The following is a 115,343-nucleotide window of genomic DNA, read 5'->3' as shown; positions in this document are numbered from 1 at the left end:
AAGGAAGTTTGTTCCCTTTGCAGACTGGATTGTGAAAACATAAGGTTGCGTTTAGTTCAAATATATAGATTTAATCGGATCGGCAGGTTTAAGGGTACTTTGTTTTGAACTCGTCGGTTAAATTAACCCACTGCTTCAAGTAACTTTCAAATCCCTGACGGCTTTTGGGACATATTCTTATTCCTGAACATAATGTTTAAATCTTTTCAATCCCGGATCAGTAAATGGAGTGTTGCTTCCGGGCTGCTGCTGCTAACCGCTTCGGTGCTGATCACTGGTCATACCAACTGGCAAAACCAGTCCGATCGCCCCGACTCGCTTCAACTTAATCCGTTTGTGGAGACTGGTTTCCCATATATTTCAACATCGGTGGACGCCCGTAAAATGGGGCCTTCTTTCCCGGCCGACAATGAAGCCGCGCGTACACTCGCATTGCAGCTCGGCGACAGTGCGTATGTGTGCTTTGATACCGATCTGCTGCGCTGGTCTGTGGCGTGGACAGGCAAGTTTTTGCCGATGGTTTTGATGGCGCAGATCTCCTACAATGATTTTTTCAACAAAAACAACAAGATCAGCAAGGTTACCGGCGCGCCTAAGATCGCGACGGGACTTTATGCAGGCTGGTCTGTCTCGGGACCATCTTTCCGCGAAAAAGAGAATGCGGAACCTACGTGGAAGGCGCTTCCGGCTTCGAAAGGCCGGTGGGGTGGTGTGTATGTTTTTGGCAAAAAAGCAGTTCTGAGCTATTCGGTTGGCAATGCATCGATTTACGAGCTGCCGGCAAGTGCACGGTTTGAAGGCGGTACCGCATTTACGCGCACATTCCAGGTGAGTAATGCAGACAAAGATCTTTACCTGACATTGGCCGAAGTGCCGAATGCTGCGGGTGTGCAGAAGAAAGGCAACATCACCTATTTGTTTAACAGCCAGGCAAAAGATACTGTTACGGCTGTGGCAATTATGGGAAAAGGGAAGTCGGGCTGGGAACCGGCTGCTGTTGAAAACAGGTACCTGAATGTAAAAGTACCGGCCGGCGCAAAACCGGGTGAAGTAAGTATTGCGATCTGGAAAGGCCCTGTATCGAAAATGGGCGCGTTTGAGAAGTTCTGCAAAACCAAGCCGGCTGCCATGCCCGACTTTAAAACAGGCGGACCTGCATTGTGGCCGCAGGTGGTCACTACCCGCGGAAAACTGGCGCCTGACACAGCCGCATTCGTGACAGACCAGCTCACATTGCCCCTGACAAATCCCTGGAAACGCAATGTCCGCATTGCGGATATCGCCTTTTTTAAAGACGGTCGCGCCGCAGTGGTAACCTTCGAAGGCGACGTGTGGACTGTGGAAGGTATTGACAAGCCTTTGCAGAATATCAGGTGGAGGCGCTTTGCATCCGGTTTTCATGAGCCGATGAGCATCGAAGTGGTGAAAGATTCCATTTACGTTTTCGGCAGGGAAGGAATTGTGAAGCTGCACGATCTGAACAAAGACGGCAATGCTGATTTTTATGAGAATTTCTCCAACGTGATGTCGCAATCGGCTGAGTCGCGCGAGTGGGCGGCTGATATGGTTTATGCGCCGGACGGAAGTTTTTACATTGCCAAAGGAGGTAGCCTCAGCAACGGTCCGGGTATGACAGCGGTAACAGGAAAAGGGTTTCGTGCAGGTTCAGACCAGAATGGGACGATCCTGAAAATCTCACCAGACGGAAGAAATGCAGAAGTGATCGCCACCGGCTTGCGTGGCCCGTATCTTGGCTTTAATCCTGAAACAGGTGTATTAACCGCCACAGACCAGCAGGGCAACTTTGTTCCGTCATCACCCATTTATCTCGTCAAAAAAGGCGATTATTTCGGCGTACAGCCAACCATGCACCGTACAGATAATCCGCAGATCACGCCGCCTCTGACGTGGATACCTCACAGTGTCGACAGGTCGAGCCTTGGCCAGGCGTGGATCACGGGCAAGAAGATGGGGCCGCTCAATGGGAGTCTTATCCACTTCTCATTCGGCCAGCCGGGACTTTTCCGTGTTCTGATCGACAGTGCATCGAAGGTAGTTCAGGGGGGCGTTTCGTTTATCAATGCCAATTATCCCGCACCTACCTCGAAAGGCGCGATGAACCCGGCCGATGAGCAGCTTTATATCACGGGTTTCAACTTGTGGGGGTCGAGCTCGACCGGGATCAGTTCCCTGCTGAGGCTGCGGTACACAGGCAAGCCAAGCTATCTGCCCAACCATTTTCGCGCAGGTACCCAGGGTATTGTCATCGGATTTGATTCTCCTCTGGAATCGGCGGCAGCTACTAATGTTGGTAATTATGAAATCAAAAGGTACAACTACCAGCGCACCGAAGAGTACGGATCTGGGCATTTCAAGCTTGACGGCAGTGTAGGTGAAGAGACAATGGCGGTGGCCGGCGCGTATCTTTCCCCGGATAAAAAGCACATTCTGCTGCTTGTACCCGGCATGACCGACATCATGCAAATGGAAGTAGGCTACAAGCTGCTAGCAGCAGACGGCAGAAAAATGAACGATCATTTCTATTTCACCTTAAACCACACGAGCGACGTAGATTTTAAGAAATACGGATTTTCCAATGTAGACCTGGCTTTGTTAACCACGCAAAAAGCGGCTGCGGAACCCGCGAAAGCAGAAGTAGCGTCAGCTGCAAAGGGGAAGGAAGTGTTTCAGAAAATGGCTTGTGCTGGCTGCCACTCGGAAGGGCTGCGGACTGATGGAATGTACGGGCCGCCGTTTCAGAACCTGTACAAATCTGAAAGGATCTTCGACGATGGAAGCAAAGTGATCGCCGACGAAAAGTATATCCGCGAATCCATTCTGACACCTTCAAAGCGCATTGTGAAAGGATATAATGAAGAAATGCCCTCGTTTGTAGGTGTGCTGTCGGATACTGATATTGAGTCTGTGATCTTGTATATCAAGTCTTTAAAGAAATAAGAGAATCTTGCGGGCTGCGCCATTCGGATTGCAGTTTGAGCATAGTATAAAAAAACAGGCGGCCCGAATGCTCAGGCCGCCTGTTTGCTTTAAAACCGAAATTTACAAGCCAAAACCTGTTGCAAGTCCTTTTACCGGATTGCTAAAAGCATATTTCAACTGCGTAGCGCCGGTTGCGGGGTTTACTGTGTAAAAACTGGTGGTACCTCCTACGGTGAAAATGGCATAGCCCATTCCTGTGAAGTTTCCGATGTCAAATCCAATGCTGGAACCAGCATCCATGCCGAGTGGCTTTCCGTCCATCAGGATTCCGTCATTTGGCGGATTTTGTTTGTAGATCATATCTTTTTGGCTGTCGATATCAAACAGCGTTGTGCCGGCTGTGGCTGCTGTTACGCCAGGATAGCTGTTGGTATAAGCTACTGCGGTAACAAAAGGCGTAGCGTTGTCCAGCTTCAATGCGCCATCAACAAGCGTCAAACTGCTCTCCACATTGATCCGCAGATTTTGTCCATTGTCGCTTACCACGCGGAGTCTGTCAGCCACAGGATTGAAATCCACGCCAAACTGGGTTCCGCTGAGCATAACCGGATTATTGCTTCCATCTTTAAGCATGGCCAGCTCGGTAGCTGCGCCGCTTCCCAGATCAATTCCGTATAGCTTGCTGTTTCCGCCAAGCGCATACAGTCTTCCATTCATCGGGCGGATATCGATTCCCTGCAGCATCACACCGTTCAGGCCGGAAATCGCCTTGGTACCGTATTCATTTCCATTCGTCGGGTTGAAGATTTTCAGGTTGTTGGCATTATCCAATGCGTAGGCTACCGGCATAGCCGGAATTGCAATACCAACAATATTTACACCGGCAGGCAAATCGCCCAGCTTCTGCAGTTTGCCCGTTTTTAAATCCACATAATCCAGCTCCCATTTGTTTTCGAATTTCACGGAAGCAATCGGATAACGGTCTGCTTCGGACATGTCGGGAGAAATATCAAAACCGCCAACTTCGCTGATATCCAATCCCAGCGGGCCAACAGGTACCAATGCACCGGGGTTAGGAGGATTTTGAATGTAAAGCATATTGGCTTCTGCATCAATGTCGTAAAGGGTAGTGCCCGCGCCGCCCGGAGCCGCTGTTACGCCGGCCCGGCTGTTGGTGTAAGCTACTGCGCCCACTTTCGGACTACCCGGGTTCAATGGGGAATCGCCTGCGAGGATTGCGCCTGTTTCAGGGTTCAACCGCAGGTTCTGGCCGGTATTGGTAACCACACGGATTTTATCAACAGTCGGGTTAAAATCAAAACCAATGCTCGACCCGCTCAATGCAGTTGCAAGTGTATCAACAATTGTTGCTTTGCCTTCCTGATCGCCCGTTTTTACATTCACATGATACAAAACGCTCGACGTACCGATCGCGTAAAGCTGCCCGGTCGCCGGACGAAAATCGATTCCCGCCAGTTTGTCGCCGCTCGCCAGACCGGTCACATTAAATGACCGCAAAGGCGAAGAGGTACTTCTGACATTGATCTCGTGCAGCTGGTTGTTGTCTGATAATGCGTAAAATACCCGGTCAGGCAACGTTTGTTCTGTTGGTGGAACACGGTGATCCTCGCAGGAAGAGAGAAAGAGGAGGCTGAGGGAAGCAGCGGCGATTGCGCGCCGGGATGAATTGTTGAGAATCTTCATAAGCTGTTCGAGTAAAATGAAAATGGTTTTAAAACCATCTACGACGCAGCTTTGGCGATGGATTAAATAGTAGCAAATAAATTTAATTCGCTTTTAATCTCATTTTAATGTGTTGGTTTAAAGGATAATGTAAGTCCTGATACTCAGTTCATCGTGCGTGATTTTTACCTGTTGCATTTGCGGCAAGTACAGCAGGTAACTGTGTTTGCACGCGCCAGGAAAACCGGGCGGTTACCGGGTGGTGATCGGAAAGGGGGGTACCTTCCGGTGTGGAAAACAGGCGCTTCTCAAACTGGTAGTCTGTTGTTTCCATGTGCACCGCAGTACTGCCGCGGTAAAGGATCTTGTCAATCGTTTCGGTATCATGGTCAATAGAGAGTATGTCTTTGGCCGGAATCGCGGCGAGCGGCTGAGGTACATTTCCGTCGTTTTTACTTTCAACCCATACATCCTGCAAACCGAGCTCGCTTTGTAAAACCGAAATATTATCCAGGTTATAGCTGTAACGTCCATTCAAATCGCCCATCAGAATGACCGCATTCCCTTCTGAATGTTGCCGGATATACCGTGCAAGTTGAGCGATGTTCCTGCGGCGCGCCCTGGCTGCGGCGGGATGGTTATATGCATTGGCGTGTACATTGTAAAAATCTATGAAAACGGCCCGTGCGATTTCAACCCTGCTGAAAGTAAATCCTTTCGGCGTGAGGCAATCGGCGCCGGTACAATCTTCCCATTTGATCCTTTGCAGGTTCCTGACAGGAAACCGGGACAGCGTATTCAGCCCGTCGCCAAATGGGATCTTGCCTTTACTCACACTGCGGAAAGGGTGGTTGTTGCGGCTGTACAAAGTGCGGTTGTAATTGAAATCCTCCTGAACGTGCGCGATATCAAACCGGTTGAGACGAGCGCCGATTTCGCGGATACTGGGGTCCCGGTCGGTCGCTGCGCTGGAAATGAGCTGGGGCAAGCCTGCGATATTATAGCTGATCACGGTGAAGCTGCCTGAGGAGGAAGTGTCTTTCGCGGCGGCCTGGGTGTTATTGAAGTCGGGTATTTCGCGGGTAACTGTGTTCGCCCAGAGTGCAGGCAGCAGGAGCAGGAGCCAGACAGTGCGGTTTTGCTGGCGTTTTTTGGACTTGAACTTGATCATTCCGTGCGTTTTAATGATCTCCGAAATTAGTCCGGGCATGTGAACAGGATGCATCCGGAATATTACCTTATCATTATTTAATGCGGATATTTCAAGCATAATGGTTACATCCTGCATTTTGAATGCGGGAGCTGAATCATTAGGAACAAAATTTGCGTTGGGAATAATTGTTAACAGCAAGTTCACATTCAGGAAACCTGCACAAGCTATTTTAGCAGATCATAGCCACCATGAGAAAAGTGAGAGTTGCCTTTTTCGCTGAGATCCTCGTTGCCGATTTTGACGGGGCAGCGCGTACAATGTTCCAGCTTTTCAACCGCATTGATCCCGGGCAGTTTGAATTTTTGTTTATCTGCGCAAGCGGACCTGAGCAGGTCAAAGGTTTTGATTGTGTCCGCATTCCCTCGTTACCCATTCCGTTCAACAGCAATTATGTGATCGGAATGCCTGCTTTCGCAGCGACGGAAACGCGTGCGCGCCTCGATGCATTTAAGCCGGATCTTGTACACATCGCAACACCTTCTTTTCTGGGGCATTTTGGTTTGAGTTATGCAAAAGAAAACAGGCTCCCTGTCACCAGCATTTATCATACCCATTTTATCAGCTACATTTCCTACTATTTCAAATACCTGCCATTTTTGATCAAACCTGTTGAAAACCGCGTCAGGAAATGGCAGAACCGGTTTTACGGAAGTTGTGATAAAGTTTACATTCCTTCAACAAGTATTGCCAAAGAGCTGGTGGAGAGCGGAATGGCGTCGCATAATATGAAGATCTGGAAACGGGGAATGGACACAAGCCTGTTCTCGCCCGGGAAAAAAGACGAACAATACCTTCGCAAGCTGACCGGCAATGACCTGCCCACTGTACTTTTTGCAAGCCGGCTGGTTTGGGAAAAAAACCTGGAAACGCTGATCGACATCTACAATCTGCTGAAAGCGGAGCTTGTACCATGCAATTTCATCGTTGCCGGCGACGGTGTGGCCAGAAAGGATTGTGAAGCCAGAATGCCTGACGCGATCTTTCCCGGCCAGCTGGATCACACTCAGCTATCTGTGTTGTACGCTTCTGCGACCGTTTTCGTGTTTCCATCTGTATCTGAAACTTTCGGGAATGTGGTCCTGGAAGCGATGGCTTCTGGCCTGGTGCCGGTAGTTGCAGACGGCGGCGGAAGCAGGGATTTCATTGCAGAAGGTGAAAACGGCTTTAAATGCGCGCCCTACGATGCTTTTTGCTACGTCGAAAAAATCAGGGAAGTGATTGAAAACCCTGCATTGCGATCAAGATTAAGCGAAAATGCGATCGAATACAGCCGCAGCTATGATTGGGATGAACTCGCCAGGGTTTATTTTAGCGATCTCATTGCTTTGGCCCAACCTACGGAAAAGATCCAGTTTGAAGATTAACCCTGCATATATACGTATTATCAAGACCGTCCTGGTGCTAAGTATCTCGGTGCTGCTGTTCCAGTTTATCCGGAACACCGACCTGGCCGAAGTATCCGGGGCACTGCAAACAGCTGGTTCCGGCTTTCTGCTGGTTTTGTTCAGTACATTCGTCGCTTACTGGTGTGGCGCTGTGGGATGGTGGTATTGCCTGGGCGAATCACGCCGCCGGATTTCGCATTTCCGGATATTTGTAGTCAGGCATATCAGTGAAACCGTCGGTATGTTCAATCCCGCCAGTGTTGCGGGAGGCGATATGTTTAAGGTTTTCCTCTTGAAACCTTACGCGATTGATCAGCAAACTGCACTTACTTCGGTGGTCATGTACCGGTTTCTGATGATCCTCAGCCAGCTGGTGCTGCTTGTAGTGGCGATGCTCTGGCTGGTAAGCAGTCAGGATATGGTGTTGATAGCGCCGGTGTATGTCGCACTCATCATTGTTGCACTGGTGCTGTTTGCCACCGGTTGTTTCTGGTGGGTAAAAAGGGCGGCCGGGCTGGGGCCACTGGCGGCTGGTGCGGGAAGGCTGGTGAAGATCAACAGCAAAATACGCGAGATCCGCATCGAGCTTAACCGCTTCGCAAGCACGCACCCCAAAGAGCTGCTGCTCGCATTTGCCGCATTCCTGCTCCACTGGCTGATCGGCTCGGTTGAATTTTACATTATTTTGAAACTGCTCGGATACGATGTGACGCTCATGCACGGACTTTTGCTGGATATGGGCGTAGTGATCGTGAAGTCTGCCGGCGCATTCGTGCCCGGACAGATTGGTGTGGAAGAACTAGGCAATAAACTGATGCTGAGTGTTATCGGCATTTCGAGTGCATCGTTGTGGCTGTCGGTATCTGCACTCCGCCGCACGCGCCAGCTTTTCTGGATTTTAATGGGCGCATTGTTTTACGCGGTATTTGCCAGGAACAAACGCATATCCTCCTGAATTCAATGGAAATCCTCTTCGTAAGTCATAAATATCCGCCGGCTGTGGGTGGAATGGAAAAGCAAAGCTACGAGCTGATCACCGGAATGGAGCGGTATTGCAAAGTGCATAAAATCGTTTTTGACGGAAATGAAAGTATCATCCGCTTTTTTATTCTGTTAAAAAAAAGGATCATTGAAACCTGCGCGAAAAACCCCGGAATCAAGCTTATCCATTTTAACGACGGCCTGCTGGCTGCTTTTTGCGTGCGGCACGAAGGGTACACTCACCTGAAACGAACAGCTACCCTCCACGGCCTCGACGTCGTTTTTCCTAGTGCGATTTACCACAAAAACATTCTCCCCCGGTTCAACAGGTTTGATAAGCTCATTGCTGTAAGCAATGCTACCGCAAAAGCGGCTGTGTCACTTGGCATTCATGCAGAAAAGCTGGTTGTTATTCCAAATGGAGTGGATACGCAGATCCCGCATTCTCGCACCGAAGTTACCATTTCCGGATTGCTGGCTGAACACGGGATCAACTATCGCGGGCAGCGGATACTGGTAGCATTGGGCAGGCCTGTGAAGCGGAAGGGTATGTCGTGGTTTATCAAAAATGTGGTTCCCCGCCTGCAAGGTGAATTTCTGCTCCTTCTGATCGGCGCCTACCAGCCCGAACCGACCACGCCCGAAAAGCTGCTTTCGTTTTTACCGAAAAGTGTTTCGCGGAAAATCACATTGTTCCTCGGTTTTCCAACCGACAATGCCCCGCTTCGCGAAGTGCTCAGCGACCCCGCATTGAATGCGAAGGTTAAGCATCTTGGAAAGCTCCCGACGGATCACGTACAAGCCATTCTTGCTGCATCGGCTGCTTTCATTATGCCAAACATCAAAGTTGAAGGCGATATGGAAGGTTTCGGACTGGTTTGCCTGGAAGCCGCAATCGCCGGGGCTCCGGTTTTTGCAGCTGATATCGACGGTATCCCCGATGCAATTCAAGATGGTAAAAACGGGTACCTGCTTCCTTCGGGCAATGCTGCTGCCTGGGCGGAGCGGCTGAACGAAGTAATTCAGTCAGGACCGGCTAAGCCGAATCAGGATGCATTTAGACTATATACCGAGGCAAATTTCAGCTGGGAAAGGATGGTAAGACGCTACTATGATCTGTTCCGGTCCTGCGTGGAGCGCCGGTAGTCAGTGCGGCCGCAGGTAAGGGGAGAGCTCCATTACATCTACTTTCAGGAGCCGGCTTTTGAAAAGATCTGATTTGTATTTGAAAATGAAATTACGTAGCGACATTCCTGTTCGGTTAAGAATATACAGGTTCGCTGCCTCTTCGGATATATTGAATTTGAACAGCAGCTCCGGCACGCGGATCGTCTTGTTCTGGTTCAGCTCACACCGAAGATATTCCACGATCCTGTCGGTAAGTACCTGCTCCGTTGATTTCTCTTCTGTTCTTTTGACTTCGAAATTGTTTCTTGCCAAAATGGTCACGATCAGGTCCATACTACCTTTGATCAACCGGATGTGAGAGGATTGGCGCTGGGTTATTTCAAATGCAATTTGGTTTACAAGGTAATGGATCGTCTCGCTGTCTCTCACATTCCTCAGCGGTTTTCCGGGTGTAAGTCTGCTGTTATTACAAAAGTTCTCTGCGTGTTTGTACGTATCTGCAAAGTCTGCGTCCACAGCCTTTTTGGTGTGGAAGTCTGTTGCCAGGTAGCTGTCAAATGCAAATACAAAGATCTCAGTGCCTTTATTTTCGTCAAAAACGGGCTGCTGTCCGGGTTTCAGCGCGATGATACCGGCTGGTAAATAGGAATGAATGCGGCCGTCGAGAACAAACTGGCCCTCGCCGGAAAGCACGTAAATAATGCGGTAATGTGAAAGGTGTTCGGGAGTACTTTCCCAGCAATTGGTTTTACACTGAAGCAAATGAAATTTCTTGTGCGCACTGAATTTGACCACAGACATCAGAAAAAGGATTTGTTTAAACCCAATTTTCAAAAACATACATTCTTTTGAAATTCTAATTCTCCGAAGGCAGGTTTTGGGGACTTAAAGGCGGGTTTTCTCTTGCAGAAGCTGGCTAGGCACTAGCGGCCAAGCCAATTTTTGAAGTCGGTAATGCGCTCGGAACTGACAAAAACATCCTGTGAAGTGGCGGGATTGAGATCGAGTTTCAGCTTGCCCGCCGAGATCATGTGGATGTCGCGGATCGCATTGACGGAAATAAGCAGCGTCCGGTTGATGCGGAAGAAGTCGGCCGGATTAAGCAACTGCGACAATCTTTCCAGGCTATATTCAACCGCAAAATGCCGGCCGTCATAAAGCCTCAGAAAAGTGGCACGTTCTTCAATGACGAAATAGGCAATCTCCGAAGTTTTAAATGTAAAAATGCGGGGGCCGGCTGTTGCCAGAAACCGGTCTTTGTACTTCTCGCTCAGCAAGCTGGCCGTGCTTGTATCGTGATCAGCTTTTTCTTGTTGCAATGCATGCAGCTTTTTAAATTTCAGCAAAGAAGCTTGTAAATCAAGCGGGTTGATCGGTTTAAGAAGGTAATCAATGCTATGTGCTTTGAAAGCTTTTTGCATGTATTTATCAAATGCCGTCGTGAAAATGATGGGGATCATCAGGTCCAGACTTTCGATGATCCTGAAACCATTATCGTCTTCCAGGTGAATGTCGAGGAAGATCAGGTCGGGCTGCGCATTGGATTCATTTTGCAGATAAGCGATGGTATCCAAAACGGACGGTATGATCGCCAGGACGTGAATGGACGGAGCAATGCCCGCGATAAGATTACGCAATCTTTCGGCACTCAGTTCTTCATCCTCAACAATCAGCACTTTCATGGTATCAGCGGGATTTTAACAACGAAGTGGCTGCTGCTTTTGTCGATAATAACATCTTTGTCCAGCAGCAGCTTGTACCTGTTGATAATATTCTTCAAGCCCAGTCCGGTGGTGGGTTCGGTCAGTTGTCTGAGCTGCAATGGATTACTCACCACCAGCATTCCGCCTTCGATGCCAATATTTATCCGCAGCGGGTTACTCACGGACATTGTATTGTGTTTCACGGCATTTTCAATCAGAAGCTGCAAAGTGAGCGGGATAATGGAATAGCGTTCCAGATCTGCCGGGGATAAGTCCGCATCGATAATGATTTTTTCCTTAAACCGCATGCGCAGCAGGTAAGTGTACGTTTCCAGGAATGCGACCTCTTCTTTCAGACTGATCTGATGCAGCTCGGCTTGTTCCAGAATGTACCGGTAAGCGAGCGACAACTGCTGGATAAATTCGCTCGATTTTTCAGGACGGGATTCCACCAGCGAAGAGAGTACACTGAGGTTATTAAATAAAAAATGCGGGCTGATCTGGTTTTTTAATGCGATAAAACGTGCATGTAAATTCTCCTTTTCTTGCTTTTCAGAGTCTACAAGCAGCTTTTTAAGTTTTTCCTGCACCTGGTTGTTGACACAGAGATAGTAAGCCGCGATCAGTGCGAGAATGGTCAGTGCCTCGTTGGAGCGCCTGTGAAATGCCCTGATACGTTGCCAGTTGATATGGTCGAGAAAAGGTTGTTGAGGCTGGCTCCACAGGTTGTCCATCAGGCCCCAGGTATATCTTAGAATGGAATTGAAAAGGATTGCCATCAAAACAGCAGGAACGAGCGTGATCAGCTGATTGGAAAGCTTGAATTCGGGTGACTCGGCGGTGCCGGTCAGGACAGCGAGCTTTTCGAGGAACCAGTCGACCACATAAATCCAGCTGGTATAAAAAATGGTGCTGATAATGATTTCAATCCCGAAAAGCGGCAGGTTACCGGGTATGGTGTGCCAGCGTTCGGGCGGAACGTTTATGTAAGTCCGCAAGGGAATGTAAATGAGCGCAAGCGCAAAGCCGAGCAGCCATTTCTGACCAAAGATATAGGGCCGCATGTTTCGGGTTCAATGTGAATCGGCGAGTAAATTACGATAATCGTATTTCTGGTACTCACTGGATTTTTCTTTCTCCTTATAAATTTCAATCAGCTCGTTTTTTACTTGTCCTGCTGTTATCCTATTTACAACTCCACAATGAACTTTATACTGCCGAGATCGCCTTTTCTTTATGTAAACTGTTACACGATTCAAAAGAGGAACAATATCATGGAAATAGGAATAAGCATGTTCGGGGATCTGGCTTATAATCAGGCCGGACAGTCGTTTCAATCATCGCAGCAGCGCCTGCGGGATATGCTGGAAGAAGTCAAGCTGGCAGACCAGGTCGGACTGGATGTATTCGGGATAGGAGAGCACCACCGGCCCGACTTTGCCGTGTCAGCCCCGGAGATTATCCTGGCTGCTGCCGCGTCAGTTACCAAGCGTATCAAACTGACCAGCTCGGTGACGGTACTCAGCTCCAACGATCCCGTGCGTGTTTACCAAAACTTTTCCACCGTAGACCTGCTTTCCAATGGCCGCGCCGAAATCACCGTCGGCAGGGGAAGCTTTATTGAATCATTCCCGCTTTTCGGGTACGACCTCAATGATTACAACGGTCTGTTCACTGAAAAGCTGGACCTGCTGAAACAGATCAATGAAACAGAAACTATTAGCTGGAAAGGCAAATACCGCGCGTCGCTTGACAAGCAGCAGGTACTGCCGCGGCCTTCCAATGGAAAGCTGGATATCTGGATCGCCGTGGGTGGTACGCCGCAGTCAGTCGTTCGTGCGGCCCGGCTTGGATTTCCATTGATCATCGCGATCATAGGCGGCCAGCCTGCCCAGTTTCAACCGTTTTTTGAATTATATAAAACAGAGTATATCAATGCAGGTCACGATCCCGCCAAGATGCAGCTCGCGACGCATTCGCACGGCCTGGTAGGGGAGAATGGCGGCGCACTGGCCGACCTTTACTATCCGGGATATGCCGCGCAAATGGACCGTGTGGGAAGAAGCCGCGGCTGGTCGCCTTACACGCGCCAGCAGTTTGAAGGCGGTCGCAGCAGCAACGGTGCCTTGTTTGTAGGTGATCCCAACCAGGTTACCGACAAGATTTTACAGCAGCAGGAAATGTTCGGACTTACCCGCTTCCTGCTCCACACCGACGTAGGCGCGCCCGCCCACGATGTATTGATGAAGTCCATTGAATTACTTGGCGACAAAGTGGCTCCGGCAGTCAGGAAGGCGCTTCATAAGTAGGTTTGAAGGTGCAGAGAGCGGACCTGGCAAGTTAAAAGTGATCTGTTGCATCAGAACGCCAACTTTGGCAGTATGGGCAATGTAACTTGTTGTATCATAAACTTGACGCTATGTTCCTCCACCTGAAAAACCTTCTGTTAGTCTGCATTGTCGCATTATTGTTTGCGGGCTGCGCGAAAAAGGACGACTGGAAAGTCAAGATTACTTTCCGGTTAAATAAAGCCAAAGGGGCCGGCGCAGTTCTGGTCACCTACAATATGCTAAATCTGGACACATTGGTTTTAGGGAAATCTACCTTGGATAGCAATGGTTTTGGGGTACTAGAAACAAAGATCGAAAAGCCGGTTTTCGGCCATGTTTATTTGCAGGACCAGTATATCCCATTGTACCTCAAAGCAGGCGACGAGATCGTACTTGAAGCAGATACCAGTACTACGGGAGATGGAGTCAAAGTCGTCGGAGATGGCGCTGCGGTTAGCGGGTTTATTCGGAATGCCCAGAAAATCAGGCAGAAATATCAGAATTACAAAGGAAAGATGATATGGCAAAATGAGCCTGCCGAGTTCGTGTCCAGCTTCAAATTGTATCAGAACGAATTGAACAAGGAACTTGAAAAACTGGAAAAAGAGGACGGTATCACCCCAGAGGAAGTAGAGTTGATGAAGAAGAAAGCAGGGATGACATTGCACGCTTATCAGCAGCATTATCTGAACAACCATTACAGCTATGACATGGACGATCCTACCATTCCGGCAGATTTGAAAAAGGTAGTTACGACGTTGCCCACGGATTCAGTTTTGTTGGACATGAACATGTATGAATACGGCGAAATCCTGTCGGGTTACCTGATTTCCGGTATTCACGGCCCCTTCGGCAAGCTGGCTGACAAAATGAATGAGGACTCACTCGATGGGCACTGGGTGGAGCTGTCTGATACATTTATTCAGAAAATGAAGTTGCCCCCCTTTTTGAAAAAGCATTTCAGAGCAGCCAATATCAACTATTGGGTACAAATGGAAGGCTTGTCGCCGGAATTAGCCCAGCTTCGCGAGGACTTCTATAAAACGACGGTCTCGCCTGTTTATAGAAAAACGCTGGACAAAAGCTTTGCCAAATGGGAGGCACTTGGCAAAGGAAAGCCAGCGCCTGACTTTACGGGGGTTACCGCCAATGGCGACTCTGTTTCATTGCAAAGTCTCAAAGGCAAAGTTGTGTACATTGACGTATGGGCTACCTGGTGCGGGCCTTGCCGGGACGAATTCCCGTCATCGAAAAAGCTTGTGAAAGAGTTTGAGGGAAATGACAAGGTCGTATTTCTGTATGTATCTGTTGATCAGGATGTGAAGGCATGGAAGAAAATGCTGAAAGACGGGCTCGCTCCCGCCGGAATGCACAATAATCAGCAAACGGATGTCGCCGGATCAATCTGGGAGAAGTACCATCTCTGGGGTATTCCGCGCTATATTATGGTGGATAAAAACGGCAAAATGCTGGAAGCCCACGCTGCCCGGCCTAGCTCCGGAAAGGTAGCGGCGGCGATCAGGATGCAGTTAAAGGAAAGCTGAATGCAAATGCCGAAAGTGGTTGCATTGTAATTTTTAAACCTGATCACACGCTTTGTTACGGGCGAATACCTTGAAATTTTGAAGTCTGGTGGATATATTTGTTCAGGCAGTTACCCCTACTGAACATCTGACGGATGACAACGGACGCACTCACATACCTGCGTGAAGAAATAAAAACCTATTTCCCTGAATCAAAAGAGCTTCAATTATCTGGCAGCCTGGCTAACCAGCCGCGCTTTAACTTTTATTTCGAAATCACCTGCGGGCTGCGTTTCCTGCTTTATCTCAACTGGGACGGTGACGGAGATGGATTTACATTGAAATGTCTGGAATTCGTGGAGGCTGGTGTGCTCAAAAAGCTCGTGTCTTCTTATCCCAACTCGGGCTCTAAAGTATTCAACATCGGTCAGCCCAGGTCTACGATCGGATTTTTGTATAAAGGGAAAAACACTTTACAGCCGCTGTTCACAAGAGGATATTTCAATGAACCGCTTGGTACCTCGGACATTACCTGCGGCCAGCTTCTGAATTCCATTGATCCTACGTTAATCGTAAGAAGCTGAATACACACTTTCTCCAAAATCTAAAATGGTCAGCGCAACCTGGCCAGCTGCATTTCAATGGTATCGCGGCTCATCACAAAATGCAGCTGCATTGATTTTCGTGTACGGTTGCTCACGGAAATCATCAGGGTGTCCGTCCGCCTGTCTGCCCGGTTCGGATTCCCATGAATGAACCTGATGTTATTTTTCAGACTATCGAATTCGTAAGAGCCCGTCAGGCTTTCATCCGGCTTGTAGCGGTACGGGTTTGGACTGAATGCGCAGCCGTTCCAGCCTGCGAAGTATACCTTGTTCCACGCTTTGGTATCTGTAAGCCAGGCAGCGGAGGAAACGAGCTCGCTATTTCTTCGGAGCGTTTCTACTTTCCACGTCCCTTTGAGCACGGTGTCCGTTTTGGTACTTACAACGTAATATTGAATGGTGCAAAACGCAGCTGCAATGATCACGAACCGCAGTGCATTTTTTAGGAAACCGGATTTGTCTGATACCCGCGGCAGCTTTTCCACGAGGTCCCAGAATGCAGTTTTGAGTTTTTGAAAATCGAGCAGGAGCAGGAAAGTGAGACTGATCGTGTAGATCACCGAGTTGAAGAATGCGCCTACGGCAATCTGGTAAAACATGTTGATGAGAACAATGTTGACCATTACCGGCAGCAAAACCATGACGCCGATCAACGTGGTACGACGGAAAAGAAGCAGTATGGATCCGCCCACCTGGAACAATGCGAGGATCACCGCCAAAGTGTAGGAATAGCCAAAGTAGTACCAGGTAAGCGCGAAACCGCTCAGTTCGCCCACTGGAATATCAAGGTTAAACTCCGGTGATTGAAGCTGCGTTTTCAGGATTTTGGCAAAACCGTAAACGGAAATCGAGTAAGCCAGCCAGTAGCGAACTACTCCCTGTAAAACGGCGTGTCGGATGCCGCTGTTACCTTTCCCTTCTTTCTCTTTTTCATGCCATAGTATCGCGTAAACAAGCCCGCCCACAAAGGCCACGGTCACAATGCCGATCAGTAATGGATGATAGTAGTGCCCGTATTTGTGTAAGAGTGAAACCGGGACAAAGTTCAGTATGACAGTAAAGGATGACAATACGGCCAGAATCCCCAGAGTACATTCACAGATTTTCAGGAAGAGAGAGGAGCGGGACTGAGAAAAAGGTTCGGTCATAACGATACAGGAAAGAGCTGGAATCCTGTAAAGCTATGACCGAAAGTGAATTTTTGAAAGTATATAAGTGCCTGTTTTTGAGCAAACAGGAATTAACTTATTCTTTCGCCAGCAAGCCCGGGTACAATGTACCGTCAGCTGTGGGGAAATTGAGGTTCAATAATTTGGCGATTAGCGGTGCGATATCCTGCAAACTCATTTCCGGAATTACTGCACCTGGTTTGATACCCTTTCCAAATGCCACAAAACCGGTTTGGATTTCTTTAAAATCGGGAAAAAATCCGTGGGTACCTCCGCTGGCACTGCGCATGAAGTCGCCGGTAGCTGCGCCGCTGATCGTAATGCCCTGTACGGGTGCGATAGCCAGAGCTGCATTCGGGTCAGAACCTACTGCGTCTAATGCCGCGCGGTCTTTCACCGCAAACAGCGCCTTCTGGTTTGCAGGCAGCTGGCTTAGGATCTGCTTTACCTTTTCCAGGGTTTTGGTATCGTTCTTATCTTTCAAATGCAAAAAGGCCGATCCGCCTGAGCTGTGGAAATAAGCTTTCCAGGCAGCCTTGTTGTTCGGGTCGTACAGGCCGGCTTTTGCGAGCAGGATATTGGGCGCAATGGCCGTGTGAATGTCTACAAAACCGTGGTCACCTGTGATGATAAATGTGGTTTTGTCCCTGATACCTGCCTTTTCCGTCGCTTCAATGATCGTTTTGATATTACGGTCAACTCCGGAGAGTGAGGATTTTACCTTGTCGCCTTCCCGGCCTTCTTCGTGTTCAAAATGGTCCACTGCAACCAAATGTACTGCCAGAAACGAGGGCTTGTGCTTGCGGATCAGGTAGCTGCTGATACGCGCATTGTTTTCGTCAATGCTCAGGTAATCTGCGTCAAAATCAATTTCGTCCAGCTTTCCGGTGGCATGCTGCTGCACTTCCTCGAACAAGCCTTTCGGCGTAGAACTCTCGGTCAGCGCCTTGATGACAGTACGTTTGCCGCCTTTTGTTTCAGGCAAATTCCAGTACTCAGGTACATTATAGCTCGCCGGACTGTTGAGCGACACCGGCCAGAAAACCGACGCGGTAACCAGTCCTTTTTCTTTCGCCGCACTGAAAATGGTCGGAACCTTGATCGTGTTATAATCCCAGATCCATTTGCCGGTAACTTCCAGCGGCTCGGAAGGTGTGTTGTAATAAACCCCGTGCTTCAAAGGCTTCACCCCGGTAACCATCGTGGTGTGGGAAGGGTAGGTAACAGACGGAAAAACGCCCGTTACCCCGTCGGAGTAAGCCCCTGTCTGCATTCCCTGCCGTACATTGACCATGTTCCACGTAGGATCCTTATAAAACTCCGGGCGCAATCCGTCAATGCTGATCAGGATTACGTGTGAATCCTGGGCGAAAGCGTTTAGTGACAATGCGAGGGTGAGGAGTGTGAGTAGTTTTTTCATATTGTTCATTATTATTTCTAGTAAGTCCTCCTTTGGAAAATGTAATCGCCTTTGTCACCCTGAGCGCAGTCGAAGGGCCCTTCGACTGCGCTCAGGGTGACAAAAAGGCGAAGGTGTTAATTGAAAAGGAGGAAGGAAGAATAGGTAGACAAACCTTCCTCCTTCCTTCCTTTCCTCCCTTTCCTCCTCTAATTAAAACGCATACCGCAAGCCAATCTGGATCTGGTATGGGCTACCGTTCAGGGTGGAAACACCCACTCCATTACTCATGCCATATCCGTATCTTTTAGTAGCCGGTTCGAATGACTTGATGGAGTAGAGGTTTTGCTTACCAAGGTTGGTTCCTACTCCCCAGTCTCTGTCCAGCAGGTTAGCTACGTTGAAAATGTCAACTGATGCTTCCAGGCCGTGGTTTTTGTAGAAATTGAATTTCTTTGCCAATCTCAAATCAAACACACCGTAGAAACCGTTGATACCACCGTTACGCTCTGCGATTTTGCCCATATCTCTCGTCAGATAATCCTTAATGCTTTGTTCTGCCTCTGGATTATTGAGGATTGCATTGATACCGTCACGGATGTTTTGCGGCGTTTCAGGGCTGTTAGGATCGTAAATGTAAGGCAGGTCATTTGAAGAAACGAAGTCACCGTTCATGTTACCGCTCACGGCCATGGAGTAGCGCGTTCCGCCGATGCCCGAGTAACGCAGACCCAATGTCACACCCCAGATACTCGGCGCAGTTCCGTAGAATACGACTTTGTTGCGGAAGTGGTTATTAGCATAAGTAATGCGGCTCAGATCGCGTGGATCATCGTTTACCATCAAATCGAGTGTCGCAGTGTTCGCTACGTTACCGTTGTACGAAGTATTGTCTTTTGAATCATTCCAGGTATACGAGAACGTGATCTGTCCGTCTTTGAAATAACGGTAAGTACCGTCAATCACAACTGCATACTGGTTCTTTTTACCCTCGCTCACGAGTTCCAGTACACGACCTACTTTGGTAGTCTTGCGGCTGTCCAGCCAGTTGGTAGCACCATTTTTTGCATTGATTTTGTCGGCTGGCACATATACGCCACGGTTGGCTTCTGCTGCAATGCGGAAATACGGATCTTCCACCATGTTGCGGTCAACATACATATAGTTGTTGCGTGCCCATGAAGCGTAACCGCTCACACCTACACGCAGACGGTCGCTGAAAAAGTGGTTGTACGAGAAGTTCGTTTTATAGAGAACCGGAATTTTCGCATTGGCATTGTTCATGTTGATTGTTACCAGACGCTCGATTTTCGGGTTATTGAAAAGGTCGGCGCCGGGAGCAGAAGCAGGGTTTTCGCGGTATCCCGGGAAGTCAGGACGAGGTACCTGGTCGCCCTGGATTTCAACGGCTGCTACCTTAGTTCCGTCAAACAACATGTTATTGATCATCGAATACGGGTTCAGCTGAGAGCCGAAAATACCCGCACCAAAACGGATAATGTCTTTGCTTTGCTCATTCACATCCCACGTAAACTGTACGCGTGGCTGCACTTGCGTTGTGTTGATTTTATTATCAGTGCGCAGGTTCAATTCATCAAATACAACCTGGCTGAAATTCGCTTTGTTCAGGTATTGCGTATTGTCCAGACGCAAACCTGCCATCATATCAAGACCACGCGCCAGCTTGGTATCCATTTGTGCGTACAAACCTGTTGCCAGCGAGTTTACGATCGAGCTTGGATCGTCCCGCAAGTTGATTTCACGTGCGTAGCGGTAGGGGGTCAGGTTGTTGAAGTTGTCAAGACCGGTGAAGTAGAAACGTCCATTCATTTCGCTACCGTAAACTGACTTCATGCGGTTGTACATCACGTCAATACCGAAAGTAAAGTTGATTTTACCCGTGTTGTAATAAAGGTTATTAACCGCCTGGTAAACTTGTCCTCTGAACCATTCAGGAGAAAAACGCTGACCACCGATTTGAATATTGGTGATATAGTTGTTTGTTCCCGAAGTGGAGTTTATGTTTTCAACAATGGCACGTGGAATACCCGCAGATGGAAGTTCCGAGCTTGGTATTACCGCTTCGTACTGATACAAATGCTGCACTTTGAATTCGTTCGTGACTTTTGGGCTCACGATCGTACGAAGCGATGCCATAATACTGTTGTTGAACCGCTTGCGGTCGATGTAAGATTCGTATGCATTGATCGACGTGTTGTCACCTTCCGACAGCTTGTCGTTTTCTGAAATCAAGTTATTGCGGAGCGTCAACAGGTTCTTGGAATTTAACTGCCAGTCAATTCTTGCGAAAATCGCGTCAGTACCTTTTTTCTTGCCGAATGCACCAAACTGCGGACTGTTGGAAACACCGTATTTCGATCTTGCTATATCAAGGAAGTTGTCCAATGTTTGCTGCGTCACCTTGTTAGCTGCTACGTCTGCGTCAGATTGCAGGTTGGCGATAAACAGGGGACGCGAGTCGGCCTGATGGTCCCAGGCTACGAAGAAGTGAGCTTTGTCTTTTTTCAATGCACCACCCAGCGACAAACCAAATTGATTTGTCGAGAAATCCTGCGTTCTTTTATTACCTCTCAAATCATAACCGCTTGAAAGCCAGTCGGCACGCATGAAGTTAAATATGCTACCTGTCAATCTGTTTGTACCCGATTTGGTAACAGTGCTGATCGTTCCGCCACCCGCGCGGCCCAGTGTAACATCGTATTCATTGGTAACCACCTTGAACTCACGGATCGCCTCCATGGAAATCGCGTAAGCACCTCCGGTTTCTCCACCTGCAATGGTGCTCCGTGAGGTCATACCATCGATTGTATAGTTGGTAGAAGATCCCAGCTGACCGCCAAGGCTGTTACCGTTGCTCAATGGTGAAAGTTCAATAAGAGAGGTGAAATTCCGCCCGTTTACCGGCAATTTGGTAATGTCCTTTGCAGTAATAGGAGTGGATGCGCCGAGGTTGACAACTGTGTTTCTCAGCGAATTGGCCTTAATATCAACAGCCTGCAACTCATTAGCAGCACTTTCCATGGCGAAATTCAGTCTTAGCTGATCGCCCTGGTTCAGTGCGTAACCTGTTTTCTTTTGTTCTCCAAAACCAATAAATGAAACGGTGATGGAGTAAGGTGAGCCCAATGGAAGTTGTTTGATAATGTAATCACCATTTACATCGGTTACTGTTCCGGCCTGGAAACCGGTCGATTCATTTCTGACCAGAACGGTCGCGCCGACGATCGGCCCTGCTTGTACTTCGGTGACTTTACCGATAATTGTTGCCTCATTCCCCTGTCCGTACATGTCGGGAGCGATGAAGAACATTGCGATTGTCACAATGAGTCCTGTAATTAATCGATTCATTTTTTGTGAGTTAGATGAGTAATCGTTGTGGTTTGAGAAATTCTGTTCACGTGTTTGTTTTACCACCGGGACATCCGGTGTTGCGTCGGTATTAAAAAGATGGGGTTACATGAGCAACAGCGTGCAGGAGAGGCTTACCTGCAAGTGTCGGCTGTGCATTCGGCTGTACCGCTATGCTGTATACGATGCGGTTCTGAGGTGTTTTTTCAAATTCGTTTAATCCTGTTTTAACGCCCGCAAAAGTAGATAGTCAATGTTAAGGCTGTGTTACCGGGGGATTAAGGGTTGGTTAATGTTCCGTTTTCAAACAGTAGATGAACCAGACGGGTATAACAAAGAAGAGGCTGCCCGCCAGGTTTTCGGGGCAGCCTCTCAGAAAGGATGAAAGTGGGGCTTCTTAATTTACTTCCTGAATTGCATTCTTATCGACAAAGATGTGTGCGTAAGAGTATTCGCCTGCATTCGCATTGATAGCCGAAAACGAAAGTGTCATTTCAGCTTCTTCCGCAACAAATGTGATTGTTTTATCAACCCAGGCAGCTTGCTTGCCTGTCAGATCAATGTATTCGGCTACGGCACCGGTAGAGTAGGACCTTACCAGATATACCGTTTTGGAATAGGCTGGCACAAATGGGAGCAAATGGCCGTCAAACTTGGTTGTAGCGACCCGGAAAGTAATTGCGTACTTCTTGCCTGGTTTCAGGTACTGCAATTTTGTTTTCACAGCTGATCGTTTTCCATTCGGCGACCAGGTATTTGAAGTGGTGGTAACTGTCGCGATGGAGGCAGAACTTGCAACACCGGGAATTGCCGGCAGTGGTTTAATCCAGGGAAAATTGCTGTTACCCCATAGGTATGTAAAGCCTGACGATCCGGTTGGCAGCAGCTGCGGGTTGTCCGGAGAGGTAAGGATGTCCCTTTGCCAACGTGTAGCGTAAACATTGTTGCCAGTCGGCCCGTTCGTTGTTGGAAAGCTGGGTAGTACCTCAATGCCGCCTCCTTGCTGTCCTTCTCTGAGAGACGAATTTTTACTTTCATTTAAAGGACTGGTTGCATTGATGGTTTCTTCTGAACAGCTACTCAGCATCAACAAACAAGCAAAGCCGAGACTAACCGGGAATTTTTGTAACAGGTTCATTTTTTTGACCTTTTTAGTGAGACATTTTTTTGTACTGATTACAAAAAAAGTTCTTGTAAAAGGATCAGGCAGTTCAAAATGAGCAGGTGGCTATCAGGTTTATTCTTCGGTATTAAAGTCCGTTTGTAAATGAAAATGACCTCCGACAAGGAGGTCATTTTCATGTGTTGTTCTATTATTTGGCCTCTCTCGTTGCTTCGATCGGGAACTCGCCGTCATTGGTTACTACGATTCCTTTGAGCGTGTCGCCCTTTTGTACCATATCAATGGTGATCAGCGAACCCTGGAAATCGAGCTTGAAGTTGACCTTATCCTGGTTAATCTTCAGCTCCTTCATTTCGGACCTGTCGGTGCTTCCGAGATAGCCGGCAATTTTACCGCCTTTTTCTTCAAATGTCATTGTACCCGATTGATACTCAGGAGATACATTGGATACCGTGTACTTCCAGGTGCCTACCAGGGTGTCGGCAGCAAACCTTGCCGCGACGAAAAGCACGCTCACGCCGAGCATTGCGAGTAAAACAAAATTCTTTCTCATAGACTAATAGTACTTTAAGTGTAAAAAGATATAAAAACAAGAGATTCAAATGTAGAGAAAAAGGATTGAGAAAAGGAAATGGCCGGAGGTTATTTTGATTTAGAAAATATCAGAATTGAAATACTTTATTTAGCGGTCGACAGTATTGGTATAATCATAGGAAGTGAATGCTTCCGGAACTTAATTCTGTGTTTTGTCTTAAAACAGAATATTTACTCCTAAAAGCTCTAAGAAAGTTCCTATTTTTTTTGATCCGTTTCAAGTGGTACCTCGTAGGTTTCAGTAATTGAAATTTCTCTCAACAAAACCGGATTTGCCGTAATGGAAAACAACTTACTACAAAATGCTGGCCCTATGCTTGAAAAGGTAAATCGGCGCTACTTTTTAAGATCAGCAGGAGTCGCTGCTGCAACTGGTGCCTTCATCATGGGATGTACATTGGACGATCACAATCTTCCTGGCGAAGTAGTGGATCTTGGAACGGGCGACATCGGAATTCTGAACTATGCATACGCACTGGAACAACTCGAAGCAGCTTTCTATACCCAGGTGATGATGTCTCCATACGCCGGAATGACCGACGAGGAGAAAATGATCCTGACCGATATCATGTACCACGAGATCGTACACCGTCAGTTCTTCAAAGCTGCATTGGGTGCTGCTGCGATCAAAGGGCTTACTCCTAATTTCGACGGCATCGACTTCAACAGCCGTGCAAGTGTACTTGGCGCTGCCAAATTGTTCGAAGATACTGGTGTTCAGGCTTATAACGGCGCTGGAAACCTGATCGAGAATGTTAATTATTTGCTTATTGCCGGTAAGATCGTTTCGGTTGAAGCGCGTCACGCTGCTGCAATCCGTGACTTGCTGAACCCTAATTCAGCTGATTTCTCTGGTGACGATGTGGTTGATCCTGCAACAGGTTTTGACAAAGCAGTGAAGCCAGGTGTGATTTTACCAGCTGTACAGCCTTTCGTTAAGAACACGATCAGCGGAAGCGGTTTGCCTCAATAATTAACAACTTTTACAACTTCGGAACAAAATGAACATATTTAATATACTCGAGCAATTCGAAAAATTCGATGGTGACGCAGTAGAGCGTATCGGATACACATCCCGCCGTTTTTTCTTTAACAAAGTAAGTGCGAAGGTAGCTGCGGCTGCTACGCCTGCGTTCCTTGCAAGCGCGATGAACAAAGCTTACGCACAATCATCCGATGCAGTTGAAGTGCTTAAATTCGCTTTGACACTGGAATATCTGGAAGACGAATTCTACAAAGTAGGAAACGATACAGCTGGTCTGATCCCTTCGATGTACAAGCCTGTTTTCATGCAGATCAGCAAGCATGAAGATGCACACGTTAAGTTTTTGGAAAAAGCACTTAATTTGACACCAGGTCAGAACAAACCAAAGTTTGACTTCACAGTAAACAAAACTTACGATACTTTCACCAATTTCGACACGTTCGTGTTCCTTTCACACGCATTTGAAGATACCGGTGTTCGTGCTTACAAAGGCCAGGCTGGTACTTTGATCAACGATCCGCAAATTCTTGAATATGCATTGCAGGTTCACTCTGTAGAAGCACGTCACGCTTCTATTTCAAGAAAAATCCTTTCTAAGATCAGAAACAACAAGGCTATCAAGTCCTGGATCACATTGGACGAAGGTTCACCTGCACCTGTTTACAAAGGATCTAACAGCGAAGCAACGATCGTTCAGGCTGGCGCTAACCTGCTTGACCTTGACCTTACTGGTATCCCTGATACAGGCGACATCAGATACAAGGCTGCAACAGAAGCATTCGACGAAATCCTGACTAAGGAAGAAACGTTTGCAATTGCAATGCCATTTATCGTTCCTTGACATATTTAATGCAAGTGTGAGGTTGGAGTGTGAAGAAAACAGGCTGTCTGGAAAGGCAGCCTGTTTTAGTTTACGGGTATCTCATTCCGGTAAGGCATGGAGCTCTGCGCTCCCATTCTCGTAACGCTGATCGCCGCAGCGCTGGCAGCGAACGTTACCGCATTGCTCAGCGGCATGTTTTCAGATAGGGCGACTGCAAGCGCACCATTAAAACAATCTCCTGCCGCCGTCGTGTCCGTTGCATTGACTTTCGGGGAAGCGATTAATGCGCTGCTTTCTGCCGTTCGCAGGTAAGCGCCTTTACTGCCTAGTGTGATAATCACGTTTTTGCAACCTTTTGCGAGCAGGATTTCCGCCGCTTTCTCAACAGAGGCGTGGTCTGAGACCCGAATGCCTGTGAGCAGCGCAGCTTCGGTTTCGTTGGGAGTAATAAGGTAAATGTTAGGGTAAATAGCTGCGGGCAGGTTTTGTGCGGGAGCGGGGTTCATTATGATTTTTGCACCCTTTTGGTGTGCAGCCGCCATAGCCGTTTCAACGGTAGTCAAAGGTATTTCAAGTTGCAACAGCAGGATATCCTCTGCCGAAAGTGCCACGAGTCCAAGCTCGGCAGAGGCCGGAGTGAGCTGGTTATTGGCTCCCGGTGCTACCGCAATGCAATTCTGTCCGTTCTGGTCTACGTTAATCAGCGCAACGCCAGAAGGCGCGGTATCATCGGTAAAAACAAAGTCAGTGTGGATCTGTTCCTGGCGAAACTGCTGTAAAGCTTGTTTCCCGAAAAGATCGTTACCGACTTTACATATAAATGTGACGTTCCCTCCCAGTCGCGCTGCTGCTACTGCCTGGTTAGCGCCCTTTCCGCCGGGCGTCATCAAAAAATCACCCCCTATTACAGTTTCACCCATCGCAGGCAATCTTTCTGATTTGACCACCATGTCGGTGTTGGAACTTCCTACGACGTAGATCATGCGTACAATGCAGTTGGTTTTGGGTATTGTATCGACTTATACTGGGTGCAATTTAATGCGATTCGTTGAGCGGGAATAATAATTATAATGTAATGAGCAGCAACATACCTACTACTTCGAACTAAGAAATGGATTTTACAACAGAGACAAACGCCGCTGATCTTATTGTCGTAGCCGGCGCTACGGGGCAATTGGGTGGCAGGATCACACACTACCTGCTTCAAAAGGGTGCAAGGGTAAGAGCAATCATTCGCAAAGGCAGTTCCAACCCGAGTGTGAATGCACTGCGGGCAGCAGGCGCAGAGCTAGTTGAGGTTGATTTTACAAATATTCCTGAACTGGCAAGCGCCATTACCGGGGCTTCCTGCGTCGTATCTGCCTTGTCGGGCTTGCGGGAAGTGATTATCAATGCGCAAACGGAATTGCTGCAGGCCACGGTTTGGGCAGGTGTTACCCGGTTTATCCCATCCGATTATTCCATTGATTATACCAAATTGCGTCCGGGTTCCAACCGCAATCTCGACCTCAGGCGCGAGTTCAGCGAGGTAGTTGATAAATCGGGTATTCAGGCTACGTCTATACTCAACGGGATGTTCGCCGATCTGCTCACTGGTGAAGCGCCCTTGATTGTACCTGCATTGAAAAAGGTGATTTACTGGGGAGACAATGAGCAGCCGCTCGATTTTACCACCATCGAAAATACCGCCGAATTTACAGCGGCAGCCGCACTTGATCCCGCTACGCCGAGGTACCTGCGCATTGCAGGAGAAGTGGCATCAATTAAGGATCTGGCCAGAGCGGCAACTGAGGCACACGGAAAAGCTTTCGGTACTTTCAGGGTAGGCGGACTAGGAATGCTGGGTACGATGATCAAGCTTACCCGGACCATAGCTCCACAAGAAAAAGAAACGTTCCCGGCCTGGCAGGGAATGCAGTATATGCATAATATGTTTACTGGCCTTCCCAAGCTGGCACCGCTGGACAACGACCGCTATCCGGGGATCCGCTGGATTCCGGTTAAAGAGGTTTTGGCAAAAGAATGACGATAATCGGCAGCATGAAACATGAACAAGTCAGGCAGGATTTATGCATTAAATGCGTAATTTCCTGTCGAAACTTGTCGAAGTATTTCTGTAAAAGCGATTGACATTAGAAGAATTAAAGATTAGGTTTACTTTAGGTTATATTGGGCCTGAGAGTAAAAACACAATAATTAATCCTAAATCCTTTTAGTTAGCAATGCTAACAAGCTTTTATCGATATGAGCGTAGCTGCAAAAATTCTGATCGTAGAGGATAACCCGTTGCTGTCACGGCATCTGGAAGTTAATTTGGGCGGTAAGGGTTTTTCAATCAGCGGAGTGGCCAGGAACCTCACAGAAGCAGTTGCCATCATGAAAAAGCAGAGCGCCGATCTCGCTTTGATTGACATGAAACTGGACGGTCCCGAGGATGGCATTGCAACAGCACAGGAATTGTTGCGGATCAAATGGATACCCATTATCTACATTACCGGCGAAGACGCGTATGAAGAAATAGCGGAACGAAGCCAGTCTACCTACCCGGCGGCTTTCCTCGAAAAGCCGGTGCGTTCCAACGAGCTCGTGGTCCAGATTAACCTGGCACTGCACAATTTTCAGGCTGGTAATTTACCTGCTGCCAAAACAAACCAGACCGAACACATTGTATTTTTTACCGACAAGGAACACATTCAGGTAAAGCAGAATAACATTCTTTTTATTGAAGCAGACGGACCTTATGCGAGACTTTACCTGACTACCGAGGAGTTTGTAAAGTTGTATCCTGGTAAAACATACAACTACATTCACATCTCTCCCAACATTGGCAGGATCTTTCCGGAACTGAAACCGGCGTTCTTCAAACTATCTCGCAAGCACGTAATCAATCTGGATCATATTACGAGAATGAGCGCGTCTCAAATTGTAATGGGAAACCACATTATCCCCATTCCGGAAGGCAGAAGATCGGAGCTGATCGCGGAACTGAATGTAGTTCGCAGCAGGTAGATTTACTTCGTTAGATAAAAACCGGATTTAATACGAAATAAACGGAGACTGGTTAAATTCCCGTTGAGCGAAGCGGTGCGCAGCATACATTTACATTACGTAAACGCTCTTTATCCGCGTAAGCTCTCCTTAATCAGAATGAAAGTCGTGCATTGCCTCCGGGTTCTGCACGATTTGTGTTTTAAAGCTTATCCCGTTTGAAGCAAATCCTTGTTTTCTGCGGCGGATGTTCGCTTTTGAATGTGCTGAAAGGAGCCGGCACTCCATTCCACTTCCCATTCTCCGGGCTCGCCATTTCTAACTTTTTGCAGCTGCACATTCCAGCGCGGGTAACCCACGCCCGGCATGCCAGGTTCCAGCTGGCTGGGCAGTGGAGTGATCTTCCAGCGCGATACACTCGCCAACGTGTTTGCACTCCGCGGATTGTGCCGCAGCAGAAAACCGGTCACGCGGCTTTGTTCTACCGCCAGCTGTAAACGTCGCGATTCAGTAAGGGTAACTTCGGGAATTTCTCCTACCACAGCAGCCACGGCAGTACATTTCAGTGATTCTTCAATGGCCCACAGCAGGTCAGATTCCTTTTTAAGATCAATAAAAATGATCCGCTCCGGCTGTACCCCGAAAAATGCGAGTCCGGGCGGGAAGACTGTCCGGTTCAAGCTGATCCACAAACAGAAATCATTGATCTGCATTAATGGTCCCAGTAATGCGGCTACAAATCCTGTGGTAGCCGCTGCATTTTCAGGTGCGTCGGTGATAAACTCGTGGACAGCGCCGGTAGGGAAGATCTGGTTCGGAAACGACATTTCAATGGGACCCAAGCCAAAATCAATGCACTTATCGATGGCCGGCGCACGGTATCCCTGTAAATTCAGAATTTCATTCTGTAGTTGTTCAAGAATAGCTGATTTGCTTGTTGATGATTTCATAGGAATATTGAGTATTGGTATTTTTAATACCACAATAATGATTCCAATGATACCAATTTATAGCAATAACTACAAGGATTAATAGCTTCCCGCCAGCTTTTTAGTCAGGAATGTGCTGATATCCAGTGCGTAAATGCTGTTATTGTTTTTGTAGTACATTTTCCTGTCATAAACAGGCGAGTTGGCCGGTGCATTACATCTGGCTGCCGTGCGCATTGTTGTCCGGTCCAGGATAAAAGTCTCTTTTCGGTTCCCCACGAATACATAACCGTCCGTTTCCAGGTACTTTGAATAAACCGATTTGGAATCTACTTTCTCGAACTTCTCAAAATCATTGGTAAACCTGAACAGCTCACCTGTTTCGGAAAAGAGGTAAAAGTGATCCTGATCCAGACTGGCCTGTTGATAAATACTATCCTGCCTGATAAAAATTTCATCCGATACAAACGAGCGCATATTTGACTTTTCGTCAATGCGTACCACGTACTTTTGCATCAAACCTTCCGGCGAAAAGCGCTGGATATCCACCTTGTCACGGTAAAGCATGTACAGCTCATTATTCTGTATCATGTAATCGGCGATGAAGTTCTTCCGCTCTTCCCATTCTTTCAAAAACAGCTCCTTACCTGTTTCTGCATCAAACGCTGCCACGTAAGGGTTACCCAGTGCGGTGAGCCTGCCGTATTTGGACGCGTGTCCCATATTGAGCATATAAATGACATTGCCCTCGCGAAAAAGGTGTGACTTACTCGTTTTTTTAGTGTTCAGATCAGTTTCCCACAGTTTTTCCCCATCCCAGGTATGGCAGCTGATTTTCTCTTTTGCGGCAAAATAAAATACGTCACCTGAATGCAGTACGTTCGATGAAATGTTCAGCAGGTAATCTGAAAAACTTCCCATCGGAATAGCCATATAACCCGCAGAAGCCGCAGCTACTCCGCCAAGAACAGCCAGTCCAACCTTGCCCATATCGGTTTTTTTCGTGTGCGCCACCCGGTTGACCGACCAGCCTTTTCCTTGCGTTAAACCCAAAGTATGCAGCCCTTCGGAAATGACCATTAAGGTAGTATCGTCGAGCATTTCCGTTTTTTGCCACCCGAATTCACCAGGTACCTCGCGCCTCCACATGGACTGACCCGTTTTAAGATTGATCCCGTGAAGTGTATTCGGACCAGTCGCGGCGTAATCGTAGCACAATGCCAGGTTCAGTTCAGGATAAACGCGGTACGCGGTAGTTTGCCTGTTCCAAAGCGGCTTACCGTCTTCCGGATTCAGCCTTGATAATTTGGCCCCTTTTTGGTCCATGATCACGTTATCGACCTGCTGCACCGTAGTAATGCCGTATTTCTGCTTTTTGTCCCACCTGGTCAACCCGCTTTCCATATCGATCCTGGTCAGCCTGCCCGCTATTTTCCACAGATCGTTGGTCGCGTTCTTCTTACGCAGCAACACCGTTATCTCGTGCTGCTCAGGAGCGGGATAGAAGTTGAAAACAGGCAATGCAAACTGGTATTCCTTGGCAATCAGCGGCGTATTCGTACGAAAGTCTGTGCCCGACTCTGAGGTGGTAACAGGTATATTCTTTCCAGCTTGACCAAAAACCTGGCAGGTGAATGCAAATAAGAGAACAGAGAGCAGCAGTTTTTTCATGGAGCTGTAATGAATGAACCAGGTGATATAAGGAGGATGTATTTGTAACCTTAAAAGTACAAAATTTATATTTTTTAGAATTATGCGGTTAAAAATAGTTCTGCCAAATACAATCTCCTCACCGGCGCTTACTTCTTCATTTGTCTCTTAAAAAATTCCCACGATTCTTCGAACATATCGAAATCAGTCACGAACTCGTGCTTTCCATTGACCACTTTCAACAGCGTAACTTCCGGTTTCCCTTTTTGCGCGTAAGTGTACTTTTCAACGGTAATGTTGTTGCCGGGATTGGCGTCGGGGAACATGGATTTGGTTGGCTGGCCGGTATATCCGTCTAGCTTAGCCCAGTATTGAAAAGATTCCTCGGTAGCACGTACATTGCCCAGCGTTACACCCGAGGTTTTCACTTCGCCACCATTATATGGATTCGTTTCATCGGCAGTTCCATTGGTGATCATTACAGGAATGGGCACATTACGTGGCGAACAATCCATATTTTCCTGTGTTGGCAAATTGGCGACAATCGCCGAAATCGCCTTGATCTTGTCTGGCATCGTCAAAGCTAACTTATACGACATGTGACCGCCTCCGGAGAAGCCTGTCGCAAAAACATGAGTTTTGTTGATCTTGTACAGTTTTGAAAAATAATCGATCATACCTGAGAAGAAAGCTTCCTCATTCACATTCTCGGTATTGGCGACCGCAGTAGAAGCTTTCCTGCATTCATTCCAGTATCTTTTATATCCGGCAGGATATACCAGCACCACATTTTCCGCTTCCGCCCGTGCTTGTAGCTTAGCAGCCCTGGGCGCTAATCCAAATGGTTCGCCTCCCGATCCGTGCATCACAAACACAAGGCTTGCGCCGGGTTTTACTTTGATGGATTTATCATAAACAAAAACACGCTGCTTGCCTTCGATCAGCAGCGAATCGGATACTAACTGGGCATTGGCCGCGATGAGGGAGATGGAAAAGAATGCAGTAAGAATTAACTTAAACATATGGGTATTTTTTGTTGCTGTTTAATTGTGAATTGCCTGTGCCCCTGACTTTTAAAGGGAGATACCTTTTACGCCTTTTAACCCAAAAAAAGTCCCCATTAAGGGGATTAGGGGGTTACGCATTTTCCAGCGTAGCAATGTCGAATTTTGACATTTGCATAAAAGCCTCGATCACGCGCGGTGCCTTTTCCGGATCTGACATTAGTTTTGATAAAACAGTCGGCACGATTTGCCAAGACATACCAAATCTGTCATCAAGCCAACCGCATTGACTATACTTGCCACCATCGCCCAGCTTTTCCCAGTAATAATCAATTTCTTCCTGCGTATCGCATTCTACCACAAAGGAAGTAGCCGGTGAAAATTTGTAATGCGGCCCGCCATTCAGTCCCATGAATTTGAAACCATTGAGCTCAAAAGTTACGACCATCGGGTTTTCAGATGTGATCTTCGAGCTTTTGAAAATAGAGCAATAGTAATCTGCGGCCTCTTTGGCATTTCCGTCGAACCATAGGCAGGGATAAATGGGCTTGATCATATTTGGTAAATTTTGTTGGTTAAAGTCGACTGGGAAGAACGGGTTTCAAATTAGCCAAAACGTATTTCATTTTTTCGTTAACCTGCTTTTTTCTTTCTTTCCTGACGATTAATAATTACCTCACTTTCACGAGCCCGTTTATGAAACTTATCCATCTTTTGCTCTTACTCATTATTTCAAATGCCGCACTTGCCCAGCGGGATACTTCTTTTGTTTTGGGTAAATACATTCACCTGCAAAAAGGCAGCGAATCGACAGACACAAGGCGCATTGAGCTGAAATCCGACATTGATACCACCTGGTACCGTTGGAAAGAGCGGGGTTACAGCTTCGGATTTGCACCTTCAAAGACACCTATGTACACCACTGTAAATGGGATTCTGAGCACACCTTACATGATCCAGGTGCGCGGCAATGCAGAAGAGCGGAACAAAAAGCGCTGGGGTTACCACGTCTTTGAAGGGTATGCGAAAGACGATAAATCGCGCATTACCATGCTGGTGAACAAACACATTGAAATGGAAAGGCCGGTAGCTGAGCTATACTATTATTCAACTGTGTACAACCACGACGAAACCGCCTACAACTGGTTTAAAATAGGCTCCGACGTGCGCCAGCATTCATTTATGTTTGGTCGCGACAAAGCCATTTTCTTTGGTTCTCTCAAACTCACCAATGCACTCACGCTCGGCAGCATCGGCAAAGAAGATGTCGCCACTACGAAACCCGAAGGCGACGATGAACAAAATGCCGAAAAAGATGCCAAATACGTCAATTATAAAGAGCTGAAAAACGGCGGAGACGGTACCATTTTCTACGACAAAGACCGCGATATCGTCGTAATCAAAATCAAAGGAAAATGGATGAAAGTAGCGGTAGAGGCATTACCAGAGGGAGTGGAGTATGAATTTTGAAAAGGGGAGCAAATAAGTTAAATTCGAATACACTAAACAATACACTATGAAGGCGGAACTCTCTCGAACAACGGTGACAGAAAAGGATCAAATTCCTGTCTCAAAAAACCGAGCATCTGATCAATACTTCTGAACAAACCAGGCCTCTTAGCAGAAAGGCACAGGAAGCAAAGATCTTCCTCGAGCGCAATCCCATTCCAAAGGAATTCCTCAAATCCTGAAAATGGCCGGTGTGGTCAGGTATTGCTTTAAATAGCTTTCCAAAACAAGACCTGACCAAGTACAATGCCTATCAAACCTACTATTGCACTTCCGCAAGATAGGCTTCCAGCTGATCGAACGTACCGCCGAAGCCCTGTTGCATGCTGTCCATAATCGAAAAATACGTCTCTTCCTGTGCCGGAGTGGCGTTAATGGGATGCCCCTGAATGGTAAGGGTGGTGATCCCGTTGTTTTCTTCCAAAGTAATTTGATTGAAAATCTCTAATGGAAAATCCATCGGGAACGGAGAGGTGATGATATTGCCTTTGGCGTCGGCGAAAGAATTAATGAATTCCAGCAGATCGGGGCGTTGGATGTTTTTGTATTGGAATAATCCCCACATTATGTGGCCGTTCCCGTCCATTTTGTAGTGCGTTTTGCCGCCCGGCTTGAAATCGAAACTTTCCACCGTAAGCTGACTACCAGCTGGCCCCCACCATTGTTCGAATGCTTCCGGTGATGCAAATGCATCGAAGACTAATGTTTTAGGGGCTTTAAATTCGCGCACGATTTTCAAACCTGTTCTTTTTTCTGATTGCTCTTCCATTTTATTCAATGTTTGATTGATTGTCGTTTAACTGATTATTTGCCTGAACTTGACCGAGGTAGCTTTCCAGTGAGTCGAACTTCTCATTCCAGAATTGTTTGTACTGGTCCACCCAATTTGAAACTTCCTTCAATCCGTCCAATTTCGCCTCACAAAATCGCTCGCGTCCTTCCTGCCGCACGACCAGCATTCCACATTCAGCAAGGATCTTAATATGTTGAGATACAGCCGGTCTGCTGATTTCGAAATTATCGGCAATGGCATTCAGGTTCATAGATTTTTTAGCGATCAGATTAATGATCTGCCGCCGGGTAGGATCTGAAATCGCCTGAAAAACATCCCTTCTTGCTTCAATTGACATTGTGTAAGTATTTGCTTACGCAATAGTACATGTAAGTATTTACTTACGCAAATTTAATTTGTGAATTTACCAGGGTGGAGTGTGAGTTATGAATGTATCCTCCGTGCAACGGGAGTGAGTGAAGCGGATTAGTTTAGGAGAAGTTTCTTGCTTTCTCCTGCGGGGGTAATGATGTAGTACCTGTTGGTTGGTTTTAACTGGTAACTTACTGTGATCTGGTAGCTTACCTGGATTGCCGGTTCAAGTACGACCGGGTTCATGACGATGTCAAAACTTTCAAAACCGAGCGGCAGGTAATAGCGGGAAACTGTTTTTTCAATTTCGTTGATGTTAGTCTGCGCGCCGTTTTTCTTGACTGGCTTTACCGAAGTTCTGGAAAAAGCCTGGTAGGAAAAGTATCTTGACGAAGGTGAAATGGTATGAAAATTCTCCTGAACGGTTTTTTTCAATGTATCCAATTTCAGGTTTAATGCTTCGTAAGATCTGATATTCTTCTTCAATGCGGCCACGCAGCTAGTGCGCAAAGAATCTTTAAAACTCTCCAATCTGGTATGAAAGCAATCTACTTTGACCAGATCGTAGATTTCATTCTGCGCCGCGATCGTGACCATCCGATCAAGCTGGTCAGCCTTTTTGTAGCGAATGCTCAGGTTTTTCTGCATTTCAAAACCCGCTGGAATTTCATTGGAAGTTTTGCTGAAAAGCCTGTTTTCTGTTTCAATATCGTATTTCGGGACAAATGAAATCATATCTACATCCATCTCGCTCTCGGCGATTCCGGCATTCACCAACCCTGTTTTAAATTTACTAATCCTTTCCAGCATGAGCCGATCGGTCACCTCCGCAGTTTCCCCGGTTTGCACTACATTGAAAGTAGCCACGTAAGTATCCGGCATGATGTTGATCAATCCTTTTACAGTAACTACGATAGTACTGTCATTTGAATTATCCCCGGAAAACCGGACTCCCGAGATAGGGTTTGCTCTTGCCGCATTGTATTGCGCATTGCCCATATAGTCATTCGCGTTCCCTGAAACTTGTGCATGGCTTTTGAAAACACTAAAAAGCAAAATGAGCGCAGCTGCAATCATGTATTTTTTCATACTCAGAACTTATTGGTTGAATATGAAAAATCAAGAGCCCTGCACAAAGTATCACAATGCGATTATTCTTCGGTAAGGGAGTTTTTATTAGGGAATGTTGCGTTATTGTCGCAGTAATTTTCACTCTCAAAACACAAAATCATGAGCACTTTGCAGCTAAGAGATGGCGCCACAATGTTTTACAAAGACTGGGGCACCGGACAACCTATCGTTTTTCACCACGGCTGGCCACTTTCCGGTGATGACTGGGATAGCCAAATGATGTTTTTCCTCGAAAAAGGTTTCCGCGTTATTGCCCACGACCGCCGCGGACACGGACGTTCTTCCCAAACGTACCAAGGTCATGAAATGGATACTTACGCGGCCGATGTAGCCGAGCTGGTTGCGCATCTGGACCTTAAAGATGCCATACACGTCGGGCACTCGACAGGTGGTGGCGAAGTGATACATTATGTAAACAAGCATGGAAACGGCAGGGTAGCAAAAGCGGTGCTGGTAAGTGCCGTAACTCCGATCATGGTGCAGAACGAAAACAATCCGGACGGTGTGCCGATGGGTGTTTTTGATGAAATCCGCGAGATGACCGCAACGCAAAGACCGCAGTATTTTAAAGACTTCTCGGAGGCTTTCTACGGTTACAATCGCGAAGGCGCTGTTGAAAAGCAGGGGATTCGTGACAACTGGTGGCGCCAGGGGATGATGGGAAGCATTCTTGCCCATTATGAATGCATCAAGGCATTTTCTGCGACAGATTTTACCGAAGATCTTCAAAGTGTTGATATCCCAGTATTGGTGTTACACGGTGAAGATGACCAGATTGTGCCTTATCAGATCACTGCATTGAAGGCGATTAAGCTGTTGAAAAATGGCAAACTGATCACATATCCGGGTTTTCCGCACGGAATGCCCACTACGGAAGCCGAAACGATTAACAAGGATATTCTGGCATTCATTCAGGAATAATAGCAACAGGCGCTATTTAGTTTACAGTATTATTAAAATGGCCGGGCAGAAATTCTTCTGCCCGGCCATCTTGCTTTACTAACGCGTATTTTTGTCATTAAGGAAACGACCTCCCTGTTTCCTTACAAATACTTGCATACACTGCGAGTGTCGTGCCGATATTCATCAGATTACGTTCATTCCCGCAACTACCCGTTCACTTTCGAACAGATAAAAAAGTTATTGTAATAATCTAATTCACTGATAATGAGATTACAATGATAGTGCAAGTCTTTCGGCACACCATTTGTTTAGCAAATATCAAGAAAATACATTTCAACAAATGGGAAGATCCTACTTAGGCGAATTTGAAGAACTTGTCCTGCTCGCAGTTACCGTCCTCAACACCGGCGCTTATGGCGTGAGCATTGCCGAAGAGCTCCGTCAGCGTGCCAACCGGACCATCAGTCTGAGCGCCGTGCACATTGCATTGTACCGGCTTGAAGAGAAAGGCTACCTCATCTCAGAAATGGGCGGGGCAACATTGAGTCGGGGCGGAAGGAAGAAGCGCCTTTTCAGCATCACCAATGCAGGCCGCGAAATGCTGGCCGAAATCCAGGAAGTAAGGAACCAGTTCTGGACCGCCATCGTAAATCCCTCCCAATCATGAAAGACAACAACCAAATCGCTCCACCGCGCTGGGCCAATAACTTATTCAAACTGCTTTGCCCGCACGAACTCTTCGAAGAACTCCAAGGCGACCTGCAGGAACAATTCGAGCTGGATGTAAAAAGAGTAGGAGTAAAGGCAGCAGAGAGAATATATGCGCTAGAAACCCTAAAATTCGCCAAACCCTATTTCCTAAAAAAAAGATTACTAACCCTTAAGAAAGCTAAAAGTCAACCGCCAACAGCTAACCGCCAACCGCCAATAGTCAACCGCAAAAAAAAGCCGACCGCCGAAAGCCGACCACCGATAGCCGTAACAATCATGCTCCAAAACTACCTCACCACCGCACGTCGCACCCTTGCACGCCACAAATCCTACACCCTCATCAACGTCCTCGGCCTCGTGCTGGGAATGAGCTGTGCGATCCTTATTTTCTCATTCGTCAATTACCATTTGGGTTTCGATAAATTTCACGCAAATGCCGACCGTATTTACCGTGTCACCTCCGAGCTGCACAATGAAACCGTCAGCAAGTACGGCATCGTGCCGCAGCCGATTGGCGCCGCCATGCGCGACGATTATGCATTTGTAGAAAAAGCCGCGATGACGATCAATTTTGGCGGCACCATTTCCATTCCGTCGCGAAAAGACAATCCGAAGTTTGGTGACGGTGTGGCTTATACGGAGCCGGATTTCTTTGCAATAATGGATTTCCCATTGGTAGCGGGAGACCCTCAAACCATGCTCTCACAGCCCAATACTGCCGTGATCACAGAGCGATTGGCAGAGACATATTTTGGTGTAAAAAATGCATTGGGTAAAAGCTTACGGCTCGATAACAAAACCGATATCACCGTTACAGGTATCATCAAAAATTTGCCTGAAAACACCGATTTCCGCCAGGAGATCTTCCTTTCATACGTCACGATCAGCCAAACGCAACCCTGGCTCAATAGCTGGGGCGGCATTTATAGCGGCACCCAGGCTTTCGTACTCCTGAAACCCGGTACCGACATTGTCAAAGCGGACAGGTTAATGGCCGGCATTTCCACCAAATATTACGATGCAAAAGGCGCTAAAACGTTCAGCTACCATTTGCAGCCGCTTTCGGACGTGCATATGAACCAGGAATTCGGCGGCGCCATTGCTAAAAGCCAGCTGATTGCGCTGTCCCTCATTGCCGTTTTCCTGATCATCACTGCCTGCGTCAATTTCATTAATCTCGCCACGGCGCAAGCTTTGGGGCGCAGTAGGGAAATTGGTGTGCGAAAAGTAATGGGAAGTATGAAATCGCAGCTTTTCTGGCAATTCATTACCGAAACCGCCCTCATTACTGTCATCGCTTTCGTGTTCGCGATTGGGTTGGCTTACTTCTCGCTCCCGTATATGAACGAAATGCTGTCGACGCGCGTCACGCTCGGTTTGTTGCAGGATTTCAACCAACCTCTTTTCATTTTCGGCTTGCTTGTCGTCGTAACTTTCGTTGCCGGCTCTTATCCTGGACTGGTACTCGCAGGTTTCCAGCCCATTATGGCGCTCAAAGGCAAAATGACGCAAAGTCAGGTCGGCGGATTTTCCATTCGGAAAGGTTTGGTTGTAACTCAATTTGCCATTTCGCAAACGCTTCTGATCGGCACGATTGTCGTCACTAGTCAGATGCGGTTCAACAGTGAGGCTGATATGGGTTTCAAAAAAGACGCCATTGTAATGCTGCCTGTGCCCGAAACGTCCCCGGCCAAAACCAGCGCTATGCGTGCGCGGCTGTCGCAGTTGCCGGAAGTTGAAAAGATCGCCTTTTGCGAAGCGCCGCCTGCCTCGCCCGACGGGAATTTTGATACAGGCATCCGCTACGCATCGCGCCCCGAGCAGGAGAAGTTCACGATTTTCCTTAAATCCGGTGATCCTGAATACCTTTCCATGTTCGGTTTGCAGCTGGTGGCTGGCCGTAACCTTGCTCAGTCCGATACTGTGCGGGAATATCTGCTGAACGAAACCGCCGTGAAAAAGCTGGGCGTGAAACCGGAGGAGGCGATCGGGAAAAATGTGAGTGTCAATGGCGCGGACGGCATGATCGTGGGGGTGATGAAAGACTTTCATAATTTCTCTTTCCGCTCCAAGATCGAGCCGGTTTGCCTCACCACGCGGTCCGACCATTATTCCCGCGTGGCCCTCAAAATCAGCGGACAAAATGTGCCTAAAACCCTCGCCTCCCTCGAAAAGATCTGGAACGAAACCAATGCCGAGTACATTTATTCCTACCAGTTCCTGGACGATCACCTGACGTATTTTTACGGAACCGACGAGCTCGTTTTAAAGCTCATGTGGATCTTCGCCGCCATCGCGATCTTCATCGGCTGCCTCGGCCTGTAAGGACTCATTTCCTTCATGGCCGCCCAAAAAACCAAAGAAATCGGAGTCCGCAAAACCTTAGGTGCCGGCATCGGAAGTATCATCTGGCTCTTCGGCAAGCAATTCGCCCAGCTCCTGGTAATCGCCTTCGTCATCGCCGCGCCGATTGGTTGGTGGTTGATGGATAAGTACTTAGCTGATTTCAAGTATCATATTGATTTGAATGCTACGATTTTTTTGGCTGCAATTGGGATTACGTTTTTGATTGCGATTGTGACGGTAGGGTATCGGTCGGTGAAGGCGGCGTTGATGAATCCGGTGAAGGCGTTGAGAAGTGAATGATTCAATGATCGAATGATTGAATGATTGAATGATTGAATGATCGAAATGATCTTTTATAATTGAATCTAAGGTGGGAAATTTGCTTAATCGTTTTTAGTATAGATCGAACATTTAAATGAACATTATATCTCATACTGTCGATGAAGTTCAGATTGGCGAAGTCACTTCTGACAAGCTGATTATCGAAACCGTGGAAGACGGATTGGACCTGCTCGGTAATCTTTATTACCAGGGATTTGATAGCATTGTCATTCACGAAGAGAATATTACACCCGCCTTCTTTGACCTGAAAACGGGCATTGCAGGAGAGGTACTTCAGAAATTCTCAAACTACCGGATGCGCCTGGCCATTGTAGGTGACTTTGAAAAATATTCCGGGAAAAGCATTCAAGATTTCATTTTTGAAAGTAACAGGATTGGGAGGATTAACTTTTTGGGGAGTGTTGGAGAGGCGTTGAAAAGGTTATCGCATGTGGGTTAGTGGAGAGCACATTTAATGAAGCTAGCAAAATTATTTTAGTTCGATGATTATTTCTGAATGTCTCTGAGCTACAATTTTCTAAGCTTCCTAATAGCATTCTGATAATCTACGAATGCTCTACCGAATTCTTCCGTATACTCATAGTTACTGAATTCGTATTCTTCATTCAATCCAGTATTGGTTTGCAAACTAATCTCTCCATACTTCACAATGGGAATTTGATAATTGTTTTTGAATCTTTTATCTGGCGTTCCGTTCTTATTGACCTTTGCCCAAGTTCTATCAATAATTGTCGAGTCTGGTGGCACTGAACCCGTTTCTGTGAACCGAACATATCTGTAATTGAACTGAATTTCATCAAATCCAATTACTGCAAAACTGGTTTTTGAAGAATACATAATAATAAAGCTAGGATAGAAATATAGATCAGCCCCATTTGCGTTTTGAAAATAAAGCGCATTTAGATCTGATTTAATGTCAGGTAGAGATTTTAAAGTAAATCTGACATCGCGCTTATTTACCAGTGTACTTGCAGATGAACGTGCTGCAACTCGGTCTTGATAATGTGCACTCGTCACGTCCCAGATTCGATGTGAAGATGTTAACTTTTGGAAAGCTCGGATGAGAGCATCATATTTTTCTTGAATATGTGGCTCAAAATCTACTTCAAGTTTTACAAAACAATTTTCGATCTGCTGTTTTGTTTGTTTTACTGCTTCTTTTTGCGCTAATAAGTCAACACGGATATTTTCGGCAATGGCTTTTTTTACAAGACCATAAATTAGTATGTAAGACGCTGCCAATTTGAAGACTGAGAGAGTAGCTGCAAACTGAATTTTGCGTAAATCCATTTGCAAATCTAAACGTTGCTGATGAGCTAGCAAAATTGCTTCCTTTATCCCCTGCATATCCTGGCTAGTTATTTCCTGAACATCTGCACTGAAAATATTATCGCTTTGATCGCTAACTAAATGCTCGTTAAATGTTTGAGGATCAATTAGCGGCTTATTATTTTTACCTGTTAACTTTTCCCGGTGATATAAACCAAGTGCCGGGATCCCTGTATTTAAATATGTCCCAGATTTACCAATAGTTAAACTTGCTCCCCTCACTCCAATGGATGTAGTTATTCCACTTTTACTGAAATTAAAGTGTACTCCTGGTATTATTTTGATTCGTTTACGGAAACTCCATGCCATGATGATAAAATTTTTAGGAGGTTTGTCAGAATTAAACTTTTCCTCCAAAAAACCCAATTATTTTATCAAACGGAAGTAATTATTCTAACCAATTATTAAACGGTAAGCGCTTTCTCGTACCCTTCAAAATTCGGCCTTCAAGCAAATCAGAGAGTCTAACAAGATTTGCATTTCTCCAAATTTCTTCCGAACCTTCAAGCTCCTAATCAAATGTAACATATGAAGAATCTTGCAAGAAATGCCCTGTTATGGTGGGGGTCGGCGAAAGCTCCCCAAGCGGTGTTACATCTGCTAGGACACCTAAAACAGGGCACCCCTGTTTTCCATCCTAATAATGTAACACTATGCAAACACAACCAAATTCCGACGAATCTCCGGATTCGAGGCACCTGGCTTACGGCCGGGAAGTCGCAGAGTTGCTCAGCCAGAGCCACGCTTCCACCTGGGTCAATGACCTTTGGGACATTTACAGCGGCTATATGGTCGCCCAGCCAGAGCTCGGCTACAATCCACGCGCGAGTCACATTTTCGCGTCTTTTAAAGAGCTGGTGTTCTTCTTTGAGCGCATTGGCGAGATGAAAAAGTAAGAGGGATTAATCACTCCATCTTCAAACCAAGAGCCAGGTAGCCTTCGCGGATTGCCTGGCTCTTGGCTTTACTAGTTCAGAAATTGTGCTACACCGAAGCAAAAGCCGCAGCGCGGCAAAACATCGGTAGACTGAGATGGCAAGTACGATGTGGAGATCCCGGAGGGATGTAATGTTTTCGTTGTTACATGCCTATGGCATTTGTGCGATCTCTTGGGGCCACCGTTGTTACAAATATTTATGTCTAGCGGCATTTTCCTGATGCATATTTTGGCTAGACTACAATCCGGTGCGCTGCATGTTCTTGCCAGGGAACGGGAGAATTAGTCTATCACCGCAGAATAATAAACATAAACCGTACAAACAGGAAAAAGAGCAAAAGGAGTATGCCCAGGACGATGATCGTACGGTCCAAGTATTTGCTGGAAATATACTTATTGCTCAAATCGTAGAGTTGAAGTCCGATAAAGCCGCCCAATGTATTTGTGATCAAGTCGGTGATGTCAGTTGCTCCAATGGCGAATATGTATTGAAGCAGTTCTACTACAAAGCTGAATGCAAGTATAATAGCAAGCTTCGGCCAAAATCTGGCTTTTTTAAAACAGGCGCTCAAAAGCAAACCAAATGGAATGAAGATCACACAATTTATGATCATTTCTCCGTAATTAATCCGGCCATGCCTGATGGCAGGTGCACCAAAGGGAATCAGGTTGAGCGTTCTGTTTGCGCCATCGAGCAGGTACGGAATACTGAATGTCAACTTGAATAGTACAAACCAGACCAACACCACTACATATACAGCCAGCAACCCTCTGGAGACTGTCTTTTCCATATTATTTCTTGATTAATCGGCCTATTTGCAATTCGGCGACAACATGGTTCAGCCCTTTACCATAATCACGCTCGTCACTGATTCGTCCTTCATATTCAGCCATTTGAGCCGCTCCTCGTCATTTCCGTAAGCCTGCAAGCCAGCTTCATCTTCAAAGCTGACGAGGTGGATTTCGTACGGAGGGTCGAGCTCGCCAGCGATAAACTGGTCGGCAGTGGGCCTGATCCGCATCAGCAGTTTGCCGTTGTGGCGTTCGAGCAAAGGCAAAACCCGCGATTCGAATTCATGAAAAAGGTCCTCCTTACCCTCGCGGACATAAACAAATTGCGTGATGTGGATCATGGTCAACTCGGTTTGTCAATTATATTTTGATTCTTATTTCAACTTAACCAGCGGGTGGTTCAGTCCATTTACATCATTTTTTACGATTTTATATTTGTCCAGACTTTTGAAAAGGGATGTCAGCGTTTTGAATCCGTAGGTACGTGAGTCGAAGCTGGGATCGATTTTTCGAAGTGAGGTGCCAATTTTGGAAATGAATGCCTCTTCTTCCTCGTTGGCCGATATCTCAAATGCTTTGTCAATAATGTTCATATCGATCTTCGGGTATCTGCGCTTGGGCTCCTGTTTTTTATGCTCTTTTTTGACAATTTCCTTCGGGGTAATATCCACTTTCAGCGGTTCGGGTTCTTCGGCACTTGTATCCAGCTCTGCCACCAGGTTTTCGCTGAATGTGAAGATCTCGCATGAATTTACAAATGCGATCGGCGTATTTTTCCGCCCGATCCCCATTACAAATAGCCCTTCTTCCCGGATCCGCTTCGCAAGTCCGGTGTAATCGCTGTCACTCGACACAATGCAAAAACCTTCGACACTCTTGCTATGCAGAATGTCCATTGCGTCAATAATGAGCGAGCTGTCGGTTGAGTTTTTGCCAGTAGTATAAGAAAATTTCTGGATCGGACTGATCGAATGCTGATTGACAATTTCTTTCCAGCTGTTCATATGCTGCGTGGTCCAGTCGCCGTAAATGCGTCGGATAGTCGCTTTCCCATACTTGGAAACTTCCTCCAAAGTTTCCTTCATCAATTTGGCCTGCGCATTGTCCCCATCGATCAATACGGCGATGTTAAATTTGGTTTCACTCATGGGTTAGAATCGTTTTCGGATTCCAACTTACGTAATAATTCGATGGGCTGTTAACTGTTGGCTATTAGCTGTTGGCTTTTAGCTTTTGGTTTTTGGAATTTAGTTTTGTTTTTAATGCATAACCTTCCTAAATGTTAGGTTGATCCTCGCGTTCATGGGCCTAGCTGATTTGGCTACCCGGTGTTCCCAAAACCTTTGCAAATCGCCTTTCATGAGCAGCAATGAGCCATTTTCCAGTTCCAGCGAATATTGCTGGCGATGATCTTTCTTGTTCCGGAAATCGAAAGCACGAGCCTGTCCGAAGCTCACGGAGGCGATTTCGGTTTTCATGCCGGGTATCGTATCCTTGTCGCTATGCCAGGCTACTGAATCCTTCTCGTTGCGGTAATAGTTGAGCAATACGCCATTGAAATTCATTCCCGTATAGTCTTCCACTTTCTTTTTAATTTCCCAAAGTTCTTCTGTCCATTCAATAGGTGGTCTTTTGTCCCCCTTTACCATCGGCCGGTCGCCAAACCATGCAGAAAGACGCGGTGTAAGTACTTCTTTTTCATACATCACCACCTTTGTTTGCTGCCAGGGAATGGTGAGAACGAAGATTTTCAGATATAAGTCACTTGTCTTTTTATCAAAAAAATCAGGCACATAATCCATTAAATGTTGCGGAAGCGAAAGGTGCTCCCTATCGTTGAATAATTTGAATTGTTCCATCTCCCCGTACCCATTTATTTGTTCTAACTACTTCTTCCTGATTCTCTTAACATCATTGACTCTGGCCAGTTTTTTAATACTGCCTGCATTCGGCAGGTTTTCCGGCATGGTACCTCCTAGCTCTTCGATCGTCTGCCGCACTTTCGCGCCTACTTCAAAATGCGTTTGATTCGCCTTTTGCTTACCTGTAATTTTTTCACGTCTAAGCTTATCGTCCGTTTGTGTCGTGCGGAAAAGGTTTGCAGCGAGTTCGGAGCTACCCATATGATCCAGAATGTGCTGACTTTTTTTAAGTTCTTTCTTTTCATGGATTGCTTTTGCATCCAACCCTCCGTACAATCCCATATAACCGTGGTTTTGAAAAATGGCATAATCAACAGGTTCGACTACACCGGCAATGCGGGCAGAGTTGGCAAGTAGCAGATTATGCCTGGTCACTTCTCCGCGCAAGAAAACACGCTTCTCATTTTCTCCCGGAAGGTTATTGTACGCTTCCATTTGCTGGATCTCCTGCAAACGCGTTTGTACGGCAAAGTAAGTCTGGCCTAGTGCGACGACCTCCTTGGAAGGGTCGGCATTCTGTACGATCAGGTAGCAGGCGTAGCGGGAGAGTTTCATATTATCACTTTTCCGTTTTGCGCCTTTACCCAGCTCGATCATTTCGTGCATTTGAACGAAATGATCTGAAACGTTCTGTTCGCTGTTTTTGCAAGCTTCCTTGGCTCTTTCAATCACTGCTTTGAAGTAGCGGTACTCCGTATATTCTAGGATTTTTGCCAGATCCCGCGCACTCCAATACTCATTTCCCTGCTCGTCTGTTCTCCTGATTTCTTCAAAAAGCGATAGGTGATTGTCTGTTGTCATAGTGCTTTCTTTTAGGTGTATAGAAATGATTTTGTCTGGCTCAAACTTCAAAAAAAGATTGCACTTATACAAGCAATTTGATATTATTGTAATCAATTTATTGATATTTAAAATATCATTTATTTTGTAACTTATTAATAAACAATCTTTTAATTTTTTAAATGGGCTAAAATATGCATCTGCGCTTCGCTAACATATGGTTCCGGCATTTAGCGACAGATTGGGAAACAATCAGACGGCCCGAGTTGAAGGAGCAGCAGTTTGTTCTGGCTGCGCCGGAACGTAACCGGATGGTGGTAAAGGCTGCCAGTCAGCAGGCGCAGGATAACGGGATTGAGCCTGGAATGGTAGTAGCGGATGCCCGGGCTATTTTCCCGGACCTGGAAGTGATCAATGAAAAGCCTGAGGAAATCACGACGCTTTTAATAAGTCTGGCGGAATGGTGCATCCGTTATTCGCCCATTGTATCAATTGATCCACCAGACGGTCTGATCCTCAACATAACCGGTTGCACGCATTTATGGAAAGGCGAAGAAAATTACTTGGCGGAAATAGCAGGTAAGCTTAGTAAACAAGGGTACCAGGTAAGGGTAGGTATCGCGGACACGATCGGAGCGGCCTGGGCAATGGCGCATTTCGGGGCGGCTAAGTCAATAGTGCCGCCTGATCATCAGGCAAATGCATTGCTCAGCTTGCCGCCTGCAGCATTGCGCATTGAACCTGCTATTGTTGAAAAGCTGCATAAACTGGGTTTGTACCAGATCCGCAATTTCATCCATATGCCGCGTCCCGTGTTGAGAAGGCGTTTTGGTCAGCAGTTACTAGACCGGCTGGACCAGGCGACCGGGCATGCACTGGAAATCATCGAGCCCGTGCAGCCCATTGTGCCCTATCAAGACAGACTTCCCTGCATGGAGCCGATCGTGACAGCTACCGGAATTGCGATTGCATTAAAAATCCTCCTTAAAAAGCTTTGCAAGCGGTTTTTAAAAGAAGGTAAAGGTTTAAGAAAAGCAATATTTAAAGGATTTCGGGTAGATGGAAAAATTGTACAGATTGATATAGTTACTAACTGCGCATCCAATCACCGGGAGCATCTTTTCAAACTTTTTGAACTCAAAATCCAGACGTTGCGGCCTGCCTTGGGTATTGAATTGTTTGTTATAGAAGCTCCTGAGGTAGAAGATGTTGACCCGGTGCAGGAGTCGATCTGGAATATTTCCGGAGAAAATGACCGGGTTACCTTAATGGAATTGCTCGACAGACTTGCGGGTAGGGCAGGAATGCAGGTGATCCGCCGCTTTTTGCCTGTGGAACATTACTGGCCCGAAAGGTCGGTCAGCGAGGCAGCTTCGCTGAAAGATCCAATGCCGACTCCCTGGCGTACCGACCGGTTTCGGCCGGTACAGCTGCTGGCAATTCCTGAAAAAGTATTTGTGACGTCGATGTTACCGGATTATCCGCCCATTCTTTTTAATTATAGAGGTAAGGTGCACATGATCCGGAAAGCAGACGGGCCTGAAAGGATCGAGAGCGAATGGTGGCTCGAAGAAGGTGAGCACCGGGATTACTATTGCGTTGAAGATCAGCATGGAGCACGCTACTGGATCTTCCGGCTGGGGCATTATGAGGAGGATAAGCGGATATGGTTCATTCACGGATTTTTTGTCTGATGTATACGGAACTGCAGGTAACAACCAATTTCAGCTTTCTGCGCGGAGGCTCGCACCCGGAAGAGCTGGTTGCGCAGGCTGTGAATTACGGGTACAAAAAAATCGCGATCACCGACCGGAACACACTCGCAGGGGTAGTGCGTGCACATGCGGCTGCCAAAAAACTCAAAGGTATCAGGGTCATACCTGCCTGTCGGCTTGACTTGCTGGACGGACCAAGCCTGCTCGCATACCCTACTAACAAAAATGCCTACTCCCGGCTTTCCGCTTTGTTGACGGAGGGTAATATACGTACTGAGAAAGGACAATGCCATTTGTATAGAAAAGATGTGTACAAATACGCAAAAGGAATGAAGTTCATAGTCGTGCCGCCTGCTACACTCAATGCAGCATTTGATTTTGAACCCGAATTCAGAAGAGCATTAAGAGAATACAAAAAGAACCTGGGAAGTCAGCTTTACATTGCCGCTGCTCGCACTTACCAGGGGGACGATACCAAAAAGCTGTACCGGATTTCGCAGCTTGCTGAGGAATTGAATGTGCCGATGGTCGCCACAAATGATGTGTATTATCACCATCCGCAACGCAGGGAATTACAGGATGTACTGACCTGCATTCGCGAAAAGTGCACCATCTACAATGCAGGTTTCAAGCTATATCAAAACGGCGAGCGGTTTTTGAAGGAAGAAGAAGAAATGAAGCGCCTCTTTGCCTGGTACCCCGACGCTATTAAACGTACCCGTGAAATAGCAGATGCCTGCCGTTTCTCACTCGACTCACTTCAATATGTTTATCCGGAAGAAATAACCAAACAAGGTCGCTCGCCGCTGGAAGAACTGGCTGAGCTGACGTGGCAAGGAGCAAAAGAGCGATATCCTGATGGTGTTCCTGAAAAGATCAGGTCTGCGATCGAGCATGAAATGGTGTTCATCAAGGAGATGGACTATGCGCCTTATTTTCTTACCGTTTATGATATTGTCAGGTTTGCCAAAGAGCAGAAGATCCTTTGCCAGGGGAGGGGATCTGCGGCTAATTCGACCATTTGCTACTGTTTAGGTATCACCTCAGTTGATCCAATGCAAATCGACCTGCTTTTTGAACGTTTTATCTCTTCGGCCAGAAATGAGCCGCCAGATATTGATGTGGATTTTGAGCACGAGCGGAGGGAGGAAGTAATTCAATATATCTATCAAAAATACGGTCGCGATCGTGCGGGTATCGTAGCAACTGTTACGCAGGTACACCAGCGTGGTGCGATCCGGGATGTGGCGAAGGTAATGGGCATGTCGCTGGACGCGATCAACCGGCTTTCCAATTCGATCTGGGAATTTACAGATGAATGGTTTGAAGGTAAACGAGTAGCCGAGCAGGGTTTTAACCCAAAAGATCCGCATTTGATCAAAATCCTGGACCTTACCAAACAGTACATGGGCTTCCCACGCCAACTCGGCCAGCATACCGGCGGATTTGTGATCACGCAGGGTAAATTGTCAGACTTATGCCCGATTCTGAATGCAAGAATGGAAGACCGAACCTGCATTGAATGGAATAAAGATGATATTGACACGCTGGGTTTCCTGAAAATCGATGTACTCGCGCTCGGGATGCTTACCTGCATTCGCAAAGCTTTTGACCTCGCCAAACTGCATTATGGCAAGGATTACACACTTGCTAATATCGAGCAGGATGACAGGGTTTATGATATGATCTGCAAGGCGGACACAATCGGTGTATTTCAGATCGAAAGCCGGGCGCAGCAGTCTATGCTCCCCCGATTGAAGCCACGCGTGTTTTACGACCTGGTGATCGAAGTAGCAATTGTGCGCCCAGGGCCTATTCAGGGGGATATGGTGCATCCTTATTTGCGCAGAAGGAATGATGAAGAGCTAGTGGAGTATCCAACTCCTGAGTTGGAAAAAATATTAGAAAGAACCCTGGGAGTGCCCCTTTTTCAGGAGCAGGCTATGAAAATTGCGATTGTTGCTGCCGGTTTTACGCCTTCCGAAGCAGATGAGCTGAGGCGAAGTATGGCAACTTTTAAAGTGAAGGGAATGGTAGAGCGGTTTGAAAAAAAGCTGGTGGAGGGAATGACCGCGAGAGGCTACACCGAAGAATTTGCAAGACGCATTTTCAAACAACTCGAAGGATTCGGCAGCTACGGTTTTCCCGAAAGCCACGCGGCCAGTTTTGCATTGCTGGTGTATGTGTCCTGCTATCTTAAATGCTTTTACCCAGAAGTATTCGCTACTGCACTGCTGAACAGTATGCCAATGGGTTTTTACCAGCCCGCGCAAATCATCATCGACGCCCGAAAACACGATGTGGAAGTTCGCGAAGTAGATATCAACCATTCTCAGTGGGATAATATTCTGGAAGAAAAAACGGGTAAGTACCATCCGATCCGCTTAGGTTTCAGGCAGATCAAAGGAATGCGGGAAGATGAAATCCAGTCACTGATAGCGGGTAGGGAAAAACCTTACTCTAGCGTGCACCACCTGCGCGAGGCCAGCGTGTCGCAGGCTGCATTGGAGCGACTGGCTGATGCGGATGCATTCAGGTCGATCGGGCTGGACAGGCGGCGGGCACTTTGGGAAGTGACTGCATTGAGCGACCGGCCCATTGGTTTATTTGAAGGTCAACCCTCGGCCAGTGCCACTGAGCCGCAGGTACAGTTGCCGCTTATGACCGCTTCTGAGCACGTGGTGCAGGATTATGCTTCCACATCACTGTCTTTAAAAGCACACCCGGTGAGTTTTGTGCGTGAAAAGCTGAAAGAGCAAGGCATTTATTCCACCAACGATCTGGAACTGATCGGCAACAACCGGCCGGTGAAAGTAGCAGGGCTGGTGCTCGTCAGGCAGCGGCCTGGTACGGCGGGAGGGGTTTGTTTTATTACGATTGAAGATGAAACTGGCTATGCGAACCTGGTGGTTTTTGAAAAGCTGTTTGAAAAATACCGGAAAGAAGTGTTGCGCGCGCGGCTGCTGATGGTGGAAGGAAGGTTGCAAAGAGAAGGAGACGTAACGCACGTAATTGTTCAGAAATGCTATGATTTGTCTGTTTTACTCAAAAAGCTCACAACCATTGAAACTGAAAATCCCGACATACTTACGCTTTCCCGCGCCGACGAAAAGGATGAATATGTGTCACAAGCAATCAACAAACGGACGCAGGTAAGGCGCGACGTGCAGACTGAAATTTTCCCGACGGGAAGGAATTTCAGATAAAACAATTTATTTTAGTAGTTATGAGGATGACTCCAACACTCTGACACCACTTCCATCGTCACCCGACGCGCTTCCTTTTGATAAAGGTTAGCATTGTATTGCCTGTATTTTTCTTCAAATCATTCCTGAACACTGCCACTTTGCACTGTTTTCGAGCCCATTCATCTATACAATTATGGAAGGTCCATTTAATAACCAGCAAATAACAGAATTCATCAATAGCGGCTTTATCAAGCTGAATAACGCATTTTCAGCGGATGTTGCTGCCGCGGCCAGAGAAATACTATGGAAAGACCTGGACTGTAATCCGAACGACCGCTCCACCTGGACGAAACCGGTCATCAGGCTCGGCATGTACACAGACGAACCATTCCATAAATCAGCTAATACGGATGTGCTGACAAGCGCATTTGATCAGCTGGTGGGTAGGGGAAAATGGCTGCCAAGGTTTAGTATGGGTACTTTCCCCGTCCGCTTCCCTTCTGAACAATCGCCCGGCGACGATGGCTGGCACGTGGATGCAAGTTTTCCCGGCGACAATCCCGACAATTTTTTTGACTGGCGCATTAATATATTTTCCAAAGGCCGCGGCTTGCTGATGCTCTTCCTTTATTCCGATGTGACTGAAAACGATGCGCCTACCCGCATCAGAATAGGTTCGCACCTGGATATTGCCCGCATTTTGGAACCCGAGGGCGACCGTGGTCTCTCATTCATGGAAGTGGCTTCCCGGCTGGATGCGCTGCCCGCAAAGGAAGAAGCGCTTGCAACGGGCACAGCCGGTACGGTTTACCTGTGTCACCCGTTTCTTGTACATGCGGCTCAGCCACATCGCGGCACTAACCCGAAGTTTATGGCGCAGCCTCCGCTGGTACTGAGAGATCAGCTTGTCATTTCTGGCCAGACTGAGAACTACACGCCAGTGGAGCTTGCTATCCGGCGCGCATTGGGTAAATAGGGCAGATATGGGTGCTGTTTTTTCATTTGGCTAATTGTAGCGGTTACTTTAGTTTTGGGTTACGGCATTTCGTGTGGTACCTCCATCGCTCTCAATTCAGTTCATGAAATCACTTATACTTTCAATTACGGCTGTGCTGGCTATTGTTTTCAGCAGTCACGCACAGCCGGATTCTACTGCATTTTCCATATTCCGGAATAAAATCAGCAGCAAACCCGACTCGGGGCGCTTTGAAGACCTGAATAATTATGGGTACGATATGATCGATCTGCTCAAATTTGGCCGGGTCGACAGTGCGATTATGGAAATGATGGAACTGGCTGTTGATAAAGAGAACCGGGTTTGGGAAGGGCGTACTTATATGTTGATGGCCTGGTTGCAAAAGGTACAGAGTAATTCCAATGCGGCGGTTTCAAATTACCAGAAGGCGCAGGCATTGTTTCAGAAAGCCGGGGAAGTGCGGCGGGAAATCAGGGCGCTGCAAAGGATTGGCAGCGTTTATATTACCGTAAATGATCTGAAACTGGCTGAACATTACTTCCGGAGAGGGTTGTCTCTGGCCGAAAAAAGCAAGATGGAAGATGAAGTAGCCAATATGTACACCGATTTTGCCACAGTCGAGGATATCAGGAAAAATTACAACGGTGCACTTGCTTACAATGATAAGGCTTTGAAAATATACAAAAAGCTGGGCGCCGACTTCTCGTCAACACTTTTCAACAGAGGTATTATCCTCAAAAATGCAGGCAGGTATCAGGAATCGCTGAATACTTACATGCAGCTGCTCGATTATGCCAAAAAGGAGTCGGACCAGTTTCTTGAAAAAATGGTTTACCTCAATCTTCCCAACACATTACTCCTGCTCGGCAGGCCAGATGAGGCGGAACAATATGTTAAAAAAGCCATTGAAATGGCCAAAACAAGTCCGCAGCGGATCAACGATTATATGCATATCTACGAGATGCTGACGAATATCTACAAAAAAAAGGGGCAGTTTGAACAGGCGCTGAACTACCAGAATCAATGGGTTGCGTACCGCGACAGCGTGTTCAATTCAGAGAAAAGCAGGCAGCTGATCGAGGCGGAAACGAGGTTTCAGGCAAAGGAAAACCAGGAACGCATTCAGCGGCTGGGTACTGAGAACTATGAGAAAAAACGACAACTGTGGTGGCTTTATGGCGGAATTTCCATGCTGGCGTTCCTGCTTGCGATCGCATTGTGGCAGTACAGGATCATTCAGCGGGTGAACCAGAAACTTGAAATTACCAATAGCAACCTGTCAGAAGCCAATAGCCGGATCAGCGTTCAGGCGACGCAGCTCAAAGAGTTAATGCAGGAATTGCATCACCGGGTGAAGAATAATCTCGCCATTGTTTCCAGCCTGTTATCACTGCAAGCCAGCCGTTTGGAAGATGAGAAGGCGATCCAGGCTGTGACGGAGGGGCAGCAAAGGGTAGAGGCTATGTCGCTGATCCACCAGCAATTGTATCAAACCGACAATGTGGCCGGGGTAAGTGTCAAAGAGTATATCCAGGATCTGGTGAAAGGACTAATGCAGTCTTTCGGCTATTCGGAGGATTTCAGTTTGCGTACAGACATTGAACCCATCGTACTGGACCTTAAAATGGCTGTTCCCCTCGGCCTCATTGTCAATGAGCTGATCACAAATGCATTCAAGCATGCTTACCAGGGCATTGAAAATCCTGAGCTCAGTATCAGGCTGTGGCAACAGGAGGAAGTATACCTCGAAATTAAAGATAACGGGAGAGGTGTGGATGTCGCAAATTGGCGAAAAGCGGGTGGACAGTCGTTTGGAAAGCGGCTGGTTGCTTCTTTAACGAAGCAGATTAACGGAAGGATAAACGTTGATTCTGAGCAGGGTTCGCGATTTTTACTCAATTTTCCACTTGCCTGAGCGACAATAAAAGCAGTTTGGCACGGTTTTGTGTATCATAGGTAACATATCATCAATAAAACTAAAAATCATTAAATATTAGCAATCATGAAATCATCAGCCAAAACCGCTTACGAAACAAACCAGGAGTTTTTTGAAGATCAAAATATGCTGGCGGACACTAATCCATTCCAACGCTCAGCTGCTCCTGTTATGCAGAAAGCGGGTAAGAGACCAAGGATTATGAAGCCGGTATACTCAGTAAGACTCGCTTAGTAAGCACACGCTACTCACATTACATTGCCAATGCAGGAATTCGAGAACCTGCATTGGCAATTTTTTTGTGATATACTGTGGGATTTTGGATTATTTTAGTGCAGATAAACTCCTGAATCCTATGCTATTCCATTACTTCAAGATCGCATTTCGGTCTATCCGAAAACAAGCCGGTATGAGCGTTGTCAACATAGGCGGACTGTGCGTCGGGCTGGTTGCTTCATTGTTTGTTGTGCTGTATGTGGCCAATGAATATAGTTTCGACCGCTTTCACGAGCAGGGGAGCCGGATCGTCAAAGTGGAGTTTGATCATTCAGACGACGAGGCTTCTTATTCTGTTCCGTGGATGTCGTATGATTTTGGTGCGGAAGTCAAGGAACAATGTGCCGAAATTGAGGATTTTGGAAGGATAACGGACAATTCATTTTATAGTAAACTGGTTTTTAGTGATGAAAATCACCGTTTTTACGAATCCGGATTTGTGGCGGCCGACGCCGGTTTTCTTCGCCTCTTTTCTTTTAAAATAATAAAAGGCGACCGCCGCACTGCACTTACTAAACCTGGTACGATCATCCTCACAGAAAGTACTGCTAAAAAGTATTTCGGAGAGGCCGATCCGCTTGGAAAAACGATCACTTACGATAAAACCAATGTTTATCAGGTAGTTGGTGTAATTCAGGACCCGCCCGCAAACTCGTCCATTCAGTTTGACTTCCTGGCTGACCTGCATTCCTATCGCGCCAATGAGCTCCGCGAAATGGCGGGTTACCTGGATAAAAAAGCATTAAAAACGCAGACCAACAACATAGGCGCAACCGGCAGCTACAACACTTACTTTTTAATCAAAAACAATGCATCGGCCAAAGCTGTGGAATCCCGCATTCCGTCGCTGCTTTCCGAGAGAGCAAAGATCAAAGATAAAAAGGACGGCTATCATCTTTATGCACTTCACGATCTTCATTTCGACCGCATTGATCTGACTGCCAGACAAAAAGCAATCGTATTTTCGGTCATCGGTGTGCTGATCCTGGCATTGGCGCTGATCAATTATGTTAATCTTACTACGGCCTATGCATCTACCAGGTCGGCGGAAGTATCGGTAAGAAAGGTGGTCGGCGGCGCACGCAGCTCCCTTGTTTTTCAATTTTTCCTCGAATCTTTTCTGTCTGTTACCATTGCATTTGCAGCGGCTGTTCTGCTCGTACTTATCTTTTATAATGCAGTGTATACTGCGCTTTCGATCGAGGTCGATACCCATTTTTTGCGGAGTCCATGGTTTATAGTCCCGGTGATTATTTTTTATGTGTTGAGCATTGTGCTGGCTGGGAGCTATCCGGCATTGATGCTTTCCGGCTTTTCGCCCGGGGATGCATTACGCGGTAACCTGGCGATCCTGGGCAATGCGGCCACTACACGCAACTTTCTCACCGTATTTCAGTTTACAATCTCCATTTCGCTGATTATCTGTTCTTTCCTGATATTTAAACAAATGCAGTTTTTTCAAAAGAAAGAACTTGGCATTGCGCGTGATCAGGTTGTGACGGTGTTTTTGGATCATCAGGACGGGATGAGCAAACATTACAAAGTGATCCGGAGCGAGTTGGACCGCATTTCCGGCGTGGATGCAGTTACCTCGTCGAGTTTGCTGATGTACCATCCATATGGGAATTCACTCGAACTCAAGCGGGCAAATTCAGATAAGCGGGTTACAGTCAACTCGTTTCGCGTGGATGATCATTTTGTGAAAACCATGCAGATCAAATGGGCGGCAGGTCCGGCAAAAACAGCGCTGACAAGCGGACTGTTGCTCAACGAAACCGCAGCTGCTGAACTCGGACTGAATGCCGCTAATTTTAAGCATACATTTGATCTGGGACAAGATATGAAAAAGGATGTAGTTGGGATTGTAAAGGATTTTCACTACACTTCACTACGCCAGAAGGTCAAACCGATGGCCTTAATGCTGAACAGCGATAGCGTTTTTAATGATTATCTGTATATCAAAATCAACAAAAATGCGGATATGAAAACCGCACTCGCTGGTGTGGAACGTGTGTACAACCAGTTTAAAGTAAACCGCCCGTTTGAATACACATTCCTGGATGAAACCTATGCTAAAATGTATAAGAAAGAGGTACTTACAGGGCGCATTGTGTATTGGTTTACGATAGTGTCCATTCTCATTGCCTGTCTGGGCTTGTATGGTCTGACCACATTCACTGCCCGGCAGCGGCAAAAGGAAATCGGGATCAGGAAAGTGCTCGGGGCTACTGTGCTGAACATCGTGACGATGCTTTCCAAAGATTTCGTCAGGCTTGTGATCTTCTCTTTCGTACTCGCCTCGCCGCTGGCCTATTTTGCAATGGAAAAGTGGCTGGGAGATTTCGCTTACCGCATTCCGGTGAGTCCCTGGGTATTCGTGCTCGCAGGTACTGGCGCACTTTTGTTGGCATTGATCACAATCAGTTTCCAGGGCGTAAAAGCGGCAATTGCTAATCCTGTCAAGTCTTTGAAATCGGATTAAGTGAACAGTTTCAAACCATAAAATTTTACATGATGACATCTAAAAAAGCCATATTATTCGGAGCGAGCGGCTTCATCGGTTCTTATCTCCTGGAAGGGCTTTTGAACGATCCTGATTATGCGCAGGTAACCGTTGTTGTCAGGAAAAATCTGAACAAATCGCATCCCAAATTGAAAGTCCTGATTGGCGACTACAATACACTACCCGCATTGAGAAATGAGATCGTAGCCGATGATGTATTCATCGCTCTGGGTACTACCAGAAAGAATACACCCGACGAAAAGATCTATTACCAGGTGGATCACGATTATCCGGTGCTTGCAGCCCGGATTGCGAAAGAAAATGGCGCGAAGTCTGTGTTTGTAGTAAGTGCTGTGGGCTCCAATGCGGGTTCAAGTGTTTTCTATGTACGTACCAAAGGGGAAATGGAGCAGGATATTATCGCGCTGGATATGGAGCACACGCACATTTTCCGTCCTTCCATGATCATGGGGGATCGCCAGGAGAGCCGCCCGCTGGAAAAATCTTTTATCGGATTGTTTTCATTAATCAACCCCTTGCTGATCGGCCCCGTCAAAAAATACCGGGGCATCCAGGCAAAAGATATAGCCAAAGCAATGCTAGCCGCCGCGAAAAAAACATCCGGCAAAGTGCAGGTTTACGAATGGGAAGAAATGTCAGCGCTGATTTGACGGTTGACTCTTTACACACAGTAAGACTGTGATGTATAAAGAGCCAACCATCAATCGGTGAATTAACTAGCATCTAACAGCTAATAGCTGGCAGCTTAATACTTAAACCGCTGCTCCTCCGGTAAATCGGATACATGCCCGATTTTGCCGGATCTGTAATCGCGGTAGAGATTCCGGATCTCTTCGTCTTTGTCAGCGATGAAAGGTCCGTAGGAAACAATCGGGTCGTTTTGGGGTTGACCGGCGTACAGAATAGCCCGTCCGCCTGAACTGCCGCCGGAAAGGCTGAATGTACTTTCGCCTTCTTCGTCGAGCCTGTCAAACCATCCTATCTGACCGTCGCTTAATGTTCCCGAGTTTCCCACTTCCAGGCTACCTTCAATTACATATAGGAACGCATTGAATGTAGCGGGCAACTTTTGCGTCGTTTTTGCGCCAGGTTGCAGGATCATGTCGGCAATTACAACCGGTGTGTGATTCTTCACAGGTGAAGTAACGCCGCCCAGTGTACCGCTGTAAATCCGAATTTCTACACCATTGTCGTAGACTTTCGGCACATTCGAGAAGGGAAGATCCTGCACGCGCGGGGTAATCCACCTGTCTTTTTTGGGCAGGTTAAGCCACATTTGCAGCAGCCGCATTTTCGATTCACCTTCAATAGTCTCCGTATGAACAATGCCGCTTCCCGCTGTCATCATCTGAAAATCCCCCGACTTCATGGTATGCGCCGAGTCGCCCACTTCGCCTTCGATCAAAAGCGAAACCGTTTCAAACCCCGCATGCGGGTGGGGGCCACCCACCGGTTCATTGTCTTTTTTGTCCAAAAAATCATCCATCAAAATAATGAATGGATCGCTGTTGCTAAAATCATTCTGTATCACAGCCCGCGCAATATGATCAGGGCCGAGAAAACCCTGGTTTGCGCGAGGAGCTTGCACCTTAACCAGCTTGCGGTTTAAAATTGGAGTTTCCATGTTCTGTTGTCTGTTTGTTATTAGGTACCAGCGCCAATTCTGAGCCTGGACTTCACTTTAACAAACAAAAAAACAGCGCATTGCATCCTCCCGCCACGCTATACATTAGGTTACCGGAATGCTTCCATCTACTGGAATCGCCGATTTTGGTGTGAGTGCAGTACATTCGGATTTGCAGAGTGGATGCGCATCTTGCCTGCCGACTTTACATATACGTGCTCTGCGTCTCCTCAAAAATCACCCAGAAATTCCGGGGTACTTCTCCGTGCAGATTGGCTTCCAGGATTTCGAGGTGCGTGTGCCAGCCGCTGCCGATCATCTGGCGGTTTTTGCCTTTATCTGCTATGTTCCGATGGGTAAGTACAAGACGTACGCCGTCAGCTTCGGTGGTGAGCTCGAAGGTGACTTCGGAATCGTCATGCCAGGTGAATGAAAGCAAATGGGGCGGACTTACCTGCAACACTTTCCCGCTGAAACTGTGTCCTGCCTCCATAGCCTTATGAATTTCAGGCGGCGGGCCTGGAATCGGACTGAGTTCGCTGTGCATGAAATGCAATGTAAAATTCCCGCCGGGAAACAGCTCCATTTCGCCTTTCGCAAGCCACTTTCCGCGTTTTTCGGAATCTGTGAGGTAGCTCCATACTTTGTCAATGCTGCTGTTGAAAACGCGCTCAAAGCAGATCACGCCCGGTGCGAGTATCTTTCCTTTTTTTGCCATGATCAATCCGTCAGAATGCCGCGAGTTGGATCAGATTTCCGCAGGTATCTTCAAAAATCGCTTCATAACCCCATTCCGTTTTCACAGGCGCTTTGCGGAAAACAACGCCCGCAGCACTCAGTTTCTCGTATTCCTGGTAAATGTCACTCGTAGAAAAGGTGATCACGGGCAGGTTGGCTTCCCACAAACTGGTCTGGTAAGTGGAAGCGATCGGGTTCTGGTTGGGTTCCAGCAGGATTGAAGTTCCGTCAGGCTGGTCCGAAGAAGCAACAATTGCCAGGTAAGCTTCGGGAACAAACATTTTTTCCACAAAGCCAAGCTTCTCCGTGTAAAACTGATGTGCTTTCACAACATCATTTACAAACACACTCACCATTTCGATTTTCATACGATCAATTTTTAAGGTTTGGAAAAAAGCATTTACTGTTCATTGTTCAAAAGATCTTCAAGCGTATCAAGCCGATTGTTCCAGAAAGCGAGGTGCTCCCCGGCCCATTTGGTAACTTCTTCCAGCGCACCCAGGTTAGCCTGGCAGCGTTTTTCGCGTCCGTGCTTGACCATTACCACGAGTCCGCATTCGGTAAGTATCCGCATGTGCTTGGAAATGGCCGGCTGGCTCATATAAAAGTTGTCAGCTATGTCGCTGACGGTCATCGTACGGGAGGCAAGTAACCCGATCATCGCTCTTCTGGTTGGATCTGCAATCGCCTGAAAAACATCTCTGCGCGCTGTCATCTCAATTTTTAAATAAATATAACCGTTCGGTTATGCAATTATATATATAACCAAACGGTTATGCAACCGTCTTCAAAAAAACTTGTTCAACTATTTTCACAGACTATCGAAACTTGTATGATAATCCCCGTGTATGTGTTTATGTTGCATTCCACCTAACCCGCTAAAAACCGCATGCAGATACCCGTAAAGAACAAGCTCGAAACAGCAGAGCTGTTCAGGATCAAGAGAATGAAGGAAGTGATCAAAACGACCAACCCCCACGGTCACAAGGATTATCTCGAAATCATTTACCTCCGGGAAGGCGCGGGTGTGCACCATATTGATCACCATCATTTTGAGGTTAAACCTTTCAGTCTGTATTTCGTGATGCCCGGCCAGATCCACAGCTGGGCGCTTACAGAGATTCCCAAAGGTTTTGTGATCATGCTGCAAAAAGATTTCCTGCTCAACCAGCCTTTCTACAACTCTCTTTTCCAAAGCTTTCCACCCATTTTTAAAAATGGATATGAGCTGGAACATGTGGATAAGAAGATTTGCGAGCTATTCGAAAACATAGAAACTGAATACCAGGAGCAGCAGGAAAATTATCTCGCGGTGATCCAGACTTACCTGCAATTATTATTCAATCTGTTAAAAAGGGAAACCGATACGCCGCAGCCGCAGGTTTTACCTGATCAGCTGACAGCCTTTTTCGGCCTGGTCGATGCACATTATAAAACCAATCATGAAGTAGGTTTTTATGCAGACAGCCTGCATGTTACTACCAAAACACTCAACAATACCTGCCGGAAGGTCCTGGACAAAACGGCGGGCGAGCTGATCAATGCCAGACTGAACCTGGAAGCCAAAAAGCGGCTGCTCTATTCGGAGGATACATTGTCCGAGATTGCCTATGAACTGGGCTTTACCGATCCGTCGCACTTCAACAAGTTTTTTAAAAGGCAGGTGGGTGTGCTGCCCGGCATTTACAGGAAAGGAATTTCCTGAATGTACCAGTTTTTGGACTTATACTACCAAGTCTACCAGGTTACAGGGTATAATTTTGCCTGATCAACAACTCCGATCCGGCGAAATTTACTTTTGATGAAACTCTTTACATTGCTGTTTTTAGGGCTGTGCAGCTTTCTCAATGCATCAGCGCAAATTACTTTTGGTATATCCGGAAAAGTGACCGACCAGCAAACCGGCCTGCCACTTTCATTCAGCTCGGTTACATTGTACAAAAGCAGCGACTCGACACTCGTCAACGGCGTGGTCGCGAACGAGCAGGGGGCTTACCAGTTCAGCGATATCGCGCCAGGGACTTACTACATTCAGGCGCAGTATATCGGCTACTATAATCAGCAGCAGACTTTGCTGGAAACCGGCGGCAACCAGGTCGTCAACATCGCCTTGCGTGCCGACTCCCGAATGCTGGAAGAGGTGCGTGTGCGTGGCACGCAGGGAGTTGTGGAGAATAAAGTCGACAGGCAGGTATACAAGGCAGGCAGTTTCCTGAACAGCAAAGGCGGCACCGCAGTGGACGTTTTACGAAACACGCCATCTGTGACCGTGAACAGTGAAGGTGCGATTACATTAAGAGGATCTTCGGGCTTTCTGGTGCTGATCAATGGAAAGCCGGTACAATCCGACCCCGCGCAGGTACTGAGCCAGCTACCAGCCAATCTCATCGAAAATGTGGAGGTAATTACTTCGCCCTCGGCCAGGTTTGATCCCGACGGTAAAGGCGGGATCATTAATATTGTGACAAAGGCTGCTGTGGCCGGAGAGCGCTATTTTTCTGCCAATGTAATGGGCGGACTGCCCGCTGTGTACACTTATGATAACCTGAAAAATCCACGGCGTTTCGGTGCAGATGCGTCGTTCGGTTTCAGGAGTGCCAAATGGGATTTTCAAATGAGCGGGAGTTACCTTAGAAACGATATTGCGGGCAGGAGAGTAGGGGACGTGCGCACGACCATCGGTAACATCCAGACTACCTTTCCTTCCGACGGGGAGCGCAGTTTCAACAGGTACAATTACACCGGCCGCGCATCGCTCTCATTTATGCCCAATCAGAATAACAGTATTTCGGCAGGGATTTACAAAGGGTACCGCTCACAATCGCGCCGCGCGGACATTGTTTACAACAACACAAAAACCAACCTGACAACAGGTGAAGTAGCAGGAAGGATCACGTATTTCAACAGCAACATTGCACGAAAAACGGCAGATATTACACTTGGTAACCTGGATTATGTACACACTTTTACGAACAAATCGTCCCTATCCATATCCGGTTTGTACGAGCGGGCCGAGCTGGACGGACTGACAACCAACCTGAATACCGACCAACCCGCGCGCCTCAAAGTATTGCAGTACACCCGCAACCCAAGCGAGAACCCGCTGAATGCGTACCGTTTTCGTGCGGATTATGCAGTGAACCTTGGCAAAGGAAAGCTGGAAGCAGGATACCAGTACCGCAACCAGGTTCAGAAAGGAGCGTTTCAGTATCTGAACCAGAATATAGAAGATGGTACGCTGGAACTTGTGCCTGAATTCAGCAGCCGCACTCGGGTAGCAAATCAGATCCACGCCACGTTTGTGCAGTACGCAGGCAAGCAGGGAAAAATCGAGTATGCGGGCGGTTTGCGTTACGAGTATTCAACCCGCGCATTTACAGCTGGAACTGATGCAACGCGACACCTTAATTTGTCCAACCTTTTCCCGACAGCCAGCCTGCAGTACCAGGCGGGCAAAAACCTCCGGCTGAAAGCAAATTACAGCAAAAGGGTGCAGCGGTCTACCAATGCGGAGCTCAATCCATTTCCCGAGCGCGAGCATTCCGAAACGCTTGAATCCGGCGATCCCAACATCTTGCCCGAGTTTATTGACCTTTCTGAAATTGGTATTATCAGGGATTTTGGTAAAAACACGGTGTTTGCCACAGTCTACAACCAGCGCATTAAAAACGTGGTCAACAGGGTTAATAGCGTTTATAATGACACAATCCTCAACCGCATCTTTACCAATGCGGGACTGGCTACTTCCTGGGGAATTGAGGCCGGCACCAGCTTGCAGCTGACCAGCTGGTGGCAGGTTTATGCAGGCGGAAATGTTTATAACTACAAGATCAAAGGTGCATTGTTCAATCAAGATGTAGCTGTGAATCAGCGTAGTGTAGTGTTTTCTGTCAATGCAAATACCAGCTTCCGGCTTGCTCCGACCTGGAATGTGCAGCTGACTTACAATTACCTGTCGCAACGGGTTACAGCCCAGGGCGAAGATTCAAGGTTTCTGAACCCGGCGCTGGCTTTGAGAAAGACGTTTTTAAAAGGAAAACTATCTGCATTGCTGCAATGGCAGCAAATCGACCTCGGCCTGCTGGGCTCGAACAAGCAGCGCATTACCACTTACGGCAGGGACTTTTACACTACCACCAACTACATCCAGGAAACGGATATGTTTACAATTAACCTGACATACAGCCTCAATTCACTTGCGAAAAAAGCAAAGCTGCCTGTCAGCGAGTTTGGTGAAAAGGAATTTTGATACTTAGGTCCTGTCCAGCTGTTTGTCGATTTCCAATGCGGCGCTGATCAATGCAAGGTGGGTAAAAGCTTGCGGGAAGTTGCCCAGGTGCTCTGCCTTGTGGCCGATCTGCTCGCTGAACAAACCGAGGTGATTGGCATAACCTACCATTTTCTCAAAACTATCAAGCGCTTTCGACACTTGCCCGCTCTTGGCGAGCGATTCGATAAACCAGAACGAGCACATATTGAAAGTACCTTCCTCGCCTTCCAGCCCGTCAAACTGATCCGGTCCGTTCTTGTAGCGGTATAGCAGCACATCAATGCCCAGCTGCTCTTCCACCACATTCAGGGTAGAAAGCCAGCGCGGCTCGTGCGGCGAGATAAAGTGCATCAGCGACATCAGAAGTACACTTGCATCCACGTTTTTGGAACCTTTGTATTGGACCCAGGCACCCACTTCTTCATTCCAGAAATTGTGGTAAATGTCTGCGTAAATCGCATCTCTTACTTCCTTCCATTGGTTTTCGGGAAAGGGGAATGAGCGGTGCTGCCCGATCTTGATCGCCCGGTCCATCGCTACCCAGCACATCAGCCGGCTGTGCAGAAATTCCTTCTCCACATTGCGTATTTCCCAGATCCCGTGATCGGCGGTCTGCCATTTTTCAACCACCTCATTCACCTGCTCCACAATCGTTTCCCAAAACTCGAAAGTAATGGGCGCATGCTGTTTGTTATAGATATAAATCGTGTCGATCAGCTCACCGTAAATATCCAGCTGGTACTGGTCCTGCGCAGCATTGCCGATCCGTACAGGCTTGGAGGCTTTATAACCTTCGAGGTTTTCGAGCTCCTCCTCGGCGAGATCGTGCGATCCGGAAATGGTGTACATCAGGTACAATTTGTCTTCGCGGCAGCGGTCGTGGATCCATTTAAGGAATGCAGTCGCTTCATCATTATAGCCAAGCCGGAGGAATGCATACATGGTAAATGCCGCGTCGCGTATCCACATAAAGCGGTAGTCCCAGTTACGAGAGCCGCCAATCGTCTCGGGCAGGCTGAATGTCGGCGCAGCTACCATAGAGCCGAGCTCGCGGGAAGTAAGGAGTTTCAATGTGATCGCCGAGCGGTTGACAGTGCCATTCCAGCGACCTTTGTAGGTAGATTTTTTAGACCAGTTCCGCCAAAATTCAATCGTTTCCCCGTAAGTGTCAGCTTTGTAAGCATCAATGGGATTTTCGTGTTCCACTTTGCTCTTTCCGCATTCGAGTACCAGACACGCACTTTCACCTTGCTTCAATGTAAATTCAGCGGTACCTGCGAGTTCTTCCATTCCCAGCGGCACATCGGCGATCAGCCTCAATACATTGTTCTCTGCGTTATCGGGATTAAAGTACACTGCATCATCCCGCAACTCACAGGAATGGGTGCTTTGTGCATAGTCAAATGCCGGCTGGCATCTCACATGGAATTTGATATTGCCGCGAACCGTTTTGATCTGCCGCACGATCGCCGTCGAATTGTCTTTGGCATCTTCATTAATGGGCATATAGTCCGTCACTTCCGCGATTCCTTCTTCCGAAAAAAAGCGCGTCAGCAGCACAGCGGTGGCGGGCAAGTAAATCTGCTTGGTGTTGTAGTTTTCCATTTGAGGAAATACCTCAAAGCTCCCGCCTTTCTTGTTGTCGAGTAATTTGGCAAAAACGGTAGGAGAGTCAAACGAGGGATAACACATGAAGTCGATCGAAGCGTCGACAGAGACAAGTGCTACTGTTTTCAGGTTGCCGATCAGGCCGTAATCTTCAATGCGGTGGTAGTCGGGTTTATGCATTAATGTGGTCGTGTAATGTCAAAAAAGGAAGATTCTAAATTATCACGCCAGCATAACCGACCTGGTTTTTGCCCGTAAGTTCAGTTGGCTGCTCTCAATGGTATAATATTTGGTAAAACGGAAAATATTAACGCTACATAACTAATGGAAAACTACACCCAAGTGATAATCCATGCAGCAAGACTGGGGAATGTTCCTGTTCTGCAAGAGCTCGTGGACCTGAAAACAGATGTAAACTGCCGGGATGAAAAAGGCTACACCCCGCTGATCGTGGCTTGTTACAACAACCAGCTTGAAGCAGCCAGGTTTCTCATTGAGTCCGGCGCAGATGTAAATGGTGCCGACAATGGAGGAAATACCGCATTAATGGGGGCCGCATTCAAAGGCTACGCAGATATAGCCGATCTCCTGATCGACAAAGGCGCGGACCTCGACCTGCAACATGGAAACGGCGGTACCGCATTGATGTTTGCGACCATGTTCGGGCGCAATGATCTGGTGAAGCTGCTGATCCGCCGCGGTGCCAGCACCAGTATCCTCGATGCCCGCGGCTTGTCTGTGTACGATCTTGCTGTCCAGCAGAATAACCAGGAAGCGCTGGATATACTGGAAAAGGTCTGAAAGCCCATTCTCTTTAATCCCGACCTGCTTTAAAGCAAAAACACCCGGACTCACAAAGCCCGGGTGTTCTTATATTGGTTTATGCATGATTATGCAGGAACGCGTCGTGGCTTCTCGCGCTCCCAGAAACGGTGCTGCGAAATCGCCAGAATAAACTTGTCCGCCAATGCTTCCGCATCATCAAGTACAACCAATCCTTCCTTGATCACCGTTGCATCAGAGAAATCGGCAGGTAGTTTCTTGCTGAAATAAGTCGCTTCCAGCACCTGAATAGCCGAAGTGTCAGCTGCAATGGCTTTGCAATGCCTGAAAGCTTCATTCAGGAAGTGTACCGCGTCGGCATCTGCTTCTATGGTGGCGACACTGTTTGTTCCGCCAGGTACATATATCGCATCAAATAATACGGATGCAGCCGTGAGGAAAGTATGGTCAACCGGGATCTGCGTATCGTTTTCAGCGATCAGGTAGCTGTGGCGCGGCGCTACAATTTCCACTACGGCACCTGCGCCTTCCAATGCGTTTTTCACCGTCATTAGTGATTTCTCATCCACGCCATCTGCCGCAAGGAATGCGATCTTACGCGTTGCGATCGTGTCTTTTACCGTATTCGCCATGCTCAATGCTGCTGACGATTTCAGGCTTCCTTCTGCCATAATGGAATCATAATCAGCAGGATCAGCGTCCGCCGGAATGCTCCTGTTTACCGGCAGCTCGGGATCTTCCGGCACTGGCAGACGAAGTGCAAATGCTACTTCCGCAGCCAGCGCCTTATCTATCAGCGAAAGGATACCCAGCATCCGGGTACGGATTTCCGGAGAGGTTACCTTTCCCAGCTCAAAACTAAGCGCGTCAATTAAATGGTCTTTTTCAGGTTCAGACTGGCTGTTGAAGAACAAACGCGCCTGACTGAAATGGTCGAAGAAGCTTCTGCTTCTCGCGCGCACTTTGCGTGCGTCAACCCTTTCCGGGTAACTGGTAAAACCACCTTCCGAAGCTTTCGCCTGGGCAGGGTAGTTGTTACCGATCGTATTCGGTCCGTAGCTCGATTTACCACGGTTGATCGTCTGCCGCATGAAACCGTCGCGCTGGTTGTTATGCACCGGCACAATCGGTCTGTTGATAGGTATTTCGTGGAAATTAGGTCCGCCAAGACGCAGCAGCTGGGTATCTGTATATGAAAACAGCCTTCCCTGCAAAAGCGGATCGTTTGTGAAATCGATACCAGGTACAACGTGACCGATATGGTACGCCACCTGCTCTGTTTCTGCAAAGAAATTGTCCGGGTTGCGGTTCAATGTCAATTTACCAATGCGCTGCACAGGTACCAGTTCTTCCGGGATGATCTTTGTGGGATCAAGCAGGTCAAACTCGAATTTGAATTCGTCTTCTTCGGGAACGATTTGCACACCCAATTCCCATTCCGGGAAGTTTCCGCTTTCAATCGCATCCCAAAGGTCGCGACGGTGGAAGTCAGGGTCTTTTCCTGAAATTTTCTGGGCTTCGTCCCAGGCTACCGAGTGTACACCCAGTAACGGTTTCCAATGGAATTTGACAAAGTGTGATACCCCTTCTGCATTCACAAAACGGAATGTATGTACACCAAATCCTTCCATCATCCGGTAGCTGCGCGGAATTGCCCGGTCGCTCATGGTCCACATGATCATGTGCGCTGACTCCGGCATCAATGAGATGAAATCCCAGAAAGTATCGTGTGCCGAAGCTGCCTGCGGAATTTCATTGTCCGGCTCAGGCTTTACAGCGTGCACCAGGTCAGGGAATTTGATTGCATCCTGAATAAAAAACACGGGCATGTTGTTTCCGACAAGGTCGAAATTACCTTCCTGTGTATAGAATTTAACAGCAAATCCGCGTACGTCCCGCGCCAGGTCGGTAGAACCGCGTGACCCTGCAACCGTCGAAAACCGGACGAAAACAGGTGTTTCCAAACTTGGATCACTCAGAAAGTGCGCCCGCGTTACATTCGCCATCGACTCATACACCTTAAACACACCATGCGCGGCAGAGCCTCTGGCGTGCACAATGCGCTCAGGAATGCGCTCGTGGTCAAAATGGGTCATTTTTTCGCGGAAAATAAAATCTTCCAGCAAAGTAGCCCCGCGTTCTCCGGCTTTCAGGGAGTTCTGGTCATCATTAATCCTGACGCCGTGGTTCGTTGTAAGCAATGTCCCCTCATCCTCGATGGTATGTGGGGCAAGATTTTCAATTTTATCGTTGTCGGGCTGTGCCGGTTTTTCCTGATCCTGGTTAGTCGCCATAGTAATAAATTATGTGGTTAGATTCAGGCTTCCTCGGCAGCCTTATAATTGACTTCATTTTCTGCAACTTCTGTAAGCAGCTCGTCAGCCTGCTTTTCTTCTGCCAATGTTGTGGCAAGGATCTCGGCTACATCGTCAAGACCGAGCGTTTTTGCAAGCTGGGTAAGTCCGCCGTAAGTTGCGATTTCATAATGCTCCACTTTCTGGGAAGCGAGAATAATACCTACATCACGTGTTGCAGTGCCTTCGTCGGTACTTTCAATGATACCTTCGCCTTCTTTGGCAAGTCCTTCCATGGCATCGCACTTCTTGGCAATGGCCTTTTCACCCAACAGGTCGAAAATCACTTCCAGTCGGCTTACATGCTCCACTGTCTGTGCCAAATGCTCCTGTATAGTGCTCGAAAGCTTCGGCGAGCTGGCCGATTGGATCATTTTAGGAAGTACTTTAACGAGATGGTTTTCAGCCCAGTAAATATCTCTAAGGCTGTCCAGGAATAATTCGGTAAGAGCCGGTTCGGCTTTAACGGATGTCTTTGTTTTGAACTTTGGCTCTGAGCCTGTTTCGGTTTTCATAACAGTAAGCGGTTTAAAGTCTGTGCGCTGTACTTACAAAAGCCGTTCCAACAGCAGTCGAATACTCAGAAATGGGATTAGATAAAGGAAACCGGTTTATGCCGGATCGGGAAATTGCAGGAGTTGGCGATAAAGCAAAACTGATGCGCCTTGTCGTGCAATGCGTCCGCTTTTTCCTGCATATGCGCTGCAAGTACCTGCACCACGGGATATAGCACCACTTCTGTGAACCGCCCGCTTCCATTATCCGTCTCTTCCATCGTTCCCACTGCCTGATCGGTGTAGCTGGTTACAACTACGCCCGCCTCTGTGCACAGGTGCAGATACCATAACATGTGGCAGGAGGCAATGGACGCTACAAAAAGCTCTTCCGGATTGTGGCGCGCGGAATCTCCCCGGAAGGCAGGGTCTGAGGAAGCTGCGATATCTGCTTTTCCATTCACTTTCACGATGTGACTGCGCTCGTAGGACCGGTAATCGGTAGTGCCGGCTCCCGAATTGCCAGTCCATTCAATGGTGGTTTTGTATAAATGCTGTTTCATAAAAGCTGCATGATTTTCATTGTAAAAGCCTGTTCAGCCCTTTAACCAAAAATATACAAAACCCCGAATGGAATGCATTCAATGGCACAATTTTTAGAACGAAGTCGAAACTTTCAACAAAACTAAAATGGAAAAAGCCACAACAATGAATGCGTCGCATTTCAAAGTAGCGGAGGGAGTATGGGGGCTGAGGGACATTTTTGTCAATGTGTTTTTCATCGCCAATCCCGATAAAAGCTGGGTGCTTGTAGATGCCAGCCTCAAAACCGCATACCCTAAAATAAAGCAGGCAGCAGCGGAAATATTCGGCGAGGATATGCCGCCGGAAGCAATCGTACTTACACACGGGCATTTTGATCACGTGGGTTCGCTCAAAAAATTGCTCGAAGACTGGCATGTTCCTGTAGTCGTGCACTTTTTAGAAGTACCTTATTTGTCGGGTAAATCAGCCTACCCTCCGGCTGATCCGAGCGTGGGAGGTGGGTTAATGGCGTACATGGCCGACCTGTATCCCAACGATCCGATCGACGTAGCCGAATCTATACGGACGTTGCCCGTCACAAGTTCGGTACCTGTTTTACCCGAATGGAAATACTATCACACTCCCGGCCACGCACCCGGACACATCAGTTTGTGGAGGGAAAAAGACAAGCTGCTCCTGTCTGGTGACGCATTTGTAACAACCCGTCAGGAATCAGCACTTAGTGTAGCAACCCAGCGAAAGGTATTATCCGGTCCGCCGAAGTATTTTACATACGACTGGGAACAATCGAAAGAATCAGTAAACCTGCTGGCCGAACTCAACCCGGAGATTGTAGCATCCGGCCACGGAAAACCAATGTCGGGCGCAGAAATGCAGCAGGCATTGCGCGAGCTGGCCTACCATTCTGAAGAGACAGCTGTACCGAAGTCGGGCCGGTATGTAAATGATCCCGCTGTGGCAAACAGGGAAGGGGTTGTGTACCTGCCTAAAAAGAAAACAGTTTCCATTGCTGCCGCAGTGGTTATAGGTGTAGCGCTGCTGGGCATTTCGCTTGCAGTAGTAGCCAGCAAACGCGGCCAGCTGTCCTGAAAAGAGCATTTATTCATCAATCTAAAAACAAGTATCATGAAAAAGTCAATGAACATTACATTAGCAGTCTTGCTGTGTACCGCAACAATATCCTATTCGCAAAGCACGTCGGGATCCGGCGGCGCAGGGAATGGGGCTGCAAAAAGCAGCACATCGGCCAGTCCCAAACAAACCCAGAGTGGGCAATCTGCTTCTCAGTCAACGCGTGGCAGCCAGGATGGAAACGACAGAAAGCTGAATGCAAGTGAGCAGCAGGGTGTAAAAGCCAATGAGGTAGGTTCCAGCACAAGGCCCGGCGGAGAGTCGAATGCGAATGCCAATTATGTAGGATCGAACCGGGAGAGTGAAGGCGATTCCAAGTCAATGCTCAACTCCAAAGAAGCGCGTGAAAAACGCAGGAAAAATATGACGGAGGCTGATACTACCATGAAAAAAGGCAGCGGATCTGCCCGTAGAAACACGAAGGACCACACAGGTGTTACCGGCAATTACAGGAATGAAGAAATAAAGCATAACCAGAAAACCCAGCCAAGACCGTCGACCAAAAAAGACTAATACTGTTGGGAATACATCAAAAAGCAAAGCCCCCGCAGATTTCTGCGGGGGCTTTGCTTTTGCATTATAAGAAAGTTGTTCTAGTTATTATCTGAACCTGAACCGCCTTTGCTTTTATTTTTCCTTTTCATCTTGCCATCCTGGCCAGACTGGCTGGTTGTTCCGGAAGTTCCCGAGGTAGCATTGTCGCTGCCTACACTCGACGTACCTGAATTGGTAGAGCCGGAAGTACCGCTGTTCTGCGGGTTAGCTGTGGCACCTGAGCCGCTGCTTTGAATGTGCGTCGGTGGTGTACCTGTGGTTGTCTGGCTGCTCGTATTTGAACCGCCGGTAGTACCGCTTGTGCCACTGGTTCCGCTGGTACCTGTGGATCCGCTGCCGGTTGTTCCGCTCGTACCTGTGCCTTGTGAGCCGGTAGTTCCCTGTCCAGTGCTTTGTGGCTCAGTAGTTTCAGCTCCGGTAGTACCGGTTGCCTGTGGCCATGCTGATGTACCTTGTGCGCTGCTGCCCTGTGTCTGGGTGGTAGTACCTGTACTATTTTGTGTTGTGCCGGATCCCTGGGTTCCGGTAGTTGTTCCGCTTTTTTGCATCTGAGAATTGCTCTGTGTGCTTGTTCCCTGCGTACTGCCAGTTCTAGGCGTACTTTGTCCTGTCGTCGATTGTGCGTACAATGATCCTCCTGCTAACAGGAGCAATGCAGCTACGCTAAAAGTCAGCTTTTTCATAATTCTTAATTTGATTGATGAATAAAATTGTTGATCCGGCCTGAGCTTCATTTAGTTGCTAATGCAGGCTGGCTTGTATTAATAATAATTATGCCAATGCACAAAGACCACAGGCTTTTTCAAAAATTAATGTTTGTGAACTGCTGAATCTGGCTTATTTGTAATTACAAACTGGCGTATCTCACCTTTCTCCCAGGCATTTGCGCCGGGGATCAGCGCGGGCATGGGTATATCTGCCCTGTTTTTCTTGATTTCCTCGGTAGACACATTGAAGCGCTTATCGCGGTCACTTAGCATTTCTTTATGAAGCTGCCCGTCTTTGGTAAAGCCCATCATGATCATAGGCGAACCTACCGGCAGTTCCCTTTCCTGGTCTGTGTGCCAGGTGTGGATCGTTTTGCCGTAAGTCGACACCAGTTTCTCCATGAGTTCGTGCTCCGCAACTTTCGGGATACCAGGGGCGATGAGCGATCCCGACTTTACCTCGTGGTGGTGGCTGTGCCACAGCTTTTTCTCTTCTTCATCCAGCGACTTGAAAGCCTCCGCGGTGACAATGTATTCCACGCCCATCAGTTTCGCATCTTTCCCGTTTCCGTCAAAAATGACTGCCTGGTAAAGGTCATCGTTGAGCTGACTTACATAATGATGGGCTTCCATTTGTGCATTAATGTTGCCGTTGTAAAAATGAAAACCGTCGAGGTACGCATCAAAGTGTTTGAGCGGAGTTTTGTCCTGCAATATATCCGCGCCCGTGTTGAGCAACCGGTCTTTTGCATTCAGGGAATCACCGGGCGAGGTAACCTGCGAGCCGGAGTTCTTGCCGCCGCAACCGGCAGCGATGATCAGCAGTACCAGCAATGTATTTCGCGTCATAACAGTATGTTTTAATTGAACGGTAAGGTATATAGGTCATTTCAAGGTATTCAAGGATTAACCCTCCAAAAACGCCGCAATGTATCCATTCACAAGCCCAGGCTCTTCGTGGTGAAGCCAGTGTGAGGCATTTTCAAGAAATATCAGTTGACCGTGCGCACATCTGGCCACACTTTCCTCTGCCATTTTACGTGACAAAAACATATCCTTTGTTCCCCAGAGCACGAGCACAGGTACTTCAATGTTCTGGTTGATTGTGGCAGGAGGCGACTGGGCAAAAGCCCGGTACCAGTTGATCATCGATGCAAGCGCATTCGGCTGGCGCCACGCACGTTTGTAGTCGGCTATATCACTTCTGGAAAACGTGCCCCGCCGTGCCGTTTTGATCATGCTCGCGGCCAGCCATTTAAAATTGAATGCGTTACAAAGCTGCTCAGGAACGAACGGAAGCTGAAAGAATGCCACGTACCAGCTTTTCAGCATTTGTTTCGGGTTTTTACGAAGATTTTGCAACATCACCCCGGGGTGGGGCATATTGAGGATAACCAGTTTTTTGATCAGCTCAGGATGCTGCTGCGCTAGTGTCCAGGCGACACCTCCACCCCAATCGTGCCCGGCTACTGCAACCGGGCACGTGGTGAGGGAGGTAATCAATGCGGCAATATCGGCCACCAGGATGTTCAATGCATAGTCCTTTACGGCCGCGGGCTTTTTGCTCAGGTTGTAGCCCCGCTGATCGGGAACGATTACGTGGTACCCGTTTCCCGCGAAAAACTCGGCCTGCTTTTGCCAGCTCTCACTGAACTCCGGAAAGCCGTGCAGGAACACGATCTTCTCGCCGGAAGCCGGACCCATATGTCCCACGTGCAGCATCAGCCCGTTGACATCATGGTATTGGTACCTGAACTTAACCTGTGCCGTACTTTGCATGCTAATACCTGAATACAGCAGCTATTGCGCTTTCAGCGGGCATTTCTTCTCTGTCCAGCACGTACACTTCGCCGCCTGTCTGAATGGTTTTAATCAGTGCCTGATCAAGCAGGTCTTCCGAATCCTGGCCTTCCTGTAAGTTGAGCACATTGTTGGCTTCATCAAAAGTCCCCCAGATATGCTCCGCTTTTTGTACAAAAATGTGCGAAACCCTTCCGTAATAAGCACCCGGAATAACTTCGTTCGCGCTCGATGAAGTCAGCTCGGTCGCAGACTGGTTGGCGTAAATCGTCAGCGCCTTTTCAAGAGGCTGTCTGAAATACGGCTGCATAACCTCTTTCGCCTTTTCATACAAAGCATGCGTTTCATCATGTTCGTGGCTGCCGGTAAGTGACTCACTGCAAATATTATGATAGTCGCACACGGACCGGTAGATCGGGATCAGGTACTCGACTCCGGCAAGCAGCAGCGGCACATTTTCCGTATTCAGGATCTGCTTGTACAGAATGTCGTCCACATGTTCGAAGTAGGTAGCGATGTTCGCCTTTTCATCGGGGTTGCCGCCGCCCATTCCATGGAAGTTGGCGCCACCTCCGGAGCTGTTTGCCACACGTACAGTGCTGGCGTCCTTTTCAGAAATGCGTTTCACATCCATCATATCCTCGGGCAGATCTTCCACAGGCACATACTGCATACCGAATGCATCCGCTTTGAAAAGCTTGCATTTAGCCTTGCTGATCACCAGCAGATAGAAATATGCTTTGGAAGCCATGATCGGGATCAATGGAGAAACATAAAATGTTTTCTCGCACATTACCTCGCTCTCCGGCGCTACCGGCATTTTAATGTATTTGAAATAACCTTCCGAAATGAACACAGCAAGTCCGTTATCCATACCCGCCCAGAAAGCGTCGTCTTTCAGCAGCTCGTAGCCTGGTGTCAGCATCTGCTCGATCGTTGCCACTGGGATCTCTTTTTCTGCAAATCTTTTGGCAAGATCCTGCAATGTATTTTTAAATACGATCGCATCCTTTTTCTCATTGATAGCCGCTCCCGCTTTATGGGTAGGGATGTATACAGTTGCACAGCAGGAAGAGGTGTAGTTTGCCAGCTCTATAAACAGCTCCTTGCTGAGTACCTGCGGCAGTTCTTCCGGCTCTACATCCACAGTTTCAGCAGTGGCGATATCTGCGGTCTTGTCGCTTTCCGGTTTGTTTTCCTTGCCTTTAAAGGAGTTTTCACCTTTGGAGGTATTTCTGTTCGGATGGCGGATTGGTATCGACGGATCAAGGGTCAGGTCATCTTCGACATACTGATCGTCCAGTTCCAGAAATTCTTCCAGCTTGTCAGCCGGTGCATTGGATACACCTAATCCTTCTTCCTTATTAATCACTGAAGGTTTCCCTTTCGGCGGATGAAATCCGCCTGACTGATCTTTTCCCATAATTTGAACTGATTTTGTACTAAAACTTAATTTACATTGTGGCTCCGTTCGAAGGCATTTTCTTCTGCCCCGTGTGCAGAACGGGAAGTCATTAACCCGGCTGCTGTTTCAAACAGACCTAGTAGCAAATGGGGGAGGTAAACTTCGTCTGCGAAGCCAAGGATCCATGGGGAAGCCGCCAGGAATAAACCTGTAACCACGTCGACATTCAGGTGTACCGACATGGGAATGCTTCTCACCATTCCTCCCTCATAATCTGTAAACAGCGACATCAGGATCGACATTGCGCCTACGGCTACCAGGGTCCAGGTAGCGGGCAATACTCCTTCAAAGTTGGCTATCCACGGCATTGCGATAAACAATGCGCTTGTCAGATAGTCGATTTTGCTGTGGAACTTTGTGCTGATGAATCTCATAATGGTTCCTGTTTAAATAGTTTGTTGATGAACTGCAAGATTTCCCGCCTGGTAAAAATTATGCCAAAAACTATTTCAAACTCTGGATGTCATACCATCGAGGTTAAAAAGACGCACAGTTACGCAGCTTATTCAGGTTTCATCATAAACCGGATACGCACAAGGGTGCCTTTGCCTGGCTGACTTTCAATATCCATGGAAGCTTTCATCAGCTCGCAGAGCTTTTTGACAATAAACAACCCTAGCCCCTCACTTTCCTTGGATTTTTCCTTCTCAGCTTTGCCAGGTGGGAGTTCCTCCATTAAATGCGGCTCCTGGTGGCTGGCGCTGGTAAGTACGTTTGGTTTGAGCTGTTCAGCCAGCAATGCAGCCGGACTGTTGGCAGTAAACCCGGGGCCGGTATCCTGGATACTCAGGCTCCACCTGAGCTGGTTTTCCAACGTCCAGGTAACATACACACTGCCATCGCGCGTGTATTTCAATGCATTGTAAAGCAGATTGATCAGTATCCGCTGCACTTTCACGCGGTCGCCTGTTACTTCCAGCTTTTCCGGCCCGTCTCCCTGCAACACCAGCTTGTTGTGCTTCGCGAGCGGCTGGGCCGTTTCAAGCGTTTCCTTTACAAGCTTGGCCACATCAAACCGCTGGATATCCAGCACATCCTGGCCTGCCTCTATTTTGGCATAATCCGTCAGTTGCAGAAGCATTTCCCGGATCGACGACAGGTTGCGGTTGAGCATATCCATCAGGTCTGTCCGCTCTTTTTCAGTTTTGGGATATTCAAGCAGCTGAGAGGCGACCGTCATTATGCTGAAACTGGTACGCAGGTCGTGGGAGCTTTGCCGGAGATGTTCGCCTCGCTTCTCGCCAAGCTGGTGCAGCTGATCCAATGCAAATTGCAGGCTGCGCGCACGCTCGGCCGCGTCATTTTGCAAAAGCTGGTGATAGTACAGCAAGCTGCCTCTGTTTGCCTCTCCGTACATCCTGAAAACCTGCTGCTGAACAAAAAGCAGTGACTTGGTACCCAGTTTTCCCGAAGAAGTTTCAAAAGCTTCCACTTCGTCCAGAATCGTTTTAAAAAGGTGCTCCATTTCCGAAATCAATTCGGGGAGCGAGTAGCCCGACTGCCAGCGATGCAGCCCGTGTTCACTGGCTACTGTGGCAGGATCGAGCTTCAAAGGTTCATTTCTAAGTCTGAGGAAGAGCAGTGTAATCAGCAATGGTACCTGATCATTGAATTCTTCCCGTGAGAAGCTGCTTTTGCTGCTCATTGTAGCATCGGCCTCGCAGGCAAGCCGCCAGTTGGCCAATATGGTTTCAAGCCTTGCCTGCAGGTAGTCTACCAGCTCGTCGATCGGAGCCTCCGTATCTGGATTTTTTTTGCCCATAAATTTTCATTGATAATTTACAACCAAGTCAATGCGGCTACTAATACCATTCCAGCCGCATGAGCAATCCATACATACTTACCGAACCAACTCTCCGATTGCACAATTCTGTTCTCTCCGGTGAGTAACCGTTGTTATATTTGGGGTTATATACAGTATCCACATCAAAGTTATTTATGAAAAAACTGACACTTGGTCTGCTATTGCTTTCACTGGTACAACTTGCAAATGCGCAGCGTGCGGTAGTACGTGGCGATTTTGCCGATCCTTCCATTATTCAAGTGGGAGATACTTATTATGCTGCTGCGACCAGCTCCAACTGGGGGCCTGCGTTTCCGGTCATGAAATCGAAAGATCTCAAAAACTGGCAACAGACAGGCGCGATCTTCCCTGATCTTACTTCCTGGGCAGATTTTTACTACTGGGCGCCTGAGCTCAGCTACGAAGACGGTAGAGTGTATGTGTATTACACTGCCCACAAAAAAGGCGGTAACCTGTGTGTTGGTGTTGCCAGCGCCGATTCCCCGGAAGGTCCGTTTAAAGACCATGGCCCGCTGGTATGTCAGGAGGTAGGCTCGATCGACGGATTTCCGATGCGTGATGAAAATAACAAGCTGCACCTGATCTGGAAGGAAGACGGGAACAGTGTAGGAAAGCCGACGCCGATCTGGATACAGGAAATTAATGCGGAACGCACTGCATTGATCGGAGAGAAGAAGGAGCTGTTCAGGAACGATACACCCTGGGAAGCGAATCTCGTGGAGGGTGTTTCGGTGATCAAAAACAATGGGTACTTCTATGCCATATATGCTGCCGCAGGCTGCTGCGGGCCGGGCTGTACGTATGCAACCGGTGTAGCGCGCTCCAAAAATCTGATGGGACCGTGGGAGAAATTTCCCGGTAACCCGATCCTCACGGCGCAGGGCGACTGGATGTGCCCCGGCCACGGAACCGCTGTCCGGTACAATGATAAAAACTACTTTATGTACCACGCCTATGATAAGGTGTCTAACAAATACACAGGTCGCCAGGCGCTGATCCGCGGATTTGAATTTACGGCCGACAACTGGCTCCGCTTTACAGATGAATTCCTTGAACCGACCGGGAAAGCAGGTCCTTATACGGTGACTGAAAATTTTGACAAAAAAAATCTCGATTTACAGTGGAGCTGGTCTGTTTTTAATAAGCCGGAAATTGAAATGAAAAACGGAAGGCTGGGCATCCGGATCAGCGATGACCGCGAAGCATTCATCGCCCGCAGGATAGATAGCCGCAGCTACGAGGCTGTTGTGGAAATTGTGCCGGGTAAAAGTGTGAATGCAGGAGTCGCATTGATAGGGGATGACAAGAATATGATCTATGCAGCAGCGAAGCAGGACAGCATTGGCATATCTATTGTTAAAGACGGGGCAAAAAGCAGTTTGGGCAAGTTTCCCGTTGCTGCCGCAGGCAAACACGTGTTCCTGAAAATGATGGTGAACAATAACACGGATATCCGTTTTTCATACAGCTTGAATGGCAAGGATTTTAAAGCTTTGAAAATCGACAGTCCCGACATCACCTACCTGCCGCCCTGGGACCGCGCAGTACGTGCCGGCATTGTGGCCAAAGGGATAGAAGGAGATGTTGCTGTTGTTGAGGGGTTTGTATTTAAAAGTTTGTAATACGCGATCGTTTAACAAATCAATAAAATAGTTTACTCATGCAAAAGATAAGGCTATTTTCTGAGTATGATCCGGATGCACTGATCCTGAAAACCAGGAAGGAAGTTCAAGATCAGGTGGGCCAGTGGCCGGAAGAATATCTGTCTTCCGAAAAACTTGGGGAGCACGTGGTTGCGCTGAAACAAAGGCACGAAATGTTTCTTCCCGATATCGATTTCGCAAATGGGCGGGCGGTCATGATAGAGCGCATTTACCCGCTGTCGGTGTACCAGCCCGGCTCCAAGCCCGACGTGAAAGTGCGGGTGAATGTGCTGATCTACAAGTACCCGTTCAAGGCGCAGACCTACCTGCTCGGCTGCCGGCCACCGGTACCTGTGCCGGATTGCGAGGGCGAGTGGTATGCAGACCAGATCAATCAGGAAATTTACCTTGAATACCCGCAATACGACAAACGTCCTAAAAAGACGATCATAGCTCATAACAACTACATTGCCCAGCTGCAACCCTGCTATGTGGCTTTACAGGACGAAGCCCGGCGGTTTAATGCAGGACTGGACAGCATGATAGAAGAGGCTGTACTGCAGCGGAGAAATGATATTGATCACATGAAACGCCTGCTATCGATGCTCAGCTAAGACTATTTTTATCTACCACTTCACAATCAACTGAAAAATGGAAAACAAAAATCACACTGACGCAGTACCTGAAAACAGGAGCGGTGACGAGGTGAATACCGAAACCGTTAAAGAATGTAAAAATGCAGCCGAAGCAAACGCGCTTTATCAAACAGCGCGGGGCAGGTTGCTGGACGTGAACAGCTGGCACCGCATTTCAGGAGAGCACCTTGCGCATTTTATGCTGGCCGATCAGGCCGGTAACCCGGTAGCCGGACCGGTTCAGCAAGGTTTGATGATCAGGATTGACATTCCGGGACCTGGTACCAGGGAAGGCGACGGGTACGACTGGGTGGTTGTGGAGGAGGTAAAAGAGGAAACATCGGAGCAGGTTGAATCTGTGGCAGTTCGTGTGCGGCCCGCTTCTGATCCTACCTCAGATGCGGAGGAAACTGCGCACTTTTATGCACCCGAGGCAACCAGTACATTCACGGTGTCCAGAAATCACCTGACGGTATCCGCCGGCGTGTACGACCGCAACCTCTCACCCAATCAGGAAGCCGATGGATTGCTCGACAAGATCAGGAATGCAATTGTTGGATTTATGGGTGAAAAAGCCTTGTCGGCAGTGCAGTGGAAAGCGTTCACGGACGGGCTGCTGGCCAGTTAGGATATAGTTACTTTGAATTTGAAAAAGCCGGCACACATTGCCGGCTTTTTTGCTGTTCGCTGGAATGCTTTTTATAACTAGGAGTCACTTCTTAGCGTGTCAAATTACACTTCATCCACTTTGCTTCCCATTGATTTTTTAGTGCCGAAAAGAGCTGATATCAGGCGGGTAGGGGTGGTTTATCAACAACAAAAAATCAAATGGAAATTACAATCAAGAAATCGCGGTTCTACGAGCTTTTTCTTTCCGAGCTGAGGGAGATGCTTTGGGTAGAACAAAAAATGTGGGGTATGCTGAGAATGATGCAGAGAGTTGCGCAGTCACAGGATTTTTCAAGAACATTGGCACAAAGCAGGGTGCATGCGTCGGCGCACATTGACAGGATCAGGCATTTGTTTGATGCGCTGGATGAACCGGCTTCGGGCATTGAGTCAGCGGCAATCGGCAAGCTGCTCCAGAGTGTAGAAGCGACTGTCAGCAAAAACAGGGAAGGCGCAGGAACGGGCGATTTCGCATTGATCATTGCCGCTCAGAAAGCGGGACAATACAAGGTGGCCAGCTATGAAAATCTGATCACGATTGCTCAGGTGCTAGGGGATAAGGAGCTGGAAAAAGTATTGGAAGCGAACATTATCGAGGACGCAGGTACAGACCTGTTGCTGCGGGAGCTATCCGAGCGGTTTATTTACCAGGAAGCAGCATCCAGGGAAGCACATCGCCTCCCTGCATAATTTACAGCCTGGCCTGATATCAGGCCAGGCTGCTTTGTTTTTCTTTCAGTAATCTGGATAATTCAGGCAGGTCGACGGGTTTGAGTAAATGCGCATCGAAGCCCGCCTCTGTACTTTTCTGACGGTCTTCATCGGCTCCGTAGCCGGTTAATGCAACAATAAGCGCTGATTGTCCCCAGGCAGTATCACGAATGAGGCGACAGGCTTCATATCCCGTTATATCGGGCATTCCTATGTCCAGCACAATCGCCATCGGTCTATACGATTCGGCAGCAGCAACCCCATCCCGGCCGCTGTAACAAGCTTTTGTCTCATAGCCGGTCAGCTTGAGCATCATCGCCAGGGTGTCCGCAGCGTCGCGGTTGTCATCGACCACCAGTATCCGGCGGTTTTCTGAGTTGGTTACTGTTTCCATATCTGCTCTCGGTTAGTTTGTCAAGGCAAGGCTTTATACAAATTCACTGCCAGAGCCACCGTTTCCCGGGAATTAACCAGCGCATTATTTTACAGCCGCTATAAAACGGTCATTGCCGCAATTGCTGCACTTTTCATCAGCATGATTGCCGACTGCCTTATTCCCGCATTGATCACAAACCTGCTCGTTACTGGTCTCGCTGATCTCACTTTGGTACTCTTTATCCCATATCGGCAGAATGGGCAGGCCGGGCACTACCTCATAATTTTTGATCAGGGTAAAAGCGCCGCCCGCTTCAAAGTAGAGCCTTTTTACCTCCCCCAAATGCCTGATACTGCTTCCCCGAAGCTGCGCAAATGCCCGCTCGCGGGTTATACCCGTTTTCTGCATCATGTCGAGGTTGAGGCGGCTATCTTCTACGATCGGTGTGATGTTTCCCTGCATCAGGTTTTCCAGTTTCTGGTTCCTGGTGGAAAGTCCTGCGATCAGCTGCTGAATGGAAACCACGATCGCGGCTATGACCACTGCGGCAAGGATACCACGGTCAGGAGATTGGAGCGGCACCCCGATCGCGGCGGCCAGCGATACCATCGCGATCATTTCGCTGCGGCTCAGCTGTGACGCCATTCTTTTTCCCATCAGCCGCATTGATACCATCAGAATAAGGTAGATCACGGCGATCCGCAATATCACTTCCAGGTAAAAACCGCCCGGGACATCACCAATGAAGATCCGCTGCCAATCAGTTATGTGGATATCCTCGGGTTTCATGAGGTTACGAGTTGAGATTTAATGGAGATTGTGGCAGGTAACCAGTCGTTTGAGCCACATACCTTGCAGGATTGCTCGTTGCTGGCATCGTAGATCACTTTCCCGCAGTTTGCACACACAGTCGCACCGTTTACAGGTTCCTGGTAAAAACCTGCAATCGCCTCATCGTGCGGGGGAAAGATCTGCAAGCCGGGCTGTGGCTCGTCTCTTCTGTAAATGCTGAACATGCCGCAGGCTTCCAGGTAAACGCGCCCTACATCTCCCAGATTAAGCACATCCTTACCTCTTAACGCCGAAAACAGCTGCTGCCGGGAGACCTTTGATTTACCCATCTGTTCCAACTGGATCACGCCATTCTTCACCACCATTTCGGTACGTCCCTGTGTGGCCCGCTCAAACTTCCGGCTTTTAAATTCGGCCATGTTGAGGCCGCGCTGGAAGATCAATGCGCAAACGAGGATCATAATGCCCATTAATAAACCCAGCTGGGGTATCTGCATAGCCGGGGATACAATAGCACCGAGGGTGATCATCACCGCCATTTCAGAAATGGTCAGCTGACCGCCCATTCTTTTTCCCATTAACCTCACTACAACAAGCAATGCAATGAAAACGAGGGTTGTACGAAGAAATACCTCAATCAGGAATTCAGGGGGAGCCTGCCCGAATAAAATCCGCGGCCAGTCCCAGGGTTGTATTTCATCTTTTTTCATGATCCTTTTCGCTGGGTTATCCTATACGCTGGCCGATTTTTCATTCGGACATTTCAATACCATTACGCTCCGGTCAGGGATGGAAAGTACTTCTCCCGGCTTGAAATCGTCGCCCGATTCCGCGATCATACACGCGTCGGTATCGATGACAATGCGCCATTCGTCGCCGCAATCGTCAGACGGAAGTACGAAGTCCACCGCTTCCGGCGTGCAGTTGAAAATGAGGAAGAAAGTATCGTCTACAATCCGTTCATTGTTCATATCGACGCAACGGATACCGTTTCCATTCAGGTACACACCAAATACACCCGCAGCCGCAGAATTCCATTGATCATCCGTAACCTGACTTCCGTCCGGCAGCATCCACATAATATCCTTTACTTCGGATCCGTGGAGCGGCAAGCCCTGGAACCAGCGGCGGCGGCGGAAAGTAGGGTGTTCTTTACAAAACCGTATGAGCGATCTGGTGAATTCAAGAAGCTTTTGATCTGCTTTGTCCCAAAGTATCCATGAAATTTCATCGTCCTGGCAGTAGCTGTTGTTGTTACCTCCCTGGCTGCGCCCCAGCTCGTCACCGGCAACCAGCATCGGAACGCCCTGTGAGAGAAACATGGTCGCGAGGAAGTTGCGTTTCTGTTTGTTTCTGAGCTGAATGATGCCTTCGTCGTCAGTTTCTCCCTCCACGCCGCAGTTCCACGACCTGTTATCGTCGGACCCATCCTTATTATCTTCTCCGTTCGCTTCATTGTGCTTTTCATTGTACGAAACAAGATCGTGCAATGTAAAGCCGTCGTGCGCGGTAACGAAGTTGATGCTGGCTGTGGGCCTGCGGTAATCGCCGCGATAAAGGTCGGGGCTGCCTGTGAAACGGTTGGCGAAAGTGCTTAAAGATACCTCTTCCCCACGCCAGAAATCACGGACTTCATCCCGGAACATGTCGTTCCATTCTGCCCAGCCGGGAGGGAATTTACCCACCATATAACCAGAATCACCAATGTCCCAGGGTTCCGCAATCAGCTTCACGCGGGAGATAACAGGATCCTGGTGAATGATGTTGAAGAAAGAGCCCAGGTTGTCTGTCTCGTGCAGGGTACGTGCCAGTGTAGACGCAAGGTCAAACCGGAAGCCGTCAACATGCATTTCAGTGATCCAGTAGCGCAGGCTGTCCATGATCAATGCGAGTACATTGGGCAATTGTACATTCAATGTGTTGCCAGTACCCGTGTAATCCATGTAATAACGCTGGTCTTCCGGGGTGAGCCGGTAGTACGAAGCATTATCAAATCCTTTGAAGCACAGGGTAGGGCCCATGTGGTTGCCTTCCGCAGTATGATTGTACACTACGTCAAGGATCACTTCAATTCCTGCCTTGTGCAGTTCCTTGACCATATTCTTGAATTCCGAAACCTGCTCGCCGTTCTTACCGGTGCTGCTGTAACGCGAGTCCGGTGCAAAGAAGCCAAGCGTGTTGTACCCCCAGTAATTGGTAAGTCCTTTTTCAAGCAGGTGCTGGTCTGCGACAAACTGGTGCACGGGCATCAGCTCAATAGCGGTAATGCCCAGTGATTTCAGGTAATCGATTGTAACCGGGTGTGCTACTCCCGCGTAAGTACCCCGGATCTCTTCGGGAATGTCTGGGTGTGTAAATGTGAGCCCTTTTACATGTGCTTCGTAAATGATCGAATCATGATAAGGAATGTCGGGGCGTGTGTCGTCTTCCCAGTCAAACTGACAATCAATGACCACCGATTTGGGGATATAGGGGGCACTGTCGCTTTCGCTGAAACTCAAATCTTCCTCTTTATCGCCAATCTTGTATGCAAACAGCGCCTCATTCCATTTCAGCTCACCAGCCAGCGCGCGGCTATAAGGGTCCACCAGCAGCTTGTTGGGGTTGAACCGGTGTCCGTTTTCCGGCTCAAAGCGGCCGTGCACGCGGTAACCGTAAAGTTGGCCGGGTTGCAGCCCTGGTACGTAAACGTGCCAGATATGGTGTGTCACTTCTTCAATCTTAATCTTGATATCCTCCTCACAATCGTTTTCAGCTTTAAAAAGGCAAAGCTCCACGCCATCTGCATTCTCTGAGAAAACTGCAAAGTTGACGCCGTTTCCGTCAAATGAAGCGCCCAGTGGATAAGGTCTCCCCGGAAGTACTTTTATCTGTGCCGAGGAAGGGGATTCAAGCAGCTCATTTTCTATATGTCTGTCCGCCATAATTGATCAAAAAACCGTGTAATTAATCTTGTAACCGAAATAAGCAGCCGGGGTTCAGATCCGGCTGCTTGCAATAATGGAACATTACTCGTCTTCGTACTTGTCGTCGAACTCGTCATTGGGGTTTCTGTCCCCGCTGTTTGCCCCGCGTCCGCCCTTGTTGGTAATGCGCGCTTCCAGTTCTTCTTCTGCGCCGGGCTTGCTGTAATCGATCCCGTAATCATCCACCTCGTCCTCATTGAAGTTGTCGGTGGCATTCCGCCCGCCTGAGGTCGGGTCATTTTTGAGGACCCTTTCCTTATCGGATTGTGCTTTGTCGTTTTCCATGATTATTGTCTTTTAAAATGCACTTTACATTTTATCATGCATCATTTCCGCCATTTCAAGATGGTGTCTCAAAGTAGGCAGCTTTTGAGAAGCCCATGATTTAAGCTCGGCATCCTGACCTGTGTTTGACTGTTTTTCAAACAGCGAAACGGTTTCCTTGTGGGAAGCAACCATCATACGCACATACATCATATTGAATGCAGCACCAGAGGCAGTGTTCAGGCTGTCCAGCATTTTTTGCTTGGCCGCGCTCAGTGTCGCAGGGATTTCCACTTTCTTGGGATCTGCAATTCCTTTCAGCTCATTATTGGCTTTGGTGTGGTCAGTTATCATCATTTGCCCGAAAGATTTGATGCTCATTGTATCCGATCCCATTACCATACCTGTTCCGGCCGTGTCGCCTTTTGCAACCGCCATCTCTCCCGCTTTCACTTCAAACATTCCCCCGTCTGCTGCATTTGTTACAAACATCCTGTCGGCTTCGGGTACCATAGTCCCCACATTATCATCGTCATCATCATTACAGGATACGGCCACGAACATTCCGGCGGTAAGCATCAGGAGCAATTTCAACTTTTTCATAAGACGCATTTTAAGTTTGTTGTTGATAAATTTTCGCCGGTCGCTAATAAAAATGCATGCCAGCAGCCGCTCACCTCTTTTTTCAAAAGTGTGGAAGCGGATTTTTGGCACGATTTTTATAATCGCGCTCAAAGTTTTATCCCATATCCATGTCAGAGAGTTCAAGAGATATCGTCAAGTGTACCGCCCGCGTTTGGAGGCTGATTAAAAAGCAGGAAGAGCTTTTCAGGTCTGTAATGGGGTTGGAGATCTCTGCTGCGTTGCGAAAAACGTGCAGCAATGGATTTATGATTTCCCTTTTGTACAAAAAGGAAATGGGTGCGCTTTACGAGTCGGTGAAGTGCAACCTGAATGATGGTGATCTGGCGAGTATTACTAGAAGTAAAAACGACGATTCAATGGACGCTGATAACCTTGCTGGCTTGCTTTCCGATCTGATCCGGGGAGAGCAGCAGCTGATCAGCGCATACGAGCTGTTGCTCTCACATATAGATGAAGATAGCGAGGCCGCCCTGGCCTGTCACGCGCACATCAGCCAGCTGGCCTCCCTGAGCCACACGCTGGCAGCCGAGTTGACCGAATTTTCTGATGATACCCAGGATGCTTATACGTCGGTAGCGTAGTCTGGTAACCTCATTTACCTGTTTCTGAGTCAGGCGCATCTACGGGCTTGGATTCGGGAGAACCTTTCTGACGAAGGAAAATGGTAAATACTACAATGCTCGCAATGGAAAGGAATTCGCTCTGCCAGTTTTGAAATGCCTCAAACCAGAAATTAGCCTGCGTCAGGTAGTTTCCCATCGTATCCGCCGGCATTCCGTTTAAAACCTGCTGTTCATTATGGTCCACCCAGCTTCCGTAAAGGTGCAGGTACCAGCTGATCAGGAACAGAACCAGGAACATCGCGAACAGCGAATTTTCATATAGTTTCAGTATCCAACCTCCTTTATTAACTGCCCAGGGCGCGTCTTTTCCCGGGCGTGGCTCACGGTCTACCTCTTCTTTTTCATCCAGCGACTTGGATTCCGCGGAGCCTTTCTGGCGTAGTCCCACGGTGAGTACCACGTACAGTGCCATTTGCAGGAATTCACTTTCAAAGTTTTCAAATGTGGCAGAAATGAAGTGCCCGCTTTGCAGGTAAGCTGTAAACCCGATTGCGGGGGCATTGTCCTGTTCAAGCTCCGAATTATGCTCGTGCCAGCCGGTAATGGCCTGTCCCGCGAGCGTCACCAGGAACAAGGTGATAAATACGATACTTAAACTGTTCCGATAGAAGAAGGAATGTTTTGTCTCTGCTGTTTTCATGATGGGTTTTGAGAAAACGTGGGAATATTCAGACTCATTTTGGTAAAATCGTTAATTGTACAACCGCAGCCTGCGAACCATCGGCATTGGAACGCTGCCAGCCGAGTGAAAGCGGGAAACGCTCTGCCAGGAAAAGCTCGATACCGGCGGTAAGGCGCCCTTTGTTATGTGACCCCGAGATCCAGTCAGCAAGAAAATGGATTTTTTTATACCAGAATCCAAGATCAACCCCGCTTTGAACCCCGTAAACGGGACCGTCGCTCAGGTAACGGTGGTTACTAATGTACGGCCCGGCTACAAACTGGTACTGATCCTGGCTTCCCACTGTCGCGAGCAGGTTGGCATATCCGTAGTAAACAAACCTGTGCCCGTGGCTGCCTGTGAGATTGGTACCCGCCACAGCCCCGAAACCTGTGGAAAAATGATCGTTCAGCTCAAAAGATTTCTGCGCATTGGCCAGCAACAGGGGCGCGAATGGAAGTATGGTTGTGGTATCGTTGACCTCAAAATGCCTCGTCTTATAATTGTAATCCACATTAATGAGATTCAATCCCGCTTCCCAGCCTTTTCCAAGACCATAGGTAAGTGTTGTAGAGGACTCGATCTGATCATTGATCTCGAATTGTTGCTGAATGCTGATCTGCCGGGCGTCGGCAATATCGGATGAAGAAACGTTGAAAATGGTTAATTGTGCGAATACGGAGCTGCACGCAAACAAAATGAAGATTGCTGCGAGGCAAGTTCTGGAAAGTGTGGTCATATGATACTATACTGTGAAGACTGTGATGCAGGCAGTAAGAGAAAAAACTATTCCACTCAAAACCAGAGGTTGTAAGGCTCGTATTGTGCCTGATTTCAGTCCAATTTTGGGGTAGATGAAGGCAGTTGGAATAATTTTTGATCAAACCCGGTGCCTGCAAACGGGTGCAGGCTTAAATCAACAGATATGAACGATCAAATTAATCCGCAACACCGCGAAGGAAAAGTAGCAGAAGCCATTGAGGAACAAACCGCGAAGTTGCCCTCAGACATCTTTTTATGGGCGGCGATCGCTTCAATGGGCGCGTCACTTACATTGAAAATCCTTGGACGAAAACATACTGCATTGTTTGTTGGACAATGGGCGGCGCCATTCCTGCTGCTGGGAACTTACAACAAGATTGTAAAAACACAGGGTCACGATTCTACCGACCACGAGTAGAAGATCGGACTTGCAGGCAATGCGGCCTGATTATGCGGATTGTTGTTAACGGCAGCGCATAATTGGGCCGCGTCCTTTTTGGGGATGCCCAGCTCTATACTCCCGCCACTGGCATGCATTTTTACAAAAACCGCACGCTAAATCAGTAACATTTAAACAAAACATTTATGAAGACGATCATCGTGTGGGCAAGTTGCTTCACCATTGTTATCATGCTCGCGGCATTGTCGGGCCTCCGGCTGGATTCGCCAGATCAGCAATTTGTTCTTAAAGCTGCAGAAGGAGGGATGCTGGAAGTACAGCTCGGTAACCTCGCTGCTAAAAACGGCGTCTCCCCGAAGGTGAAGGAATTTGGTAAAATGATGGTGAAAGACCATACCAAAGTAAATGATGAGCTGAAAGCACTCGCTAAAAAGAAGCAGATCCAAATACCAGCCGGACTGGGCAAAGCGGCAAAGCAGCAGTACGATAGTCTTGCAGCGATGAAAGGCGAACCCTTCGATATGCTTTATATGAATATGATGATTGCCTCACACGAACAAACGATCGGGCTTTTCCAGACAGAGTCCAACAAAGGGCAGGATAATGAATTGAAAAGCTGGGCAGATGCAAAGATCCCTGCATTAAAGCACCATCTTGAAATGGCCGAAGAGTTGTTCAAACATTCAAGTAACTCTCCGGCATCCCACAAATCCCACAAGTAAGATATAGAAGTTCCCTGCCCGGTTCCGAAGGTATATAATAGCGCGAAACGAGCAGGGAATTCTCGCCTGCTATTTTCTCAAATCAATTTGCCGTAACCCTCCTGCCCAGCCAAAAGTTACAGATTCCCTGCAGCGTGTTTTTGAGGTTTTCGAGCTCCATAGGCTTAACAATGTAAGCGTCAGCGCCGAACTGGTAACATTGATGGATTTTGTCCGTGCGTGTTTCGCTGCTCATCACCACCACGGGGATTTCGTTGAGGTAGGTGTCGGTTTGGGCTCTCTGCTGGCGGAGTGCTTTGAGCAGGTCGAGTCCGTTCATGCCCGGCATGTTGAGATCCACAATAATTAATCCCGGCAGCTGATCACTCTTTTGTTGAGTGATCAGCGTATTCAGGTGTCTGTGCAGCACTTTGCCGTCTTCAAAAAATTTCATTGCATACTGCCCGCCAAATTGTTTGAACGCTTTGTAAAGCAGAAAATGGAAATCGGGATTGTCGTCGACAATGTACATTTCTCTAATCATATCAGTCATATTTTTCGCCTCCGAGACTACACTATTCAACTTATGCCACCCGGTTTCCTTGGTTAATATGTTTTTGGAAGACTAACTACAAAGGTTGTACCCGCTTCACCACTGGTGATCTGCAAGTCTCCTTTCAGCAGCCTGATCAGGTGCTTAACAATAAACAGCCCAATACCTTCCCCATTATTTTCTTTCTTGTCGCGTCCTTTTTCCTGCTGGTCTTCGTCGCCGTCATCGCCCAGAATGCGGTCGATCAGTTTTGGGGAAATCCCCACTCCGGTATCCGCAATACTGAACTGCCAGCCCGGATTGTCGCCAAAACCGGCTTCGTTCCAGCTCACATTCACACTGCCGGCTGCTGTATACCTGATTGCATTCAGCAGTAGATTTTGAGCAATGCGCCTGATTTTCACTACATCTCCGTTAATCACCAGCTCGGCTGGTCCTTCACATTGAAGCGACAGATTTTTGGTCGCTGCCATTGGGGAAGAACCATCACACAACTCCCGCAACAACTGGGAAACGTTGAATGAAGTGATTTCCAGTCTTTCCTGTCCTGATTCCAGTCTTGCAAAATCGAGCAGCTGGTTCATCATCTGCGCAACCTGGCCCAGGTTACGCTGGATCATATCGACGGTCTTCTTCCTGTCCTCTTCCGTTTCCATGATATTCATCAGAGATGCTGCCCCGCTGATAATGCCAAAGCTGCCGCGCAGGTCATGGAAGGTCGACCGCAGGAAAGAGCCCCGCTGGCGCACATATTCCTTCACTACCGAAAGCGACTCGATGATCTCTACGGATCCGTTCAGCTGCTCGATCAGTTCGTCCTGGTGGGATTTTGCTTCTTTCAGGGAGCTGATATCCAGTTCCGTGATCGCTACGCCGTGGTCGTGCTGGGATATGGAAACACCCGCCCATTTGCGTTCGGGTTCCTCACTTAATATTTCTTCGTAGCGGTACTCTTTTTTGGCAAGTACCTCCGTCATTATCTTCACTTTTTCCGCCGGATAAAGTTCTGAGGCGAGCATTCCCAGCATTTCACCAACCTGCTTGCCCAAACCGGTCGCATATTTCTCATTGCAAACAGCCAATCTGAAATCAACAGGCTCGTCGCCTTCGTATATCCCCTTGAAAAAGCCGATAGAAGCAGGGGAGCTGTTGAGCACAGCCTGCAAATTCTCGGCAGTTTGTACCAATCTCGTTTCTGCCTGCTTGCGGTCTGTAATATCCAGTACAGTCACCACTATACCCGCCAGATCCACTTGCCGCGTGATCAGGAATGCGGCCGTTTTTCCGGGAGCAATCCTCAATCCGCTCACTTCGCGATAGGCTGTATTTCCTGTGGTAAGTACTTCGGTATAAAGGTCAAACAGTCCGGTGTCGCGGAAGTCGGGATACCATTGCAGCAGCGTTTTCTCGGTCAGGTCCGACTCGCTCATTCCGGTGAGTTCGAGCGCTACGTCGTTGTAAATGGAAGTAATGAAGTCAACCACTTTCCCCTCCGGCGAGTACACCGCTTCCATTAAGGTCAGCGCGGCGGGTACGCCGTTCAGTACACTCCGCAGTCGGGCGGCCGTGCGCCTCAGTTCTGCATTGGCCCTTTCGAGTCCGGTATTGGCATTGGTAAGTTCTCTTGTTCTTTCCTCCACATGCAGGTTGAGCTGCTGGGTTAGTGTTTTTTGCAAATGAACATTGGTGCAGGTGGCTATATACCCGGAGAAAACCCCGTTGCTGGAAAACATCGGCTTCGTATTTTCCAGTATCCACTGGTACTCGCCGTCACGCCTCCGCAACCTGTATTCAGCCGTGTAGGGCGATCTGTCGTTCATGCTTTTGACAGAAAGCTCCTTGTACCAGTCCCGGTCTTCCGGGTGGATGCTTTCCGCCAGTAAATGTCCCTTTTCTTTCTCGTAAGATTGTCCCGTGAAATCCAGCCAAGCTTTGTTCAGGTAATTGACCTTCCCGTCAGGCCGCGATACCCAGATCATGGCGGTTGCATTGTCGACTAGCTCCTCAAACCATTGCTGGCGCTCTTTGAGCAGACTTTGCGCTTTGTGGTGCTCCGTATTATCTTCGAATACAAGCAGGATCGTCTGCTTGCGGTGCAGCAGGACTTTCCGCGCGTGGATCAGCATGATGCGTTCGTCTCCGGAGTTTACTTCCAGCTTGACCTCAAATCCGGTGATCGGGGCATTTCGGCTGATCAGGTTATGCATTAAGTCGCTGAATCCGCTGAAATCGAGTTTGCGGTTGCCCAGCTCATAAACTGTACTTCCCACTGTACTCTCCGGATTGGTACGGAACACGCGGTAAAACGCTTTGTTCGCCACCTTGATCCTGAGCTGATCGTCGAGTACGAGGGTGGCTTCATTAATGGTATCCAGGATCGCTTCCGAATAGTCGTAGGATTCGCTGAGCTGGTCGTTTCTTACCTGCAGCTCCTGGTTGATCGTCTGCAATTCCTCATTTGCAGATTCAATTTCCTCCTTGCTGGTCTCGAGTTCTTCATTGATGCTCTGCAGCTCTTCGTTGCTGCTGACAATCTCTTCATTCGCCGATTGCAGCTCTTCATTGCTGGCCTCCTGTTCTTCAATGATCGAGTGCATATCCTGCCGCAGCGCTGCCAGTTCTGCTTCCAGCATCAGAACGCGCTTGTCCGCTTCCATTTCCACGACACCCAGGGAGGCTGGATTATCCTTCAACTCCTCAAAAAGGATGAGGAACAACTGCTGATTGGCCGAGCTCGTAATTGGCACCGCCTTGATCTCGACGTAATGTACCACACCATCTACGATCACTTCCAGGCCCGACTTGCTGGTCGGCTGGGAGGTCTTTCTTGCCTTGTGTATCGCATTACGCAACTCGAAAACAAGTGACGGCCGCGCCATTTTCGAAAGGTTCAGGCTGGCTTTGCCTGTGGCGTGTTCAAGGAAGAGACTCGTAGAGCCGCGGAACTGGAGAATCTCCATATCCTGATCTACAATAATACTTGGCGGGATAAAATTGCTTAGCAGCCAGGTGTCAACAAGCTTATCCAGATCTTGTGGGGGTAGCATTTCCTGGCTCTTAGAGGTAGAAGTTTTGGTGTCAATTACGAAAGCGTTTCTTTTAATACTGATGTCCGATGGAATCCGTGCAACCGTATTGTTTTTTCTTGCAAAAACCTTGTATTCCTTTTCAATCTGCGAGAAATGCGAAGGCGAGCTGCCTACTGCCTCCGATTTTCCGAGTACCAGCACGCCGCCCGGGTTCAGGGAATAATGGAAAGTCGCGAGCGCTTTTTTCTGCAGCATATCATCCAGGTATATCAGCAGATTGCGGCAGGTGACCATATCCAGCCTTGAAAACGGCGGGTCGGTAAGCAGGTTATGCGGTGCAAACACGCACAGGTCACGGATAGGCTTGTTGATCCGGTACTGCTCGTCGGTTTTGGTAAAAAAGCGGTCTAGTCTTCGTACAGAGATATCCTTTACCTCACTCTGGGTATATACGCCAACCCGCGCTTTGGCAATAGCAGTTTCGCTCAGGTCGGTTGCAAAGATCTGGATCGGAATACTGGCGGTACGTTCACCAAGTATTTCCATAATGATCATGGCAATGGAATACGCTTCCTGTCCCGTGGAACAAGCCGTTACCCAAAGCCTGACAGGATCCCCCGCATTTTTGTTTTTGATAATGGCAGGAAGGATCTGCTTTTTAAGGTAGTCCATTGTCTGCTCATCCCGGAAAAAGCTGGTTACGTTAATAAGCAGGTCATTGTAAAGGATAGTGGCCTCGGCAGGATGCTGTTTCAGGTAGTCCATATACTGGCTCAGCTTGTCCAGCTTGTACAACAGCATTCGCCTGATGATCCGCCTGCGGATCGTGCTTTTTTTATAATGACCAAAATCTATCCCTACCGATGACTTTACAAATGCGAGAATCTTTGCAAGGTCTTTGTCGGTGGAATCTTCTTCTATATTTTCCTGTGTCTCGTTCGTAAGCTGGAATATATCGGCATGCTGGCTCAGCCGCACCAGTTCGGCGGCAATGTCTTTCGGGCTCAGCACCATATCGACCACACCCTCACTGATCGCCGACTGCGGCATTTCGGAAAATTCTGCACTTTCATCCTGCGCGAAAGTGATGCCTCCCGCTACTTTAATTGCTTTCAGTCCCAGCGTTCCGTCACTCGCCATACCCGACAATACAATACCGATTGCACCGTCCTTTTGTCTTTCCGAAAGAGATATAAAAAACTGGTCGATCGGAAGATGAATGTGCGGGCGCGGCTTTCTGGGTACCAGCACCAGTACGCCGTCTATGATTTCCATTCCCTTGTTCGGAGGGATGACGTAAAGGTGGTTGGGGGAAATCTGCATCAGTGGTGCTGCTTCCAGCACTTTCATCTGCGTAGCCTTCGCTAGAATGGACGAAAGCCGGCTTTCAAATTCGGGGGATAGATGTTGAATATATACAAATGCCAGGCCGGTATCCGGCGGAAGATGCTGCAAAAGCTCGGTCACAGCAAGTTGCCCTCCCGCAGATCCTCCAATCGCTACCACGGGCACCGGCTTGCTGCCAGGTGTCAGATTTACGTATTCATCATTCGCATCTTCAGACATTCAGATTTTATTTACGGAGTAAGGTTTTTTTTGTTTGTTTCTAATAAAGGAGGTAGGTAAAAGTAAAAGTTTTAAGCCTATATAAAAACAAAGAAATGGTAGTCTACTGTGTTACAACCATGATTATTCGGCAGGTACTATTTCAAAATTGGCATGATTGTTGCTTTTCGCCTTAATTCTTTGCTCATATCAACAAATCCTTACCCGACCAGCGAAACCATGAGACCCGTTTTCATTGTCGACGACTCTGCCGATTACAGGTTCTTGCTGAACCATTTCCTGGGGAGGTTTTTACCGGAAGGAAAGATAGAGTTCTTCGATGGCGCCAGGTCATTTTTGGAAAGAGTGGCCGCCATAGATGGTACCGCAGGGGACGAGGAGTTTCCTGCATTGATCATGCTCGACCTGAATATGGCGGAAATGGATGGGTATGAGCTCCTGCAAATCCTTAAAAATTCCGGCAACCGGATGAATCCAAAGTGGAAAGATATTCCGGTTGTGATCAACAGTGCCGATTATACAGACAGTGTGGCCACTAAAAGCGTTGAACTGGGCGCAATGACCTTTTTGCGAAAATCTGCCGACCTTACTGACCTCTACGGCCTGAAAGATTTTCTGGCAGCGCATTTGCAAAAATATGGCTCAGATTAGCCACATTGCTTTTACTATGGTGCGGTTCTGGTTAAAGCGAACTGTCCAAACAGACTTCCATTTATGACAAAATCCATTTTTATAGCTTCGGCAGAACCATTTACAGGCAAGTCGGTGCTGGCCCTCGGCCTCGTGAATATGTTACTCGGCAAAACCGAGAAGGTAGGGTATTTCAAACCGATCATTTCCGAGCAGCCGCCGGGCAAGAAAGAGCGGCATGTGGAAGCGATACTCGACTATTTTGCGCTCCCCGTTCCTTACGAGGATACCTTCGCATTCACCAGGCAGCAGGTACTGCAGTTCACCGAGTCAGAAAACCAGGGTGAAATGCTGGATACCATCATCAGCAAGTACAAAAAGCTGGAAGATACCTACGATTTTACTGTGATCGAAGGCAGCGATTTTCTCGGCGAGGGTATTGCATTCGAGTTTGAATCCAATGCGGCAATCGCGAAAAACCTCGGCGCGCCCGTGCTCGCCATTGTCGGCGGACAGAATAAATCTACTTCGCAGATCGTAAGTGCGGTACTCAATATCCTGCACAATTTCGAAAACAGGGAAGTGCAGGTGGTCGGTATTGTTGTAAACCGTGTCAAGCCCGAGCAGCAGGAAGATATTACTGCATTGCTGCAAATGCAGGTGCCTGCGCATGTAATGCTGTCGGTTATTCCCTGGAACAAGGATTTACAAAGTCCTACAATGCGCGAAATATGCGATGCATTGCAGGCCAAGCTACTTTTTGGTGAAAGCCTGATATCGAACCAGGTTGATAATTTCGTGACCGGCGCAATGATGCTGCCCAACTTTCTTAATCACATCAAGGAGAATGTCCTCATCGTAACACCAGGCGACAGGGGCGACATTATCATCGGGGCTATTCAGGCGAACCTTTCTACTAATTACCCGAAAGTGGCAGGTATCGTGCTCACCGCAGGTACCTTGCCCGACGAACCGGTGGTGCGGATGATCGAAGGTCTGCAAACCGTGATCCCGATCCTGGCAGTGGAAAAGGGTACTTTCGAAACAACTACCGCAATCGGCGCCATCAACTCCCGGATTACGGCAGATAATAAGAAAAAGATCGGTCTGGCTATCGAGACTTTCGAAAAATATGTGGACGTGAAAGCGCTGGACGAGCGGATCATTACTTTCCAGCCGCAGGGTATTACGCCGCATATGTTCCAGTATCAGTTGGTGAAATGGGCTAAAAATCAGAAAAAACACATAGTACTGCCAGAAGGAAACGATGACCGGATCCTGAAAGCCGCCACGCGCCTGGTGAACCAGCAGGTGGTGCAGCTGACCATTCTGGGCGACCCTGCGGAGATCACCGCGTCTTTCAAGCGGCTCGGCCTCAATCCCGATATGAATGAGATCCGCATTATTGATCCGGCCAATTCGGATAAATATGAGCTGTATGCTGAGAAGCTGTACGAGCTTCGTAAAAACCGGAACGTGAACCAGGAAATGGCGCGTGACCTGATGCAGGATGTTTCCTATTTCGGAACCATGATGGTGTATATGGGAGAGGCAGACGGAATGGTTTCGGGTGCGATACACACTACCCAGCATACGATCAGGCCTGCATTGCAGTTTATCAAAACCAAACCCGGCGTATCCATCGTGTCGTCTATTTTCTTTATGTGCCTGCCCGAGCGCGTGTCGGTGTTCGGCGATTGTGCGGTAAATCCAAATCCTACCGCCGATCAGCTGGCCGACATTGCGATTTCGTCAGCTGAAAGCAGCGCAAGGTTCGGCATCGAGCCCCGCATTGCGATGTTGTCCTATTCGTCGGGTTCTTCGGGGGAAGGGGAGGATGTGGAGAAAGTAAGGGAAGCGACCCGCATTGTAAAACAAAAAAGGCCCGACCTGAAAGTGGAAGGCCCCATTCAGTACGATGCTGCCGTAGACCCGATCGTCGGAAAGCAAAAGCTGTCTGAATCGGAAGTGGCCGGAAAAGCCAGCGTGCTGATTTTCCCGGATTTGAATACCGGAAACAATACCTACAAGGCGGTGCAGCGGGAGACAGGCGCATTGGCAATTGGTCCGATGCTGCAGGGGCTGAACAAGCCGGTCAATGATTTGAGCCGCGGGTGTACGGTAGATGATATTTTTAACACAGTAGTGATCACGGCGATTCAGTGCCAGGAAGGCTTGCAGCCTGTTTAAAACAAGCCTATGAACATACTTGTCATCAATGCGGGCAGCAGCTCGCTCAAATACCAATTCTTCAGAATGCCCTCTGAGGCGCCTCTTTGCACAGGTATCATTGAGAAGATAGGTGCGAAAAATGCATTTATCAAACACAAAACGCTCTTTGGCGGCATCGAAAAGGTGCTGGAAAGCGAGGAACATATCGCTGATCACGCGGTTGGTTTAAACAAAGTACTGCGGCTCCTTTCTGATCCGGCAGACGGTTTGATCCAAAACACGGACGAGATTGCGGCGGTAGGGCACCGCGTGGTACATGGAGGGGATTATTTCTCAAAAGCCACACGCATTACGGCCGACATCAAAGAGAAGATCAGAGAACTGTCAGACCTGGCGCCGTTGCATAATCCCGTTAGCCTGGAATGCATTGAAGTAGCGGAAGCCACTTTCCCGAAAGCGGTGCAGGTGGCAGTTTTCGACACTGCATTTCACCAGACTATCCCGGAAGTGGCGTACCGGTATGCGATACCCGAGAAGCTTTATGAAAAGGATAAAATGCGTGTTTATGGTTTTCACGGGACGAGCCACGGTCACGTAACACAAAAAGCAATGCAGTGGCTCGGGAAGCAGGATGCCAGGATTATCAGCATTCACCTGGGTAACGGTTGCAGCATTACCGCCGTGGATAGTGGCCGGTCGGTGGATACAAGTATGGGGTTCGGTCCGTTAAGCGGCCTGATCATGGGTACCCGTTCCGGGGATATCGATCCCTCGGTGCTGCTGCATTTGATGGATAACGGAACGTACACACCCGATGAAATCAGCGACATACTGAACAAGCAGTCAGGCCTGCGCGGCTTTACAGGATCGAATGACATGCGCGACGTGCGCAGAATGGAGCAGGAGGGCAGCCGCCCTGCAAGCCTGATCCTGGATATGTATGCCTACCGGATCAAAAAGTATATTGGCGCTTATGCAGCTGTTTTGAATGGACTGGACGCCATTGTTTTTACAGCCGGGGTAGGAGAGAACGACGCCGCGATCCGTGAGGCGGTATGTACGGGAATGGACTACCTCAATATCCATCTTGACAAAGAAAAAAACAACATACGCGCAGGTAATATCCGTGAGATCAGCCGGGTGGGGGATGGTGTAAAAATTCTGGTGGTACCTACGAATGAGGAGCTGGAAATCGCTCAGCAAACGCTAGAATTGTTATAAAGATGTTATTGGGCCGGAGATTGTAAGGCAGCAATCCCCGGCCTTTTTGTTTGTTAAAACATAATCTGGTAACGTACCGAAACTGCTCTTCCGGGGAGGTTATAGCCTCTTTTTTCGTAATAATTTTCATCCGTTACATTGGCTACTTTCATGGTTAACGAATGCATTGGATTGATCTTGAAAGAGGCGGCGAGGTCGAAAACCATATACTGCGGGTATTCGATTTCGGGATTGACCGGGTCGCTGTAGTCAATATCCTTCCGCGTTCCCACCGACCTTCCCGAGAGCCGCACACGCAGCCACTTCCGGTTGTCATATTCCAAACCATAATTGAATGTATTTCTGGCCACATTCTGGATATCGCGGTTTGTAGCGGCGCCATCTGTTTCAATGATCAGCTCACGCGCTTTGAAGGTTGACGAACCGTTCCAGTAAGCGCGCAATGCATATCTGAAATCATTCAATGCGCCCAGATCGTACGAAATTTCAGTTTCAAGTCCGGATATCTCCGCGTCTGCCGCATTCACGAAAGTGGCCCGGGACACGATTATGTCGCCATTTGCCTGCGGCTCGCTGGTCGTTTTAATGATCTTGGCAATCCGGTTATCCACTTTGGTAGAAAAATAGGTAACACCGGCAGAGAAGCCCGACCTGGGTTTGGTGTAATGCAGGCCCAGGTCCCAGCTGAGGCTGCTTTCATTTTTGAGGTCGGCATTCCCGGCTGTCACCGCGATCCTGCCTTTCGCATCCCGCACCTCATTGTAACCAGCCACACTGTAAGCGTCGGTAGTTACGAATGCGCGGCCTAATGCACCTTTAATCTGGAAAAACGGCAGCACCTGGTAAGTCGCACCCAGGCTCGGACTGGTAAATGGGTTTGTTGTTTTGCCTGCTTTATAGGAAGGTAAAAGGGCCGTCTTGCGCACATCAAATGTGATCTGATCGTACCGAATTCCAGGTTGTAAAGTCAGTTTGTTGAAGGTAAGCAGCGCCTGCGCGTAAAATGCGGAAGAAATGATCGCATAGGCCGGCTGCGTGGGGCCGCGCTCGGTGGTGTCGTTTGTCCATCTTCTGCTTTTGGTAGCCGCATTCAGGTAATCGTAGCCGAGGATCAGCGCGTGATTGCCCAGCTTCCAGACATCTTTTACCTGTAAACCTTTCCATGCATTTTGTAGCTCAGCCGAGCGGAATGGTACCACGGGCTTACCGGATACATTCAGGGTGAAATTGCGGGTATTTTCTTCGGAGGTAAACACTTTCAGCGACGGGCTGTGGTTGCCGATCTTGCCGGAAATTGAAAAGTCTATGGCAGCACGGTCCACATTCTTGGTACTGGCTTCCGAACTTCCCGAAGAGATTTCGCCGGGCGATTCCACATCTTTCGCCTGAAAGCTCTCCCCACTTACATCCAGACGCCAGTTTGTGGCAAGCTGGTATCCCGCCCGCAGCCTGCCGGAGTAATAATGTAATTTTGTGAAAGGTCTTCTTTGTCCGTCGGTAACACTTTCATCCACATTTTCACTTAGGCCGGAAGCATAATTTTTCTGCGCATTATTGAAGCCAAATGTATTACGCAGCCAGTTGTTTTTGCCGATTTTATAATCTTTTGCACGTTCCAGATAGTTGAAAGAAAGGTCGTAATCAAGCTTTTTGGTGAGGTTACCTCCCGAATTCAGCCCGGCCTGAACAGTCTGGAAACTGCCGTATTCAGCAAATGTGGACCCCCTGTGGTCCCCCTTCGAACGCGCAGTAATTACATTGATCACCCCTCCCATTGCCTGCGAGCCATAGAGCGAAGACGCGGGACCTTTCAACACTTCAATCCGCTCAACGCCATTGAGGTTAATTTGTGAAAGGTTGGTCGCGCCGGCAGGCCGGCCATCGATCAAAAGCAGCGTCCGCTGGTTTAGTCCCGAGAACTGCGGCCGGAAACCCCTTATCCCGATACCGGAAGACAAATTGGGATACTGAATCACATCCACAGCAGCCGTTTTCCGCACAATATCAGTCAGGTCCGCCGATGGTGTCAGTTCAATATCACTCTTCGAAATCAAAACCATCTTCTGCGCAATAGCCTCCACCTTCGTCTCAAACCGCGTAGCAGTAACCACCACCGGATTCAACACATTCTGCCGAATAGAATCCGAACCCTGACCAAAAGAGAGGAGCGGAAGAAAAAGCGAAGCAAGGAACGCCAGGTGTGACGCCCACTCCACACCATAGCGCTCGCGCCTAGTTACACTGAGCGCACCGGGCCGCCGGGCGGGCAAAGTGAAGAAGCGTGACGCTATTTTGCTTCGACCGCCCGGCGGCCCGGTCCGCTCAGCATGACAAAGCGAGTGGAATTCAGGCGAAGTAGACAAGCGTGACGCCCCTATGCTTCGACTGCGCTCAGCATGACAAAAAGAGTGGACGGCATAAAGAAGGGAATGGACAGCATAACGAAGCGAGTGGAATGCACTCGAAGTGGACAAGCGCATCGCCAACTCCACAACACCGCTTCCCGCCTTTGTCACACTGAGCGGAGTCGAAGTGCAGAAGCGTGACGCCCCTATGCTTCGACTGCGCTCAGCATGACAAAGGGGGCAGACAACATGAAACGAAGAATGCAGAGCATTCAAAGTGAAGAAGTGCGCCGCCCTCGCCACAACACCGCTTCCCAGCTTTGTCACACTGAGCGGACCGGGCCGCCGGGCGGTCGAAGTGAAGAGGCGCGACGCCCGCTCCACACCACCGCGCCCCCACCTTGTCACACTGAGCGGAGTCGAAGTGAACGAGCGTGACGCTATTTTGCTTCGACTCCGCTCAGCATGACAAAGCGAACAAACAGCATGAAAAAGCCAACAAGCAACATAACAAACACTCCAAAAAGGAAAATACAAGTACCTCATTTAAAAAAAATTAACTTAGAAAATCAAAAGAATACAGCTACTACAATTACAGCGAACCCGCCAGTGTGATCGCTCCGATAATGATGGAGAATGTACCTACCAGGTAGTTGACGAGGCGCAGGAAGGTTTCGCGGTGGGAGACGAATTTGCTGATTGAGAATGCGAAAAAGTAGCCGTAGGCGGACATGGACAGGATAATGCCCAGACTTTGAATGACGATGATCCAGACTGCCGTGCGGGCGTCACTTGCGGCGAGCGTCAATGCCACTGCGCAGGCACCGCCTGTACCAGCCAGTCCGTGCACCATACCTACCCAAAAAGAGCGGCTGAACTTTTGAGAATGGACAACAGGCGGGGCAGAGGAGCTTCTGAAATTCCGCATCACTGCCACAATGCCCAGCCAGATCATCAGCGGTCCGACGAGCAGCTCAACTTTGCCGGAGACTTCCAGCGAAAAGGTGGATTTGAGCAGCAGTACCAGCACTGCGAAGAGGATGAGGGTAAAAGAATGTCCCAAAGACCAATGCGACGATCGCCAGATCAGTTTCCAGCGCTGGCCGGGACTGCGTTTTTCATCGGTAGCCAGTACTGAGACTGCCGCCATGTGGTCGGGTTCGAAGGAATGCTGCACACCGAGCAGCAGGGAGTCAATAAGCAGGAAATTGATCATCGAATAAAATTTAACCCTGCAAGCGCAGGCTGACTGATTTTATCCGGATTGGAACAGGGAAAACAGGGAAGAAGGCACGACGAAATACCGCCTGCCAAAATCCTCTCGCCTTTCTTCCCGAAAGCAAAACGGATATTTTCGAATGGCAGGTCTTCTGACTCGTTCAGTAGCTAACGCCTTCCCGGAAGTATAGTGAATGATTAATGAGTGAATGAGCGAAGGGTTTATTCACTCATTCAACATTCAAAATTCCTCTTCCAGTGGCAAATTGTTAGCTCCTTTTTTGTGAACTTACAGCAGCGGGTACTGCTCCGGATTTACACCGGATTCCCTTTTAATCACACCAGCGGCGTGAACCAAATGAGCCGCAAAGCTATATCTTTTTGAATGCCGTGAAGCAAAAATTTCCTGCCTGATAAAAAATGTCCCTCTGCCGCGCTGCCTTCCGGGATTTCTGCAAAATCGTGCTACATTTGCCACAAACAAGTTCTTTGCTATCTTTTTCCAACAGGAAAGGTTTTACTAACCAGTGAATTAATAGGGGAATCGTGTGAGAATCACGAGCTGTCGCGCAACTGTAAGTAACGTTCGAAATTTGTAACGTTACGAGTCAGAAAACCTGCCTTTTCTTTGTTGACAATGCTTTCGCGGAATGAAGCTAGTCTGATCTGGATATTGCGTTTCAGGGTTAATGCCCTGTACTCTCCATTGGGTTTTCTTCTTAATCCATTCTTCCTGTCTTTTCTTTTTTTCTGCCGATTGCATTGTGAGATTTAGCTAGGGCTCTCAACATTTTTGTTTGCCACGAATGCACGAATGGACACGAATGCGTGTACAGCCGGATAGGAGTGGCGTTAGCAGCAGAACCAATGACCCAGTCTCATTTTCTTATTTCTGCCCCGGCGAGCAACTCGGGTAAGACGACCCTCACGCTGGGTTTACTGCGCGCGCTTACCAGACGCAACCTGAAAGTACAGCCTTTCAAGTGCGGACCTGATTATATTGATCCCATTCACCACACCGAGGCAGCGGGGAGCCAGAGTATCAACCTCGATACATTCATGTCCTCCAATGCGCACGTGCAGGCCCTTTATGCAAAGTATTCGGCTCAATCCGATGTATCGGTGACCGAGGGTGTGATGGGACTTTTTGATGGCGCTCAGAAAATGGACGGCAGCAGCGCGGCAATTGCAGAATTGCTGGGTATCCCGGTTGTTTTGGTAGTTGACGCCAGGTCAATGGCGTATTCGGCTGCGGCTTTGTTGTACGGATTCAAAAACTTTTACCAACATATCTCCATCGCGGGAGTGATTTTCAACTTTGTCGGGACAGAGTCGCATTACCGTTTTTTGCAGGATGCCTGTGCAGATGCAGGCGTTGAGGCGCTTGGTTATTTGTCTAAAAACAGTGCACTGGCAATCCCGTCGCGACACCTGGGCTTGCATATTTCCGCGGAAACAGACTATGAGCAGATCATTGAAAGTGCAGCTCACTTGGTGGAGCAGACAGTGAACCTGGACCGGCTGCTGGAATTGACAAGGGGTAACATTAACCCCGGTGAAAGCAGCCCCGTTGGGTCAGCAAAAGAACCAGCCAGCAGGTTGAAAATTGCCATTGCCCGCGATGAGGCATTCACTTTTACTTACCATCAAAATATTGAAGCACTGGCCGGTTTAGGTCATATTACCTGGTTCAGTCCGATTCACGATCACGTACTTCCCGAAACGGATTTCCTCTATATCCCGGGCGGCTACCCCGAGTTGCATGCGGCAGAGCTGAGCGAAAACGAATCAATGCGGGCGAGTATCAAAGCTTACTGTGACGAGGGCGGTCTGGCCTTCGCCGAATGCGGCGGACTGATGTACCTCGGCGAGCAGCTTACGAATGCGCAGGGCGACACATTTGAAATGGCAGGTGCGCTCCCATGCAGCACCAGTATGCTGCATTCCAAAATGGTACTGGGTTACCGCACCGGAAACTGGGACGGGGTGCAGTTCAACGGCCACGAATTCCATTATTCCGGATTTACAAACAATAGCTTGACCGCCGGCAATGCGCTGATTACGAATGCAATAGGCATTGAAACAGATACAAAGCTCTACCGGAAAAACAACACCTTCGGCACCTACATGCACATCTACTGGGGCGAAACCCAAAGCTTTTTAGAAAATCTAATATCAAAAAGCCGACAGCCGACAGCCAACAGCCGATAGCCAAAACATGATCCAGCACAAACGCCAGCGTGTCACGCGCTCTGATGGAAAATCCATAAACCTGGTGCAGCGCAGGGGACATTTGTCCTACTGCTATAATGCCTGCTGCTGCGGCCGGGTTGACCGTGGCTATGCAGCTATACCCGTCGAGCTTTACAAGAGCGAGTGGCTGAAACGAAAGCTGCGGAATACAGTGCACCTGACCAAAGGCGGCTGCCTGGGCCCGTGTACACTCGCCAATGTGGTTACCCTGCTTTTTGACGGGCATTCAGTATGGTTTCACTCGATCAATAACGACTGGCAGATCGTCGCGATTTTCGATTATATAGAGAGCATGGTCAAAGCGGACAGGTACCTCGTGCCGCCGGCAGACCTGGCTGAGTATGTTTTTCAATTTTATACCTGGAAAGGATCTGAAAATGCGACTTTGTCCGGACAGACCGCTCTGCCAACAGAAGGAATTGTATTCCTTACTCACGCCGATACCGACCTGTTGGCGCTCAGCCGGGCTATGGAGTTGCTGCCTGATGAGTTTCCCAAAACGTCGGGAATGAGTTTAATGAGTATTAAAAGCGAGGAGCAAATGGCGCAGCTGCTGGAAAGGGAAATTGCTGAAGCCAAAATTATCGTGATCCGCATTCACGGCAGGTTGAGCAGTATCCCGGGCTTTAGCGAGCTGGTGAACCTGGCCAGGCAACGGCAGCAACACCTGATCGTGGTAAGCGGGACAGGTGAATTGAATCCCGAATTCGCAGCAGTGTCCACGGTGTCTCCTGCGATTTTGCAAGATACATTGAGCTACCTGCAAGCCGGAGGATACAACAACCTGGCTTCTCTGCTGTTTTATCTGTCGGACCATTTACTAATGACCGGCTTTGGCGCCGAGCCGGCAGCTGCATTGCCTGAGCACGGCATCTATCACCCCGACCTGCCCGAAAATGCAGATATAGCTGACTGGCTGAAATGGCACAATCCATCGCGTGCGACCGTGGCTATTACATTCTACCGCGCCCATTGGATCAGCGGGAATACCGCTTTTGTTGACGCGATGATAACGTCGCTGGAAGAACGCGGGCTGAATGCATTGCCTGTTTTTACATCTTCCCTGAAATCCACCGATGCGGCGAGCGGCAAGCCGGCTGCATTCCGGTTCTTTGAAGCGCCTGTGCGTGTGGATGTTTTGATTAATACGATCTCATTTGCAATTACAGATATTCAGCCTGCGGGCACGATCAGCAAACCTGTGGCTGCGCTTACTTCACTGGATGTTCCTGTTTTGCAGGCCATAACCAGCGGAATGGCGCGTGGTCCCTGGGAATCGTCGGCGCGGGGACTGAACCCGCTGGATACCGCGATGAATGTGGCTATACCCGAATTTGACGGTCGTATTATTACGGTACCTGTATCTTTCAAAGAAAAAGGCAAGGAGACAAAAGGCTACGAGCCACTGGCCGAGCGCGTCGACAGGGTTACCGGTCTCGCCCTTCGTTTCGCAAGACTGAAACATTTACCTAATCAGGACAAAAAGGTTGCCTTCATTTTCACAAACTCCAATACAAAAGCCTCACAGGTAGGAAATGCGGTTGGACTTGATGCGCCGGCCTCTCTGATGCATATTCTGCACGCCATGCAGGCAGAAGGATACCGGATCCAAAACCTTCCTGCAACAGGCGACGAGCTGATCCACAGTTTGATAGATCGCTGTTCTTACGATGAAAATTATCTTACACCTGCGCAGCTGGGCAATGCAGCCGGGCGCGTTGCAGCGGCGCAATATCAAGGCTGGTTTGAGGAATTGCCGCCTTTGATACGTGATAAAATGACCAAACAATGGGGGCCGCCTCCCGGTGAAACCTACGTACACAACGGGCACATTGCCCTCGCCGGACTTGAACTTGGGAATGCATTTGTGGCCTTGCAGCCGCCGAGAGGCTACGGAATGGATCCAGATGCCATTTATCACCAGCCCGACCTGCCCCCGACACACCATTATTATGCATTGTACCGCTGGCTCCGCGACGAATGGCGAGCGGATGCAATCGTGCATGTAGGCAAGCATGGTACATTGGAGTGGCTGCCGGGTAAAGGGATCGGTTTATCAGAAAACTGTTTTCCTGATGCTATCCTGGGCGATTTGCCGCTGTTTTATCCATTTATCATCAATGACCCGGGCGAAGGTTCGCAGGCCAAACGCCGTGCGCATGCCGTAGTAGTCGATCACCTTACACCGCCTATGACCTCGGCTGACAGCTATGGCGAGCTGGCGGAACTGACTCAACTGGTGGATGAATACTATCAGGTGGAAAGTCTTGATCCGGCGAAGCTGCCGCTGCTGCAAAGGCAGATCTGGGATCTGATCAGACAAACAAACCTGGATGCTGATCTCGCCGCGATGCTAAGCCGCGACCACGGCGATCACAAGCACGATTGGGACGACGAGATGACGCCGGAAGGGGTGCCGGTAAGTCTTACCGAAATGGACGGAAAAGATATTGCGCACTTGATCGAAGATATAGACGGTTACCTCTGCGAGCTGGGTGCCGCGCAGATCAGGAATGGACTGCATACGCTGGGTGAAATGCCCGCGGGACAGGCGCTGACAGATATGCTGCAATCGCTCACCCGCCTTCCCAACGCGAACATACCGGGCCTGCAATCCGAAATGATGCGGATTTTCGGTCTGGATACCGACGCAATTCTGACCAGAAAAGGCGAACGTTTACAGCAGGTACCCCATGCATTGCAGTCGCTTGCCGGCAGGCAGATTGTGACAGGCGCGGATGCATTGGATGCCATTGATGAACTGAGCAACCATTTGTTCAGCCTGCTGGGAAGTTATGGTTTTGATGTAAAATCGGTGGATCAGGCCATTTTTGAAACGATGGACTTTGTTCCTGAAAAACCTGAATTAGCAGGTTTCAAGCGCATTCTGGAATTTGCCTGCGTGGAACTTGTCCCTAATCTTGCCAAAACAGATGAAGAAATAACAAACCTGCTGCACGGACTTTCAGGAGGATATATTCCTGCTGGCCCAAGCGGTGCTCCTACGCGGGGAATGGCGCATATCCTGCCCACTGGCCGCAATTTCTATGCAGTTGATCCGCGGGTATTGCCTTCCAAGGCCGCCTGGGAAGTTGGTCAGCAGCTTGCGCGGGAGGTTTTGGAGCGCCATTTGAAAGAGACAGGCCGCTATCCCGAGAGTGTGGGGATCAGTATCTGGGGTACGAGCGCCATGCGGACGCACGGGGATGATGTAGCGGAAGTTCTTGCATTGTTCGGCGTGCGTCCGCTCTGGCAGTCGGAGAGCCGGCGCATTACCGGTGTGGAGCTTATCCCGCTTGTGGAACTGGGCCGTCCGCGTATCGATGTAACTACCCGCATCAGCGGCTTTTTCCGTGATGCATTCCCGCATTTGATAGAGCTGCTCGATGAGGCTGTGCAGCTCGTGATTGCCAGTGACGAGCCTCTCGACCAGAATTTCGTCCGCAGTCACTACCTGAAAGATCTTGCCGAATTACATAAAAACCAGGAACTCTCTCCCGAAGAAGCCGAAGCCCGTGCAGCATACCGCGTTTTCGGCGCGGCGCCGGGCACTTACGGTGCGGGTATATTGCCATTGATCGATGAGAAGAACTGGCATTCGGACGCGGATTTCGCGCATGCTTATGTGAACTGGGGCGGGTATGCCTATTCCAGAAATGCGCAGGGTGTGGATGCAAGAAGCGAGTTCAAAAACCAGCTCGCGGGCGTTGAAATCGCTTTGCATAACCAGGATAACCGGGAGCACGATATTTTCGACAGTGACGATTACCTGCAATTTCACGGCGGGATGATCGCTACCATCAGAAACCTCACAGGCCAGCAACCGAGGCATTACTTCGGCGATTCTCAAAATCCCGGTAAGCCCATCGTGCGCGACCTGAAAGAAGAAACTTTGCGCGTATTCCGCTCGCGCGTGGTCAACCCGAAGTGGATCGACAGCATCAAAAAGCACGGTTACAAAGGCGGTCTCGAACTTACCGCCACGGTCGATTACCTTTTCGGGTACGATGCGACTGCCAAGGTAGTCGACGACTGGATGTACGAAAAGGTAACAGAGACTTACGCGCTTGATTCTTCCATGCAGCAGTTTTTTGAAGAGAGTAATCCCTGGGCGCTGCACGCGATTTCGGAGCGGCTGCTGGAAGCGGCCCAAAGAGGTATGTGGGCCAACCCTTCGCCGGAAGCATTGGAAAGTTTGAAAGCGCTTTACCTGAAAAGCGAAGAACTCGTTGAAACCAGGAGCGAATAGGCGCATTTGAAATACATGAATTTGAACACAGCCATGCATTATTATCCGTTTTCCGCCATTGTGGGACAAGAAAAGTTGAAGCAGGCGCTGCTGCTCTGTGCGGTTAACCCTGCTATCGGCGGCGTGTTGATCAAGGGTGAAAAGGGTACCGCCAAAACAACTGCTGCGCGCGGCTTGTCAGCTGTAATGCCGCTGGTAAAACGGGAGCCTGATCCAATATTTAACTCCATTGAAACGGAACAATCTGACAATAATCAACTAGCTGAAAAAGATCACGAGAAGATCGCTCCGCCATTTGTGGATCTTCCCCTCGGCGCTTCGGAAGACCGGCTGATAGGCAGCCTCGATCTGGAAGCGATCCTGTCAGAAAAGAAGCGAAAGTTGCAACCCGGACTGCTGGCGGCCGCGCACAGGGGTATTTTGTACATCGACGAAGTGAATTTACTCGCCGATCATCTGGTCGATGTGCTCCTTGACGTGGCTGCATCCGGCATCAATACCATTGAACGCGAAGGCTTGTCGGCGAGTCACCCAGCCCGGTTTGTGCTCATTGGTACCATGAACCCCGAAGAGGGTAATCTCAGGCCGCAGTTCCTGGATCGGTTTGGACTAATGGTGGAGGTTGCCCCGCCGCAGGATATTGCAGAAAGGACAGAGGTGGTCAGGAGGAGAATGCAGTTTGAAGCGGATTCGGCGGCTTTCGAAGAGAAATGGCGCGTGTCTCAGCTGGCTTTACAGGAAAGGATATACCGTGCTCAGTTGTTGCTGCCGACTGTACAAATGCCCGATGGTTTGCTCACGCTGATCAGTCAGCTTTGTATAGAATGGGCTGTCGCGAGCTTGCGGGCGGATATTGTGATGTATAAAACGGCGGTTACGCTGGCCGCCTGGGCGGGAAGATCCGCTGTCATTGCCGATGATATTAAACAAGCTGCCCAGCTTGTCCTCATTCACAGATCATCTAAGGTCCCCGGGATGAATCCCGGGGCAATGGATTTTGCGCCTGGGCTTGCGCCTTCGGCTGAGCCTGAGCTTGCGCCTGCGGCTTCGCCTGAGCTTGCGGCTGAGCCTGGGCCTTCGGCTGAGCCTGGGCCTGCGGCTGCGCCCGGACTTGCGGCTGGGCTTGGGGATTTGGATTTTTTGGGCAAGGGCGAGGGGGCGGGGGGTGGTAATGAGGAGGTTTTTGGGGTGGCGGTTTTGGGGAATGTTCAATTGAAGTCGGAGGCGGCTGTGGTGGTTCCGGAGATTTCTGGTGGACGGAGGAGCCGGGCCTGGGATACTGTTAAAGGAATGCTGGTGCGGACGGAAAAGGATGTTTTTGCAAAAGATATTGCGGTGACTGCAAGTGTAATGCATGCCGTTTCGCGTGATCCCGATCGCATTGCGCTTTCGCGGGAGGATTTGCACAGGAAAGTGAAAAACGGCCGGGCCGGGCATCTGATCCTTTTTGTTGTGGATGCTTCCGGTTCCATGTCGGCCGGGAAGCGAATGGAGGCGGTGAAGGGAAGTGTGCTGACTTTGCTGGAAGATGCTTACCAAAAGCGTGACATCGTTGGTGTGATCTCTTTCCGTGGATTAAAGGCGGAAATTTTGCTGGAACCTACCGCCAGCACGGAGCGCGCGGGGCTGGCTATGCAGTCGCTTCCAACCGGTGGCCGCACGCCGCTTGCACATGCTCTGCAGCTGGCGCGGGAACTGCTGGATTCCTATAAAAGCAGACCGGGGATCAAACCCTTTCTCGTCATTTTAAGTGATGGAAAAGCCAATGTGCCACTCGCGGGCGGTGGTGATCCGTGGCTGCAAACCATGCAGCTAGCCACGCAGATCGCCGGTCTGAACATTACTTCTCTGGTACTCGATACAGAAAAAGGATACCTCCGTTTTGGTCGCGCGGCTGAGCTGGCGCAGGCACTTGGTGCAGAATGCGTGGCGCTGGATGATCTGTCGCGGGAAGGAATTACGGCGTCGGTTACCGGGCGTCTTGGCTAATGTCCATTGGGTAGTGGTTTTTTGTTTTGTAAAAAGATAATGTAAATGCTGAATAGCGCTTTCTGGACTGAATTTATACTATGTCGATAATCACACGATTGCGCCCGATCATGTTTGCCGGCACTGGCTCCGATGTGGGTAAAAGCGCCATAGCAGCTGGATTTTGCCGAATTTTCAGACAGGATGGTTTTCATCCCGCTCCATTTAAAGCGCAAAATATGTCGCTCAACAGCTACGTAACTGCGGACGGACTTGAAATGGGCCGGGCGCAGGTGATGCAGGCTGAGTCAGCTGGTATCCCGTGTCAGTCGGATATGAACCCGGTGCTACTGAAACCTACGAGCGACAAGTCTTCGCAGGTGATTTTGAATGGAAAATCCATTGGTAACCAGTCTGCTTACGAGTACTTTATGGCCAATGACAAGCAGGCGCTTTTTACTTCTGCAAAAGCTGCTTTCGACAGGCTTTCGGTTAAATATTCACCGGTTGTCATGGAAGGCGCGGGCAGTATTTCCGAGCTGAACCTGAAACACCGGGATATCACCAACCTTCGCATGGCAGCCCACGCCGGCGCTGCTACTTACCTGGTCGGGGACATTGATAAAGGTGGGATTTTCGGGAGCGTCTACGGGACAATCGCACTTCTGACAAAGGAAGAACGTGCCTGTATGAAGGGCATTATCATTAATAAATTCCGCGGGGATACCAGACTGTTTGAAGACGGAAAACGGATGCTTGAAGATCTGACCGAGCTGCCCGTCACCGGCATTTTGCCTTACTTTCGCGACATCTACCTGGAACAGGAAGATTCGGTCTCACTTGAATCCAAGTTCCGCAATGCAGCGCAGGGAAAGATCAATATCGCCGTGGTACTCCTCCGGCGACTCTCCAATTTTACCGACTTCGACCGCCTCGAAAATGACCCGCGCGTCCATTTGTTCTACACCCAGGATCCGGCCGAATTGGAAAAAGCATCCATTATCATCGTCCCCGGAAGCAAGAATACGATCGCTGATCTGCTCGTGATCAAGAATAACGGAATGGCGAAAGCGATTGTGGCTGCGCATAAAGCAGGGAAAACGGTAGTAGGCATTTGCGGCGGCTATCAGATGCTCGGAACAAGTATTGAAGATCCTTTTCACGTAGAAGGCAGCCTTGAAAGCATTCCCGGGCTCGGCATTTTACCGGTATCTACCATTTTACAAAAAGAAAAAACAACGCTGCAATGCCGGTTTACCTTTTCTCAAAATGGACACCCCGCAACCGGGTATGAGATTCATATGGGAACTACCGAAGTGAAAGGTACACCGTCGCCTGTTGTGACATTCGCAGACGGCAGGACAGACGGTTATTACCTCGATCATAAAACCTGGGGGACTTACATTCACGGTATCCTGGACAATGATCACGTGATCGATCACCTGCTGGGTCAGTATACCCCGGAGCTCGTGGATAAGCGACTGGATTTTCAGGCATTCAAGGAGCAGCAATACGATAAGCTTGCGGATTTGATCCGCGCTAATGTGGATATGTACCAGATTTACAATACCCTTAAATACTAGCAGAAGATGTTGAGCGGACACGGAGATGATGGTTACACTTTTGGGAAAGATATCGTTGCTAATTTCAGTACGAATGTCTGGTATGGCGGCGAGCCTGCGGGAATGAAGGAGTTTGTGTGGGATAAATGGAATGAAGTGAATAGGTACCCCGAGGTGACCGCAGAGCGGTTATCAGAGAAAATCGCCGCGCACCACGGACTGCAAAGCGGACAGATTCTGGTGAATAACGGGACCACCGAAAGCATTTATCTGATCGCCCAGCTGTTTTCCGGGCGTGCTACTACCATTCTCACTCCTGCATTCTCCGAATATGAAGATGCGTGTCACATTTTTGGTCACGAGCTGAGGTTTTTGCCCTGGTCAGAAGGCCTCGATCTGCCGCAGCTGCGCGCTGATCTGGTTTTTATCTGCAATCCCAATAATCCTACCGGAAAAATCTTTCCCGACCTGCTGTTCTGGATCAAAAGGAGCCCCGGCTGTCTGTTTGTGATCGACGAGGCATTCATCGATTTTACTGTAGGCGTCGAAAGCGCATTCAGTCTTTTGAAGACTTTCCGGAATGTGGTCATCCTGCGCTCGCTGACCAAGACTTATGCGATTCCGGGCTTGCGGCTGGGTTATATAGCCGGCCAGGAGGAGCTTGTATCCCAGCTGAGGAGTATCAAGCAGCCGTGGACTGTGAATGCATTGGCGCAGGCAGCCGGCCATTTCATTTTTGATAATTACGACAAGATCAAACCCCCTGTGGAACAGCTGCTTTCCGATAAACTGGATTTTCTTAATCAGCTTAGCTCAAATGAAGCCATTGAAACCAGCGAAAGTGCGACACATTTTTTTCTATGTAAAACGCTGGTAAGAAGCGCCGGGCACCTCAAACAGTTCCTGCTCGATCAACACGGCATTCTGATAAGGGACGCAGGAAATTTTCGTGGGCTCACACGTCAGCACTTCCGGGTGGCAACACTTAGTTCGCAGAAAAACAGCTTGCTCGTTCACGCATTGGAAGAATGGAAAAAGCTGTACTACTGATTGTCCCGTTGCTCGCGGGCTACATGCTGGACCTGTGGCTCGGCGATCCCGAAAGCTGGCCTCATCCCGTAAAGCTGTTTGGTAATATGATCGCGTTTGGTGAAAAGAGGCTTAATAGCGGCAATTACAGGTTTGTAAAGGGGATGCTGCTGACTGTATTGCTGGTGGTTTCAGTCTTTCTTTCATTTTGGTATTTAAACAAAATCACCGCGGCTATTCCCTGGCTCTATCTGCTGCTGAACAGTGTGCTGGTATGGTACGGGCTCGCCAACAAAACGCTGATCCGGGAGGGTAGGGAGGTATTTCAAAAGCTGGAAATGGAAGGTGTAGCGGCGGGCAGAATGCAGCTTTCGCGTATTGTGGGCCGGGATACTTCCCGATTATCCGCGCAGCAAGTACGGATTGCGGTACTTGAAACCATGTCGGAAAACCTCAGCGATGGCGTGGTAGCACCCTTGTTTTTCTATCTGGTGGCAGGTGTGCCGGGTATGATGGCTTACAAAATGGTAAACACGCTCGACTCGATGATCGGCTACCGGAATGCGCGTTACGAGCAATTCGGCAAGTTCGCGGCCCGGCTTGATGATGTTTCCAACCTCATTCCTGCAAGGCTGACCGCATTTTTAATGGTATTCGTTACAGGAAGCTGGCGCGGACTGGACTTTATGCTCCGGTTCGGGAACAAACATAAGAGTCCCAATGCGGGCTTACCGGAAGCAGCGCTTGCCGGCATTCTCAATTGTCGTTTCGGTGGGCCGAATGCGTACCACGACGTACTCGTCGACAAACCTTACATAGGTGAAACGGAGCGCGAAATAGCTCCCTGCGAAATCGCAAATGTAAGCCGGATCAATCATCTCGTGTGCTTTGCGATGATACTGCTGGTGTGCATTATCATGTATTTAACAATTAACTGATGCCCTCAATTATCATAACAGGCGGTCCTGGTTCAGGCAAATCAACCTTGCTGGATGCATTACAGGAGCAAGGATTCAATACGGTGCCCGAAGTATCACGCGGGCTGATCCGCGAGCAGGTTGCATTGCAAAGTACCTGTTTGCCCTGGCTGGATCTGAATGCATTCGCAGCCCTTTGTCTGGACAGAATGGAGGCAGATTTCAGGTCTGCTGATGCAAATGCGATTACTTTTTTCGACCGGGGTATCCCCGATATTGTGGCTTACCTGCGGGTGGGCGGCCTGGAATCAAGCCCGGTACTTTCGGCGGCTGTGGGCCAATGGAGGTATGCGCCCACCGTTTTTGTCGCGCCGCCCTGGGAAGCGATCTATATCAATGACGACGAACGCTGGCAGACGTTTGAAGAGTCGGCGGTTTTGTATGAGGCTGTTTGTCAGGTGTATCAGGAGGCTGGCTATCATGTCGTTACGCTTCCATTTGGTACAGTTGAAGAGCGGGTCAGGTTTGTATTAAAAATGTTGATCAATGAATTTTAAACAAAACATCCTGCTTGCTTCCCTGCTTTTTTCGCTCCTGCTTGGCTGTAGCAGCTCGTCTTCGCTTTACGAAAGAAATGAAATCCGCCGGGGTGGAAATGAGCGCTTTTCAGGCGAATTGCAGGTGAAATATGCAAAAGGTTTCAGGATCAGCTACCATAAAACATTCAAGGTGGTCCAGATCGCCAGCCCGTTTGAAAAAGCGGCTGACACGATCACCTACCTGCTGGTACCACGTGGTTCAAAACGGCCCAAAGTTTATCCTGAGGCGCAGGTGATAGAGATTCCGGTACGAAGTCTTGTGGCAATGTCGTCCATGCACATCGGGCTGGCGGGATTCCTGGAAGCGGAGGATGTGCTGGTAGGGCTGGGGAATGTACAATATGTATCGTCGCCGCGCGTGATTGAGCGAATTAAAGCGGGCCGGATCGTGGAAGTGGGAAAAGACCAGGCCTTGAACGAGGAAAAGCTGATCACCATGCACCCCGACCTGATCATGGCGACGGGAAGCCCAGTATCCAAAATGAACCATTACGCAGCATTGCAGGCCGCGGGTATCCCGGTACTGATCAATTCGGAATGGGTGGAAACCACGCCGCTCGGCCGCGCTGAATGGGTGAAGCTGATGGGCGCACTGCTCAATAAGGAAGCCGAGGTAAATGCAAGATTCGCGATCGTGGAAAAGGAGTATAACCGGCTTGCCGCAATGGGCCGGAATGCAGCTGTAAAGCCAAGTGTAGTCACAGGAATGAGCTCGCGGGATGCGTGGTTTGTACCCAATGGAAACAGTTATGTCTGTCAGTTTTTGCAGGATGCGGGGGCTACTTACCACTGGTCGGGAACGAAGGCCACGGGCAGTTTGCCGCTTAGTTTTGAAGCAGTATATCCCATTGCATTGCAGGCCGATTACTGGCTGAATGTGAGTATAGGGAATATCACAAAGAAGGAGCAGATCCTGGCAAAAGACACGCGTTATGCTGATTTTAAGGCATTTAAGTCAGGACAAATTTTTAATTATAACAAAAGAACAAACGAACAGGGCGCCAATGATTACTGGGAATCCGGCGCAGTAAACCCCCACGAAATACTAGCCGATCTCATCCAAATCCTCCACCCGGAACTACTGCCTGGAAGGGAGCTGGGGTATTATAGGAGGGTGGAGTGAAGACTTTGGCTAATAGCCAACAGCTAACAGCAAAAAACATGAAAATCTACACTAAAAAAGGAGACAAGGGAACTACGGGATTATTTGGCGGGAGCCGGGTATTTAAGGATGATGTGCGCGTGGAATGCATTGGGACGCTCGATGAGGCCAATTCGACGATCGGGCTGCTGCGCGTGAAGCTGGGTGAGACGCATGAATGGCAGGGTAACCTGCAAAAGATCCAGAAAGATTTAATGGATATGATGTCGCACCTGGCGCGGCCTTCGGATGCGAAAAAGGAGAATAAAAACCCGATGCCGGTAGACGGAGCGGAGTTTTGTGAACAATGGATAGATGCGCTCGAAGCGGCAATGACTTCACCTTCGGACTACTTCCTGCTGCCGGGCGGAAATGAAGTTTCGGCGCTTTGTCACGTGGCGCGTACCCAAATGCGCCGGGGAGAGCGGCGGCTCGTATCCCTGATCAAAACCGACGAAGTGCACGAGGCGATACCTGCCTATATCAACCGGCTGTCCGACCTGTTTTTCACATTGGCCCGGGCAGAAATGGACAAGGCTGGTGTGGCCGAAGAAAAGTGGCAGCTCTTCCTGTACAAACGATTTAAAAGCGCCGAATAAATGATCATTTACGTAAGTGGCGGAGCCAGGAGCGGGAAGAGCAGCTATGCGCAGCAAATGGCATTGCAGCTTAGCGAAAATCCCGTTTATGTAGCCACGGCCAGGATCTGGGACGAAGATTTTGCCCGCCGCGTGCAGCTGCACCGGAACGAACGCGGCACGGAATGGGAGCTGATGGAGCAGGAGCAACACATTCATTTGCTGCCGCTGCACCACCGCGTAGCGGTGATCGACTGCGTGACCCTCTGGCTGACCAACCTGTTTATGGCGCATGAGCAGGACATTGAAGCAGCGCTGCAAGCTTTTAAGGCTGAGATCGATGCGCTCGCCTCTATGCCAGGGACATTTATAATCATTTCAAATGAGATCGGAATGGGGTTGCATGCAGATACAGAAGTCGGCAGGAAGTTTACCGACTTGCAGGGGTGGGCCAATCAGTATGTTGCTGGAAAGGCTGAAAAGGCCGTGTTCATGGTTTCGGGACTGCCGCTTTTTTTGAAATAATGTCTCGTCCTGAAATATCGATACAGAAAAAACGCATCGATATGGAAACAGAAGAAAGTTATGTTCGGCGAACGCA

At 48.6% G+C, this 115,343-nt stretch carries 101 protein-coding genes, 1 pseudogene and 2 riboswitches (1 of these 104 running past the window's edge); of the genes and pseudogenes, 51 read left to right on the top strand and 51 right to left on the bottom strand.

Annotated elements, in window-relative coordinates; all coding sequences use genetic code 11:
• On the bottom strand, nt 1-41 hold the beginning of the coding sequence (locus AC1XTG_RS18340) for an NCS2 family permease (RefSeq protein WP_484842951.1). The gene continues 1,258 nt to the left of window position 1, outside the view; the window shows 41 of its 1,299 coding nt (coding positions 1-41); it begins with the start codon at nt 39-41; the stop codon falls past the left edge of the window.
• Nucleotides 42-192: 151 nt separating this feature from the next.
• On the opposite strand from AC1XTG_RS18340, the gene AC1XTG_RS18335 reads away from it, so the two are divergent.
• Nucleotides 193-2,958 carry a DUF6797 domain-containing protein gene (locus AC1XTG_RS18335; protein ID WP_484842950.1) on the top strand — a complete coding sequence of 922 codons (2,766 nt, stop codon included), beginning with the start codon at nt 193-195 and terminating at the stop codon, nt 2,956-2,958.
• A 102-nt stretch (nt 2,959-3,060) separates the two neighbouring features.
• On the opposite strand, the gene AC1XTG_RS18330 is transcribed toward AC1XTG_RS18335, so the two are convergent.
• Together AC1XTG_RS18330 and AC1XTG_RS18325 are read right to left on the bottom strand one after the other, a co-directional pair.
• Nucleotides 3,061-4,644, bottom strand: coding sequence for a DUF4394 domain-containing protein (locus tag AC1XTG_RS18330; RefSeq protein ID WP_484842949.1), 1,584 nt, complete (start codon nt 4,642-4,644; stop codon nt 3,061-3,063).
• Nucleotides 4,645-4,792: 148 nt separating this feature from the next.
• On the bottom strand, nt 4,793-5,893 hold the full coding sequence (locus AC1XTG_RS18325; protein WP_484842948.1) for an endonuclease/exonuclease/phosphatase family protein: 1,101 nt from the start codon (nt 5,891-5,893) through the stop codon (nt 4,793-4,795).
• A 131-nt stretch (nt 5,894-6,024) separates the two neighbouring features.
• On the opposite strand from AC1XTG_RS18325, the gene AC1XTG_RS18320 reads away from it, so the two are divergent.
• From AC1XTG_RS18320 to AC1XTG_RS18310, 3 genes are read left to right on the top strand one after another with little or no spacing between them, the layout of a single operon-like run.
• The gene (locus tag AC1XTG_RS18320; protein WP_484842947.1) at nt 6,025-7,200 is read left to right on the top strand and encodes a glycosyltransferase family 4 protein; all 1,176 of its coding nucleotides are present in this window, start codon (nt 6,025-6,027) and stop codon (nt 7,198-7,200) included.
• Nucleotides 7,190-8,176: a lysylphosphatidylglycerol synthase transmembrane domain-containing protein gene (locus AC1XTG_RS18315; protein ID WP_056284814.1), complete on the top strand. Its 987-nt coding sequence runs from the start codon at nt 7,190-7,192 to the stop codon at nt 8,174-8,176. Before AC1XTG_RS18320 ends, AC1XTG_RS18315 begins: the two co-directional genes overlap by 11 nt.
• A gap of 5 nt (nt 8,177-8,181) precedes the next feature.
• Nucleotides 8,182-9,348, top strand: coding sequence for a glycosyltransferase family 4 protein (locus tag AC1XTG_RS18310; protein ID WP_484842946.1), 1,167 nt, complete (start codon nt 8,182-8,184; stop codon nt 9,346-9,348).
• Here the strand turns inward: AC1XTG_RS18310 and AC1XTG_RS18305 are convergent, their stop codons facing one another.
• The 3 genes from AC1XTG_RS18305 to AC1XTG_RS18295 form a co-directional block, all read right to left on the bottom strand.
• On the bottom strand, nt 9,349-10,131 hold the full coding sequence (locus tag AC1XTG_RS18305; protein ID WP_484842945.1) for a hypothetical protein: 783 nt from the start codon (nt 10,129-10,131) through the stop codon (nt 9,349-9,351).
• Between the two features lie 122 nt (nt 10,132-10,253).
• Nucleotides 10,254-11,012 (bottom strand): LytR/AlgR family response regulator transcription factor, encoded by a 759-nt coding sequence (locus AC1XTG_RS18300; protein WP_484842944.1) that lies wholly within the window; start codon nt 11,010-11,012, stop codon nt 10,254-10,256.
• Nucleotides 11,009-12,097, bottom strand: a complete 1,089-nt coding sequence (locus tag AC1XTG_RS18295; protein WP_484842943.1) for a sensor histidine kinase — start codon at nt 12,095-12,097, stop codon at nt 11,009-11,011. Before AC1XTG_RS18295 ends, AC1XTG_RS18300 begins: the two co-directional genes overlap by 4 nt.
• Nucleotides 12,098-12,307: 210 nt before the next feature.
• Between AC1XTG_RS18295 and AC1XTG_RS18290 the strand changes: the two genes are divergently transcribed.
• The 3 genes from AC1XTG_RS18290 to AC1XTG_RS18280 all read left to right on the top strand — a co-directional run bounded on the left by AC1XTG_RS18290 (nt 12,308) and on the right by AC1XTG_RS18280 (nt 15,470).
• Nucleotides 12,308-13,342, top strand: coding sequence for an LLM class flavin-dependent oxidoreductase (locus tag AC1XTG_RS18290; protein WP_484842942.1), 1,035 nt, complete (start codon nt 12,308-12,310; stop codon nt 13,340-13,342).
• Between the two features lie 110 nt (nt 13,343-13,452).
• Nucleotides 13,453-14,907 (top strand): TlpA family protein disulfide reductase, encoded by a 1,455-nt coding sequence (locus AC1XTG_RS18285; protein WP_484842941.1) that lies wholly within the window; start codon nt 13,453-13,455, stop codon nt 14,905-14,907.
• 134 nt (nt 14,908-15,041) lie between these two features.
• Complete coding sequence (locus tag AC1XTG_RS18280) at nt 15,042-15,470, top strand: hypothetical protein (RefSeq protein ID WP_484842940.1); 429 nt, start codon at nt 15,042-15,044, stop codon at nt 15,468-15,470.
• Between the two features lie 29 nt (nt 15,471-15,499).
• Here AC1XTG_RS18280 and AC1XTG_RS18275 read toward each other — a convergent pair whose 3' ends face one another.
• The 5 genes from AC1XTG_RS18275 to AC1XTG_RS18255 all read right to left on the bottom strand — a co-directional run bounded on the left by AC1XTG_RS18275 (nt 15,500) and on the right by AC1XTG_RS18255 (nt 23,104).
• Entirely contained in the window at nt 15,500-16,639 is a 1,140-nt protein-coding gene (locus tag AC1XTG_RS18275) for a hypothetical protein (RefSeq protein WP_484842939.1), read from the bottom strand.
• A 97-nt stretch (nt 16,640-16,736) separates the two neighbouring features.
• Nucleotides 16,737-18,080 (bottom strand): alkaline phosphatase family protein, encoded by a 1,344-nt coding sequence (locus AC1XTG_RS18270; RefSeq protein ID WP_484842938.1) that lies wholly within the window; start codon nt 18,078-18,080, stop codon nt 16,737-16,739.
• A gap of 192 nt (nt 18,081-18,272) precedes the next feature.
• Complete coding sequence (locus tag AC1XTG_RS18265) at nt 18,273-21,428, bottom strand: TonB-dependent receptor (protein WP_484842937.1); 3,156 nt, start codon at nt 21,426-21,428, stop codon at nt 18,273-18,275.
• A 397-nt stretch (nt 21,429-21,825) separates the two neighbouring features.
• Nucleotides 21,826-22,566 (bottom strand): hypothetical protein, encoded by a 741-nt coding sequence (locus tag AC1XTG_RS18260; RefSeq protein WP_484842936.1) that lies wholly within the window; start codon nt 22,564-22,566, stop codon nt 21,826-21,828.
• A gap of 175 nt (nt 22,567-22,741) precedes the next feature.
• Complete coding sequence (locus AC1XTG_RS18255) at nt 22,742-23,104, bottom strand: hypothetical protein (protein WP_056284785.1); 363 nt, start codon at nt 23,102-23,104, stop codon at nt 22,742-22,744.
• 354 nt (nt 23,105-23,458) lie between these two features.
• Between AC1XTG_RS18255 and AC1XTG_RS18250 the strand changes: the two genes are divergently transcribed.
• Complete coding sequence (locus AC1XTG_RS18250) at nt 23,459-24,118, top strand: ferritin-like domain-containing protein (protein ID WP_310589193.1); 660 nt, start codon at nt 23,459-23,461, stop codon at nt 24,116-24,118.
• A 28-nt stretch (nt 24,119-24,146) separates the two neighbouring features.
• The gene (locus AC1XTG_RS18245) at nt 24,147-24,971 is read left to right on the top strand and encodes a ferritin-like domain-containing protein (RefSeq protein ID WP_056284778.1); all 825 of its coding nucleotides are present in this window, start codon (nt 24,147-24,149) and stop codon (nt 24,969-24,971) included.
• Between the two features lie 65 nt (nt 24,972-25,036).
• Here AC1XTG_RS18245 and rbsK read toward each other — a convergent pair whose 3' ends face one another.
• The gene (gene rbsK / locus AC1XTG_RS18240) at nt 25,037-25,936 is read right to left on the bottom strand and encodes a ribokinase (RefSeq protein WP_484842935.1); all 900 of its coding nucleotides are present in this window, start codon (nt 25,934-25,936) and stop codon (nt 25,037-25,039) included.
• Between the two features lie 128 nt (nt 25,937-26,064).
• Between rbsK and AC1XTG_RS18235 the strand changes: the two genes are divergently transcribed.
• Complete coding sequence (locus AC1XTG_RS18235) at nt 26,065-26,979, top strand: NmrA family NAD(P)-binding protein (protein WP_484842934.1); 915 nt, start codon at nt 26,065-26,067, stop codon at nt 26,977-26,979.
• 218 nt (nt 26,980-27,197) lie between these two features.
• Complete coding sequence (locus AC1XTG_RS18230) at nt 27,198-27,962, top strand: LytR/AlgR family response regulator transcription factor (RefSeq protein WP_056284767.1); 765 nt, start codon at nt 27,198-27,200, stop codon at nt 27,960-27,962.
• Nucleotides 27,963-28,150: 188 nt separating this feature from the next.
• Here the strand turns inward: AC1XTG_RS18230 and AC1XTG_RS18225 are convergent, their stop codons facing one another.
• From AC1XTG_RS18225 to AC1XTG_RS18210, 4 genes are all read right to left on the bottom strand, one after another.
• Nucleotides 28,151-28,891, bottom strand: coding sequence for an ImuA family protein (locus AC1XTG_RS18225; RefSeq protein ID WP_484842933.1), 741 nt, complete (start codon nt 28,889-28,891; stop codon nt 28,151-28,153).
• A 78-nt stretch (nt 28,892-28,969) separates the two neighbouring features.
• Complete coding sequence (locus AC1XTG_RS18220) at nt 28,970-30,541, bottom strand: outer membrane protein assembly factor BamB family protein (RefSeq protein WP_484842932.1); 1,572 nt, start codon at nt 30,539-30,541, stop codon at nt 28,970-28,972.
• Between the two features lie 128 nt (nt 30,542-30,669).
• Entirely contained in the window at nt 30,670-31,542 is an 873-nt protein-coding gene (locus tag AC1XTG_RS18215) for a CE1 family esterase (RefSeq protein WP_056284759.1), read from the bottom strand.
• 115 nt (nt 31,543-31,657) lie between these two features.
• Nucleotides 31,658-32,080, bottom strand: a complete 423-nt coding sequence (locus tag AC1XTG_RS18210; RefSeq protein ID WP_056284757.1) for a VOC family protein — start codon at nt 32,078-32,080, stop codon at nt 31,658-31,660.
• A 140-nt stretch (nt 32,081-32,220) separates the two neighbouring features.
• On the opposite strand from AC1XTG_RS18210, the gene AC1XTG_RS18205 reads away from it, so the two are divergent.
• On the top strand, nt 32,221-32,994 hold the full coding sequence (locus AC1XTG_RS18205) for a hypothetical protein (RefSeq protein WP_484842931.1): 774 nt from the start codon (nt 32,221-32,223) through the stop codon (nt 32,992-32,994).
• Nucleotides 32,995-33,295: 301 nt separating this feature from the next.
• On the opposite strand, the gene AC1XTG_RS18200 is transcribed toward AC1XTG_RS18205, so the two are convergent.
• From AC1XTG_RS18200 to AC1XTG_RS18190, 3 genes are all read right to left on the bottom strand, one after another.
• Complete coding sequence (locus tag AC1XTG_RS18200; protein ID WP_484842930.1) at nt 33,296-33,802, bottom strand: SRPBCC family protein; 507 nt, start codon at nt 33,800-33,802, stop codon at nt 33,296-33,298.
• A gap of 1 nt (nt 33,803) precedes the next feature.
• Nucleotides 33,804-34,163, bottom strand: a complete 360-nt coding sequence (locus tag AC1XTG_RS18195; RefSeq protein ID WP_484842929.1) for an ArsR/SmtB family transcription factor — start codon at nt 34,161-34,163, stop codon at nt 33,804-33,806.
• A gap of 128 nt (nt 34,164-34,291) precedes the next feature.
• Complete coding sequence (locus tag AC1XTG_RS18190) at nt 34,292-35,266, bottom strand: SIMPL domain-containing protein (RefSeq protein ID WP_484842928.1); 975 nt, start codon at nt 35,264-35,266, stop codon at nt 34,292-34,294.
• A gap of 141 nt (nt 35,267-35,407) precedes the next feature.
• On the opposite strand from AC1XTG_RS18190, the gene AC1XTG_RS18185 reads away from it, so the two are divergent.
• From AC1XTG_RS18185 to AC1XTG_RS18160, 6 genes and pseudogenes are all read left to right on the top strand, one after another.
• Complete coding sequence (locus tag AC1XTG_RS18185; protein ID WP_056284741.1) at nt 35,408-36,229, top strand: alpha/beta fold hydrolase; 822 nt, start codon at nt 35,408-35,410, stop codon at nt 36,227-36,229.
• Nucleotides 36,230-36,551: 322 nt separating this feature from the next.
• Nucleotides 36,552-36,878 carry a PadR family transcriptional regulator gene (locus tag AC1XTG_RS18180; RefSeq protein ID WP_484842927.1) on the top strand — a complete coding sequence of 109 codons (327 nt, stop codon included), beginning with the start codon at nt 36,552-36,554 and terminating at the stop codon, nt 36,876-36,878.
• Nucleotides 36,875-37,069 (top strand): annotated as a pseudogene (locus AC1XTG_RS18175) (permease prefix domain 2-containing transporter); the annotation flags it as partial. The gene AC1XTG_RS18180 and the pseudogene AC1XTG_RS18175, both read left to right, overlap by 4 nt.
• Before the next feature lie 129 nt (nt 37,070-37,198).
• Nucleotides 37,199-39,247: an ABC transporter permease gene (locus tag AC1XTG_RS18170; protein WP_484843136.1), complete on the top strand. Its 2,049-nt coding sequence runs from the start codon at nt 37,199-37,201 to the stop codon at nt 39,245-39,247.
• A gap of 15 nt (nt 39,248-39,262) precedes the next feature.
• Entirely contained in the window at nt 39,263-39,568 is a 306-nt protein-coding gene (locus AC1XTG_RS18165) for an ABC transporter permease (protein ID WP_484842926.1), read from the top strand.
• Nucleotides 39,569-39,683: 115 nt separating this feature from the next.
• Nucleotides 39,684-40,049, top strand: coding sequence for a DUF4180 domain-containing protein (locus AC1XTG_RS18160; protein WP_484842925.1), 366 nt, complete (start codon nt 39,684-39,686; stop codon nt 40,047-40,049).
• A 68-nt stretch (nt 40,050-40,117) separates the two neighbouring features.
• On the opposite strand, the gene AC1XTG_RS18155 is transcribed toward AC1XTG_RS18160, so the two are convergent.
• Nucleotides 40,118-41,296, bottom strand: coding sequence for a DUF4236 domain-containing protein (locus tag AC1XTG_RS18155; RefSeq protein WP_229238623.1), 1,179 nt, complete (start codon nt 41,294-41,296; stop codon nt 40,118-40,120).
• A 296-nt stretch (nt 41,297-41,592) separates the two neighbouring features.
• On the opposite strand from AC1XTG_RS18155, the gene AC1XTG_RS18150 reads away from it, so the two are divergent.
• Nucleotides 41,593-41,835: a hypothetical protein gene (locus AC1XTG_RS18150; protein ID WP_484842924.1), complete on the top strand. Its 243-nt coding sequence runs from the start codon at nt 41,593-41,595 to the stop codon at nt 41,833-41,835.
• Between the two features lie 331 nt (nt 41,836-42,166).
• Here AC1XTG_RS18150 and AC1XTG_RS18145 read toward each other — a convergent pair whose 3' ends face one another.
• From AC1XTG_RS18145 to dinD, 5 genes are all read right to left on the bottom strand, one after another.
• Nucleotides 42,167-42,667 carry a VanZ family protein gene (locus tag AC1XTG_RS18145; RefSeq protein ID WP_056284726.1) on the bottom strand — a complete coding sequence of 167 codons (501 nt, stop codon included), beginning with the start codon at nt 42,665-42,667 and terminating at the stop codon, nt 42,167-42,169.
• 48 nt (nt 42,668-42,715) lie between these two features.
• A complete protein-coding gene (locus tag AC1XTG_RS18140; protein WP_056284724.1) occupies nt 42,716-43,009 on the bottom strand; it encodes a hypothetical protein in 294 nt (97 codons plus the stop codon).
• Between the two features lie 33 nt (nt 43,010-43,042).
• The gene (locus AC1XTG_RS18135; RefSeq protein WP_484842923.1) at nt 43,043-43,816 is read right to left on the bottom strand and encodes an NYN domain-containing protein; all 774 of its coding nucleotides are present in this window, start codon (nt 43,814-43,816) and stop codon (nt 43,043-43,045) included.
• Between the two features lie 111 nt (nt 43,817-43,927).
• On the bottom strand, nt 43,928-44,527 hold the full coding sequence (locus tag AC1XTG_RS18130) for an alpha-ketoglutarate-dependent dioxygenase AlkB family protein (RefSeq protein ID WP_484842922.1): 600 nt from the start codon (nt 44,525-44,527) through the stop codon (nt 43,928-43,930).
• 27 nt (nt 44,528-44,554) lie between these two features.
• Nucleotides 44,555-45,391 (bottom strand): DNA damage-inducible protein D, encoded by an 837-nt coding sequence (dinD, locus tag AC1XTG_RS18125; protein WP_484842921.1) that lies wholly within the window; start codon nt 45,389-45,391, stop codon nt 44,555-44,557.
• Between the two features lie 173 nt (nt 45,392-45,564).
• Between dinD and AC1XTG_RS18120 the strand changes: the two genes are divergently transcribed.
• The 7 genes from AC1XTG_RS18120 (at nt 45,565) to AC1XTG_RS18090 (ending at nt 56,635) form a co-directional block, all read left to right on the top strand.
• Nucleotides 45,565-47,064: a Y-family DNA polymerase gene (locus tag AC1XTG_RS18120; protein ID WP_484842920.1), complete on the top strand. Its 1,500-nt coding sequence runs from the start codon at nt 45,565-45,567 to the stop codon at nt 47,062-47,064.
• Nucleotides 47,064-50,291 carry an error-prone DNA polymerase gene (locus tag AC1XTG_RS18115; RefSeq protein WP_484842919.1) on the top strand — a complete coding sequence of 1,076 codons (3,228 nt, stop codon included), beginning with the start codon at nt 47,064-47,066 and terminating at the stop codon, nt 50,289-50,291. Before AC1XTG_RS18120 ends, AC1XTG_RS18115 begins: the two co-directional genes overlap by 1 nt.
• A 175-nt stretch (nt 50,292-50,466) precedes the next feature.
• On the top strand, nt 50,467-51,249 hold the full coding sequence (locus AC1XTG_RS18110; RefSeq protein WP_484842918.1) for a phytanoyl-CoA dioxygenase family protein: 783 nt from the start codon (nt 50,467-50,469) through the stop codon (nt 51,247-51,249).
• A 103-nt stretch (nt 51,250-51,352) separates the two neighbouring features.
• Nucleotides 51,353-53,164 (top strand): tetratricopeptide repeat protein, encoded by a 1,812-nt coding sequence (locus AC1XTG_RS18105; protein ID WP_484842917.1) that lies wholly within the window; start codon nt 51,353-51,355, stop codon nt 53,162-53,164.
• 87 nt (nt 53,165-53,251) lie between these two features.
• A complete protein-coding gene (locus AC1XTG_RS18100) occupies nt 53,252-53,419 on the top strand; it encodes a hypothetical protein (RefSeq protein ID WP_157474724.1) in 168 nt (55 codons plus the stop codon).
• A 121-nt stretch (nt 53,420-53,540) separates the two neighbouring features.
• Entirely contained in the window at nt 53,541-55,943 is a 2,403-nt protein-coding gene (locus AC1XTG_RS18095; protein WP_484842916.1) for an ABC transporter permease, read from the top strand.
• Between the two features lie 29 nt (nt 55,944-55,972).
• Nucleotides 55,973-56,635, top strand: a complete 663-nt coding sequence (locus tag AC1XTG_RS18090) for an NAD(P)H-binding protein (protein ID WP_484842915.1) — start codon at nt 55,973-55,975, stop codon at nt 56,633-56,635.
• A 95-nt stretch (nt 56,636-56,730) separates the two neighbouring features.
• Here AC1XTG_RS18090 and AC1XTG_RS18085 read toward each other — a convergent pair whose 3' ends face one another.
• The 4 genes from AC1XTG_RS18085 to AC1XTG_RS18070 form a co-directional block, all read right to left on the bottom strand.
• Nucleotides 56,731-57,609: a pirin family protein gene (locus AC1XTG_RS18085; protein ID WP_484842914.1), complete on the bottom strand. Its 879-nt coding sequence runs from the start codon at nt 57,607-57,609 to the stop codon at nt 56,731-56,733.
• Between the two features lie 205 nt (nt 57,610-57,814).
• Nucleotides 57,815-58,327, bottom strand: coding sequence for an SRPBCC family protein (locus AC1XTG_RS18080; RefSeq protein WP_484842913.1), 513 nt, complete (start codon nt 58,325-58,327; stop codon nt 57,815-57,817).
• 10 nt (nt 58,328-58,337) lie between these two features.
• Entirely contained in the window at nt 58,338-58,715 is a 378-nt protein-coding gene (locus tag AC1XTG_RS18075; RefSeq protein WP_484842912.1) for a VOC family protein, read from the bottom strand.
• 32 nt (nt 58,716-58,747) lie between these two features.
• A complete protein-coding gene (locus AC1XTG_RS18070; RefSeq protein ID WP_056284683.1) occupies nt 58,748-59,062 on the bottom strand; it encodes an ArsR/SmtB family transcription factor in 315 nt (104 codons plus the stop codon).
• A 174-nt stretch (nt 59,063-59,236) separates the two neighbouring features.
• Between AC1XTG_RS18070 and AC1XTG_RS18065 the strand changes: the two genes are divergently transcribed.
• Both AC1XTG_RS18065 and AC1XTG_RS18060 read left to right on the top strand, forming a co-directional pair.
• A complete protein-coding gene (locus tag AC1XTG_RS18065) occupies nt 59,237-60,052 on the top strand; it encodes an AraC family transcriptional regulator (RefSeq protein ID WP_056284681.1) in 816 nt (271 codons plus the stop codon).
• Between the two features lie 96 nt (nt 60,053-60,148).
• A complete protein-coding gene (locus AC1XTG_RS18060; RefSeq protein ID WP_484842911.1) occupies nt 60,149-62,596 on the top strand; it encodes a TonB-dependent receptor in 2,448 nt (815 codons plus the stop codon).
• A 3-nt stretch (nt 62,597-62,599) separates the two neighbouring features.
• Here AC1XTG_RS18060 and AC1XTG_RS18055 read toward each other — a convergent pair whose 3' ends face one another.
• Nucleotides 62,600-64,405, bottom strand: coding sequence for a glycoside hydrolase family 15 protein (locus tag AC1XTG_RS18055; protein WP_484842910.1), 1,806 nt, complete (start codon nt 64,403-64,405; stop codon nt 62,600-62,602).
• A 144-nt stretch (nt 64,406-64,549) separates the two neighbouring features.
• Between AC1XTG_RS18055 and AC1XTG_RS18050 the strand changes: the two genes are divergently transcribed.
• Complete coding sequence (locus tag AC1XTG_RS18050) at nt 64,550-65,026, top strand: ankyrin repeat domain-containing protein (protein ID WP_484842909.1); 477 nt, start codon at nt 64,550-64,552, stop codon at nt 65,024-65,026.
• Nucleotides 65,027-65,115: 89 nt separating this feature from the next.
• Here AC1XTG_RS18050 and AC1XTG_RS18045 read toward each other — a convergent pair whose 3' ends face one another.
• The 3 genes from AC1XTG_RS18045 to AC1XTG_RS18035 form a co-directional block, all read right to left on the bottom strand.
• A complete protein-coding gene (locus AC1XTG_RS18045) occupies nt 65,116-67,302 on the bottom strand; it encodes a catalase (protein WP_484842908.1) in 2,187 nt (728 codons plus the stop codon).
• A gap of 23 nt (nt 67,303-67,325) precedes the next feature.
• Complete coding sequence (locus tag AC1XTG_RS18040; RefSeq protein WP_056284665.1) at nt 67,326-67,877, bottom strand: YciE/YciF ferroxidase family protein; 552 nt, start codon at nt 67,875-67,877, stop codon at nt 67,326-67,328.
• 77 nt (nt 67,878-67,954) lie between these two features.
• Nucleotides 67,955-68,419 (bottom strand): OsmC family protein, encoded by a 465-nt coding sequence (locus tag AC1XTG_RS18035; RefSeq protein ID WP_484842907.1) that lies wholly within the window; start codon nt 68,417-68,419, stop codon nt 67,955-67,957.
• 127 nt (nt 68,420-68,546) lie between these two features.
• On the opposite strand from AC1XTG_RS18035, the gene AC1XTG_RS18030 reads away from it, so the two are divergent.
• A complete protein-coding gene (locus AC1XTG_RS18030) occupies nt 68,547-69,491 on the top strand; it encodes an MBL fold metallo-hydrolase (protein ID WP_484842906.1) in 945 nt (314 codons plus the stop codon).
• A gap of 36 nt (nt 69,492-69,527) precedes the next feature.
• Complete coding sequence (locus tag AC1XTG_RS18025; RefSeq protein WP_484842905.1) at nt 69,528-70,046, top strand: hypothetical protein; 519 nt, start codon at nt 69,528-69,530, stop codon at nt 70,044-70,046.
• 80 nt (nt 70,047-70,126) lie between these two features.
• Here AC1XTG_RS18025 and AC1XTG_RS18020 read toward each other — a convergent pair whose 3' ends face one another.
• The 6 genes from AC1XTG_RS18020 to AC1XTG_RS17995 form a co-directional block, all read right to left on the bottom strand.
• Nucleotides 70,127-70,771, bottom strand: coding sequence for a hypothetical protein (locus AC1XTG_RS18020; RefSeq protein WP_484842904.1), 645 nt, complete (start codon nt 70,769-70,771; stop codon nt 70,127-70,129).
• A gap of 126 nt (nt 70,772-70,897) precedes the next feature.
• Entirely contained in the window at nt 70,898-71,644 is a 747-nt protein-coding gene (locus AC1XTG_RS18015) for an OBAP family protein (protein ID WP_056284651.1), read from the bottom strand.
• A 57-nt stretch (nt 71,645-71,701) separates the two neighbouring features.
• Nucleotides 71,702-72,574 carry an alpha/beta fold hydrolase gene (locus tag AC1XTG_RS18010; RefSeq protein WP_484842903.1) on the bottom strand — a complete coding sequence of 291 codons (873 nt, stop codon included), beginning with the start codon at nt 72,572-72,574 and terminating at the stop codon, nt 71,702-71,704.
• A gap of 1 nt (nt 72,575) precedes the next feature.
• Entirely contained in the window at nt 72,576-74,018 is a 1,443-nt protein-coding gene (locus tag AC1XTG_RS18005; protein WP_484842902.1) for a baeRF7 domain-containing protein, read from the bottom strand.
• 26 nt (nt 74,019-74,044) lie between these two features.
• Complete coding sequence (locus tag AC1XTG_RS18000) at nt 74,045-74,434, bottom strand: SPW repeat domain-containing protein (RefSeq protein WP_484842901.1); 390 nt, start codon at nt 74,432-74,434, stop codon at nt 74,045-74,047.
• Nucleotides 74,435-74,562: 128 nt separating this feature from the next.
• Nucleotides 74,563-75,822, bottom strand: coding sequence for a sensor histidine kinase (locus AC1XTG_RS17995; RefSeq protein ID WP_056284639.1), 1,260 nt, complete (start codon nt 75,820-75,822; stop codon nt 74,563-74,565).
• A gap of 176 nt (nt 75,823-75,998) precedes the next feature.
• Between AC1XTG_RS17995 and AC1XTG_RS17990 the strand changes: the two genes are divergently transcribed.
• From AC1XTG_RS17990 to AC1XTG_RS17975, 4 genes are all read left to right on the top strand, one after another.
• Nucleotides 75,999-77,486 carry a family 43 glycosylhydrolase gene (locus AC1XTG_RS17990; RefSeq protein ID WP_484842900.1) on the top strand — a complete coding sequence of 496 codons (1,488 nt, stop codon included), beginning with the start codon at nt 75,999-76,001 and terminating at the stop codon, nt 77,484-77,486.
• Between the two features lie 38 nt (nt 77,487-77,524).
• Nucleotides 77,525-78,121: a hypothetical protein gene (locus AC1XTG_RS17985; RefSeq protein ID WP_484842899.1), complete on the top strand. Its 597-nt coding sequence runs from the start codon at nt 77,525-77,527 to the stop codon at nt 78,119-78,121.
• A 37-nt stretch (nt 78,122-78,158) separates the two neighbouring features.
• Nucleotides 78,159-78,770, top strand: a complete 612-nt coding sequence (locus AC1XTG_RS17980; protein ID WP_484842898.1) for a hypothetical protein — start codon at nt 78,159-78,161, stop codon at nt 78,768-78,770.
• A gap of 200 nt (nt 78,771-78,970) precedes the next feature.
• Complete coding sequence (locus AC1XTG_RS17975) at nt 78,971-79,501, top strand: YciE/YciF ferroxidase family protein (protein WP_056284626.1); 531 nt, start codon at nt 78,971-78,973, stop codon at nt 79,499-79,501.
• Nucleotides 79,502-79,520: 19 nt separating this feature from the next.
• Here the strand turns inward: AC1XTG_RS17975 and AC1XTG_RS17970 are convergent, their stop codons facing one another.
• The 6 genes from AC1XTG_RS17970 to AC1XTG_RS17945 form a co-directional block, all read right to left on the bottom strand.
• Complete coding sequence (locus AC1XTG_RS17970) at nt 79,521-79,916, bottom strand: response regulator (protein ID WP_484842897.1); 396 nt, start codon at nt 79,914-79,916, stop codon at nt 79,521-79,523.
• Between the two features lie 84 nt (nt 79,917-80,000).
• A complete protein-coding gene (locus AC1XTG_RS17965) occupies nt 80,001-80,687 on the bottom strand; it encodes a DUF421 domain-containing protein (RefSeq protein WP_056284621.1) in 687 nt (228 codons plus the stop codon).
• The gene (locus AC1XTG_RS17960; RefSeq protein ID WP_484842896.1) at nt 80,684-81,400 is read right to left on the bottom strand and encodes a DUF421 domain-containing protein; all 717 of its coding nucleotides are present in this window, start codon (nt 81,398-81,400) and stop codon (nt 80,684-80,686) included. The genes AC1XTG_RS17965 and AC1XTG_RS17960 overlap by 4 nt, the downstream gene beginning before the upstream one ends.
• A 21-nt stretch (nt 81,401-81,421) precedes the next feature.
• Nucleotides 81,422-83,614, bottom strand: a complete 2,193-nt coding sequence (gene glgX, locus AC1XTG_RS17955) for a glycogen debranching protein GlgX (protein ID WP_484842895.1) — start codon at nt 83,612-83,614, stop codon at nt 81,422-81,424.
• A gap of 84 nt (nt 83,615-83,698) precedes the next feature.
• Nucleotides 83,699-83,941: a hypothetical protein gene (locus AC1XTG_RS17950; RefSeq protein ID WP_056284608.1), complete on the bottom strand. Its 243-nt coding sequence runs from the start codon at nt 83,939-83,941 to the stop codon at nt 83,699-83,701.
• A 24-nt stretch (nt 83,942-83,965) separates the two neighbouring features.
• Nucleotides 83,966-84,523 carry a DUF4142 domain-containing protein gene (locus tag AC1XTG_RS17945; RefSeq protein ID WP_484842894.1) on the bottom strand — a complete coding sequence of 186 codons (558 nt, stop codon included), beginning with the start codon at nt 84,521-84,523 and terminating at the stop codon, nt 83,966-83,968.
• A gap of 149 nt (nt 84,524-84,672) precedes the next feature.
• On the opposite strand from AC1XTG_RS17945, the gene AC1XTG_RS17940 reads away from it, so the two are divergent.
• On the top strand, nt 84,673-85,146 hold the full coding sequence (locus AC1XTG_RS17940) for a hypothetical protein (RefSeq protein WP_056284603.1): 474 nt from the start codon (nt 84,673-84,675) through the stop codon (nt 85,144-85,146).
• A gap of 10 nt (nt 85,147-85,156) precedes the next feature.
• Here the strand turns inward: AC1XTG_RS17940 and AC1XTG_RS17935 are convergent, their stop codons facing one another.
• Nucleotides 85,157-85,828 carry a DUF6766 family protein gene (locus tag AC1XTG_RS17935; RefSeq protein WP_056284600.1) on the bottom strand — a complete coding sequence of 224 codons (672 nt, stop codon included), beginning with the start codon at nt 85,826-85,828 and terminating at the stop codon, nt 85,157-85,159.
• 34 nt (nt 85,829-85,862) lie between these two features.
• The gene (locus AC1XTG_RS17930; RefSeq protein WP_484842893.1) at nt 85,863-86,588 is read right to left on the bottom strand and encodes a hypothetical protein; all 726 of its coding nucleotides are present in this window, start codon (nt 86,586-86,588) and stop codon (nt 85,863-85,865) included.
• 186 nt (nt 86,589-86,774) lie between these two features.
• On the opposite strand from AC1XTG_RS17930, the gene AC1XTG_RS17925 reads away from it, so the two are divergent.
• Together AC1XTG_RS17925 and AC1XTG_RS17920 are read left to right on the top strand one after the other, a co-directional pair.
• On the top strand, nt 86,775-87,029 hold the full coding sequence (locus tag AC1XTG_RS17925; RefSeq protein ID WP_056286411.1) for a hypothetical protein: 255 nt from the start codon (nt 86,775-86,777) through the stop codon (nt 87,027-87,029).
• Nucleotides 87,030-87,196: 167 nt separating this feature from the next.
• Complete coding sequence (locus tag AC1XTG_RS17920) at nt 87,197-87,733, top strand: DUF4142 domain-containing protein (RefSeq protein WP_484842892.1); 537 nt, start codon at nt 87,197-87,199, stop codon at nt 87,731-87,733.
• An 82-nt stretch (nt 87,734-87,815) separates the two neighbouring features.
• On the opposite strand, the gene AC1XTG_RS17915 is transcribed toward AC1XTG_RS17920, so the two are convergent.
• Nucleotides 87,816-88,256, bottom strand: coding sequence for a response regulator (locus AC1XTG_RS17915; RefSeq protein WP_484842891.1), 441 nt, complete (start codon nt 88,254-88,256; stop codon nt 87,816-87,818).
• Nucleotides 88,257-88,318: 62 nt separating this feature from the next.
• Entirely contained in the window at nt 88,319-92,860 is a 4,542-nt protein-coding gene (locus AC1XTG_RS17910) for a CheR family methyltransferase (protein WP_484842890.1), read from the bottom strand.
• 219 nt (nt 92,861-93,079) lie between these two features.
• Here AC1XTG_RS17910 and AC1XTG_RS17905 point away from each other — a divergent pair, with 219 nt between their 5' ends.
• The 3 genes from AC1XTG_RS17905 (at nt 93,080) to AC1XTG_RS17895 (ending at nt 96,883) form a co-directional block, all read left to right on the top strand.
• Nucleotides 93,080-93,511: a response regulator gene (locus tag AC1XTG_RS17905; RefSeq protein WP_162242742.1), complete on the top strand. Its 432-nt coding sequence runs from the start codon at nt 93,080-93,082 to the stop codon at nt 93,509-93,511.
• A gap of 63 nt (nt 93,512-93,574) precedes the next feature.
• Nucleotides 93,575-95,680, top strand: coding sequence for a phosphate acetyltransferase (gene pta, locus AC1XTG_RS17900; RefSeq protein ID WP_484842889.1), 2,106 nt, complete (start codon nt 93,575-93,577; stop codon nt 95,678-95,680).
• 9 nt (nt 95,681-95,689) lie between these two features.
• Entirely contained in the window at nt 95,690-96,883 is a 1,194-nt protein-coding gene (locus AC1XTG_RS17895) for an acetate/propionate family kinase (protein WP_484842888.1), read from the top strand.
• A 53-nt stretch (nt 96,884-96,936) separates the two neighbouring features.
• Here the strand turns inward: AC1XTG_RS17895 and AC1XTG_RS17890 are convergent, their stop codons facing one another.
• Nucleotides 96,937-99,636, bottom strand: coding sequence for a TonB-dependent receptor plug domain-containing protein (locus AC1XTG_RS17890; protein ID WP_484842887.1), 2,700 nt, complete (start codon nt 99,634-99,636; stop codon nt 96,937-96,939).
• Between the two features lie 184 nt (nt 99,637-99,820).
• The gene (locus AC1XTG_RS17885; RefSeq protein ID WP_484842886.1) at nt 99,821-100,444 is read right to left on the bottom strand and encodes a hypothetical protein; all 624 of its coding nucleotides are present in this window, start codon (nt 100,442-100,444) and stop codon (nt 99,821-99,823) included.
• Nucleotides 100,445-100,571: 127 nt separating this feature from the next.
• A riboswitch (cobalamin riboswitch) is annotated at nt 100,572-100,820 on the bottom strand.
• A gap of 121 nt (nt 100,821-100,941) precedes the next feature.
• Nucleotides 100,942-101,085, top strand: a riboswitch (cobalamin riboswitch).
• Between the two features lie 228 nt (nt 101,086-101,313).
• Here AC1XTG_RS17885 and AC1XTG_RS17880 point away from each other — a divergent pair.
• The 10 genes from AC1XTG_RS17880 (at nt 101,314) to AC1XTG_RS17835 (ending at nt 115,267) form a co-directional block, all read left to right on the top strand.
• Nucleotides 101,314-102,657: a cobyrinic acid a,c-diamide synthase CobB gene (locus AC1XTG_RS17880; protein ID WP_484842885.1), complete on the top strand. Its 1,344-nt coding sequence runs from the start codon at nt 101,314-101,316 to the stop codon at nt 102,655-102,657.
• A gap of 7 nt (nt 102,658-102,664) precedes the next feature.
• Nucleotides 102,665-106,948 (top strand): cobaltochelatase subunit CobN, encoded by a 4,284-nt coding sequence (gene cobN / locus AC1XTG_RS17875; protein WP_484842884.1) that lies wholly within the window; start codon nt 102,665-102,667, stop codon nt 106,946-106,948.
• A gap of 15 nt (nt 106,949-106,963) precedes the next feature.
• Nucleotides 106,964-108,937: a magnesium chelatase subunit D family protein gene (locus tag AC1XTG_RS17870; protein WP_484842883.1), complete on the top strand. Its 1,974-nt coding sequence runs from the start codon at nt 106,964-106,966 to the stop codon at nt 108,935-108,937.
• A gap of 80 nt (nt 108,938-109,017) precedes the next feature.
• A complete protein-coding gene (locus AC1XTG_RS17865) occupies nt 109,018-110,499 on the top strand; it encodes a cobyric acid synthase (protein ID WP_484842882.1) in 1,482 nt (493 codons plus the stop codon).
• Between the two features lie 6 nt (nt 110,500-110,505).
• Nucleotides 110,506-111,528, top strand: coding sequence for a pyridoxal phosphate-dependent aminotransferase (locus AC1XTG_RS17860; RefSeq protein ID WP_484842881.1), 1,023 nt, complete (start codon nt 110,506-110,508; stop codon nt 111,526-111,528).
• Nucleotides 111,507-112,445: an adenosylcobinamide-phosphate synthase CbiB gene (cbiB, locus tag AC1XTG_RS17855; protein ID WP_484842880.1), complete on the top strand. Its 939-nt coding sequence runs from the start codon at nt 111,507-111,509 to the stop codon at nt 112,443-112,445. The genes AC1XTG_RS17860 and cbiB overlap by 22 nt, the downstream gene beginning before the upstream one ends.
• Nucleotides 112,445-112,981 (top strand): AAA family ATPase, encoded by a 537-nt coding sequence (locus AC1XTG_RS17850; protein ID WP_056284548.1) that lies wholly within the window; start codon nt 112,445-112,447, stop codon nt 112,979-112,981. Before cbiB ends, AC1XTG_RS17850 begins: the two co-directional genes overlap by 1 nt.
• Nucleotides 112,971-114,146 (top strand): ABC transporter substrate-binding protein, encoded by a 1,176-nt coding sequence (locus tag AC1XTG_RS17845; protein WP_484842879.1) that lies wholly within the window; start codon nt 112,971-112,973, stop codon nt 114,144-114,146. The genes AC1XTG_RS17850 and AC1XTG_RS17845 overlap by 11 nt, the downstream gene beginning before the upstream one ends.
• 38 nt (nt 114,147-114,184) lie before the next feature.
• Nucleotides 114,185-114,763 carry a cob(I)yrinic acid a,c-diamide adenosyltransferase gene (locus tag AC1XTG_RS17840; protein WP_056284544.1) on the top strand — a complete coding sequence of 193 codons (579 nt, stop codon included), beginning with the start codon at nt 114,185-114,187 and terminating at the stop codon, nt 114,761-114,763.
• Entirely contained in the window at nt 114,764-115,267 is a 504-nt protein-coding gene (locus tag AC1XTG_RS17835) for a bifunctional adenosylcobinamide kinase/adenosylcobinamide-phosphate guanylyltransferase (RefSeq protein ID WP_484842878.1), read from the top strand.
• Nucleotides 115,268-115,343: the final 76 nt, after the last annotated feature.

The organism is Dyadobacter sp. HNCC25DJ183 (genome assembly GCF_056895175.1).
This window is presented reverse-complemented; position numbering and strand designations above follow the sequence as displayed.

What these genes read in the sequence shown, in the direction of transcription:
- AC1XTG_RS18335 (WP_484842950.1), top strand. Translation starts at nt 193, where the DNA reads ATGTTTAAATCTTTTCAATCCCGGATCAGTAAATGGAGTGTTGCTTCC.
- AC1XTG_RS18330 (WP_484842949.1), bottom strand. Translation starts at nt 4,644, where the DNA reads ATGAAGATTCTCAACAATTCATCCCGGCGCGCAATCGCCGCTGCTTCC.
- AC1XTG_RS18325 (WP_484842948.1), bottom strand. Translation starts at nt 5,893, where the DNA reads ATGCTTGAAATATCCGCATTAAATAATGATAAGGTAATATTCCGGATG.
- AC1XTG_RS18320 (WP_484842947.1), top strand. Translation starts at nt 6,025, where the DNA reads ATGAGAAAAGTGAGAGTTGCCTTTTTCGCTGAGATCCTCGTTGCCGAT.
- AC1XTG_RS18310 (WP_484842946.1), top strand. Translation starts at nt 8,182, where the DNA reads ATGGAAATCCTCTTCGTAAGTCATAAATATCCGCCGGCTGTGGGTGGA.
- AC1XTG_RS18305 (WP_484842945.1), bottom strand. Translation starts at nt 10,131, where the DNA reads ATGTCTGTGGTCAAATTCAGTGCGCACAAGAAATTTCATTTGCTTCAG.
- AC1XTG_RS18300 (WP_484842944.1), bottom strand. Translation starts at nt 11,012, where the DNA reads ATGAAAGTGCTGATTGTTGAGGATGAAGAACTGAGTGCCGAAAGATTG.
- AC1XTG_RS18295 (WP_484842943.1), bottom strand. Translation starts at nt 12,097, where the DNA reads ATGCGGCCCTATATCTTTGGTCAGAAATGGCTGCTCGGCTTTGCGCTT.
- AC1XTG_RS18290 (WP_484842942.1), top strand. Translation starts at nt 12,308, where the DNA reads ATGGAAATAGGAATAAGCATGTTCGGGGATCTGGCTTATAATCAGGCC.
- AC1XTG_RS18285 (WP_484842941.1), top strand. Translation starts at nt 13,453, where the DNA reads ATGTTCCTCCACCTGAAAAACCTTCTGTTAGTCTGCATTGTCGCATTA.
- AC1XTG_RS18280 (WP_484842940.1), top strand. Translation starts at nt 15,042, where the DNA reads ATGACAACGGACGCACTCACATACCTGCGTGAAGAAATAAAAACCTAT.
- AC1XTG_RS18275 (WP_484842939.1), bottom strand. Translation starts at nt 16,639, where the DNA reads ATGACCGAACCTTTTTCTCAGTCCCGCTCCTCTCTCTTCCTGAAAATC.
- AC1XTG_RS18270 (WP_484842938.1), bottom strand. Translation starts at nt 18,080, where the DNA reads ATGAAAAAACTACTCACACTCCTCACCCTCGCATTGTCACTAAACGCT.
- AC1XTG_RS18265 (WP_484842937.1), bottom strand. Translation starts at nt 21,428, where the DNA reads ATGAATCGATTAATTACAGGACTCATTGTGACAATCGCAATGTTCTTC.
- AC1XTG_RS18260 (WP_484842936.1), bottom strand. Translation starts at nt 22,566, where the DNA reads ATGAACCTGTTACAAAAATTCCCGGTTAGTCTCGGCTTTGCTTGTTTG.
- AC1XTG_RS18255 (WP_056284785.1), bottom strand. Translation starts at nt 23,104, where the DNA reads ATGAGAAAGAATTTTGTTTTACTCGCAATGCTCGGCGTGAGCGTGCTT.
- AC1XTG_RS18250 (WP_310589193.1), top strand. Translation starts at nt 23,459, where the DNA reads ATGCTTGAAAAGGTAAATCGGCGCTACTTTTTAAGATCAGCAGGAGTC.
- AC1XTG_RS18245 (WP_056284778.1), top strand. Translation starts at nt 24,147, where the DNA reads ATGAACATATTTAATATACTCGAGCAATTCGAAAAATTCGATGGTGAC.
- rbsK (WP_484842935.1), bottom strand. Translation starts at nt 25,936, where the DNA reads ATGATCTACGTCGTAGGAAGTTCCAACACCGACATGGTGGTCAAATCA.
- AC1XTG_RS18235 (WP_484842934.1), top strand. Translation starts at nt 26,065, where the DNA reads ATGGATTTTACAACAGAGACAAACGCCGCTGATCTTATTGTCGTAGCC.
- AC1XTG_RS18230 (WP_056284767.1), top strand. Translation starts at nt 27,198, where the DNA reads ATGAGCGTAGCTGCAAAAATTCTGATCGTAGAGGATAACCCGTTGCTG.
- AC1XTG_RS18225 (WP_484842933.1), bottom strand. Translation starts at nt 28,891, where the DNA reads ATGAAATCATCAACAAGCAAATCAGCTATTCTTGAACAACTACAGAAT.
- AC1XTG_RS18220 (WP_484842932.1), bottom strand. Translation starts at nt 30,541, where the DNA reads ATGAAAAAACTGCTGCTCTCTGTTCTCTTATTTGCATTCACCTGCCAG.
- AC1XTG_RS18215 (WP_056284759.1), bottom strand. Translation starts at nt 31,542, where the DNA reads ATGTTTAAGTTAATTCTTACTGCATTCTTTTCCATCTCCCTCATCGCG.
- AC1XTG_RS18210 (WP_056284757.1), bottom strand. Translation starts at nt 32,080, where the DNA reads ATGATCAAGCCCATTTATCCCTGCCTATGGTTCGACGGAAATGCCAAA.
- AC1XTG_RS18205 (WP_484842931.1), top strand. Translation starts at nt 32,221, where the DNA reads ATGAAACTTATCCATCTTTTGCTCTTACTCATTATTTCAAATGCCGCA.
- AC1XTG_RS18200 (WP_484842930.1), bottom strand. Translation starts at nt 33,802, where the DNA reads ATGGAAGAGCAATCAGAAAAAAGAACAGGTTTGAAAATCGTGCGCGAA.
- AC1XTG_RS18195 (WP_484842929.1), bottom strand. Translation starts at nt 34,163, where the DNA reads ATGTCAATTGAAGCAAGAAGGGATGTTTTTCAGGCGATTTCAGATCCT.
- AC1XTG_RS18190 (WP_484842928.1), bottom strand. Translation starts at nt 35,266, where the DNA reads ATGAAAAAATACATGATTGCAGCTGCGCTCATTTTGCTTTTTAGTGTT.
- AC1XTG_RS18185 (WP_056284741.1), top strand. Translation starts at nt 35,408, where the DNA reads ATGAGCACTTTGCAGCTAAGAGATGGCGCCACAATGTTTTACAAAGAC.
- AC1XTG_RS18180 (WP_484842927.1), top strand. Translation starts at nt 36,552, where the DNA reads ATGGGAAGATCCTACTTAGGCGAATTTGAAGAACTTGTCCTGCTCGCA.
- AC1XTG_RS18170 (WP_484843136.1), top strand. Translation starts at nt 37,199, where the DNA reads ATGCTCCAAAACTACCTCACCACCGCACGTCGCACCCTTGCACGCCAC.
- AC1XTG_RS18165 (WP_484842926.1), top strand. Translation starts at nt 39,263, where the DNA reads ATGGCCGCCCAAAAAACCAAAGAAATCGGAGTCCGCAAAACCTTAGGT.
- AC1XTG_RS18160 (WP_484842925.1), top strand. Translation starts at nt 39,684, where the DNA reads ATGAACATTATATCTCATACTGTCGATGAAGTTCAGATTGGCGAAGTC.
- AC1XTG_RS18150 (WP_484842924.1), top strand. Translation starts at nt 41,593, where the DNA reads ATGCAAACACAACCAAATTCCGACGAATCTCCGGATTCGAGGCACCTG.
- AC1XTG_RS18145 (WP_056284726.1), bottom strand. Translation starts at nt 42,667, where the DNA reads ATGGAAAAGACAGTCTCCAGAGGGTTGCTGGCTGTATATGTAGTGGTG.
- AC1XTG_RS18140 (WP_056284724.1), bottom strand. Translation starts at nt 43,009, where the DNA reads ATGATCCACATCACGCAATTTGTTTATGTCCGCGAGGGTAAGGAGGAC.
- AC1XTG_RS18135 (WP_484842923.1), bottom strand. Translation starts at nt 43,816, where the DNA reads ATGAGTGAAACCAAATTTAACATCGCCGTATTGATCGATGGGGACAAT.
- AC1XTG_RS18130 (WP_484842922.1), bottom strand. Translation starts at nt 44,527, where the DNA reads ATGGAACAATTCAAATTATTCAACGATAGGGAGCACCTTTCGCTTCCG.
- dinD (WP_484842921.1), bottom strand. Translation starts at nt 45,391, where the DNA reads ATGACAACAGACAATCACCTATCGCTTTTTGAAGAAATCAGGAGAACA.
- AC1XTG_RS18120 (WP_484842920.1), top strand. Translation starts at nt 45,565, where the DNA reads ATGCATCTGCGCTTCGCTAACATATGGTTCCGGCATTTAGCGACAGAT.
- AC1XTG_RS18115 (WP_484842919.1), top strand. Translation starts at nt 47,064, where the DNA reads ATGTATACGGAACTGCAGGTAACAACCAATTTCAGCTTTCTGCGCGGA.
- AC1XTG_RS18110 (WP_484842918.1), top strand. Translation starts at nt 50,467, where the DNA reads ATGGAAGGTCCATTTAATAACCAGCAAATAACAGAATTCATCAATAGC.
- AC1XTG_RS18105 (WP_484842917.1), top strand. Translation starts at nt 51,353, where the DNA reads ATGAAATCACTTATACTTTCAATTACGGCTGTGCTGGCTATTGTTTTC.
- AC1XTG_RS18100 (WP_157474724.1), top strand. Translation starts at nt 53,252, where the DNA reads ATGAAATCATCAGCCAAAACCGCTTACGAAACAAACCAGGAGTTTTTT.
- AC1XTG_RS18095 (WP_484842916.1), top strand. Translation starts at nt 53,541, where the DNA reads ATGCTATTCCATTACTTCAAGATCGCATTTCGGTCTATCCGAAAACAA.
- AC1XTG_RS18090 (WP_484842915.1), top strand. Translation starts at nt 55,973, where the DNA reads ATGATGACATCTAAAAAAGCCATATTATTCGGAGCGAGCGGCTTCATC.
- AC1XTG_RS18085 (WP_484842914.1), bottom strand. Translation starts at nt 57,609, where the DNA reads ATGGAAACTCCAATTTTAAACCGCAAGCTGGTTAAGGTGCAAGCTCCT.
- AC1XTG_RS18080 (WP_484842913.1), bottom strand. Translation starts at nt 58,327, where the DNA reads ATGGCAAAAAAAGGAAAGATACTCGCACCGGGCGTGATCTGCTTTGAG.
- AC1XTG_RS18075 (WP_484842912.1), bottom strand. Translation starts at nt 58,715, where the DNA reads ATGAAAATCGAAATGGTGAGTGTGTTTGTAAATGATGTTGTGAAAGCA.
- AC1XTG_RS18070 (WP_056284683.1), bottom strand. Translation starts at nt 59,062, where the DNA reads ATGACAGCGCGCAGAGATGTTTTTCAGGCGATTGCAGATCCAACCAGA.
- AC1XTG_RS18065 (WP_056284681.1), top strand. Translation starts at nt 59,237, where the DNA reads ATGCAGATACCCGTAAAGAACAAGCTCGAAACAGCAGAGCTGTTCAGG.
- AC1XTG_RS18060 (WP_484842911.1), top strand. Translation starts at nt 60,149, where the DNA reads ATGAAACTCTTTACATTGCTGTTTTTAGGGCTGTGCAGCTTTCTCAAT.
- AC1XTG_RS18055 (WP_484842910.1), bottom strand. Translation starts at nt 64,405, where the DNA reads ATGCATAAACCCGACTACCACCGCATTGAAGATTACGGCCTGATCGGC.
- AC1XTG_RS18050 (WP_484842909.1), top strand. Translation starts at nt 64,550, where the DNA reads ATGGAAAACTACACCCAAGTGATAATCCATGCAGCAAGACTGGGGAAT.
- AC1XTG_RS18045 (WP_484842908.1), bottom strand. Translation starts at nt 67,302, where the DNA reads ATGGCGACTAACCAGGATCAGGAAAAACCGGCACAGCCCGACAACGAT.
- AC1XTG_RS18040 (WP_056284665.1), bottom strand. Translation starts at nt 67,877, where the DNA reads ATGAAAACCGAAACAGGCTCAGAGCCAAAGTTCAAAACAAAGACATCC.
- AC1XTG_RS18035 (WP_484842907.1), bottom strand. Translation starts at nt 68,419, where the DNA reads ATGAAACAGCATTTATACAAAACCACCATTGAATGGACTGGCAATTCG.
- AC1XTG_RS18030 (WP_484842906.1), top strand. Translation starts at nt 68,547, where the DNA reads ATGGAAAAAGCCACAACAATGAATGCGTCGCATTTCAAAGTAGCGGAG.
- AC1XTG_RS18025 (WP_484842905.1), top strand. Translation starts at nt 69,528, where the DNA reads ATGAAAAAGTCAATGAACATTACATTAGCAGTCTTGCTGTGTACCGCA.
- AC1XTG_RS18020 (WP_484842904.1), bottom strand. Translation starts at nt 70,771, where the DNA reads ATGAAAAAGCTGACTTTTAGCGTAGCTGCATTGCTCCTGTTAGCAGGA.
- AC1XTG_RS18015 (WP_056284651.1), bottom strand. Translation starts at nt 71,644, where the DNA reads ATGACGCGAAATACATTGCTGGTACTGCTGATCATCGCTGCCGGTTGC.
- AC1XTG_RS18010 (WP_484842903.1), bottom strand. Translation starts at nt 72,574, where the DNA reads ATGCAAAGTACGGCACAGGTTAAGTTCAGGTACCAATACCATGATGTC.
- AC1XTG_RS18005 (WP_484842902.1), bottom strand. Translation starts at nt 74,018, where the DNA reads ATGGGAAAAGATCAGTCAGGCGGATTTCATCCGCCGAAAGGGAAACCT.
- AC1XTG_RS18000 (WP_484842901.1), bottom strand. Translation starts at nt 74,434, where the DNA reads ATGAGATTCATCAGCACAAAGTTCCACAGCAAAATCGACTATCTGACA.
- AC1XTG_RS17995 (WP_056284639.1), bottom strand. Translation starts at nt 75,822, where the DNA reads ATGGGCAAAAAAAATCCAGATACGGAGGCTCCGATCGACGAGCTGGTA.
- AC1XTG_RS17990 (WP_484842900.1), top strand. Translation starts at nt 75,999, where the DNA reads ATGAAAAAACTGACACTTGGTCTGCTATTGCTTTCACTGGTACAACTT.
- AC1XTG_RS17985 (WP_484842899.1), top strand. Translation starts at nt 77,525, where the DNA reads ATGCAAAAGATAAGGCTATTTTCTGAGTATGATCCGGATGCACTGATC.
- AC1XTG_RS17980 (WP_484842898.1), top strand. Translation starts at nt 78,159, where the DNA reads ATGGAAAACAAAAATCACACTGACGCAGTACCTGAAAACAGGAGCGGT.
- AC1XTG_RS17975 (WP_056284626.1), top strand. Translation starts at nt 78,971, where the DNA reads ATGGAAATTACAATCAAGAAATCGCGGTTCTACGAGCTTTTTCTTTCC.
- AC1XTG_RS17970 (WP_484842897.1), bottom strand. Translation starts at nt 79,916, where the DNA reads ATGGAAACAGTAACCAACTCAGAAAACCGCCGGATACTGGTGGTCGAT.
- AC1XTG_RS17965 (WP_056284621.1), bottom strand. Translation starts at nt 80,687, where the DNA reads ATGAAACCCGAGGATATCCACATAACTGATTGGCAGCGGATCTTCATT.
- AC1XTG_RS17960 (WP_484842896.1), bottom strand. Translation starts at nt 81,400, where the DNA reads ATGAAAAAAGATGAAATACAACCCTGGGACTGGCCGCGGATTTTATTC.
- glgX (WP_484842895.1), bottom strand. Translation starts at nt 83,614, where the DNA reads ATGGCGGACAGACATATAGAAAATGAGCTGCTTGAATCCCCTTCCTCG.
- AC1XTG_RS17950 (WP_056284608.1), bottom strand. Translation starts at nt 83,941, where the DNA reads ATGGAAAACGACAAAGCACAATCCGATAAGGAAAGGGTCCTCAAAAAT.
- AC1XTG_RS17945 (WP_484842894.1), bottom strand. Translation starts at nt 84,523, where the DNA reads ATGAAAAAGTTGAAATTGCTCCTGATGCTTACCGCCGGAATGTTCGTG.
- AC1XTG_RS17940 (WP_056284603.1), top strand. Translation starts at nt 84,673, where the DNA reads ATGTCAGAGAGTTCAAGAGATATCGTCAAGTGTACCGCCCGCGTTTGG.
- AC1XTG_RS17935 (WP_056284600.1), bottom strand. Translation starts at nt 85,828, where the DNA reads ATGAAAACAGCAGAGACAAAACATTCCTTCTTCTATCGGAACAGTTTA.
- AC1XTG_RS17930 (WP_484842893.1), bottom strand. Translation starts at nt 86,588, where the DNA reads ATGACCACACTTTCCAGAACTTGCCTCGCAGCAATCTTCATTTTGTTT.
- AC1XTG_RS17925 (WP_056286411.1), top strand. Translation starts at nt 86,775, where the DNA reads ATGAACGATCAAATTAATCCGCAACACCGCGAAGGAAAAGTAGCAGAA.
- AC1XTG_RS17920 (WP_484842892.1), top strand. Translation starts at nt 87,197, where the DNA reads ATGAAGACGATCATCGTGTGGGCAAGTTGCTTCACCATTGTTATCATG.
- AC1XTG_RS17915 (WP_484842891.1), bottom strand. Translation starts at nt 88,256, where the DNA reads ATGATTAGAGAAATGTACATTGTCGACGACAATCCCGATTTCCATTTT.
- AC1XTG_RS17910 (WP_484842890.1), bottom strand. Translation starts at nt 92,860, where the DNA reads ATGTCTGAAGATGCGAATGATGAATACGTAAATCTGACACCTGGCAGC.
- AC1XTG_RS17905 (WP_162242742.1), top strand. Translation starts at nt 93,080, where the DNA reads ATGAGACCCGTTTTCATTGTCGACGACTCTGCCGATTACAGGTTCTTG.
- pta (WP_484842889.1), top strand. Translation starts at nt 93,575, where the DNA reads ATGACAAAATCCATTTTTATAGCTTCGGCAGAACCATTTACAGGCAAG.
- AC1XTG_RS17895 (WP_484842888.1), top strand. Translation starts at nt 95,690, where the DNA reads ATGAACATACTTGTCATCAATGCGGGCAGCAGCTCGCTCAAATACCAA.
- AC1XTG_RS17885 (WP_484842886.1), bottom strand. Translation starts at nt 100,444, where the DNA reads ATGATCAATTTCCTGCTTATTGACTCCCTGCTGCTCGGTGTGCAGCAT.
- AC1XTG_RS17880 (WP_484842885.1), top strand. Translation starts at nt 101,314, where the DNA reads ATGACCCAGTCTCATTTTCTTATTTCTGCCCCGGCGAGCAACTCGGGT.
- cobN (WP_484842884.1), top strand. Translation starts at nt 102,665, where the DNA reads ATGATCCAGCACAAACGCCAGCGTGTCACGCGCTCTGATGGAAAATCC.
- AC1XTG_RS17870 (WP_484842883.1), top strand. Translation starts at nt 106,964, where the DNA reads ATGAATTTGAACACAGCCATGCATTATTATCCGTTTTCCGCCATTGTG.
- AC1XTG_RS17865 (WP_484842882.1), top strand. Translation starts at nt 109,018, where the DNA reads ATGTCGATAATCACACGATTGCGCCCGATCATGTTTGCCGGCACTGGC.
- AC1XTG_RS17860 (WP_484842881.1), top strand. Translation starts at nt 110,506, where the DNA reads ATGTTGAGCGGACACGGAGATGATGGTTACACTTTTGGGAAAGATATC.
- cbiB (WP_484842880.1), top strand. Translation starts at nt 111,507, where the DNA reads ATGGAAAAAGCTGTACTACTGATTGTCCCGTTGCTCGCGGGCTACATG.
- AC1XTG_RS17850 (WP_056284548.1), top strand. Translation starts at nt 112,445, where the DNA reads ATGCCCTCAATTATCATAACAGGCGGTCCTGGTTCAGGCAAATCAACC.
- AC1XTG_RS17845 (WP_484842879.1), top strand. Translation starts at nt 112,971, where the DNA reads ATGAATTTTAAACAAAACATCCTGCTTGCTTCCCTGCTTTTTTCGCTC.
- AC1XTG_RS17840 (WP_056284544.1), top strand. Translation starts at nt 114,185, where the DNA reads ATGAAAATCTACACTAAAAAAGGAGACAAGGGAACTACGGGATTATTT.
- AC1XTG_RS17835 (WP_484842878.1), top strand. Translation starts at nt 114,764, where the DNA reads ATGATCATTTACGTAAGTGGCGGAGCCAGGAGCGGGAAGAGCAGCTAT.